The following is a 110,260-nucleotide window of genomic DNA, read 5'->3' as shown; positions in this document are numbered from 1 at the left end:
AGGCCAGAGGCAAATTGAAACATTTGTACCCTGAAATTTGATGCAGTCAAGGTACTAGTCTACCCGGTATTCAAAAAGATGGCGCCTATTCAGACGCCCGGCTCCGTACATCCTGTTCATCGAAATAAGCGGTAAGCAGCTTCAGGAACACATTCGGAAAAGCATAGTTAGCCATATCCTCACGTGTAATCCAGCGCACCGCACCGCTGTCCTCCCGGCTTCCGCTGCCATCGGCGAACAGCTCTATCTGCGGGCCGCCGGCATCAATGGCGCTTGCAGCTGCGCCTGCGCCGTAAACAACCCGCCCTTCCGCCACCCGCGGAAGGGCCTCCTCTTCCCTGCAGCGGTACACCTGCAGGGTCCACACGATATGGCTGAACGTATGTTCCGCAGCCATGTAGTGCGCTTCCGGCCGGGCGGAGATCCCGGCCGTCCGCAAGGACCGGCGCAGCCGGTCCAGGGCCGCGTCCGCAGGCAGCGGCCCGCCCGAACCGGCACCGTCGTCCGCAGGCGGCGCCGGCCAATGCGGCAGCTCCCACATGCGGGCAAGAAGCCCGCTTGCCGGCCGCTGCCGGATCAGGACCCGGCCTGCGTGGGCACCGCGGCCCTCCACCAGGGCGGCCAGCCGCTCCTCCGGACGCGGCGGCTTGGCCTTGGTCTTGACGGGCAGCGAGGTCTCGCGTCCCGCCAGACGCGCCGAGCAGTGCTCCATCACCGGGCAAGGCAGGCAACGCGGCGATTTGGGGGTGCAGACCAATGCACCAAGCTCCATTAGCGCCTGATTGAAATGGGACGCTTCGCCCTCCGGGATCAATTCCGCGGCCAGCCGTTCCATTTTGATCCGGGTAGGCCCTTTGGCAATGTCATCCTCAAGCAAAAAATAACGGGACAGCACCCGCATCACATTGCCGTCTACCGCCGGCTCGGGACGGTTGAAGGCAATGCTGAGAATCGCGCCGGCCGTATAGGGGCCTACCCCCTTCAAGCTGAATACGGCTTCCCGGTCGTTTGGCACCTGGCCGCCGTATTGCTCCTTAACCTGTCTCGCCGCATGCTGCAGGTTGCGGGCCCGGGAATAATAACCCAGCCCCTCCCAGCATTTCAGCACGTCCTCTTCTGGCGCATCAGCCAGCGATTCCACCGTAGGGAATCGTTCAATGAACCGGTTGAAATAAGGAATTACTGTATCTACGCGGGTCTGCTGCAGCATAATTTCCGAAATCCAGATATAATACGGGTTGCGGTGGCGGCGCCATGGCAAATCCCGTTTCTGGCCATGATACCATTCCAGCAAATGCCGGCTGAAATATGCTTTGGCCTCTAGCTGCTCCTGCTGCTGTGTCATGGGTCGTCTCTCTCCTCCTTAAATTCGCTTGCTGCTTCTATATCCGGCCATCCGCTCTACCACGGCAAAGGCAGAGGCCAGACCGCGGCTGTGGGTAATCGTGAGAAGAACGTTGTACTCCTGCTGCGCAAGCCCCAGGCGCTCCCAGGCTCCGCCGGAAAGTGCAACCTCCGGCTTTCCCAGCGCATCCGGCCAAATCTCGATATCCTGAAACCCTACGGTGGCACCGATGCCGCAGCCCAGCGCCTTCACTACCGCTTCCTTGGCCGCAAACCGGCCGGCGACGAATTCCGCGATCCGGTTTCCTTTTTGCGCTGCCAGCCGGGCTTCCCGTTCTGTCAATATACGCTGCAGGAACTTAACGCCTATTCCTCTATTTAAATATGCGGAGATCCGCTCAATTTCCAGCACATCATGTCCAATACCGTAAATCACAATTTCACGCTCCTTATGGACGTGTATCCCTTGCATAGACAATTAATGGTATGATAAATACACACACTTGCCAGATCCAGCTGCATTATACTTTATAAAGAGGCTATCTGCTATCTTAAAAGAAATTACAAAAGAAGTCTATCCTGCCCTAGATTCTGATTCTATTTAAAAGAGAGGGGAACGCCTGATGACCCGACATTTCCAAATCCCTGCGGGAGATGATGCCGTGCTGCGCTGCACGCATTTCCCAGCCCAGGCGGAGGCTAAGAGCCTCATCGTAATTGCACACGGCTACAAAGGCTTTAAAGATTGGGGAATGTTCCCTTATTTAGCAGAGATCCTCAGCCGCGGACATGAAGTCATTACCTTTAACTTCTCGCATGCCGGCATTGGGGAGGATCTTCAGAACTTCACGGAGCTGGAGAAATTCGCCCGCAACACCTACAGCCGCGAACTGATGGATCTGGAGATTCTGCTCTCCTACCTGAGCCAGCACCCCAAATTTGGCAGTTTGCCTTTATTCCTGCTGGGGCACAGCCGTGGAGGCGGTGACTGCCTGCTCTACGGGCTGGAGCATCCCGGCGCGATTGCCGGAGTAATCTCCTGGAACGGGATCACGAATCTCGACTTGTTCACGGCAGAACAAAAGCGGGAGATGAAGGAAAAAGGGCGGACTCATGTGCTGAACGGCCGGACCGGTCAGCACATGCCGCTGGATGTCGTCATTCTTGAGGATCTGGAGCGCCAGCATGAAAGGTACAACCTGCTTGGGCGGATGCGGGAGGCCCGCTTCCCCGTAGTGCTCGTTCAAGGCAGCGAGGACGGTGAACATCTGCGGCGCGGGTCGCAGCAGCTTGTCCAAAGCCGGCCGGACATAGACTGGGTGCAGATTCCCGGCGGCAACCATACCTTTGGCACCGTCCACCCTTTTACAGGAACGACACCGCCGCTTGACCAGGCTATCGCCGCCACCGAAGAATTTATAACACGCATATTGGAGAAATAAATCCAGGAACAACACAAACCGCCGCAAGCTCTGCTCTCATGTGCAGACAGCTTGCGGCGGTTGATGTTAATCCACCTCATTCAAGACAGGTCGCCAGCTTACAGGCGCGGCCATGCCAGACCATTAGATACCCGGTATTACGTTGCGCTTATGGGCCGTTCTCTTATAATAAGACTCCAGCTTCGCTGCTGCCTCGGGATTAATCGCCTTGCCTTCCAGATAGTCACTGTTGTCATCATAGGTGATGCCCAGCTCCGTCTCATCGGTTTGTCCCGGCCACAGACCCGCTGAAGGCGCTTTGGTCACGACAGCCTCCGGCACCCCAAGGTACCCGGCCAATTGGCGTACCTGACGTTTGTTGAGCGATGAAAGCGGCGTGATATCTACGGCACCATCGCCCCACTTCGTGTAGAAGCCGGTAATGGCTTCTGAAGCATGATCCGTACCGACAACCAGCAGATTGTTCTCAAAAGAGAGGGCATACTGCATCACCATGCGGGTTCTCGCCTTCACATTGCCCTTGCCTTGATGGGTCATATGGCGGTGCTGGCCAATCGCCTTAAGTCCATGTTCCACTTCGAGGGCAATTTCATTGACGGCTTCTTCGATATTCGTCTCTACCGTATGTGTCAATTCAAAAGCTTTGGCAACCGCATAGCTATGCTCAATATCCTCCTGAACACCATAAGGCTGGAAGACGCCGAGCGTCATATACTCCTTGCCTTCCTCTGCCGTCAGCTCGTCCGTTGCCCGTTTGCAAAGACCTGCCGCCACCGCACTGTCCACCCCGCCGCTAATAGCAATCAAAAGCCCCTTGGCGCCTGCTCCCAATACATAAGACTTCAGGAAATCGACTCTCTTGCGTACCTCAGCCTCCACATCAATAACCGGCTTCACGCCTAGGGCCGAGATAATTTCTTCCTGCAAACTCATAACCCACACCCCGTTTCATCAGTCTGATTAGAAAAATCCCGCTGACACCCGGACTACGGCTGCAGCGAGATTATGGAAATTCCTGAGTTTTTACTGGCACAAACGGTTGAAGACTTCCTTCAGCTCTGCCGCAATTTCAGCTGCCGAACGGTCTTCCACACCATGTCTTTCGATAAAATGAACCAGTTCTCCGTCCTTCATCAACGCGATGGAAGGGGATGACGGAGGATACGGTGCAAAGTACTCACGCGCTTTGGCCGTAGCTTCTTTTTCCTGGCCTGCGAATACCGTGAACAAATGATCCGGCGTGATCTCATTCTGCAGCGCTTGCGCCACACCCGGACGGCATTGCCCCGCAGCACAGCCGCATACGGAATTAACGACTACCAGTGCCGTTCCCTTGGAAGCCGGAAGAGCCGCTTCCACCTCTTCAGGAGTCAAAAGCTCCTGAAACCCGATGCTTGTCAGGTCATCGCGCATGGGCTGAATGGAATCTCTCATATATTGATTAAAAGACATAGACATTTCTCTGCACTCTCCTTTGCACTTTAAGTGTTCTGAAAGCTGACATTACAGCTTCACTTACTAACTTTATTATACAACCATACTCTGTGAAAGCAAGGGAAGAGACAGGGTATCCGTCAGTAGTCACTTAACCAGCTGCAGAAATTCTAATCATTCGGCTAGTGCAAATGTACCCATCTCTTCCTGCCCGCATGGAAATGAGATAATAAATGTTGTCCCTTTACCTTCTTCCGATTCCACTTGGATTGTCCCGTTATGCCGTTCAACAATGCTAAGACACAGCGAAAGGCCCAACCCTGTTCCCTGGCTCTTCGTTGTATAAAAAGGAACAAATAATTTGTCGCGCTGGGTTTCGGGAATTCCGCTGCCGGTATCCCGGACGGTCATTTCCACTCTGCCGGGTACACTGCGCAGCTCCAGGGTCAGCACCCCCTTATCCCCCATTGCTTCCATGGCGTTGCGCCCGAGATTGAGGATCAGCTGCTTGATCTCCCGTACATTCAGCTGCAGCAAGGGCAGCGAAGGGGGCAACTTCAATTCAACGCTTTGACCCCGCAGATTGGCATCCGCCCACAGCAGCGGACCAAGATCTTCTATAATATTATGCAGGAGAACCTCCTCTTTATCTGTGATACGGCTCTGCGCAAGCGACAGAAAATCGTTGATGATGCTGTTTGCCCGATCCAGCTCCTCCATGACTATCTGATAATAGGAGTCGAGCTCGGATGAGCTTTTCTCTTGCATGAGCTGCAGGAACCCGCGCACAACCGCCATCGGATTGCGGATCTCATGGGTAATCCCGGCAGCCATCTGCCCCACCAGGGTCAGCCGCTCCACATTGTCCAGCTCGCTGCGCAATTTCTCTTCTTCGGTCGTATCCTGCACAATCAGCACGGCTCCGCCGGGCACCCCGGAGATTTGGTTGAGCAGAGGTGCCGAGTACACATGGTAGGTCCGCGTATCAATCACAAGCTTCTCGCTGTGCCGCTGTTTAGTTTCGATGCTGTGCACGAGTTTCTGCAGAGAGACGGACTCCAGTCTATTCCCAAAAAACGGCAAGGCCGGCTGGGAAATAATATCCCCTCTCGTCAATCCGGGGAAATGATGCTGAATACTGCTTAGCATGTATTCATTCAGGCCCGTGATCACCCCGTCTTCATCCAGTGACATCACGCTAAGCGGCATAACATTGGTAATCTGCTGCAGCTTCTCCGACTCCCACTGGAACTTCTCGGAAATGCCCTTGAGCTGCTCCTTCTTCTGGAGCCTGTCCCAAGTCATTTCGACAACATAGACCAAAGCCCCGCCCAGACCAATGGTCAGGAACAGATAAAGGGTTAACAGCAGCGTTTCCGCAGAATGTGCCTGATAGGGATTTTTCCCGTTCAATATCGGTACAAGCATAATAAACAGCATACTGGGGAACAATGCCATCCACAGCATACCGATCTTCTCCATAACGGTTCCGTTCTTGAACGGGGCAGCCAAGCTATACAATAACGGATACAGCAAAATAGCCGAGTTCAGCAGCAGATTGCTTAGCCCGGCCGGCTCGGAGAACAGGAGGTTGCAGAATAGAAAAAAAGCGCCCAAACTGAGTCCGGAACGAAAATTCCCGTATAAAATGCCGATAAATGCCGGCAATATCCCTAAATTAAGGTAGGCCACGTCAAACAAGGTAGTCGACAGCATGGAGCACAGGGCCAGGCTGAGCGCACATGCAATAATGAGGAAGGACTGGTCATCCGGAAACTTCCCGTTTCTGCGGGTGAGCCGGTTTTGCTCCAGCCACCATTGAAACAAAAACAAAAAAAAGCTGGCAGCCGATATTTGCAATAAAATATCTTTAATCGCCCCAATAATTGCAATCACTCCCCATGTTTGACATTTTGTGACTCACCCTAGATTAAAGCATACCCGCGCTTTCCTGACAACGGAATTCGGCAGATAAACGCGGAAGACTGGTTACACTCTGGCCCGGAGTGGTATGATGCCAATTAGGAGAACACTGCTTTTCCGGGTGTTCCTTATCAGGTAAAGGAGTAATTTCATGCATAACTACGATGTAATCGTCATTGGAGGCGGACCTTCGGGACTGATGGCCAGTGTGGCGGCAGCTGAGCATGGGGCTGCCACACTGCTGATTGATAAAGGCGCCAAGCTGGGCCGGAAGCTGGGAATCTCGGGCGGAGGCCGCTGCAATGTGACGAACGTTAAGGAGACGGACGAGCTGATCGCCCATATCCCCGGTAACGGGCGTTTTTTGCACAGCGCGTTTGGCCATTTCAACAACCGGGACATCATCGCTTTTTTTGAAGGCCTGGGCATTGCCTTAAAAGAAGAAGACAACGGGCGGATGTTCCCCGTTTCCGATAAAGCAGCAAGTGTCGTCTCCGCCTTGATCGGCAAGGTACGGAGCCTCGGAGTGCAGATCATGACCGACAGCCCGGTACGGGAGGTCGTGTATGAGGATGGCGCTGTCAAAGGCGTCCGCTTGACCTCCGGCACCCTGATTTCCTCCTCTGCCGTTGTCATCGCTACCGGGGGCAAATCAGTCCCGCAGACCGGCAGTACCGGAGACGGCTACCCCTGGGCGGAAGCGGCGGGGCACACGATTACGGAGCTTTTTCCAACGGAGGTGCCCATCCTCTCCGGGGAAGAGTGGATCAAATCCGGCGAGCTGCAAGGATTGTCTTTGCGTGATGTGACGCTTACGGTATGGAATCCCAAAGGAAAAAAGGTGATTGCCCACCGCGGCGATATGATCTTCACTCATTTCGGGTTATCCGGTCCGATCGCCCTGCGCTGCAGCCAATTTCTGCGGCAGGTTCAGCGTAAATTTGATGTCCGCACTGTAGAGATGTCCATTGACCTCTTCCCCGATCTGAACCCGCAGGAGATGGAGACAGAACTGCAGGACAAGCTGGCCCTTGAGCCCAGGAAGGCGATCCGGAATTCTCTGAAAAACCTGCTGCCGGAACGTATGATTCCGCTGCTGCTAACCAAATCGGGGCTGGACGGCGATCTGACCGGTCATCACATGTCCAAGGCCGGACTCCAGATTTTGGCCGGCCTGCTGAAGCGGGTGCCCGTCAACGTCAATGGCACCCGTTCCCTGGCGGAAGCCTTTGTGACGGGAGGCGGAGTTCATCTGAAGGAGATCGACCCCAAACGCATGGAGTCGAAGCTCATGCCGGGCCTTTTCTTCTGCGGCGAGGTTCTGGATATTCACGGATACACCGGGGGCTACAATATTACTGCAGCTTTCTCGACCGGTTATACAGCGGGCAAACATGCGGCAGAAATCAGGAACAGTTGAGCCTTATAGCGGAGGAGCTTCTAGTACAGCATCGCCTTTAAAAGGTAGGAATAGATGGCGCATTCGAATCCCCTCCCGGAAGGCACGCTGTAAGCCTAGGGCGGAGATCGCTAGAGTGCACTCTATACATCAGGATGGAAAAAAGTGGGGTCATTTTAGGATTTCAGTGTATTTGGTGCAGCAGGAACCGCTGCATGAGCCGAAAAGTCCTTAGGGCTATCCTTTGAATGTACAAAATACATCATTATGGATGTTTGAGTCTCGCTTAAACCATTCTGATGTACGATATACATTAGAACAGCTCGAAGGCTGGTGACGAACGCTCCATAACCACAATTAAAAATAGCGCAGACGGGTTCGTTCCCCGCCTGCGCTGTTTGTTATGGGTTTGATAGGGTTGCCGATTGAATCAAACGCTATCCTTCGATCGGGGCTGCCAGAATCAGCCGTCCGCGCGGCTGTTCACCCCGGCTGTCCGGTTCCTGGGTGATGGCCACGGTATCATATCCTTGCGGATCGAACGTGTAGTACATCGCCCCTGTTCCTTCCGAAGCCAGGAAGGTTCCGGCGCTTTTTTTGACATCGCCTTTGATGAGCCATACCTGAAAAGCCTCGCTGCCGCTGAGCTTAGGCAGCTTCTCCGCCTGCACAAGCAGGTGGGTTCCCTTGGCATCAATCACAATCGTCGCCAGGCCGCGGGCTATAATATCCTCTGCCGCAGGGCCGAGCTGCACTGCTTCGTTTACCTTAAGTTCCTGTGAGGGGGCACCGGCTAGCGCGAGCTGAGCTTGCAATCCGCTCACTTGTTCAGAGGATTCAGCCAGCTCCTGGCGCAGAGCGCCGACATCGCGTTGCAGAGCCGCTGCATAAATGGTCAGGGACGCAGCCGCTGCTGCCAGCACCACACTTACATAACGCAGCCGTTTGTTGCTGTGTTTGGCAGGGGTTCCGGACAGCTTCGGCGGAGGAGCAGGTACAGGATTGCGGGTGCCTGCCGAAATGAACTCCGGTTCAGGCTCTGGCCCGTTTATGGTTTTTGGGGTTGGAGCCGGATTCCCGGATTCCCCTCCTGCCTCACGTCCGGCCAGGATCTTTCCCAGCACCCGGCTTTTCATTCCGGCCGGGGGCGGAACCTGCACAGCCGCCAAAGGCAGAATATCCGTCAGCTTTCTCAGCTCCTTCACCTGCTCCCGGCAAGCTGCACAGCCTTCCAGATGCGCTTCGAATTGCTGCAGATCCGTTTCGTTCAGACCGCCCAGGGCATACAGCTCTGCCAATTGGCAGAGCTCTTCCTCCATTTTATCCATGGTAACCTTCCCTCCTTCCCTCAACCGATAAATGCTTCTTCATCTGCTTCAAAGCCAGCCTCACCCTGCTCTTGACCGTGCCCAGCGGGATATTGTACCTCACTGAAACCTCCTGCTGGGTCATACCGCCATAATAGATGGAATCGATAACCTGCTTCTGATCCCGGCTTAGTACAGACAGAATCTTCCTCATCTGCTCGCCTTCACTTTTATTCTCCACCTGGTCCGCTGTACCCGCCCCTGCATCCGGCAGGGCATTCAAGGTCTCCGCCTCGACAGGAATGCCCCTGTCTCTCACCGATTTGCGCCGCAGCATATCTATGGCTATATTACGCGTTACCGTGAATATCCATGTAGTCAGCTTACCTTGGGCTTCATCGTACCGCTCATCATGCGTCCAGACCCGCAGGAACAGCTCCTGTACCACCTCTTCGGCAGCCATGGCATCCTGTACCATTCTGTAAGCAAAGGAGTATACGGTTTTCTCATAGCGGTCATAGAGCCATTCCAGCGCCACAGGGTCCTTGCTGCCGATCCGGTTCATTAACTCTCTGTCATCCAGAGCTTCAGTCATAGGGGATCCCCTCTCCTTAAATCTCCCTCTATATTAACCATCGCGGGAAACTTTGAAGAGGGTTCTCTTGAAGTAGAACAAACTTCCAGCGCGCCCCATCATCTCTCTAGCCGAATGGCACTGAACAATCGGGAAATGAGGAATCCGGCACCAGCACCAACCGGGATAAAGAGCACGACTCCCCACCAGCCATAGACAGGCAGACACACAGCTGCTGCACAGATCAGTGTGAACGGCAGGAGCAAAATAAGCACCGCCCGTGATCCGGCCTCCGCTTGCTGCTCTTTGGTAAAAGGCAGCAGGCCAATGTAGTCATCCCCGGCAAAGATAGACCAGAAGGAGTGCAGCCAATAGGTCATCAGCGACGTTAGGATTATAAAAAACAGCCATTTCAGCACAACCGGAACGATAAGGATGGCAGCGATGGACACACCGGTAAATTGCAGATACAGCTTCAAATGTGCCGGATTGCGGATAAGTGCTTTAATTGCTGCTGCGGAGAGCCGGCTCTCCGGCAGCTTCGTGGACAGCAGCGGCTGCGATTTGCGGAAAATCCAGGGCCTGTGCCGGGTTGGACGGGGTTTGTCCAGCACCCCCATCAGCAGCAGCGCTGCGATTTGCATCCGTTGTTTATAATCCTCGCGCACATCGCTCATGAAGGTCCCCCGCATAGACAGCCGGTAGGCTGCGGCAAACCCGGAGACTGCGGCAAACAAAACAGCGGCGGCCCACAGCAGCACCGGGTAGCCGTCCCAGAACAGAACGGCCCTATAATAGATTCCACAGGGTACAGTAATCGCCGGAATCAGCCACAGCCAGCGCCGAAACCCCTGGCGCTGCACGGCTACAATATGGCCCAGAAGCTTAATGCACCAGCTGCAGGTTATTGTTGCAAGCCATAGTCCAAACACTGCAGCAGGCGGCAGCCCATACCCCCGGATCAGAAAGGGCAGCAGCAACACGAAGACCGCACTGATCTTGAGCGCGGTTACCGTGAGGCTGTAGACGATTCCCCGCAGCATCAACGTCCTGATCCAACCCTGACGCTGCCTTAGGAACAGCGAATCGCCTTCCTGGACCATCAGCAGCATCCCTCCTGTACACATCAACAGAGCGAGCAGCAAGGGAATCACCAGGAACGGCAGGGCCGTACTCCAGGCCGGCAGGGTTTCATTCCAGTAGCCGTAATACAGTCTGCCTCCCAGGAGGCCCCCAGGTATGATTAGATAGAGCAGCACCGTCCAGTCCGCTGCTGTACGAATGATGGCAATCTGCTCTTGCCAGTGCGAAAGCAGACGTCTGCCGAACAATCGGCGTGCTGTAGGCAAAGCATAGGAAGTCCTTTGCTGTTCTCTCATGTCAACTCGTCGAAGCAATCAAACAGCGACGCCTCCGGCAGTCCTGCGCGAGTCCGTATCTCTTCCAAGGTGCCTGAAGCAGCGATTTGCCCTCCCGAGATCAACAGGAAGTTATCACAGATCTTCTCGGCCGTATCGAGGACATGAGTGGACATCAGCACGCCTGCCCCCCTGTCCCGTTCTGCCTCAAGCAGCCGCAGGAAGTCTTTGGTCGCGCGGGGATCAAGTCCGATGAAGGGCTCGTCCACGATGTATACATCAGGCTGAACCAGAAAACCAAGCATCAGCATCATCTTCTGCTTCATGCCTTTGGAGAAGCCGGCCGGGAGATCATTCTGCACCTTCTCCATGCCAAACTGCTCCAGCAGCCGCTTCGCCGTGCTTTCAAATACGCTATATTCCAGCCCATAGGCCGCACCAGCCAGATCCAGATGCTCCCATAGGGTCAGATCTTCATAGAACACCGGTTGTTCGGGCACATACGCATAAGTCTGGTTGGCTCCGCCGATAGTCACCTTTGACTTGGCATGCTTGAGCAGGCCGAGCAAGGTCTTGATCGTTGTGCTTTTACCGGCTCCATTGGGTCCGATCAGCCCCAGCAGCTGCCCCCGCCGCACCTGAAAAACTATATCGAATATGCGCGGATCACCCGCTTCGTAGCCGGCTTCTTCAATGGAAACATCCAGTACAATTTCTTTGCCGGGTTCACGGCCATAATCCTCCGGCTCCCTATCGGAAACCCCTGCCTGCGTTAGTTCCGGCTCCTGCATATCTTCCAACTCCTTTTTTCTATTATCTTATCTTTGTACAAACAGTTCACGCTTGATCTTTTATACCGGACATTGTCTCCTTTGGTTTCATATTGATCAGCCCAAGACTCAAGAACCCCGGTGCCAGTCTTATGAAATTCTAAGCGCGAGGACATGACAAGCCTGGGGATACAACTTATGATGATATCAAAGAAAGAGGTGACCAGCTATGCTTTATGTCCAGCAGTATGGAGAACAACACAAAGAAACCCTGCTCTTCCTCCATGGCGGGGGGTTAAGCGGGCGGATGTGGGCAGAGGTTGCAGGGGAGTTGGATGATTATCACTGCATTGTCCCGGATCTGCCCGAACACGGCCAAAGTGCCGGTGTCAAGCCGCTGAGTACAGACTTTTGCCTGCGGCAGATGGAGATGCTGCTGGAGCGACGCGGTCCGGTGCATGTCGTTGGCTTATCCCTGGGGGGAGCGCTGGCGCTAAGCATGCTCCGCACGATGCCGGACAGAATTCATTCTATGGTCCTCAGCGGAACGGCAGCCGGCATGAGCAGGATGACAGCCATGTTGTTAAATGGAGCCGCTGCCCCGCTCTACAGCATGCTGTCCGCGAAAACTCTGGCACAATCCATGATGAAGCAGTTCCATATCCCGGAATCCTTCCGGCAGTCGCTGGTAGAAGACGCTGCTGCCATAAATGCAGGCGTTACGCGCAGAATGCACGCCATGCTGTCGGAAATCAGGCTGCCGGCGGAGAACAGTACCCCTCTCCTGGTGCTGGTGGGAGAACGGGAGAACAAGCTGGCCCGGCGCGCGGCTGCCAGAATTGCAGCCACGGTTCCAGCCAGTAAAGGCGCCGTGGTTCCGAAGGTTGGACATGTCTGGAGCTACGAGCGCCCGGCCTTGTTCGCCCAGGTCATTAGACATTGGGTTGAGCAAAAGGAAGTGCACCCGCAGCTGCTACACCTGCCCTAATGAACCGGTAAATACCAGACAAGCCATGAAGACAGCCCGGACCAGACCGGAAACAATCATCAGCTTTTTCGGTTGATGCGGTCGCTTAAATATCCGGCGAACGGCCCTTCCAGCAGCGGAGATTATACCCGCCCGGGGACTGAAAATCCCCTCCCTCCCAAGGCTTGTTCGGACTGCTGAAACAGAAGTTGGAGTTTCGTAAAAAATTGTTTGATTTTTAATAATTAAAAGTGTGCTCATTGTGACAAATCACATGTTCTTCGGCCATTCTTTAACGTATTGTAAGAATATCTCAGGTTCGCAGCACAGGTGTCCCTTGCACTACAGGCATGACCGCAAACCGTAAGGGTACTTTACACTATAACGATAAAGGGTGGGGAAGCATGATACAATCGTACGAAAGAGATACTCAGTTGACACTGCATCTGTACCGGGTATTTGCCAAGTCTTTTAAGAGCATTAACGAGCATGCCGTAACCGGAAGCAAGATTGAAGGTTTTAACCCGACAGCTTTCGCTGTCATGGAAGTTTTATATTACAAGGGGCCACAGCCTATCCAGCAGATCGGCGCTAAGCTGCTGCTGCAGAGTGGAAACGTCACTTACGTCATTGACAAGCTGGAGGAACGCGGGTATTTGCAGCGCAAACCTTGTCCAAGCGACCGCCGGGTAATTTTTGCGGAGTTGACTGCTGAGGGTGAACGCCTGATGAACGAGATGTATCCGAAATATTCGGAACGTCTCCACCTTGCTTTCAGCGGGCTTAGCGATGAAGAGAAGGAGCAAATGATTATTCTGCTGAAGAAGATGGGCCTCCAGGCCGAGAAGTTGTCTCCACTCCCCCGCAAGTAAGACAGATTGCTCTTCTGGAAGAGAATGCAACCAAAGAACCCGACCGGCATAAGTGCCGATCGGGTTCTTTGGTTATACACGTAGGTGGAGCCATCCGGTCCCATTCCTTACTCATCGCTTATGCTTTCTTCAGTTCAAGCTTCTCTTCTGCCGAAGAAGGCACCCCGCTGCGCAGTCCCGAAGAAATCAGCAGCGACAGGACAGCAATGACCGCCATCACGATAAACAATGAATGAAGCCCTCCTTCAAGCGCCCCCCGCAAGCTGCTGCCTGCTTCCCCGGACAAGGTGTTTCCCGCATGCGGATCAAGCAGCTTGTTAATGTCTGCACCGGTGACGCCGGATCCGGACTGTACGGCCAGCAGCCGGTTGATATTCAGATTCAGCCAGGAGCCGAATACCGCAACTCCCACGGTCTGGCCCAAAGAGCGCGTAAACGTGTTAAGCGCCGTAGAAGCCCCGCGCTGATGATGTTCCACGGAAGACTGGGCAATAATCGTGAAGACGGTAGATGCGTATCCGAACCCTACACCGCAGACCAGCATCAGACTCAGCAGCAGCAGCTGTGAGGAATCCCCAGTCAAAAAGACCAGGCCCGCCGCCCCGGCAGCGATTAACAAAAGTCCCAGCATCCCGGTCTGCCGGGCACCTGCCCGCAGAATCATCCGTCCTCCGGCTATCGAGCCGAGCACCCAGCCTACCGACATCGGAGCCAGCAGCAGCCCCGAGATGGCTGCGCTTTGGCCCGAGACTCCCTGGACCCATAACGGTACATAAGTGGACAGCCCGATAATCAAAGTGCTCACCAGCAGATTGGCGCCTGTGGACACCGAGATATTGCGGATTCGGAACAATCCCAGCGGCAGCATCGGCTCAGGAGCCCGGCGTTCCACGAACACAAAGGAGACTAGCAGCAGAGCTGCGCCCCCCAGAATGGCAAGGAGCAGCGGAGATGTCCAGGCCAGATTCTGCCCTCCTGTCGAAAGACCAAACAGCAGTGCCCCCATGCCTGCTGCGAACAGCAGCACACCCGCTACGTCTATTTGCGTCTTGCGCCGTACCTTGTCTTCTTTCAGATAACGGGCAATGAACCAGATCGACAGCAGGCCAAAAGGGAGATTAAACACAAAGACCCAACGCCAGCTTAAATAATCAACCACGTATCCGCCCAAAAGCGGCCCCACCAAAGATGAGATTCCCCACACAGAGCTTAACAGCCCCTGGGTCTTGGCCCGTTCTTTAATACTGTAGATATCCCCGATAATGGTAAAGGTCATCGGAATCAGGGCACCGGCGCCTATCCCCTGTATCGCCCGGAAGAGAATCAGCTGTTCCATACTTTGTGAAAGGCCGCACAGCAGCGATCCGAGTAAAAAAACAATGGCGCCTCCCATAAACACAGGCTTGCGGCCAAACAGGTCACTGATTTTGCCAAAGATAGGTGTAGTGACAGCCATGGCCAGCAAATAGGCGGTAAAGATCCAGCTCAGCCACTGTATGCCCTGAAAATCGCCCACAATCGCCGGCCCGGCCGGTCCGGTTACCGTGCCCTCAATCGCAGCCAAAAAAGTGGCCAACAGCACACCTGTTAAAATAAATTTCCGTTCTCTTGCCCCTGGTGCATTCAATGATCCCAATCCTTTCTTCCCGTATGTATCTTGCTTATGTTATTGCCATTCCCTGCTTAGCAGGGAGTACAGGAGGACATCCTGAAAACCGGAAGGCAAGTGGCGATAGTCCCGTAAGATGCCTTCCTGCCGAAAGCCAAGAGACCGCACCAGTCCTGCAGCCCGTCCGTTATCCGGATGACACAGGGCTTCTATCCGGTTCAGCCCCATCTTATCGAAGCCGTAATCCAGCACCAGTCCCAGCGCCTCCTTCATCACTCCTTGACCCCAGCACTCCGGGGCAAGCTCGCAGCCGATTTCTCCACGGTAGGCGCCTTCCAGCTGCCAGTTGTTATACCCGCAGCTGCCGATCACTTCCCCTTCCGGTCCTAGGATACTCCAGCGCAAATTGTCCTCTTCAAGGGACATGTCCAGCAGCTGGTCTATCAGCAACCGGGTTTCCTCTACCGAAGACACAGGCGGCATGCCCAGCCAGGGAGCCACCTGCGGGTGCCCCCATATCCGATAGAGCGCTTCCGCATCATCGGCTGTCATAACCCGCAGTTCCAAGCTTCGTCCGTTCAAGGTGGGAACCGACCCGCCGCACACATACAATTCACTCGTCCCCTTTCAACATGTTCATTATACATCATTCTGCAGACTGGATTTGCGGGAAAAGTGTGCACAATGTATGGCACCCCTAAATTCAAAAATAGCGTCTGTGGCGAGGAGGCCTAATCGCCACCCGCCACAGACGCTGTCTGTTCGTTCTAATTTAAGCTTAGCCCGAAGTTCCCACTGCCTTAACCGGCTTAAGAACCTCCGTACATAATACCTGGAGTCTGGACTGGATCGCTTTAAATTCCTGGATTCCTGTTCCGGTGATGCTGTAGGCATCATCATGGGCTGTCAGGAAATTCTCCTGGGTTAACCGTTCGAGTTCCTGCTTCACTTCACGCTCAGCTACACGATATCCCAGATTCTCCAGTTCAGGCTGCATCTCCACTATTGTCAGATCCTTATCATGGGCAAGATAGAGCATATGAATTCCCATGAACAAATTTTGTACATCGGCGCGCATGTTCCACTCCTTCCGGCCAAGAAGCCACAGGTATTTATACAAACATTACCCTGTGGACGGGCCCCGGAAACAGGCCACGCACTGATTTCAAAGCTTCCGGACATCACTGGCTCTCCAGCTTTCGACAACATTCTCTTAAAGCTTGACGTATCCTGCATAGCTGTACTATGTTGTTAGTTATAGATTTATATTGACACAAGGTACAGGAAGGTGATGCTTCATGTTTCAAGCGATGCCCTATGACGGAACGCGCAGTGAACGGTTTGAAGCTGTTCTGTCCCAGCTCGGGGCACTTATGCAAGACGAACCAAGCGCCATCGCCAATCTGGCCAATGCCTCGGCGCTGCTGAAACACTCTCTGCCGGACACCAACTGGGCCGGCTTCTATTTATTCGACGGCAAGGAGCTGGTACTCGGGCCTTTCCAAGGACTTCCTGCCTGCATTCGGATTCCGTTGAACCGCGGCGTATGCGGCACTGCCGCTGCCGAGCGCCGGACTCTCGTCGTGGACGATGTTCACGCTTTTCCCGGCCACATCGCCTGCGATGCCGCATCCAACAGCGAGATCGTAGTCCCGCTGATTAAGGAGGGACGGCTGCTTGGTGTGCTGGATATCGACAGTCCGCTCAAGCACCGTTTCGATGATGAAGAACGCCGGTTCCTTGAACGCTTTGCTGCCATGGTGTCTGAGGTCATTTGAACCCATTGATAAATCAGCGATTCTCCCGTTAGTGGAGAATCGCTGATTTACGTTTCAAGTTAATGGCGGCGGCTCACCCGGTGCATTGTCGGCTAGGGCAAGCCGCTGAACCATAAGTGAACAACCGGGACTAAACGGACTGGAGGAGCGTTATTTCGCATAACAAGCCCGTTATACCCGCCATGTGGACCGAGTAGCCGCTAAATGAACCATTGAACATCATTATGAGGTCCGCTGAGTCCGTTTCATTGCCCAGCCCGCTCGGTGAGTCCACCCATGCTGCGTCCACAGAAAAAGAGCTGCCCCGCCAGCCCTTTCATGGCTTATGGGACAGCTCTTACGTTATTGCTTAACCGGTTTGCTTAGAATCATCTGCTCCCAGGATTATAGCCGGATCGGGTGGATCTTCCAGATTTCGGAAGCGTAACGGCTGATGGTGTTATCGCTGGAGAATTTGCCGGAATGGCCGATATTGATAATCGACTTCTTCAGCCATTCCTTCTGATTGCGGTAGGCACGGTCAATCTCGACATGTGTCTCCACATAGCTGGCAAAATCCTTAAGCACGAAAAACTCATCATTATTGTCCAGCAGCGTTTGAAAGATGGTATCAAACTCCTGGCTATGACAACAAATGGGACCGGGATTCACCAGCTGATCGAGGACTTCCCTCACGCGGCTGTCCCCGGCATAGATATCACGGGCATGATATCCGCCGTATTGGTAATAATCAAGCACCTGCTCGGCCCGCAGACCGAAAAGGAACATATTGTTATCCCCCACCATCTCATGCATTTCCACGTTGGCGCCATCCATCGTCCCGAGGGTGAGCGCACCGTTCATCATGAACTTCATGTTGCCCGTACCGGAGGCTTCCTTGCTGGCCGTAGAGATCTGTTCGCTGACATCCGCTGCGGGAATGATCTTTTCGGCGAGGGAAACCGAATAGTTCTCCAGGAAAAAGATCCTGATCTTCCCCTTCACATCCGGATCATTGTTCACCACATCGGCCACCGTATTGATCAGCTTGATAATCCTCTTGGCCAGATGGTAGCTGGGAGCCGCTTTGGCACCGAAGATAAAGGTGCGCGGCACCATGTCCATGGATGGATTATCTTTGATCTGATTGTACAGATGCAGGATATGCAGAATATTCAGCAGCTGGCGCTTATAGGCGTGCAGCCGCTTGACCTGCACATCGAAGATCGAATCAGGATCGACCTGTACTCCGTGCTTGCTGCTGATGTATTCCGCCAGCCGCAGCTTATTGCGGCGTTTGATGGCCGCAACCTGCTCCTGGAAAGAAGCGTCCTCGCAGTATTTGATCAAGCCGATCATCTCCTGCGGATGATGTATCCAGCGGGTGCCGATGGAATCGTTGATAAGCCCGGCCAACTCCGGGTTGGCATGCATCAGCCAGCGGCGGTGGGTGATGCCGTTCGTTTTGTTATTGAAACGGTGCGGGTACATCTCGTTGAACAGCCGCATTTCCCGTTTTTGCAGGATTTCCGTATGCAGCGCCGCAACGCCGTTGACACTATGGCTGGCTACAATAGCCAGGTGAGCCATCCGCACCTGATCGTCATGAATGATGGCCATCTGCTCAATCCGCGGCTGATCGCCCGGATAACGGCTCATCAATTCCCCGCAGAAACGGGCATTGATCTCCTCAATAATGAGGAAGATGCGCGGCATCAGCTCCCGGACCATCTGAAGCGGCCATCTTTCAAGCGCTTCGCTGAGAATGGTATGGTTGGTATAGGAGACCATACGTGTAGTGATGTCCCAGGCCTTATTCCAGCCCATGCCATGCTCATCCATCAGAATTCGCATCAGCTCGGGAATTACGAGCGTAGGATGTGTATCATTGATATGGAGCGCCACTTTGTCAGGCAGGGATTCATAAGGCAATCCCAGCTTGCCAAAGGTCCGTAATATGCTCTGCAGTCCTGCGCTGCACAGGAAATATTGCTGTTTCAGCCGGAGCAGCTTTCCTTCATACTCTGAATCGTCGGGATACAGAAACTCGGAGATCGACTCCACGGAACGCTTATATTCCAGGAACTTGTGGTAGTCCGTTCCGGCAAAAGTACCAAACGTCCTGGTGGACTGGGTAATCGACTCTGCACTCCAGTTGCGGAGGGTATTCACATGCCGGCGGTCAGCGCCGATGATCGGAATATCATAAGGAACTGCACGAACCGCTTCATAATCCTTATGCTCGAACACAAGCTCGCCGTTCTCTGCACGGGTCTCCACATGCCCCCAGAATCTCACTTCCACCTGTTTGTCTTCACGCCTTACTTCCCATACGTTATCCTTCTGCAGCCAGTAATCAGGCAGCTCCACCTGGTATCCGTCCACAATTTTTTGCTCAAACAGCCCGTATTTATAGCGAATGCCGCAGCCGTGGCCCGCATATTGCAGGGAAGCCAGTGAATCCAGGAAACAGGCCGCCAGACGTCCGAGGCCTCCGTTCCCAAGGCCGGCATCCGCTTCTTCTTCTTCAATATCCGCAAGGCTGAATCCCAGATCAGCCAGTCCCTCGCGCACGACCTCCAGCACCCCCATATTCAGCAGGTTATTGCCCAGAAGCCTGCCGATTAGAAACTCCATCGAAAAATAGTATACCTGCTTATCTTTATCGGCCTTATATTTCTGGTTGGTGTCCGCCCAATGCCTGCCGGCGTTCTCGCGGATCATATTGCCCAGTATGTTATAAACATCTGCGTTAGAAGCTTCTTCGAGCGGTTTGCCCAATTTTCCGATGAGATCCTCGCGGAATACTTGTTTAAAAGTTTCTTTATCGTTAAACAACAGCAGGTCCTCCTGACAAGTGCTTTTTTGGAAGTTCTTTATATCTTGCTGCTTTTGGCGATGACAAAGGGACGTTTGCTGTCCCCTACGAGTATCCGGTCTTTGCTTAAATGCACGTCTTTGTCCATAATTACATTCTCAATGACGGCATTCTCTTCAATCACACACTTTTGCATAATGACAGAGTTGATAATCCTGGCACCCTTGCGTACCTGCACGCCCCGGAAAAGCACACTATTCTCCACCGTCCCGCCTATAATGCAGCCATTGGCGACCAGTGAGTTGCTCACACTTGCACTCTCCAGGTACCGGGTCGGTGCTTCATATTTAATCTTCGTCTGCACTTGGTTCTCCTTAAACAGGCTGTGATAATTCTCCTGCTGAAGCAGCTCCAGACTATTCTTGTAATAACTCTCCAGAGAGTTGATTACCGCATGATAGCCCTCGTACTCGTAGGCGGCAATTTTGAATTTATGGCGGTTTTTTTGAATCACATCACGGAAGAAATAACTCTCACCATGGGCAATACAATATTCCACCTGCTCCAGGAACAGCTTCTTCTCGATAATAAAAATATCCAGATACAGGTTATGGTGGTCTTTCTCCTGGTGAATATTAGTGACATTATGGTCTTCATCCACTTCTATCCGCCGGCAGACGTCATGCTCCGGTTGCAACTGGTCGATCTTCTTATAAACGAGTGTAACATCCGCACCTTTCTCCAGGTGGTATTGGTACAGGTCCTGCAGGTCAATGCTGTTGATGTGCTGGCTGCCGGAGAATACGATATATTTGGCGGAAGCCCGCTTGAAGAAATCCAGATTGTTATGATAATGCTGCAGGTCGCCCCGCGAGGTATCCGTAGGATCGTTCCAGTCCGGCGGCAAAATAAACAGTCCTCCGTGCTTACGGTTCATATCCCATGATTTGCCGTCACCCAAATGGTCCATGAGCGAACGGTATTTACGGCGTACGAACAGGCCGACACTCTCCAGCTCTGCCCGCATCATATTGGAAAGAACAAAATCGATCAGCCGGTAACGGCTTGCAAAAGGTACTGCTGCCCCGCAGCGGAAGTAAGTCAGCTCATTTAGGCTATCCAGTTCATGATCAAGATTGATTACACCCATCAGTTGCTTCATTGGAAACTCACCGTCCTCTATTTGGTTATATGGTTTTGGCTGCCACAGATTTGCGTTTCTTGCTCCGGTTGTCGATCAGCAGAATCTCATCTTCATCCTCCCGGTCGATGCCAATTTCCATATAATCCTCAATGACCGTGTTTTCACTGATGATAGCTTTGTGAATGCGTACATTTCGGCCGATCTTAACCTTGGGCATAATAACAGAGTCCGTAATGACACTGCCTTCACCCACCTCTACGCCGTAAAAAAGCACCGAATGTTTCACTTCGCCCCGCACAATGCAGCCTTCATTAATAATGCTGCCGGACACCTGTGCGCCGGGGGCAACATATTGCGCCGGTTGATTCGGATTGCGTGTGAAGATGCGCCAGTCCGGATCATTCAGGTTAAGCGGCGGATTGTCACAGAGCAGATCCATGTTGGCTTCCCATAGACTGTTCACTGTACCCACGTCTCTCCAATATCCTTCAAAAGGATATGCATACAGAGACTGGCCATCCTCCAGCATCATAGGAATAATGTCTTTGCCGAAATCGTGTGAGGACCCGGCATTCTCCCCGTCGTTCAAGAGATGTTTACGTAGAATCTCCCATTTAAAAATATATACGCCCATTGAAGCCAGTGTGCTCTTCGGTTTGGCGGGTTTCTCATCAAATTCATAAATCCTGAGGTCATCCTCGGTATTCAGTATGCCAAAACGGCTTGCTTCTTCTAAAGGCACGTCGATGACTGAGATAGTGCAGTCGGCGTTTCTGGCCTTGTGATATTGTAGCATTGCGTTGTAGTCCATTTTGTAAATGTGGTCACCGGATAGAATCAGGACATGCTCCGGATCGAACTGATCCACAAACTTGAGGTTCCGGTAAATGGCATCCGCCGTTCCCCGGTACCAGCTGCTTCCGTTCTCCCGTTCGTGCGGCGGTAATACAAACACACCGCCATTCTTGCGGTTCAGATCCCAATCGCTGCCTACGCCGATGTAAGAGTGCAATACCAGCGGCTCATATTGAGTCAGCACACCAACTGTGTCAATCCCCGAATTAGAGCAGTTGCTTAAGGGGAAATCGATAATCCGGTAGGTCCCTCCAAAATATACAGCAGGCTTGGCAAGCGATTTGGTTAAGCTCTTCAGCCTTTTCCCTTGGCCTCCCGCCAATAACATGGCTACCATTTCTTTTTTCTTCATGGAAGGTCCTCCTTGAATTATGGGTATAAAGCATTCAATAAAATGAGGTTGAATGAATAATGATGTGAAATAATGAACCCAGAACAGAAATTCCAGAAAGAAGTAAATCAGAAAGAAATGAGCTTGATAGGAACCTTGATAAGGTCAACAAACGAGGGAAATATACAGCATTGGGATAGGCAACCCGCCTTTGAGAGGGTTCTCTGAAGCGGATGAATTATCCTTATTGTAAATTGTTCGATGGCCGTCGTCAAAACCCTTTTCATCCATCCAAAAAGTCCTGGATTTCCAAATTCATTCCTATTTTAATCACCTTAATTCCTTAGTATTAAATTAACCAATATAATTAATCCTGAAAGATAAATATTTATTTGATTTATGGGAATTACCCGCCATTCTTCAGCGAACGTTCATTTTACTATGTCATAATGTAGCTATCTATCGCCTATGGGAGGAAATTGTTATGAAGGCAACCCAAGGGATCCGCTTGATGCTCGTTGACGACGAGCCGCATATCCTGCAGTTTCTGGAGCTGGGTTTAATGAATGAGGGATTTGAGGTAAGAACCGCCTCCGACGGGCTGGACGCCATCGGTATGGTGGCTGATTTTAAGCCGCATGTGGTCATTCTGGATGTCATGATGCCCGGAATGGACGGCTTTGAGGTCTGCCGTTATCTGCGGGCTGAGGAGACGGAAATTTCCATTATTATGCTAACCGCCAAAGACGAGGTGGATGACCGTGTTACAGGTTTGTCCATCGGCGCTGACGATTATATGGTCAAGCCATTCAGCTTTGAGGAGCTGCTGGCCCGGATTCAGGCCCGGCTGCGCAATCAGTTCCCGGGCCTGCTTGGCGAAGTGCGCTGCGGCCCTTTCCGGATCGACGGCCGCAGAAAGGAAATCTGCCACAAAGATCAGGTACTGGAGCTTTCCCCTACAGAATACGAGCTGCTGCAGTATCTGGTCATTAATCATGGACTCGTACTCAGCAAACCGATGATTCTGGACAAGATCTGGGGGTATGATTTTGGCGGCGAGGAGAATATCGTAGAGGTGTATATCCGCTCCCTCCGCGAGAAACTCGGGGATAAGGAGCATCGGATTATTCGCACACTGCGGGGTGTAGGCTACCGGGTGGATTTGATATGATCCCCCGTGTCACGGCTCTGCTCCGCCGTATGTCGGCTCCGAAGTCCTTGCGTAAACAGCTCCTGGCCATCTCGCTGCTGATCCTGTCCGGACTGCTGCTCCTGATCGGAGTGCTGCAATATGCGCTGATGCGCAATTTCATTTACAGCAACAGAGCGGAGTCCATGGAGACCCAGATGAGATCGGTTCCGCGGGAGCTGTATTACAATCTTTTTAATTACTCTTTAGAGGAACCGGGCAGCGCAGCCGCAAATAACGGAAGCTCCGGCGACACGAACAGCAGGACTAGCCCGGTCCCCTTCAATCCTTCGAGCGGGTTCACAGACAGGAGTATCGGGGAACCCGGAGGACGGCGTTTCGGCGGGGAGCGGCGCCCCCTGCTGCTGGATGCCCATACGACCATCGCTATTTACAGCTCGGACGGGATCTTCAGAGACTTCCAGCAGGAAACTTTGTCAGATGCAGCCGCCCCGCGGCTAAGCGACGAGAAGTATCAGCAGCTGCAACAGGCTACACCAGACAAAGCCACCGGGAACTATGAACTGATTACTGCCGAAGATGGCAGTGAGCATTTGGCCGTGTTCATGAACCTTGGCAGACCAGGCAACAACAAGCTGCTGCTGCAGATGAGCGTGAATACAGGCCCTTTAACGGATGTGATTATGCAGCAGCTGCTTATTTTTGCCGCATTGTCGATTGTCGCTTTATTGGGCGGCCTGTTCCTTTATTTGCCCGCCCTGCGCAAAACACTGGTCCCTCTGTCCAATATGGGAGAAGCTGCGCAGAGCATTGATGCCGGCAATCTGAATATCCGCTTTCCCGTGGCACAGGGGCAGAGCGAAATCGACCAACTGTCCCAATCCTTTAATGGCATGCTGGAGCGGCTCGAGATCTCTTTCCATAATGAGCGGGAAGCGAAGGAACAAATGCGGCGGTTCGCCGCAGATGCTTCCCATGAACTACGAACACCGCTTACCTCCATCCACGGATTTCTTGAGGTGCTGCTTCGGGGAGCTGCCGACAACAAAGAGCAGCTGTACAGCGCTCTGCGCAGCATGCATGGCGAATCCAAGCGGATCAACAAGCTGGTGGAGGATCTGCTGCTGCTCGCCCGTATGGACGGAGCTCCGCACTTAAGCCTTGCCAATCTTCTGCTGGGTGAAGTCATTGCCGAAATGCAGCCGCATTTGCTGGTACTGGCCGGCCAGCGCAAGGTAACCTTTGATATTTCATATGGTATCCGCGGGAAGTATGACCCCGACAAGATCAAGCAGGTGATCCTGAACCTGTTCTCCAATGCCGTGCAGCATACAGATGCGGAGAGCGGAACCATCCATGTATCCCTGTATGCCAAAGAAGACCATGCGGAGCTGGCCCTCCGGGACAATGGCTCCGGTATATCCGCCGAACATCTCCCGCATGTATTCGACCGGTTTTATCGCAGTGATTCCTCACGCACACGCAAATATGGCGGTTCGGGCCTTGGCCTGTCTATCACCAAGTCGATAGTTGAAGCACATGCCGGAGAGATTAGCGTGAGCAGTTCGCCGGGCGCAGGTACCGTCTTTAAAGTCTCCCTGCCTTGTTTGGAAGGATTAGCCAAGCCGGCTGGATTGAAGTTATAATAACAATAGAAGGCTGTATGTCCCACCCAACTATTAGGAGGTCAAATTATGTACGAAGTCGCCATTATTGGAGCCGGTCCTGCCGGTGCAAGTGCAGCCCTGTTCGCTGCCAAAGCGGGCAAAAGCACGCTGTTAATTGACAATGACAAAGGGATGACCCGCAGAGGCTGGTATGAGAACTATTATGGCATTGCCGAAATCGGCGGCCCTGATCTGGTGGAAACCGGACATAAACAGGCGGTTAAATTCGGAGCCGAGCTGGTAGCGGAACAAGCGGTGAACCTCTCTCCGAGCGGGGACGGGATTACAATTGAGACTGAAAGCGGCAAGACCTATGAAGCAAAGCATGTCATTCTTGCTACGGGTGTCCTTACGGATCTGGCTGCCAAGGCGGGAGTCGAGACCAAAGACGGCACAGAACCAAGAATTAAGACCGTCATTGCTGTAAATGCGGAAGGCAAAACAAACATCGGAGGCATTTGGGCGGCCGGAACAGTTGCCGGAGTAAGCGTACATGCCATCATCACAGCAGGCGATGGCGCCAAGGTTGCGGTCAATGTCATCAGCGAATTAAACGGGGCAAGATATGTCGATCATGATATGTTGAAGGCCTAAAACAGCAAAAAGATAGCAGAGCAGCGATTCTCCAGTAACGGGAGGATCGCTGCTCTGCGTTTGCGTGGAGCGTTCACACCAAGTTCTACTTAACAAACGAGTGTACCTGCCTGCCGCAACAGGGCCGGTACGTGTTAATATTGTTGGCCTGTGGTCAATAGACAATGGACTGAGCCAGCGGCGATGGCTCTTCCGGACTCTCCGTCATGCCGGCGAGCAGCTTGCGCAGATAGGGCAGGAGCAGCGGACGCAGCTCCTCCCGCTGCAAGCCGATCTCCAGCGTAGCCTGAATATACCCGAACTTGTCACCGATATCATAACGTGTGCCATGCAGATCCAGGGCAAGCAGCCCTTCATTCCGGCATACTTCATGCAGCGCATCCGTCAGCTGATATTCCCCGCCCGCTCCGCGATCCAGTTGCGCCAGCACATTGAAAATGGAAGGCTGCAGAATGTACCGGCCCATAATGGCGTTCTCCGAGGGTGCAGCCTGGGCCGAGGGCTTTTCCACCAGTCCGCTTACTTCATGTACGCCATCCCGTATCCTGCTTGAAGCGATGATTCCGTATTTATGAACGTCCTGCCGCGGCACCGGCTGAATGCCCACAATCGTTTTCTCCGTCTGCTCATAGAGCCGCATCATCTGCGCCAAGGCCGGCGGGTCCGAGACCATAATGTCATCACCGAGCAGAACCGCAAACGGTTCCTTCCCGATGAACTGCTCGGCGCAGAGGATGGCGTGGCCGAGTCCAAGCGGCTCTTTTTGCCGGATATAGTGGATGCCTGCCAGTTCGCTGATTGCCTGCACCTCGCGCAGCAGGTCGGCTTTGCCTTTTTCAAAGAGCGTCTGTTCCAGCTCCACTGATTTATCAAAATGATCCTCAATCGACTTTTTGTTGCGCCCGGTTACAATGATGATGCCCTCGATCCCGGATCGAACCGCCTCTTCCACGATATATTGAATGGCCGGTTTGTCGACAATCGGCAGCATCTCCTTCGGCTGGGCCTTGGTAGCCGGCAGGAACCGTGTGCCTAATCCGGCAGCCGGAATAACGGCTTTTCTAATCTTCATCCTGGCTCACTCCCCTGACCTTTATTTGTTGAGATGGGCTACCCGGTGTTCCTGCACGGTCTGCTGCTGCTTACCTCCGTAAAAACCCTGCACAATGTAGAGCGGACGCCCTTTGGTCTCATCGTAAATCCGCCCGACATATTCACCGAGAATCCCCAGCATAATCAGCACAAACCCGTTAAACGTCAATGAAATGCCGATCATCGAAGCCCAGCCCTTAACAGCCGCATCCGTAAAAATCGCCAGATACAGCACATACATAAGATACAGAAATCCCGACGCAGACAGCAGTGCTCCCAGATATCCGGCCAGCTTCAGCGGCTTATAGGAGAAGGACGTAATTCCATCGAGTGAAAGCTTAATCATCCGTTTCAGCGGATATTTGGTCTCACCCGCCAGGCGTTCATCCCGTTCATATTCGAGCGCTTTTTGCCGGAAGCCTACCCAGCTTACCAGACCGCGGACAAAGCGGTTTTTCTCCGGCAGCCGTTTCAGCTGTTCACAGACTTTGCGGTCAATCAGGCGGAAATCGCCGGTGTCTACCGGAATAGAGATGTCGGTTGAATATTGCAGGACTCTGTAAAAAGCGCTCGCTGTCCATTTTTTGAACAAGGATTCACCGTTGCGTTTGATGCGTTTGGCATAGACGACCTCATAGCCGTTTTTCCATTCCTCAATCATGTTCAGGATCAGCTCAGGCGGGTCCTGCAAATCGGCGTCAATGATGACCACCGCATCGCCGAGTGCATAATCCATGCCGGCGGTAATGGCAACCTGATGGCCGAAATTACGGGACAGGTCGATCAGTTTCACACTCTCATCCCAATAGCTGTATTCCTCAATCATGGCTGCGCAGTTATCGGTGCTGCCATCATTAACGAAAAGAAGCTCATACGGCTCACCCGTCGTTCCCATCACTTTCTTAATCCGGCGGTACGTCTCCTGTATAACCGCCTCTTCGTTATACATTGGTATGATAATGGAATAGCGCACGTTGATACTCATGGGCAGCTCCTCCTTAAGGTTTTGTAATGGTGCGTGCCGGCCCTAAGCCGGACACGCTAAATATTGATCTTAATTTAAGGTAACCTCATACAATGTTCCGCTGTTGCCGACCGTTTCAGCACCTTGCCACTCGGCCGCCGGAACCTCGGTTCCGTTCTCGGTAATCCAGGCAGTCAGCTCCGAATTGCCGCCGCGTCCGCCGCCCATACCGCCGCTGGAGACCAGGAAGTATTTGACCTTGCCGCTTTCCACCAGGGCCTTTAACGAATCTGGGGTGTAGACTGCATCGGAGGCATTGAAGCCGTTCAAAATAACTACCTTGGCGTTCTCATCAATAATGTAGGGAGCGGCTGTACCGTAGTCCATGGCGGCAAAAAGGTATTCCTCGCCGTCGTTATTCTGCTCCAGGTAGGCCAGCAGATTCTCATTGACCCCGGCAGTGCTGTTTCTGCCGGGCCCTGTGCCACCGGACCCGTTCATGCCCATCCCCGGGAATTCTCCGCTGCCGGCCGCGCCGCCTCTGCCGCCAAATCCGCTGTCGCTGTCCGGACCTGCTGCCGGAGTCATGCTGTTCCCGCCGTAAAGGATAGGGGTCGCGGCCCAGTAGACCGGGCCAATCAGAAGCACCAGCAATCCGGCAACGCCTGCCGCATAGACGAATGGCTTCTCTTTGCCTTTCAGGACAACGAGCAGCAGCGTGACAACAATGCCTGCCGCCAGAATGCCGATGGACCAGCCGCTGCCAATCGTATCGTCATAAGGGTGGATAATATACCACTGGAAGACTGCTGTAACCAGTACTGCTGCCGGCAGCAGCCAGGACAACCAGCCGGAACGTTCCCGGTACAGGCTCCACAGCTGTGACCAGCCCGCGCCCACCAATACAGCGATCGGCGGAGCCATCATGATCAGATAATATTGGTGAAAAAATCCCGCAATGCTGAAGAATCCCATCACTGGTACAAGCCAAGCCAACCAGAACAGTGTTTCTTTATGTTTTTGCGTAAAGTTCCTTCTTCGCAGATTGGCGAACAATCCAATGCAGGCAAAGGCGGCAAAAGGAAGCAGCCAGCTGGCCTGTCCGGACAGTTCCGACTGGAACAGCCTCAGCGGACCCGCAGTGCCCGTATTGAACATCCCGCCTCCGCCACCACCACCGAAGCCGCCGTTCATTCCGGTGCGGTCGCCCCGGCCGTCGTCTGTGCCGGATGGTCGTCCATCATTGCCCGTCCCGTCACCAGACGGCTGTCCTGGCATACCGCCGTCCCCGGTACCGTTCTGACCAACAGCACCGTTGACTTGTCCTCCATCCGCTGTGCCTGGAGTTCCCTCCGCAGCCCCTTGCCCCGTTGTTCCGTTCAAGGAAGGCATCTCACCGTTCATTGCCGGCATTCCGCCGCCCCCACCGTTTCCGCCGGTGGAACGATCCCCGGTCAAACGGGAGACCCCGTTGTACCCAAAAGCCAAATTCAGCACGGAGTTGGTGCCGCTGCTGCCCATATAGGGGCGTTTGCTGGCAGGAATCGAGTCAACGACAACTGCCCAGGAGAGGGAAACTACAAGCAGTACTGCGGTACAAGCTGCCAGTATGCCGGTTTTCTTCTTCCAGTCCGCTTTGGCTGCCAGAAGATAAAAGAAGTAAAAGGCGGGCAGCACCATGTATGCCTGCAGCATCTTCTCATTGAACCCGACTCCGATCAGGGCAAAGGCGGCGAGAAGACTGCCTATTGTATTCCTCTGGATTCCCCTGAACAGGAACCACGCTGCCAGCAGAAGGGTAAACACCAGCATGGCATCAATGTTGTTCGTACGGCTGACGGCTGCGGCTACCGGCGTAGTCGCCATCGCCAGTGCACCGAGGCGTGCGGCCGTTCTGCCAAACGTTGGTTTAACCAGCAGATACACGAGCAGCACCGAACCCACACCGGCCATAACCTGCGGCAAAATGACACTCCAGCCATGCAGCCCAAAAACCCATGCGCTGATGGCCTGAATCCAGAAGGTCACCGGCGGCTTATCCACCGTTACCGAACCGGCCGAATCCAGCGAAGCGAAGAAAAAATTATGAAAACTCTGCAGCATGCTCCCTACTGCGGTTGTGTAGTACGTGTTTACATATTGGTCATTCCAGATGCCATAGCCGTACAGAAATGCCGCAAGCAGCATAATGGCCAACAGAACACGATCCGATCCCGTTTTTTTAATCCATCCCACATCCATCCACTCCCATTCCTCTAGGACCCTAATAATCCGGCAGTACGTTTCCCCCGGTGATCTCTTTCATAGGAGTATTATTACATCCGTACCTTAACTCATAATGAGGGCGAGCTGAATGTTTGCTGAACGTATTTCTCCACGCCAAAAAGCTGTCAGGGCGGCAGATTCCTCAACCGTCAAGACAGCTTTTGATACTTTACAACGTTTGTATGGACATTCCTTGGGCATTCCGGCAGTTCTGCAGATAAAGAGTCGGGTACAATCTCCCTGTGTTCTGATGTCTCGTCTGTATTACAGATAGTGTCCGCGTGCTGAGCTTTCACTGCATTTTATACATCAGGTTGCCAGTCAACTTGGCTCATTTTCGATTTGGCTGCATTTAATGCATCAGGAATAGCGAATTTGGCCGGAAAATGGCCGTTTGGTTAATATCCACTGTATGAAATGCATCAGAATCGACTTTTGCGCCATTTCCAGGCAATTATACTGCATGAAATACATCAGATCCGCTCTTATCGCAGAAAAAAGGTACACTTTTCCCGATCAAGTTCAGGGTTCATCCCCAAAGCTTGCTAACTTTGAAGCGCATCATGGAAAAATTCATGATAGAAATTAATAATCACCATAAGGATCGCCAGCGTCTCATTAACTGATCCCACTTCAAGCGAGTGATTGGCATCATCCATCCGGTAGACCCGGATACCCTGGAGCCCGGCAATTTCGGCGGAATGCTGTTCACTGAACATCGGATCACTGCTGCCGTAGATCACACTGCCTTGACTCCGCCGAATGAGCGGCAAGGTCTCCGGCAGCGGGGTCAGATACAAATGGGCCGTCTTCCGCTGTATGCCGAGCTCCTCCGCTACGGTGCCGGCAATCACCGTCCCAATGCTTTTGCTGATGAACAGAAATTGATCATACATGGGAAGTGAGGCTATCGCACCCTTACATTCTTCGGCGGCAATGCCGACCTCTTCGCGCTTCAGCTCTGCCCTTGCACTCTGATAGCCATACTCCAGCAGCAGGATGTCACAGCCGTGCTCCCTGGCCACTTTGGCCGCGTATTCCAGCAGCGGCTTGTCAGCCGAGTAATTTTTCCCCGGAAAAATAACGGCCAGCGCTTTGGAGCCCTGCTGAATATGTTTATGTCTAACCTCTCTGCCCCAATGCGAGGGCATAACGATGTAATTGACGCTCAAATGGACTCTCTCCCCTCAGGCATGTTCCGGCTTCACACCGGTTTGAAATATTTGAAGAAATCAATAGTCTCCTGCAAGTCTGCTTCATCCTTATAGATATTCATCAATCTGCCGATCTCCAACGCAAAATCCACGTACCCATTGGCTTTGGCTGTGATAATATTCCCAGCGGCCACCACATTCGGTGACTCCGGGCTGCTCTCATTGTCCACATAAGCTTTATTCTCCAATATTCCTGCGGCCCGAAGGACGGAGACACCTCCGCAAATCGCACCAATCCCTTTGCCCGCCGCATGAAGAGTGCGGATGAGCTCCAGCAGACCTGTATGGTGTACAAGATCAGCAGTCTCTCCCCCGGGGATAATAAACAAATCAATCCGGCTGACGTCAACGTCCGCAATCGTTACCGCCGGGTTTACAGAGAATCCTTCACAGGACTCGGCCGGAGCGGCTTGCAGGCCCAGCGTATACACTTCGCTCCGGGTTTTCATAAAATAAGCCGCGAGCACCACCTCAAACTGCACAAAGCTATTATAGATAAGTACGTATGTATTCAAAACGTTACCCTGACTCCCTTCATTTCGCATAAGCTGCAAAGACCTACTCTATCATTATAGCTATCTGTATGGACTGGAACCCGTCTAATTGACAAAAGTATTGCGTACTCTCTTCGAGCGCAGGAAATAGGGAACCCAAATCGCACAGGAGATAATAAGCCTTCCAATATCCTGCATGGAGCCTCCTTCATCCATCTGCTGAACCAGCTCTATATTGGCCATCAGTACATAGTCGATAATAAGCATGATTAGATTCATTACATAGTAGAAAATAATCCAGCGCGGGAAGGTTGATTTCTTCCGATACATCTGCACCAGCAAAAAGATCGAAAACAGCACGAAGGTTATGTTCACAACGGCCTCAAAGATCAGCGCCGGCTTCCAGAGCGGATCATACACCGATGAATCAGGAGAGGTCAAGGTGTCCCATATATCCGGCTGGAAAGAGGGAATCATGGTATTAAATACCATGAACAGGAGGCGAATCACAGAAAGATACAGCCCAATCTGGACCAGTACCATCCATCCCCCAAGCCCACTGGGGTGGTTCAACCTTATCTCCGTTCCATTGTCAGTGGGCATCATTGTTCCCATGTCGAGCACATCCTCTGTTATAATTTGATAAAACAGCCGTGGCTGATCTTATGATTCCCGGATAAAGGAGCATCGCCCTATGGCGCCATTCACAGAACAGGTTATCCGTATCATCAAGTCCATCCCAGAAGGCAGGGTTATGACCTACGGCGGAGTGGCCCGGGCGGCGGGAAGCCCGCGCGGGGCAAGGCAGGTCGTACGCATCCTTCACTCCATGAGCCGGAAGCATAAACTCCCCTGGCATAGAGTTGTCAATGTCAAAGGGCAAATCTCTCTGACAGAAGATGAGTCCAGTTCCCTGCAGAAGCTGTATCTGCAGGGAGAGGGAGTACTTTTTGACGAACAGGACGCTATCGATCTGGAGAAGTTTCAGTTCCACCCGGAGCCGGCCGAGTGAGACCTTTCGCGTTCATCGCAGGTGGACGCCGCGTTCGCCCCTCCCTAGTGCGTTCATCAGACAATACATCGTAGCATATAAAGCGAGCAGCACAAAAGCAATGAACAAGCTGAAGAACACCGATTGCCGGTTCAGGCTGTCTATGACCAGCTGGTACAGCTGGTGCCGGTCCGTGAGCACATCCCAGCTGTTCAGCCGATAGACGCGGCCCAGCAATACGCCGTAACCGCCCAGCCCACAGGCAGCCACCACAAATACCCAGGACCACAGCAGATTGGTTTTACGGTAAATAACGCTTTGGAACTGGTAAAGGGAGAAGAATCCGGTCAACCAGCCGCTCCAGGTGAACAGCAGCAGCATGGCCATATCATACCAATACCTGTTCTGAATTGTTCCGTCTACAATATATAAGCTCTTTTTTACCGTTAAATGCACCAGATCCGTCATAATATAAGGCGCATTAGGGAAAAACAGCAGCCAAGCGACGCCGAGCGGGAGAAGCAGCAGCTTGCCTGCCCTTCGTTTGTCCAGCTCGTACGCAGCCATAGAGAATACAAACGGAATCCAGGCCAGGAACAAATTCCAAATTAAAAATGCGTAAAATGTATCCGTCCGCAGGGAAACTCCCTTATAAACGGCCAGTGTTGCCCCGGATAAAGCGGCAAGCAGCAGAAATACCTTGGGATAATTCAGTTCTTTCATGAGTTTTTGGCTCCTTGTAAGATAATTACCATTCCAGTGGGTCCAGCTATATTTGCCAAATATGGATCAGACCTTCCCAGAGTAACACAAATACCCGGCTCTCTGAAAGCACCCGGGTAGATCCTTCTGTTCTATTTTATTAAGAAAAGATACACCACTCAGCCGCTTATACGGTAACTCCCGGCTTGGCTTTCCCCTTGAATCGCCGCAGATTGTGCACTTCTTCAAGACCGGATAATGCGCTGCATTCCCTGAAGGCCGCATGGCGGCAGCCGAGGCACTTGGCCCTGTTCACTGCCTTCAACGCTTCATTGATCGCTGCACCGGTATGCTCGTAGAATTGCTCCGACCCTATGGTGTTGTACAGCCCGGTTTTGCGGAGCAGCTCCAGCGGCTGCGGCTGGATGCCGGAGATGAACAGCTTGCCCCCGCATTGCTTCATCTGTTTGACCAGACCCGAGAGATTGGCCTCGCCGGTAGTATCGATGAACGGAACCTTGCCCATCCGCAGCAGAATAATGGTCGGCTGGCCCGGTCCCATCTCCGGCATGGTCTCCTCGAACCGGTAGGCCGCTCCAAAAAACAACGGTCCTTCTACGTTATACATGCCAATCTGCGGACAGTCATGATTCTCCGTAACCATATGTGCCCCCACCTTAACCGAAGACGGGTCAGGCAGCACCTTCGACACCAAATGAACTTCCCCCATCCGCTTGACGAACAGGATCACGGCCAGAACCAGTCCTACTTCTACTGCAAGAGTCAAATCCGCAAATACCGTGAGCAGAAAGGTAATGATCAGAACCAGAGAATCGCCGGTCTTGGTCTTGAGCAAATGGAGAAATTGCTTGCGCTCGCTCATGTTCCACGCCACAACCATCAATATGGGGGCCATGGCCGCCAGCGGAATATGTGAAGCATAAGGTGCGAACAGTACCAGCACCAGAAGAACAACAAGCCCGTGAATCACACCGGACAATGGCGATACCGCCCCGCTCTTGATATTGGTCGCAGTTCTGGCAATTGCACCGGTTGCTGGAATACCTCCGAACAGCGGCGCGGCAATATTCGCAACCCCCTGGCCGATCAGCTCGCGGTTGCTGTTATGCCGGTCTCCCGTCATGCCGTCGGCCACGACGGCGGACAGCAGCGATTCAATAGCTCCCAGCATGGCTATTACAAAGGCAGGGCGGATCAAGGAAGCCAGCCGGTCCCACGTAATGACTGGCAGATGAAAGCTTGGCAGGGTGCCGGGAATCTCACCATAGGCGGAACCGATAGTAGTGACCTTGCCGCTGAAGAATAATACAGCAATCAGCGTAGCGCACAGCAGCCCGATCAGCGAACCCGGGAGCTTCGGCGCGAACTTTACCGCCAGAATCACCACAGCCAGACAAATGGCTGCGGTCAGCACGCTGAATAGATTCAGCGTCGGGAGGTGCAGGCCGATCTCCTGCATATTATCGATAAAGCTCTCATGCCGCTTGATATCACGGAGCCCGAGAAAGTTGGCAATCTGCCCGCTGAAGATCGTCACAGCGATTCCTGCCGTGAAGCCGATGGTCACCGGCTTCGGAATGAACTTGATCAGAACCCCCAGCCTGAGCAGTCCCATCAGCACAAGAATCACCCCGGCCATCATCCCGGCAATCAGCAGATTCTCATAGCCGTACTCCATTGCAATGGCGAACAGGATAGGGATAAATGCGCCGGTTGGCCCGCCGATCTGAAATTTTGATCCGCCGAGCAGCGAGATCAGAATCCCGGCAACAATCGTCGTATAAATGCCGTACTCCGGCTTCACCCCGGAGGCAATAGCAAATGCCATCCCAAGCGGGATGGCAATAACACCGACAATAATGCCCGATATGATATCCTTGCGTAAAGAAGCAATAGTGTAGCCTTGAAAACGGCCCCAGCCTGTCATGGTTCAACCTTCTTTTCTCTAAATATCTGATTATTTGAATATAAACAAAACAATACTCCTGCACGTCGCTTCTGTCAACGGCAAAATGACGTTCAGGATGCCTGTTTAGGATTCACTGCGCATGCCTTCCAATAACGAGATGGCATTGACCAGATGGTTATCAAATATTTGCTTGGCTACTGCCAGAAGCTCCTTGATCAGGGGGTCGCGGAGGGAATAAATGACCGTTGTTCCTTCCTTCACGCTGGCGACCACATTCTTCGCCCGGAGCACCGCGAGCTGCTGCGATACAGCGGATCCTTCGGAGCCCAGGATCGCCTGCAGTTCATTCACATTCTTTTCGCCTTCGCTCAGCAGCTCCAGGATACGAATACGCATCGGATGGGCCAGAGCCTTAAAAAATTCCGTCTTAAATTGCTGGATTTCGCTGTTCATGGACCTCTGCTCCTCATAAGCTTTAATTCTAAATCTACAGCTATCTTAGCATAAATCGAAGAGCTAGTTTAGCAGCGGAAGCCATAATACACCCTCAAATCCGGGATTACGGCTATGCCCTGCCCCGGAGCTGTGCTTCGGTCAGCCTTACAAAGCAACCGGATAGATCCTTACTTCCCTGGCCTTTACCTCGACCCATGTCCCCAGCATCATCGGCTCTCCGAGGCATTCGAACATCATTAGTCCTGTCCCAAGCCGCAGGTACCCTGTTCCGTCTTCTTCAATGTTCTCCAGCACACCTGTGAACACAACCTTGGCACCGTCCAGACGGATGCCGTATTCTCCGCCGCCGGGCAGCGGCAGGATATCCACCCATCTCATCAGGAGCTCCGTCAGCTCAAATTCCACCTCACGCTTTTGCCCGGGGGCCAAGGGTTCGCCATACCAGATTCCCCGGCCTTCCCCGCAATCGCTGTCAAAATAAACCTCATTTGTTTGCAGACCATTTCTTACGATTCTTATGTTCATGTCCATGCTCCATTTGTTGTAGGATACCGATATTATACATGACATTCAGCCGGATCCATCAAGTATAGTTTTCGGTCGCCTTATTCAAGTAGGTGCTGGGATGCAGCCAGGGGTGTTTAAAAAACTCTTTTTTGTCGGTGATTTTGCGGGAGACCGCCAGATCATAATCAATCATGGACTTGACCTTGTCCGCAAAAACAGGCCCCCGCACCAGCAGACCCAGTTCAAAATCATGGCAGGCACTCCGCTCGTTGATATTGTACGAACCATGGAACACCGCCCGCGCTCTGTGGTCATAGGTGATTTTCCAGTGGGAGAAACGTCCGGTGAAGCTGTAGTCGTAGAAGGAGACCCCGTTGCAGAACGGTGTATACATGTTGCTTCGCACAGCCGCAAGGTTCGTAGGATGATCGTTGACCTCCAGCGGATTGCAAATGGACAGATACTTGGAACACTCCGGTCCCAGCTCCCCGAGCCGTTCCCAGAATACCGGATCAATCAGGTAGGGATTCACAATTACGGTCTCGTCCGCAGCATAGGTAATCAAATCCAGGTAGTACTGCTGAATCAGATTGACCGGATTGCCCGGAAAACTGACCAGAAGCGTACACTCTTCCTCGCCGAATTCATAGTTCACCTCCGGGTGGTAAAAAAAATCCTCTGCATCAAAAAAGTCACCGCCGAGCAGTACCCATCTGGACTGAAACACTTTATTCAGCGGATACGCCGCTGCCCCGCGAATGCGGAAGCAGCCGTCATGCCATTCTTCTGCCCGGCTTGGCACACCCAGCGGCCGGTCATCTGTCCGGTCCGCCGGGGAAGAACGAATCGGTGTTTCATACGTATACTGGTCCCCGATATTCAAGCTGCCGATAATTGAGGTAATCCCGTCGATAACCAGAAACTTGCGGTGGTCAATCACATTGAGCCCGCTGATTTCAACATCCTCCTGCACCTTATCCTGCAGAAAAAGAATACTCTCAGGCACGCCCTGATGCTTCAGCTTGTCCCGCTTGAGCGTCCACTCCCCTTCGGAATAATAGGAATCGAACGTATTGAGCACGCTGGCTCCGGCAGCCTCAAGCCTTGTAGCGATAGCGGAGAATCTGCCGAACTCAAGGTTCTTCTCATAACCCAGTGCTGTAATTGTAGTATTGACCATAAGACGTACACGAACGCCCCTCTGCAGGGCAAGAAGCAGTTCATCTGCAATCCGGTTACCGGACTGGTCACTAAAAAACAGCATTACGGACATATGAATGTACCGTTCAGCCTTTCTGATTTCTTCAAGTATCATGTGCAGGCACTGCGGGCCGTTGACATAAGGGTCCACGCGGTTATGCCAGGTTGTCTGGGGAGCCAGGGCTCTGATCTTGCCGGAATCCAGCCTGCTGACCGCATAGGCCAGCTGCTCCAGCCGGTCCGGGCTGCATCCGGGAATCCGGATCAGCTCATCGACATCCGTAATGATCCCGCCTATAGCCTGACGGTAAGCGCGGGCCGCTTCCCTGTCGATGCCTTCCAGGACAGACTCCGCCGAAGCTTCTCCTTCCGCCTCCAAAAAACACAGGGAACCACCCGATATGTAGTAATTGAGATAGTCAATCATATCCTCCTGTAACTCTGTATCCCATTTGGAAGCCTGCAGTTTGTTCTTCATATGAAAAGGACCCCCACCCTGTTAATATTGCTGCTGATATACACACTTAAGCAAGCTAAGTTTAGATACCCTCGATCGGTGACATATAAACGGGAATGAGGCTTCATTACATAACGAAAGGGACTCTCCCTCAGCCTTAATGGCTTAACGGAAGAATCCCTATACAGTTATTATTTAGTCCTGCCCTAGCAGACAACCCGGAGGATGCTTAGGAAAAAAGCTTAAGCTTGGCGATTCGCCGGACTGCTTCCACGAGCCGGGCCTCTTCGCTCACCAGACTGACACGAACATAACCCTCCCCGCAGGCACCAAAGCCGATTCCCGGCGCGACGACCACATGCGCCTGCGTTAGCAGCAGATCGGCGAAGCTCCGGGAGGTGTGGCCGCCGGGAACCGGGAGCCATACGAAGAAGGAGCCGCCGGGTGCCTTAGCCTCCCAGCCGATGGACCGCAGGCCGCTCAACAGGGTATCGCGCCGTGACTCGTAACGATCCACGAGCTCTTGCACGCATTGCTGCGGACCGAGCAACGCCGCTGCTGCCGCTTCCTGCACCGCTCCGAATAAACTCACATACATATGATCCTGAAGCAGGTTCAGGCTCTCAATGACGCTGGCATTGCCGATGGCGAACGCCGTCCGCCAGCCGGCCATATTATAGGTCTTCGACAAGGTATAGATCTCAATGCCGTTCTCCTTGGCCCCCGGCGTCTGGAGATAGCTAAGCGGCTTATGTCCTTCATAGCCAATGCTGCCGTAGGCAAAATCATGAACTACGCAAATCTGATGTTCCTCCGCAAACCGTACAGTCTCCCGGAAGAAGCCCTCCGTAGCTGTCGCCCCGGTCGGATTATTCGGATAATTGAGAAACATCAGCTTGGCTCTGGCGGCCACTTCCGCAGGGATATCCTCATAAGACGGAAGGAAATCATGGGCCGCCGTCAGCGGCATCATTTCCATTCTGGCCCGCGCCAGTTCGATTCCCGACCAGTAATCGGGATACCCCGGGTCTGGCACAAGTACAGTATCTCCTGGATTCAGAAGACACTGCACCACTTCAACCAGTCCGGTCTTGCCGCCAAACAGGATGGCGACCTCGCTCTCCGGCTCCAGGACCACCCCATACTCGCGTTTATAGTAGGCCGCTGCCGCTTCCTTAAGATAGCTGTGTCCGCGAAACGGCGGATATTTATGATTCAGAGGGTTGGCCGCCGCCGACTGCAGCGCCTCAACAATGTGGCCGGGAGTCGGCTGATCCGGATTGCCCTGCCCGAGATTGATCACATCATGCCCTTGCGCGGCCACAGCGGCCGCTTTGCCGACAAGTTCGGCAAAAAATTGCTTGGGCAAACGTTTCAGCAGTTCGGACGGTTCAAAGGTATGCACTGACGGTGTCCCCCTCTTAATCACCTATTATTTGGACACAAGCTCTCCGTTAAAAACTTTAACATCCAGCGGAGCGGTCAGAAATTCCGCTGCTTTGCCCGCAAAAGCGGTAAAGTGGCTGCTCGCATTATGGGCAGCATAAGCTTCGCCATCGCGCCAGGTCTCAATCATCATAAAGGCGTTCTCTTGTCCGGCCTGTTCGTATAACTCATAGGACAGGTTGCCCTCTTCTTTATGTGTAGCGGCGACCAGCTCTTTGACCTCCGCCAAAAACTGCACGCGGCGCTCCGGGTTTACTTGCATTCCAGCATGAATAATAATCATTGTCTGTTATCCTCCTTTTTACTTCCACTCGGCAATCTTGTCAATAGGCAGGCGAACGGAGGCGTAACCTTCTTCGGCCGCCTTGCCGATTGAGATCAGCATAACCGGTACATACCGGTCCTTATCCAGGCCGAATGTTTCTGCTATTTTATCCTTTTCATATCCGCCAATCGGATTGGTGTCATAGCCATGGGCACGGGCTACCAGCATAAGCTGCATGGAGACCAGTCCGGCATCAATCAGCACGGTATCCTTATTCACATCCGCCGGCAGTGTCGAGAAGTGTCCGCTCAGGCGGGCCAGCATGTTCTCTTTGACATCGGCAGGCATCAAACCGCGTTCTACAGCCGTACTGTAGATTTCGTCCGCATACTCAAAATTGTTCAAATCGCCAAATACGGCGATCATTGCCGCCGAAGTCTCCGCTTGTACCTGGTTGAAACGCACAAGTGGAGCCAGCTTGGCTTTGCCTTCTTCACTTTCAATAACGAGAAAACGCCAAGGCTGCATATTCACCGAAGAAGGTGCCAGCGTGGCCTCAGTAAGGATCTGGGTCATTTCTTCCTTGTTGATTTTCACCGACGGATCATATTTCTTCACAGAGCGGCGGCCAGTAACAATTTGCATAAAATCATTGGTTTGTGTAGCGTTCATGTGTAAAACTCTCCTTTATTCTTAATAATTATAGTTACCGTTACAGCAGGTCGATATTGTGCTGCAGACGGTCAAGCATATCCATAAGCTGAGTCCGCTCCTGTTCCGAGAATCCGGTAAGCAGACTGTTAATAAAGCGGTTCTTTTCTTCTTTATAGGCAGCTATCTTCTCACGTCCCAGTGTGGTCAGCGAGACCAGGGTGACTCTATTGTCTGACGGATTGTTGCGGCGGGAGATGGCCCCTGCCTCTTCCAGCCCTTTCAAATGGCGTGTGATGGCGGCGGCATCAATGTCTATTCCCTTTTGCAAATTAATCTGGCTGATCTCATCCACTTGGAATAACTCCTGCAGCAGACGAAGCCGCGTCGGAGTGATGCCCGCACAACGTTCAAATTTGGGGCTGAGCCCTTTGTTGAGCGCCTGCATGCCCTCGAATATACGCTCTTCGCTTGAGTGTGCTGTGGTCAATAGATTCCCCCTCCATGCAATTAATTGCAAACAATCTTATTTACAAAAATCATACTACACTTAATTGCTTGACCCGTCAACCAATAATTTTGTCTGTTCTCCTGCTACAGGATTGCATTCTCCGCCCGGCATCTATAATCTGGGAAGTACAAGAGGAGGCGATTTCATGAGAGTATCCCTGATCCAGTTTGATATAGCTTTTGGCAATCCTGAGGCTAATTATGCTGTGGTGGAGAAATATATCCATGCGGCGGCAGCGGCGAAGCCCGACTGTATTCTTCTTCCCGAGCTATGGACTACAGGCTACGATCTAACCCGCTTGAAGCACATTGCTGATCCAGGGGGACAGGCGACCCTGACCTTCATCGCAAGTCTTGCCAGACGCTACAAAGTCAACATTGTCGCTGGTTCTGTCGCAAGCAGTACAGACGGAAATGTCACTAACCGCATGCTTGTGTTCAACCGCGAAGGAGAGTTGGCCGGAGAGTACAATAAACTGCATCTGTTCAGGCTGATGGATGAGCACCTCTATCTGCAGCCCGGCGCGGCCAAAGGACTGTTCCCGCTCGACGGGACGTTATGTGCCGGGCTGATCTGCTATGACATCCGTTTTCCCGAGTGGGTCCGCGCCCATACGGCGCAAGGGGCCGAAGTGCTGTTCATCAGCGCGGAATGGCCGCTCCCTCGTCTTGCACACTGGCGGGCCCTGCTGATCAGCAGAGCTATCGAGAATCAGTGTTTCGTGGTTGCGTGCAACCGGACCGGGAATGATCCGGCGAACACCTTTGCCGGGCATTCCATGATTATTGACCCGTGGGGAGATATTATCTGTGAGGCGGGTCAAAGCGAAGAAATCCTCAGCGGCGAAATTGATCTGCATAAGGTGCGGGAGGTACGGGAGCAAATCCCGATTTTCTCGGACCGGCGCCCTCACATGTATGAATAAGCTGTTCCATTCCTATGATGAATCGACCGGACCCTTTCGTAATTTATCCGATCAAACGCCACAAGCCGCAGAAGAGGTGGCTGCCTTAAGCCGAATCCTGGGGTTAAGGCTATCCAGGCGCTACCAGGCAACTCAAAAAAACGTTACGGATACAGGTTAAGCACTGCCCCCTGTTTCCGTAACGCTCTTTACTCACTCCCCGCTCCGGTTTGCTCACCCCTGAGCGTAACGTTCCCGTAGCACTCGCGCGGCTTCCAGCACTCGCGGTTCCCGGAAGTCCAGTGTGTAGCCCGATTTCTCCCGCAGAGCTGCTGCGGAGACAAGCTCCACTCCCCTGCGCATGGCCGCTTCCTTGATGCCTGCAGTGAACAGCAGGCTGGTGTCCGGCCCTCCCAATTCGCCAAGCCCGGCGATAGTCTCCGGGCGCACTCTTGGATAGGACAGCTCCTGGTCCCCAGCTGCCGCAGCCTCATAGAAGCTGCGGATCTGTTCACCGCGCTCCCGCCCCGAGCCGGATACAACCACAAAAGCGTGGACAAAATAGGCCTCACTCTGCCTCCGCTGGGCAATACCGCAGAATTTTCGCCCGCCGATAGCCAGATCAAAATCACCGGGGCAATAAGAGCCCACGATTTCACCTGCGCGGATGCAGGCAGCTGCCTCGGGATGGCTTACCGCTACCGCCTCCGTAATAAGCGAGGCCAGCAGCCGGAAATCCGCATGGAAATCCAGCTTGCCCCGGCTTTTGGGCAGAACCAGGGATACGTTGACAATCCCTGCATCCAGCGGCACCGCTGCGCCGCCGGAATGTCTTACCGCCGTACGGATGCCGCGGCGCTCCAGTCTGTCCATGGCCTGGGCGGCACAAGGCAGCTTGCTGTCACGCAGGCCCAGGACCACCCCGCCCGGGTGGCTCCAAAGGTGCAGGGATGGCAGAACTGCCCCGGCACCAACATCCCGGCATAAGGTTTCTTCAAAGGCGAACGGGAGCAGCATCTCTCCGTCCGCCCCGTTCTCATCGGCCATATGCTCAAACAAGGCCATAACTGGAGGAAGCACACTTATTTCTTGCCCGGTTTCCTCTTCAAATCGTCCATTGATCATGAATTATGCCCATCAGCACCCACTGGCTACCTTCTTTCCCGAACACAAGCCGCAGGCTCTGCCAATCCATTCCGGCAAACTGCGGATCCAATTCGTCATAATGATATTCCACAATAATGGCGCCGGGATATACATTGAACGCATTATTCAGTGTATTTCCCTTACCGATAGTGAAATTGTAACCGATTTTCCGTCATTGTTCTTCCTCCTTTGCTGCCGGATTTGAAAAAAGCTGATGATCACGCTATCCTTATCATATAAGACGATGCCTTGCAGGGAAAGGTTACGCTCACATACTCATGCTATTACACAACCCTTAGGAGTGATGCCGCATGACAGCCGAACAACCCTCGACAGACAAGCAGTTCCACCGGACAAAACAATGGGAGCTTGCCCTGGGCCAGCTGTATAAGGACTTTCAGGACTGCAGCGCGCAGGCCGTGCACCAATTCAAGGCCAAGGACATTCATCAGGCGCGGGTGAACAGCCGCAAGCTCCTGACCCTGCTTTCCATCCTTGATCCGGGGCATGTCTCCGGCCTCTATCCTGTATTCAAAAAGGCCCAGAAGAGATTGGGCAAAGTCAGGGATGCTGATGTGCTGATTGATTCTTTCCAGAGCAGACGCAAGCAGGCCAAGATTGACGGTGACCCCAAAACCGCAAAGCTGCTGAAATCCGTAATGAAATACAAGAAACATCAACGTAAAAAATACCGCCAAAAGCTGCAAGATGAACTGCCCAAGCTGACCGGTAAGAAACTGGAGACGAAGTGGAACCATTTTATCGGGGAGCAGCTCGGGGCATTCGTTGCGAACAAAGATGCAAACGTAGTAATGCGGGAGCTCGAGGTGGCCTACGAGCAGAAGAAAAAAATCTGCAAAGCCTTGTTCCGCGAACAAGAAGCCGCCACCGAAGAGGCCTTCGACTCACTGCACCAGCTGCGGATTGCAGCCAAGGAGCTTCGGTATACGGCCAGTGCAGCCTCATTTGCGCTTCACAGCAAATTCCATGCCCATGAAGAAATATATAAGGAGATTCAGGATCAACTGGGGCTCATCAACGACAAACGGGTCTGGCTGGAAACCCTGCATGCCATCGGCCCCAAAGAACTGGATGTCGGCACCAAAACCTGGAATGCCTTTATGGATACGCTTAGAGCCGAGGTGCTGGAAGCGCTGCAGCAGAATGATGTGATCCATATTGCCGCCAAACCTTAAATGCTCTAATTCATTCATACAGGCGATACACTCATGTGAACGCTCCGCGACCGGACCGTTGTTCCTGGCTGGTAGACAAGCACTGTCCGGGCGGCGGCCGCAATAGCTGTCCCCCCCCAAATGCAAAACAGCGATTCTCTGAATAACAGGAGAATCGCTGTTTTGCTGATTTATTACGGTTAAAATGTTGGAGAATGAACATATTTGCTTAATACGCCTTGGTAAGCGGACTTGGGCCGCAGTCCAATCAATTTCTCCATCGGCTGTCCATCCTGATAGATCACCACAGTCGGCATCCCCATGACTCCCGCTTCACTGGCTAATTCAGGGAACTCGTCGCAGTCCACTTTTATGATAGTGACCGCTTCTCCGCTGTACTCCTGGTCAAGCTCCTCCAGAATAGGCAGCAGGACTTTGCATGGCGGGCACCAAGCCGCTCCATAATCAACCAGCACCGTGCCGCCGGCATGTATCTGTGTCCGAACCTCTTCTGCTTGTTGCGCCTGGATCATCGTCATTTCCTGTTCCTCCTTCCTCATGTCTCGCCTTCACCTAGTTCTTCCAGAATCGAAGCCATGCGCTGCGTAAGGTTCAGCTTGATCTGGTTAAGCTGCACGATCTGCCGCTCAATCTCTTCAAGCTTACTGCGGTATAGCGGCATTACCTCTGAACAGAAAGCTTCCTTTTTCTTTAATACACAATGCAAAAATCCGGCAATTTCCTCCGTAGACAGACCCAGATTCAGATATAACCTGATGGTCTCAACCGTCTCTACAGCGAGCGGCGAATATTCACGGTAACCATTAGCCTGACGGATCGGTACAATTAAACCCTGACTCTCGTAATATCGCAGTGAGCGGACGCTGACACCTGTCTGCTGTGCTAGTTCACCTATTTTCATGGCAGTCACCCCGGGGTTCATGAGAATTGGTCTACACTCAGTATAAACCCTGACACCAGTGTCAGGGTCAACCCTTTTCTGCAAAATCCCCTTTATTCGGCACTTGTTCCCGAAGCCCCGTACTCCTCAATATTCAGCTTGACTTTATACGTCACCGGAATCGCGCTGAAGGTTTCATCCCAATCTTCCTTAACCTTCCGCCAAATGGCGGGATGATGAATGCGCAGGCTGGTGCCAAAACCGGCCACATCCGCATGCAGCTCATGCTGAATTTGATTCATTGTCCCTCTGATCAGGCCTTCCGCATGATCCTGGAGTACCTTTTCCTTTCTCCGGATGATGGCCTCATCCAGCCTCTCCCCGCCCGGATCAAAAACCTCGGCAAAACGTCCTGCCGATTCCACCTTCACCTCAAAAGAAATTTCGCCATCCTTAACGTTAGCCTTGATTGTACTATCCATGGACTTGATCTCATAATTCAAAAGCTTCCCCGTTTCCGGATCCTTCGTCTTCAGAAATCCGCCTTGCCCTTTGCCGGTCAGCCAGATTAGGCCTTCCAGCTGCGATTCATCCAGAAAGCCGCCAAGCAGCCCCGTTTTGCCTTTGATTACGCCTACACCGGCAAATTTGCTCTCTGAGCCTGAAGAAATGATGTTTTGCAGGACAAAACTGCTCTTGCTATGCAGCGGACCAAGTACCTTGGTTAAAGGTACCGGCTGCCAAATTCTTGAATTCCGGTTCTGGTTACCAAAGATACCTTCAACGACAAAGGCAGGAGTCTGCCCCGGCAATGCATTGTTCAATACATCCCTTGCCTTGCCCTTGCTGACCAGCAGCAGAACGCTGGGGCGGATATCATTGTCCCGGCTGAAAAAATCGGTCAGCTCGGAAAGCGTCACTGTACGGGCCAGTTTCTCTCCGATAATAATAATCTTCATGTGATGCCCGATCGGTACACGGTTCGTGCGCAGTGAAAGCTCCCGCACCGCTTCGAAGACGGAATCCCCGGTTTCAGTCATGTTATAGAAATTTTTGGACTGCGAGCCCTCCTTCTTGGACCCGACAGCACCCTGTGGAACAATAAACTGAAACGTACATGAGAATCTATGCTGCTGCGGATAACTCCCGCCGGCGGCTTTCAGTTTCTCTTCCACCTCCGTCTCATCGGCAATGTCGAGTGCTACACCGACCTCCATATTCAAGTCTTCTATCGCCGAACTGCTCCAGCAGCCGGATAACAATAGACACTGGATCAACAGCAAGAGCCATAGGATTCGCCTTTTCATGCTCCCGCCCTCCTGAAATAGGCCACTACCAATAATGGCAGTGGAAGAATTCCGAATACAATCAGAGCCCAGTTGCCGATTTCGTTTCCCATCATAAATAGCCCGTTAATGCTGCGGGGGATTTCAGCCACAATATAGATCAGCGGCAATAGCCCATATAAACAATGCTTGAACTTTATGTTCAGCAGCTGCGACACCCCTAATGCCGCTCCATAATAAGCGATACAGAAGGTGCAGAAAATTTGCAGAATCCAGATGGCCAGGAGCAGGGACTCAAAACGCTCAAAGACTAGATAACTTACATCGAAGCTGCGGATGAGATCGACGAAAGGCCATGTTCTTGTAATCACACCGTCCGTTGAGAATGCTCCTATGCTAAGCACAACCGCCGCCAAATAAAAAACCATGGCGATCGCATTTCCACCCACGACCACCTGCATCACTTTTTTGGGCTTATCCATAAAAGCCACCAGAAAAAGCAGAGATTCCCCCGCAGTAAACGTAAGCGCCGTCGGCCTCAGCGCTCGCCAAACCGGGCCCACTCCTTCCGCCATCACAGGGCGTAAATTATTGAGATCAAAGATTTCCAGACTCAGCAGGCTGACACCCAGGAAGATCCCCCAGGCAATCGGTATGATCAGTCTGCACATCCGGGCTACGGCATTGATTCCGCCAAGGCAGAGATAAAGAGCAACCCAGAGAAATAAGGCGCAGATGGCCCAGGAGGGCGTTCCCTCCAGCAGATAAAACCCGGTAATTTCCTGTACGGTACGCATTTCAAAGCTGGCTATGGAGAGAAAATACGCTGCTACACTTATACCCAGCAGGAATCCGAGCGGCTTTCCAATGATGAAACGGATATATTCGAAGAACGTCCGGCCCGGAAAACGCTGGCTTAATTTCGCGATTACCGCACCGGTGACCATGGCCAGCAGTCCGCAGAGGATTACGCTGATCCATACATCAGACGTTCCTGCTGCCTCGACTGCGGTCCGTGGTAGGGTAAGAACACCTGCGGCGAGCACATAGTTCACATTAATAATCACGGCTTCCGTAGTGGTTATCCTGTCTTTCAGTTTGGCCTGCATGTTCCCTTCCCGCCCTCCTGTTCTGTTATCCTTTTCTTCTCGGGTCTTTTGGCTTAATCAACGCCGGACGTTTCCTTAGAAATTGCAGCGGCATCCGAATAATAAAATCCTTCCAGTCCCTAATCTGATTGGGTGCTATCATTCCCAGATAGGGCACTCCGAAACTCTTCAGCTTCAGCAGATGGCTGCTAAGCAAAAGAAAGAACATAATCACCCCGTACAAGCCGAATGTAGCTGCAAAAAACATGGCCAGGAACCGGAGAAACCGCATGGTAATTCCCGCACTGTACATGGGCACCGAAAAAGACGAAATGGCTGTAACCGCGACTACAATAACGAGAATCGGGCTGACAATCCCCGCCTCTACTGCTGCCTGGCCGATAATCAAACCGCCTACGATTCCCATTGCAGGACCAATCGGCTTGGGCAGGCGCAGTCCTGCTTCCCGCAATATTTCAATCGAAATCTCCATAATCAGCGCCTCAATCAAAGAAGGAAAAGGGACACCCTGACGGGAGCTAATGATAGATATGGCCAGCCTGGTAGGAATCAGTCCGGGGTGGAAGGAGATGAAGGAGATATACAGTGCCGGAGCGAACAACGAGAGCGATGCAGCTAAAAAACGTAAACTGCGGAGCAACGAACCGGCATACCACCGGTCATAGTAATCTTCCGGAGATTGCAGCAGCATTCCAAAGGTTACCGGCATAATCAATACAAACGGTGTGCCGTCCAGAAGAATGGCCACTCTGCCCTCCAGCAGCGCAGCCATTACGCGGTCGGGCCTTTCGGTATTTTGGATCTGCTGAAAGGGGCTGAGGAAGTTATCTTCAATTAATTGCTCTACAAATCCCGATTCCTGAACATCATCCACATCTATGGTTCGGATTCTGCGTTTGACCTCTGCCACAAGCTCCTCATTGGCGATGTCTCTGATATACGTCAACACCAGTTCTTTCTGTATTCTTTTGCCTACTGTAAAAGAAATCATCGCAAGCTCCGTGTTCTGTCCCTGTCTGCGCAGCATCGCGGTATTATCGCTGAGCGTCTCGTTGAAACCGATCCGCGGCCCGCGCAGCAGCGCCTCCGAGACCGGCTCTTCCCCCACCCTTGTCCGGCCTTTAGGCGTTCCCAGTATGAGAACTTCTGCCATGCCGTCTACCAGCAATACCACAGAACCGAACAGCACCTTTTCCAGGGATTTCACAGGATCACGGGTATATTCAATCTCTGACACCAGGACAATCTGATGAACAATGATATCTTTCAGCGCCTGTGGCTCCGGTGCCGTATTCATACCTTCAAAGGGCCGGACGGCGTTCATCAAAGGCTTCAGAATGTTGCGGTCCATACCGTCCTTGTCTGTAAGGCCGTCTACAAAAAACAGTACAGCCCTAAGCTGGAGTGAGCCAATACGCAGTTCCCTGAGATTGATATCCGCCATATCGTCGCTGATATTCTTGAACAGCTGTAAATCCTCAGCGAAACGTCCGCTGTACACCATTCCGGGAACGGCTTGGCTTTGATCGGAAGCCTCATCTCCCTGGTCCCTGTTCTTCAGATGAGTCTGATCTTTCTCCGCTCCATTCTGAATTCCTGCAGGCACTCCACCGCCTTTTCTGCCGGAAGCTTTCCTTGTCCTTGTCCCCAATCGTCCATCAGATATTCTGATCCAGCTCATGGCACGGGTAAGAAGAATGGGGAAGCCGATGATGAAGCCCCCTTGCAGCAGCACGCTCCAGCTTGGAATGAACCGCATGATCATACTCCACATCGTCATCGCCCCCTTAGAATTTGTAATCCTATTTTGACCTAAGCTGGATAAATCATGCACTCTTGTTATGACAAAATAAAAAAGCCCCATGCAGCTGACGCAGCAATGGGACTCTTCTGTTTGGAACATTAATGCGTGGATATGGATTACAGCAAATTTGCTGCCCACAAGCCACCCCGCTTGATCATCCGCCGGAACGGCTCTACCGAAAAGGAAGGCAAATGATGCCCGGGCATCAGATAGACTACACGGCCCAGACCGAACTTATGACACCAGGCGGCCTCGCGCATTTCACCTTCATGTGGATACGCTGCCAGGACTGTCGTCTCAAAATAAGGATACCGCTCAAAATAATAAGGTTCATCCTCAATCACAAAATCCTCAATCCCTTGCATAATCGGATGCTCCATGGCAGTCATATGCAGTGAAGTATAGGCCGGATGATAGGTGAAATGTGCCCCCAGCATCGCCCCCAGCTCCTGATTGCGCTGGAGCGAAATTCCGTTATGCACGACCAGCAGTCCACCGCCCCCCGCCACATAAGAGAGCAAAGCAGCACTCTGTTCAGGTGGTATGGGGTCATCGGAGAATTCCGTATAGGAGATAACCAGCTTGTACGCGGCAAGCGTATCCGGGTGCAGCAGCCCCAAATCCTCGGAGCTGAATACCTCCAGTTCAGGAGCCATAATCTGTTCCAGCTCGCGGTCCACCCCGGTAAACGGATGATATTTAACCTGTGTATAGCTGCCCAGTGCAAGGGCTTTTAAGGTAGTCATACTATTCACACCCTTCATTGTTAATATCCTGAATAGTTACCACGGCCATGGCTGGTTATCCAGATCGAGATAGGCGGGTTCTTCACCCAGGTACTTGTTGTGCTGCTGCACGATATCCATAATTTTGATGGCTGCTTCTTCCGGAGATGTCGTTGCCTCCAGATTCTTGTGTCCGCTCATATAACTCTGCAGCCACCCCGGATGAAACACCATAACCTGGCCCCCAAGCGTCTTCAGATGGTTGTGCATAAGGGAAGACTGCATGTTAAGAGCCGCCTTGGACATACAATATCCATACATATTTATGCGTTTGTTGCGGGTGATGCTGCCCGCTTCCGACGAGATATTGACGATCAGCTTCTGGTCGCCTTGCAGCAGCAGACCCATCAGGGCATTGCTGACCCTAAGCGCGCCCAGCGTGTTAACATTGTATAGGTGCGCCATCGCCTCATCGTCCATATCCACCAGCATCGTAGCGTCATCAGCTCTATGAATAATACCTGCGTTGTTGATTATAAGATCGATGTGCCTGGTGCTGCCGGCAATGGACCGTGCCGCCTGCTTCACACTGTCCTTGCTGCCGACATCCAAAGGGATGATCTGCAGCTGCCCGGCATACTTGTCTTTAAGTTCGCCCAAGGAATCAATTTCCGGCATATACTGTCCGGCAAACACCTCGTAGCCATTCTCCAGCAGCCACCGGACAATATACAATCCAAGGCCACGGTCCGCACCGGTCACACAAGCGGTTCTTCGCATGCTAAGGGACACTCCTTCTCCTGATCTGCCTTATAGGCGCCTGCCTTTGTCTTCCCCACCTTAGCATGTTGAAAGCGTTTTTTCAACGCTGTTGTGTGCAGGTTCAAGCCATTTATGGCAGTAGAACGCCCTCTCTTTTGCATTAATTTTGAACTATGTTACAATCATGATTACAGGTTGATTTCAACCCATTTATTCGCAAAAATAATATTTCGGGAGGATGAATATGATGTCCATTCAACAACTTCATACATTGGAAGAATTGAACCAATATGTGGCACAGCCGGGTAAAAAGCTGCTCTTCAAACACAGCACGACCTGTCCGATCAGCGCCAAAGCCCACGAAGAATTCCAGGCTTACCTGAAAGATGCCGATACCACGGCAGCGATCGTGCACGTGATTGAAGACCGTCCGGTGTCCAACCAAATCGCCGAAAATTTCGGCATTAAGCACGAATCTCCGCAGCTCTTCCTGCTTGAGGATAGCGAAGTCCGCTGGAACACTTCCCACTGGAAGATTACACGGTCCGCTATCCAGGAGGCCGTTAACCAATGAGCCGGCAGGTGATTGTATATTCCACCGCAGGCTGCAGCGACTGCAACCTGGTCAAACAATGGCTGACCGAGCAGGGGATAACCTTTGAAGTAAGAGACGTCATGACCAGCACCGTCTATCAGGAGGAAGTGGAGAAGCTCGGTTATATGGGCGTGCCTGTAACCGTAAGCGGGGATCAGTCCGTCAAGGGCTTCAACCTCGCGGAGCTTCAGGCGCTTGTCCAAGCCGCCGTTTAGCCTTCCACGCCTGTGCCTGTGCGTTTAGCAGGGATCAGCTTGTAACAGAAAAGGGTAGCTCTGGCGCCATCGGCCCAGAGCTACCCTTTTCTTGTGTCCGATGCTGGCAGGGCCTTCACAATTCGGCGGTAATAACCCACGGTGAGCGCAGCAAATATCAGATAAATGAACGTGTATACCCCCATGGCCGCAGCCGCGGGAAAGACAATGCCCGAGAATGTCAGTGTAGCGGCCGCTTTTAGGGCGAAGATGGAATGCAGCAGTCCAATTGCCAGCGGAATGCCGAATACAAACAGCTGCTTGCGGATAATGCCGCCCATCATCTCACGCTCACTGAATCCGAGCTGCCGCAGAATTGTATAATTTTGCTTCTCCTGCTCGGCCTCGGTCATCTGTTTGAAATACAGAATACTGCCCGTCATGATCAGGAAGATCAGTCCGAGAAAACCTGCAACAAACATAATAAGCCCGAACTTTTGCCGCGATTCTTGAGAATAGGCGTAGAAATCCGTTCTGAACTCTTCTTGCTTGATATATTTCGCAAAGTCCCCTGAAGCCGCCGCACGTTCATCCGGGTCCGCAATCTGATAGGTGTGGATACGAAAGGCTTCAATCCCGGAGGAAGCCATCATCTGCTCACGAATAGCCCTTACCGTCGCCTCGGGCACGACAAGTTGACGACCGTTTATATTGTAATTCATCACATAACGATCCATAACTCCGGTCAACCGGACCTCTGCATGAACCCCGTCTGCGGCAAAAGCAATGGTCTGCGGATAAGCAACGTTGTCCGTTTCTTTGCTTAATGCCTTCCTCTGCCCGTTGTACAAAACGCCTTCACCTTCAGCCGGCATTGCAAGTTCCGCACCACTTGCCTGCAGCTGCTCTGCCGCGAGCAGCAACAGACTGCGTTCATCTCCATTTATTTGTCCCATCGTGCCGGCTAACCGAACGGCCTCTACCGGTTGATGGGCAAATGCAATGCCGCTTTTCTCCAGTTCCGCCTGAAAGGCTTGGGTTGCCTGCTCATTCTGTTCCAAGGCGAAATCGTAGGGCAACATCGCCCGGGACTCACTCCCGGCCGAATAGTACAGCGAATAAGCGACGGCCACCATTGTCAGTGTCGTCGCAGACAAAATGGTAATCAGCGTCAGCGAGTTGGCATTGCCTTTCATGCGATGAATGACCGGGGCCAGCGACAAGCTGTTTTTCAGCCCGAGCTGTCCGTCCATGCTCCTGCGGATCCGGTAGAACACCCAGCCGATCATTACACGAAAAAACAGATAAGTTCCGGATATAACGAAGGCCAGAATACCCAGCAACGGCAGGAGCAGCCCCTGGCTGGTTATTTGGCTGGATAGCAGGTATCCGGCCACAATGAGTACAAGGCCGAGCAGCCCCAACATAGCGGACAGAACCGGTCTCGGCTGTTTCGGAGGCTCCCCCTGCTGCTCTCCCTTGAAAAGATCAAGCAGCGTAGTGCGGTAAACCATGAACAGCATCTGAACCCATGTAAAACCGATAAGAACAGCAAATACGGTGGCAGTCTGCAGGGCTGCCGTGCTGGAGAACGATAATGTAATTACATTGTCAGTGCCGGTCAGTTTCATCAGTGTGAGCAAAAAAAGCCGCGACACAAACGCGCCGCCTCCGATACCAAGCAGAAGCGCACCCAGCCCCAGCAGCAGATTTTCAGCAATAAGCAACCCGCCCACCGTCCTGCGGGTCAGCCCCACCAGTTGATATAAGCCAATTTCCCTGCTCCGCCGCTTAAGAAATATACCGTTTGCATGAATGATGAATACAGCCATAATCACAATCAGCAATACCCCGGCGGCTCTAAACAGGGACTTGAATTGAATATCCACGAAGGTCGCGGCCATTACCGTGGACTCATTCTGCAATGAAGCAAACACAAAATATAGACTTGTGCTGAGAATCAGGGCAAAAAAATACAGGTAGTAATGCTTGAGATTCTTCCGCATACTGCGAAGGACCAACTCATACAGGGTCAACGCGGTCACCCCCGAGCACGGCCTGCACATTCAGAATATCTTTGAAGAAAGTCTGCCGCGTCTTGCGGCCGCGGTATAATTCGGAATAAAGCGCACCATCCTTCAAAAACACAACGCGGCTGCAATAGCTTGAGGCTAAGGGATCATGAGTGACCATCATAATCGTAATATTGCGCTCCCGGTTAAGCTCCTCCAGTGTTCCCAGCAGAGAAGAGGCCGCCTTTGAATCCAAAGCGCCTGTAGGCTCGTCCGCAAATACGAGAGAGGGCCGGTGGATCAGCGCACGTGCTGCAGATGTCCGCTGCCGCTGGCCGCCGGAAATTTCATGCGGAAATTTATGCGCGATCTCTCCAATGCCAAGATTTGCGGCAATTGCCTGAAATTCGGATTCTGCCGCCTGTTTGTTCCTCTTGCCGAGCGAAATGGGCAGCAGGATATTCTCTTTTACCGTCAATATATCGAGCAGGTTGTAATCTTGAAAGATGAACCCGAGCTTACTCTGTCTAAAAGCAGACAATTCAGCATTTTTCATGGCCGCGATGTCCGTATCCTCAAGGAAAATTGTACCTTCCGTCGCTGTATCGATGGTAGCCAGTACATTGAGCAAAGTTGATTTCCCGGACCCGGACGGCCCCATAATACCGACAAACTCCCCCTCTAATACACGTAGGTCTATTCCCCTGAGCACCTGCTGAACATTGCCCCTGACACCATATGATTTACGGACCTGCTTTGCAAGCAGCACAGTTTTTTGAATCCTGTCTTGCATCTTCATTACCTCCCCCCTGAATGTCATGTCCGGACTGACTCGAACGCATTACTTACAGGAAAGGTAAGCTGCATGGCTGTTCCTCTGTGCAGCTCCGACTGTACGGTCAGGGAAATTCCGATTTTGTCCGCAACTGTACGGGCCAGATAAAGCCCCAGTCCGGTTGCCGCATTATGCAGTCTTCCGTGCCCTCCGGTAAAGCCTTTGTCAAAAATCCTTGGCAGGTCATGCGCGGCGATACCCGGACCTTCATCCGTAATCGTCATACGAACCGTACCCTCCGGCGTTGCCATGGACGACAGATGTATCGTTCCGCCCTCCGGGCTATATTTGACCGCATTGGTCAACAATTGCCGGATGATGAAACGGCACCATTTGCGGTCCGTTTTGACCATGACCTCTTCCCCGCCGAATTCGACAGCTATATTTTTCTCCACACACCAAGAGGCCAGCTCGCGTACTTCCTGGGCGGCAAGCCGCTGAATCCCGGCCTCTTCCAGCATATAATCGGACTCCAGGGACGGCAGACGTGAAATATGCAGCTGCTGGTCCATAAGCAAATGAATCCGCAGCCATTCAGATTCGATACTGCGCATAGCCGGGTGGCCTTTGCCCGCATCAATCGTCAATTTCATAGCGGTCAGCGGCGTCTTCACTTCATGCACCCAGGCAGCCATATAATCCTGTTCGAGCGACCGGGTTGCCTTGCCGTCTGAGAGCTGATTCCAGTACCAGCGGTTCGCCGCTCTCAAGAGCTGGTTGGTTGCTTCCTCCTGATAAAAATAGGCCGCAGGCAATGTCTCAATCCAGTCTTCATTAATCTCTACGGCCAGCTTCGCGAGAGTCTGTGCATACTTCATCTCTTTCTGACAACGCCACCCGAGGAAAACGGCCATCGCCAGGAGCAACAGAAGGTTCAGATATAACATCGACTCCCACCGGATCGAAATACCGCCGTCCATCCAGTTCAGCAAATCCACAAACACCAGGGACAGCAGATAGAAGCTGATCCAGCTTTTCCTGTCATACAGATAGCGGAGTATCAAAGCCAGCTTCCCCCTCATAACGTTGCTGCCATATAGCCAAGTCCTTTTTTGGTGACAATGGCTTCTTCCAGCTCAAATACGGTCAGTTTTTGGCGCAGCCGGGCTATATTTGCAGTTAATGTATTGTCGTTGACAAAATGCTCATCATCCCAGAGCTTGCGGATCAGCTCATGCCGGGAGATGATTTGATCCTTCGCCTGGACGAGGACAACGAGAATAAAAAACTCATTTTTGGTTAACAGGACATCCTGCCCATCCTTGCGGATCAAACCGCGCTTCATGTCGATGATGGCACCATTCCATTCGATCAGATCAGCAGACTCCTCTGTGTAAGCATACGTCCGGCGGAGAATCGCCTGGATTTTGGCCAGCAGCACGTCCATATGGAACGGCTTCGGAATATAATCGTCTGCCCCCAGATTCATCGCCATCACCATGTCCAGCGGATGGTCACGTGAAGACAGAAACAGAATCGGCACTTTGGACACTGCCCGAATCTCCCGGCACCAGTGGAACCCATCGTACATCGGGAGCTGGATATCAATAATCACTAACTGAGGCTGCAAGCTGATAAAATTATGCATCACATCATCATACCGCTCGGGGCCCGTAACATGAAACGACCATAACTCCAATCTTTCCTTCAAGGAGCGGAAAATGGCGGCATCGTCTTCGATAATAAAAATGTTCAAATCCATCATGGCTGAAATCCTTCCCGCGATTGCCGTGCAGCTTCCGGCAGTAAAGCAATTGATCCCTGGCTTTCTCCATCATACTACTCCAGCCTGGTATTTCCACCGTTATTCCCACGGTCAAGACAAATAAAAAAGGAAAGGCCAATAACCGCCTCCAGATTCTGCCGATTCTGAAAGGTGTATTATTGTCCTTCCTTGTCGCTGCGCCTGATATTTCTGTCTCCTTAATCCGGAAGCAGCATCGTGTACAGCAGCGCCGCCAGCTCCTGTTTGTTCAGCGTCCGCTGCGAGCCGTAGTCGAACATGCCCTTTGACTCTGTCACTTCCGGCCCATGAAGCTTCCAGATCACAGCAGAGCTGACCGCATCGACAGCCCATTTTGACGTGCCGGGCACAAGGACAGCTGTGGAATCCGGCATTCTGATCCCCGATCCGGCCAGTAAGCGAAATACGATAGCGGCTGCTTCTTCGCGGCGGATGGGACGGTCTGGTTCAAACAAACCTCCCCCTGCCCCCTCCAGCAAGCCGGACTCGACAGCGGCTTGGATAGCCCGCCGGTACGGAGAATTTGCGGTGTCCTTGAACGTCGACGGATTGGATGATTCCGGGATGCTCCACACCGCATTAAAAGCCTGGATAAACGCTCCGCGGGTAACAGCTTGCTCTGGATGAAACGGCTTGGACAGATCATCTGCCAGATAGCCGAGTGACTTCAGGCCGAGAATGTAGCTTGCATAAGGATGACTTTCTGATACATCCGGGAATCCGGGCGGATTCTCCGGTATTTTGGCTGCATAGCTGTATAGATTAGAGTATTTCATATAACTGATGCGGCCGTCTTGATCCGCCTTGAAGGCTAGCGGCTTGCCCTGTTCATCGATGAACAGCGTATCCTCCACCTGGCTCAGTTCGTGACGCCCCCCCATTAGATCACTCACGGTCAGAGTGCCTGTGCCGGACACCTCTACCCGGGTCAGTAATTTAACCCGCAAATCGGAATACAACCCTTCAAATTTAGCGAGAACCTCCCTGGATTGCGGCTTAAAGCCCTCTGTTCCAAACGAAGTTGGATGACCGGAATAATAATGATCCATAAAGGCGGCAAACAGTTCATCCCGCAAATCCTGATTCGCATTATAAGTCACGAAGACACCCGTTTTGCGGTCCGGCAAAAGCCAAAGCGCTGAACTGAAGCCCAGGATATCCCCACCCTTGGATATTACCTTTTCGCCGTTTGTTCTGGATGGAAGAGCAGGCGCTTCAAAGCCGTATGTCATATCCGGCAAATCCGGATGGATGGCTATGTGGTACGCTGACATTGCTTTTATCGACTCGGGCGACAGGATAACCGTGCCGTCAGCTGTCCGGCCATCGTTCAAGAAGGCCTTCATAAACAAGGCTATATCGGAGGCTGTCGATATCAGGCTGCCCTCCGGCCACTCACTCGGTGAAAAATCATACACCGGGATGGGATTGCCCTCTGCATCGTAGGAAGCCGCCAGTCGTCCGGCCAACTCTTGGCTCAGGCTAAAGCTGGTTGAATTCATGCCGAGCGGCTCAAACAGATTTTGCTGCATATAGCTCCCGAAGGGCTCTCCGCTTGCCTGCTGGACGATGTATCCCAGCAGCCTGGACGCAAAATTATCGTACATGTAGGACGTTCCCGGCTTGCGGACAACCGGGGGAAACTGCTCAAAGATGCTTTCCTTCAGCGAGATCGGCTTTTGGGAATCATCCATTAAATAGCTGGCATCGGAAGGTTCGCGCACTTCAAATCCGGACGTATGCGTCAACAGATTCTCGATGGTAACCGGTGTGTTAAAGGCATTGGTTAAATGATAACCGTCCAGATACTTTTCAATATTGTCTTGCAGCGAAATCTTCCCTTCCTGGACGAGCTGCATTACGGCGGCTGCCGTAAACACTTTGGAGACAGAAGCGATCCGGAAAGTGGTTCGGCTTGCATCCACCGGCGATTTCGACGTTCGGTCGGTTATCCCGTAACCTTTGGAAGCAAGCACCTCCCCGTTCTTAACGACGGATACTGCAACGGCCCCGGCCTTTTGCTTGATGTCCTCCCTGGCAAAAAAAGCATCCAGGAACGCCTGCACTTCCTTGGCTTCACGCGGACCGTCCATCTTAGCTGTCGAAGCCGCGATATCCAGTGCGGGTAGGGAGGCGCTGCTGATTGAGGTCTTGTGTCCTCCAGCGGCACCTGTGTTCCATTCGGACGGCGCCTTTGCGTACACACTTGATTCTGCAGCCAGGCTTACCGTCAATAGAACCGACAGGATGCTGAACGTGCAACCAGTTCTCTTCTTTTTACTATTCAACTCAGATCCTCTCCTCTTTTTCATATACACTTATCATAGGGTCTGGATCAGGCACTGTCGTTTGATTCAGATGACAAGCGGGAGCGGAATGTTACATTCTTGTCACGTTCAAAATCGTAAAACCCAAGGGGAGTGTTCAAAAGCGGAACATATGCTAATCTACCCAAACAAGAAGAAACGGCTTCGCCGTCCTCTGGAAGAGGAGGGTATCCGTTTCTCGTAGAAATATAAGACAGATTTATGGCGTAAACATATAAATCCTTATATTTTCAAAAAGGGGTGTCCCAAGCCATTCACATGGCTTTTGGACACCCCTATTGTAGTGAAGCGTAAACTACTATTATTTTCGAATGACAGAATAACCTTTATCCTTCAGCAATTGAACGACTCCATCCTTACCCAGGAAGTGGGCTGCACCAACTACGATGAAAAACTCCTCTTTCTTATCGCTTTTCAGGTAACCATCAATTTTATCAGCCATTCCGATATTCCGGTCAATCAGCATCGCTTTGTTATACTCCGGGTCACCAGATATGCTGTTGGTTAACTCAAGCAATTGCTCGTCATTACCCGATTTCCACATATTGGCCATTTGATCCACATTGTCATCGAGAACATCGAAATTGTCCAAAGCTGCATTCAGATTCTTCTCCTGCAGCTCCTTGGAGAAGCCGTTAAACATGCCCAGCTGGGATTCATAGGATTCCAGCTCCATGACCGGCAGTTTGCGTTCCATAGCTTTCTGGATGAAATACAGATCGATACCCGCAGCCGCCTCGTACCCTGCCTTCATTGATTTCAGCGTGCTGATGGTCGTCTCGACAACCCAAGGCTTAAAGGCATCAAGCGCGTTCGCTTCCATACCATTTTGCTTCAGAACTTCTTCAACCTTCGCATACGTTTCCTTGGATACATGGTCCTTCAAGGTCGTGCCGTCCTGATACGTACCCAGATCCATGATCATTTTCTGCTGCGCCTCACCGGCCGCCTTACTGACGTCAATCTCCACACCGAGATAATCAGCTTCGGCAAAAGCATCCTCAATTTCCGAACGCAGCGGGTAGAAGCTATCATCCGCAATATGCATTGAGCCTACCAAATATACCGTATTTCCATTATTCTCGACTTCCCACATGAAACCCCGGGCGCCTTCCCCCGTTGCCTTGGAGACCAGAAGAACAGTGCGGGATTGCTGATCCCAGCGAACCTCATAACCCGCGGCTTCGGCAACGACTCGGACAGGAGCATAGGTCACGCCATGAATCAGCTTTGTTTTACTTTTGAGTGTGATCTCCTTACCGTCAATAACCACATGAATGGTACCATTCTGTACAGATTTCAGCTTGGCATCCATAGCCTGGAGTGTTGTTCTCAGCGGTACCATCGTTGTGCCTTGATCCACAATAGGTGCATTCTTTGCAAATTCAACGTTTTGGTTATCAACCTTCACCGCCGGTTGCTGCGGAGCAGCCATGGCCGGGGCTGCTGTCGAGAGCAAACCAACAGAGATTATGAGGGATAAGAGCGATCGTTTCCAATTTTTCATGTAAGTTCTCCTTCTGTACAGTTAATACCACATAATTGTGTATAATCATTCAATTCTCACTGATTTAGATCTTATAAGCCTTCATTGCTTTTCTCAGCTCTTTAATGGTTGGACGCTTGCCGTACATCAATACGCCGGTACGGTAGATTTTGGCGGCCAGCCAGCCGAAGAACACGATGGACACCAGCAGAATAGCAAGCGAGACGAGGATCTCCCACAGTTCTACTTGACCCACCCCGATGCGCAGCAGCATGGTCAATGGCGATGTGAACGGCACATAGCTGGCTATTTTGACCAGCAAGGTATCGGCATTCGAGATACTGAACAACGGGATGTAGAAAGCTGCGAAGCCCAGCATCATGATCGGCATAACCGCCTGGCCCAGGTCCTCTGTACGGCTGACAATCGAACCGACTGCGGCATACATCAGAGCGAACAGGAAGTAACCGAGCACATACAGCACCAGTCCATAAGCAAGCAGACTGACATTCAGTTGGCCCAGATCCAGATTAAAGTCTGTCATAATTGTTGCATTATGCGGAAGGGCGAGATTGGCAGCCACCGCTGCGGCGATGATAACAATCTGCAGCAAGCCGACGAGGAAGATTCCGATCACCTTTCCGAACATCTGTACCAGCGGTGAGGCGCTTGTAATCAGGATCTCCATGATCCGCGAGCTCTTCTCCGAGGTCACTTCGGCTGAAATCATATTGCCGGTCATCATGATGGACATGAAGAACAAAATCAACAGTACATAAACAATGACGTAATTGATAATGGGAGGCGCCTCCTCCTGGGCCGCTTCCCCGCTTGCAGGGCTTACCTCCTGGGTACCAATCTCAACCGGCGAGTTCATGGCAGCGATCTGCTCAGGTGTGAGTTTATCACCGGCGATTAGCGCAGCGTTGACTTGCTGCAACGCATTTTGCAGATAGGCCTTCACATCATTATCGATATCTCCATCGGGACTGTAGTAGGTAACACCCGACAGCCCCGCAGCAGAGGTGTCCGCAAGCGAGATGTAACCTTCGATTTGCTCTTCATCCAGCGCCTTCTTTAATTCCGGGTCATCTGCAGAGGCATATGGATTCACGGTTACTTGTGCAAGTCCTTCTGGCAGCTGGTAAGCTTTCAGCAACTCAAGCGCCGTGCTGCCCTCTTCGGCGATTACCCCAATCTGCGTACCGCTCCCCGCCGTACCGCCGGTCTTATCTTCACCCTGAAAGACTTTGATCAGATAAGGAATATTCATACCGATGCTAAGCAACAGCACCAGAATCAGCGTAGTAATCATAAATGATTTCGTTTTTGCTTTATTCTTGAATGTGAAGCCGATAATTGTCCCCATTTTATTCATTTGAGTCACCCACCGCTCTGATAAAGATTTGGTTTAACGTTGGTTCCTTGAGTTCAAAATGCTCTACTTCCCCCTGCCCGATCGCATGGTGCAGGATACGCTGTGCGGCCCCCGGCTCGCTGATCTTCAGCAGATACCCTCTCTCCTGACGCTGAACGCCGGTTACGCCGGCCAGCGATTCCAGACCGGATATCTCAGCAGCTGTACGCAGCAGGACTTCTTCGCGGGGATAGCCTTTTTTGATCTCGCGGATTTCGCCCTGTATTACTGTGTTAGACCGATCCAGAATCGTGATATTGCGGCACAGCTCCTCGACATGCTCCATCCGGTGTGTAGAGAACAAAATGCTGGTTCCCTGGTCGCGCATTTCGCGGACCGTATCTTTGAGCAGCTCCACATTGACCGGATCCAGACCGCTGAACGCTTCGTCCAGAATGAGGAACTGTGGTTTATGCACCACGGCGGCGATAAAACCCATTTTTTGCTGATTTCCTTTGGAGAGCTCTTCAATCTTCTTATTGTAATATTCCGGGACCTCGAACCGGTCCAGCCAATATCGCAGGCTCTCATCCGCATCGCTTGCAGACATCCCTCGCAGCCGGGCCAGATAAATAATCTGGTCGCTGACCTTTACTTTCGGATATAACCCGCGTTCTTCCGGGAGATACCCCATAATATGCTGGAGCTCGGTGCTGAAGTTTTTTCCGTTATAGAGTATTTTCCCTTGATCCGGATAGATAAGTCCGAGTACCATACGCATGGTTGTTGTTTTGCCTGCTCCGTTGCCTCCAAGCAAGCCGTAGATTTCCCCTTTGCCCACAGCCAGACTTATACCATTAACCGCCGTTTTGTCTCCGTATTGCTTCACTACCTGTTCGAGCTTCAAAGCTTCCATTCTTCAGTCCCCTTTCTCGTAATCAACCAGGATCGGACGATGTCCATGTGTCCATAAATGCAATATCTCATCCAGCTCCAGGCTGCGGCTTTTGATAACCTTCAAACCCAAATGATGGATGTGTTCCTCAACTCCCTGAACCTGCTGTGTCAGAAACGAAGCTGCTCCCGGAGCCTCCAGCGTCAATTGCAGCACTCCCGGCAATTCGGCCGCCAGCTCTGCAAGCTCTTCCTCATCCGCTGCGTTCACCCAGACTTCACTCCATGAACCGAACAGGCTGTCCTTCTCGGCCATGCCGAGCAGTTCCCCTTTGTGCATCAGCACAATATAATCGGCCAGCCGCCGGACTTCCTCCACGATATGGGTAGAGATCAGAATTGTGGCCCCCGTCTCATCCATATACCGGAGCAACGTCTCCAGCATCACTTTCCAGGCAAAAGGGTCCAGCCCCGAAGAGGGCTCATCCAGCAGCAGCAACTGCGGACGGGCAGCCAGCGCAGCGGCGATTTCGAATTTGCGGCGTTCCCCTTTTGACATCTTGCCAAGTTTGACATTGCGGGGAACTTCAAATTTCTCAAGCAGTCCCTCCAGATACTCCGCATCCCATTCCGGATACCAATGCTTCCTGAAGGAGGCCGCTTCCTCCACATTCCAGTATGCTTCTTCAGCAAGCGAGTTCTCCGGAACGTAGGCAATGGCCTGGCGGACCTTAAGTGGAAGCCCCTGCTTATATTTCTGTTCAAACCAGTAAATCTCGCCGTCGTCGGGATTCACGAGCTGCATCAGCATGTTCATTAGTGTGCTTTTTCCGGAACCATTGTGCCCTACAAGAGCAGTAATGTATCCCTGCGGCAGCGTTAGATTAAGGGGTCCTATTGTCTTGTTACGCCGCTGTTTGCTTACATTGCGTAATTCGATTGCCATCTGTGCCATCATGGCAGCGCCGCCTTTCATTGCTGTTCTCTGTACTTGTTTTCTACAATCTCCAAAAAGATCCTTGTAAGCTCCTCTTGGCCACATTGTACCGACTTTCCTACATCCACAGCACCCTCAAGCGCCTTGCGGACCGCTTCATGCTTGTATTCCGCCATCGCAGCATCGCCGACATTGGATACAAAGGTCCCTGTGCCTTGCCTGGTCCGCAGCAGCCCTTCATTCTCCAAATCCTGATAGACCCGGCGCACCGTAATGACGCTGCATTTCAGCTCCCCTGCAAATTCCCGGATGGAAGGCAATAACGTTCCTTCGGTAATCACCCCGCTAATAATCAGCGAGCGGAGTTGGGTCTCAATTTGGTGATAAAGGGGTTCTGCGCTATTTTCATTGATTTGTACCGGTATCCACACGTCCTCACCCCGCCTTCCACTCCGGTATGCCGGAGTGCCGCCTTGCAGTTCTGCCTCTTCATACAAGATCACGGCTCTTTAATCTGTAAATGGTCCATTTGGAAAAAAGCTGAACGGATAACGTCCCCAGCAGCAGCGTGCCCCACATCAGCGGGGACAGCAGCCCCCACTCTTTGGAAGAGGAGATGCTGTAGAGCAACACATTGGCTCCCGCCAAGTGAATAACCATTGTAATACCGAAGAACACCACCATAATCAGCATCGTAAGCCAGAGATAAGCTATGCCGCTGAACAGGTATTCGATGAAAATGTATACTCCCGTCAACATCAGCCCGTAGCCAACCCAGGTCAGGGCAAAAGCAAAATAGGAGGAACCCGTAAGCTCATTCCGTAAACTCCCACTAATGGCGTACATTAGCCCGAAGAACAATGTACCGTTTAGCCCAAAGGAAATAAGCGCCTGTATCTTTCTTTTGCACAAAATGACCGGAGCGGGGATCGGCAGAGCTCTCAGGTAGGCCAGCATTTTCGTATAGGAGTTGCTGCTCCAATACTTCATGGTGCGGACGGAGAATGTAAACCCCAGCATTGGAATCATCGTCAGCAAAAGATAATCGGCCACAATTGTCCGTTCATGCTGGCCCACAGCCTCATTCACAACCATCCCGGTGATTCCTGCAAGATATCCCATCATGAGAATGGAAAAAAGAAAAGTCCACAGCAGCCTTAATTTGTCGCCGCGAAAATCGCTCTTCACAATAAACCACGAATTTCTTAAAATTTCCATAAATATGAACCTCACTTTACTGCTTCTTTAGTCTGAAGCGGCAACCGGATTTGACTGAATCAAGTCTGCTCAGGTGTGATCACCTGTGCTTACTGTATATATCTATATACACAGTATATGTCCTTAATTTTCCTGTGTCAATCCTATGCATGAAATAAACCTCACCGCATAATCAGGCAGCGGTGAGGTCTTGGCGACCAAATGAACAAAATCACCCTACGGGTGAATAACAACCCGGAGCTTACGAGGCCCGGATTGTTGTACAATAGGCAAGATTATCGTCATTTGGCTTGCTTAGAGCTCACATTGTTGCTCAACGTGCCCAACTCTCGCCCATATAGCGTGGTTAGGACATGCATTGTTGAGCGTAACGATTTTGCGTGGGTCCCTCTGCGTACATGATGAGGTCCCTTCACGTTCTATCCGCGGCTGATGCGGACAGGAAATCCGTTAATGGGGAGGATTCGTCTATTCAGCAGGATAAACGGACAGAGATTCCGCTAATTGTCCTATCTCCCTTCATTCTAGGCCCAATCGAACGATATAACGGCTCCATAGTCCGAATTCACCAGGAAAGCACACTTTTTCGCAAAATAGGGTCTTCTCTGTCCGCTTCACTCCGCTGATGGAGCCCAATCCCCCTGCACTGCTATATCATCTGAAGCTTCCAAGATATCCACATTTTTGGGCATTGCATCATTTCCTAAATAATAAAAGAACCCGGCACAATAGTGCCAGGCTCATCAAACTTATTATAGGTATGTACCGGGATAAATCACGTGTAAATGGGAAGAACTAAGAATCTATTGATTAAGGCTGCTATAAACGGGTTAGTATATTGGGGAAATCGACAATTCATGTCGAAAATTAGCTTATATGTCGTACAATATCACTTATGCGACATTTCGGGACTAAAAAATAGGTCTTTTTCGTCTTTGTGCATAATTGCACAGCCCTTCTAGTATTATAGGCCATTTGTATAATAGTGTATAGTTATTAATAGAAATAACAGTAATTTCTTTCCTATTTGTGTCTTTCTTTAAAAGAAATCACGCAAGCAATCCTCTACAAAATCCGGAGCAGCCTTTTGGATTTGCTGAACCGTATGCAAGTAGCGCTGAGTCGTATTGATATGCGAATGCCCAAGCGTCTCCTGCACCTGCTGGAGGGAAGCCCCCTGTAATAAGGCAAGTGTCGCGTTGGTGTGTCTAAGCCAATGCGGGGTTAATTTTTTCTCAATAGAGCTGGCCTCTCCCGCATTTTTAATAATCCGTTCCACCTGTCTTGAGGATAACGGAAACATCAACAGGCCCGGATCGGGATCTTCATCCTTGGACAATGTTCTGGACAGCTCAGAGTATAACTCCCATAGAACCGCCGGTACTTTGATCTCCCTCCGCTTGCCGCCTTTGGCATTGGCAATCGTTAGCCAGATCGAGGTTTCCAGAGGATCTGTATGAAAATCGCCCCATTTCATCGCTGTTAGCTCGGAGACACGCAAGCCCAACAAGACCAATGTCAGGCCGATCAGGTAATTCCGCAAGCCCTGTGACTGCATCTCCCGCAGCAGGCTTCCCACCTCTCTTTTGGTCAAAAAATTTCTTCTGCTGGTGATGGTGATGCTTGGAATACGTACACTTGCGGTTGGATTATTTGCAAAAAAGCCAATATGCTGATCGCTGCCCCACTTATAAAAGGATTTTAAAGGTGCGATAAAAGCGGCGATACTTGCAGGGGCCAATTGCTTCGGGTAGCTGTAACCACCTTGGGTCAGAAAGATTTTGTAAGCCTCAATTTCCCTCCATGACACATCCCTTAAGGCAGTAGCAGATATAAACTTACGAAAAGCAGCAATGGCTCTTTCATAATTACGCCGTGTATTAGTTGTCCGGCAGCATGTTGCCAAAAACATTTGGACGATTTGTTCATCACTGTTTATTGTATCCCCACGTTCCACCAAAGCTAGCTGCAAACAATTAGAATCGCTTCGTTCCATTGTCATTTCATGGCTCCTTCTTCAATATAAATGTCGCATAAGTGATATTGTACGACATTTTTTCACAACTTTTGTTCCATTTATTTACATATTGTAGAAGGTTTTGCTGTTTTTGATCTTTTGGGAGGACGCAATAAGAACTATAGGGAGGGAGTAAGGTTGGGGGAGATAGCCGAACTGGTTAAAAAGGTACAGATGGCTCTTACCGAAGAAGCACATGTTAGTGTGTGGATGAATTTTTTGCGGAACAAGCATGCGGAGACTCATCGGCATTCAGTCAGAGTAGCCATGCTGGGAGAAGTGATGGCCACTTCCATGGAGCTTGCGGAGAAGGAGCGAACCCATCTCGTCAGAGGTTGCTTTCTGCACGATATCGGAAAATCATTTGTACCCGTACATATCTTGGATCAACAAGAGCCTTTATCGGAGGATCAGTGGAATATTCTGAAGATGCATCCTGTGATTGGTGCAGAGCTTGCCAAGGATTTCCCCGGCATTGATGCCGTTGTTACGGACATCATCCGCTATCACCATGAACGGTGGAATGGAACGGGTTACCCCTATGGCCTGCAAGGCGAAAACATTCCGCTGCTTGCCCGGGTCTGCTCTGTGATCGATGCCTTTGATGCGATGTTGTCCTCCCGGCCTTACCGGAGGCAAACGACCCTGGAGCAAGCCAAGCAGGAGCTGTCGGCCTGCTCCGGAACTCAATTCGACCCCGGTGTCGTAGAGCAGTTCCTGAGACTAACCGATCTGCAGCTGATCGTATAGGACAATAGGCTCCCGGCAGCGGAGAAAGCTCAACACACACAACTGGCCTGTGTATCAGCCTGTCCCTCAAGGAACCTACTGATGCACAGGCCAGTTTTTAGTTTCATGCCCCCAATATGACTTCCCATACCGGCTTCGTATGTCCTCCCGGGTACAGCATATAGAGCAGCACATATACCATCACACCCGTTATGGCTGTGACGAACCACATGATGGAGGTCACCCTTCCCCATTTGCGGTGTTTGGCATATTTGGCTTTGAAGCCCAGCGTGAGGGTAGTTAGACCAAATACGGCGGCCACGGTAGCCAGCACAATATGAAAGATTAGGAACACTTGATAAATTCCCTTCAGTTCATCCGGCCCGCCCCATGAGGTATTCCCTACAAACAGCGTTCTTGAGACATACACAATGAAGAACAGCAGCGCAGCGATTGCGGCGGCAATCATTGTCTTCTTGTGCGCCTCACGTTGGCCCTTAATAATTTGTCTCCAGCCAATCGCCACCAATACCGCGCTGATCACAATAAAAGATGTACTGATCGTTGGAAACAGTGTAAAAATATCCATGAATATCCTCCTTGGCGATCACCAGCTATGCACGGGTCAAATGCCCTCCATCCACTTCGGAAGGTGAGCCGGATACTTCTGCATCGTCTTGCCCGTTCTCTTTTTTATACCAATGATAGAACACATAAGCAAGCATAGAGGCAAAAATAATTTCTTGAATGAACTTCATGGCAATGCCTCCGACCTGCTGATCCACCTTTGGCGACATCAGTCCAAAAAACGTTGGCCCTCCAAAATTCTGCAGCAGCACTGCTGGATCGCCCGATACACAATACCCCATCGCCTGGGCCCAGGTGTCCGGATCGCTGTATGTGGCATAAAGCGTCTGGTCAGCAAAAATGATCAGGCCACAGGCGGGGGTCAACAGCACCATGTTCAGGAAAATAAAGCCGATTTTGCCAAGCCCGCTGGCCATTCTGCGTTCCGGGAGGGGATTAATCAATGTCCACCACATCAGACCTGCTGTCAGGAACAACACCAGATAATAAAGCCGGTGCACCGTAAAGTTCAGCATCACATAATCATGGATTGCCGGAATATGGTACAGGGAGAACAGGCCGTTGAACACCAGCGCTGCTACCACAGGATGGGCCAGAAAGGACAATCTCCGCAGCGGGTTTACTTTAAGCAGCGCCCGCCAGATCCATTCAGGAATGCCCAGCATGATCAGCGGTACGGCAACCAGATAAGACAGCGCCATGCTGAGCATATGGAACGAGAACATGATATGCCCAAGCAGGCTTACTGGTCCTCCTTGAGCGAGATAAAGGGCAATAATTCCACTCACAAAGAGCAGCCGCTGCCAGAGCGATACCGGACCCGATCCGGGAAACTTCCCCGACAATGGCCCAATCACCACAAAATAACCGGCAATCAGCAGCAGAATGGCTGCCAGAAACAGCGGGCTCCACAAATCGGCAAAACTGAAATAGGAAAGTCCCAGCATGATCAAAGCCTCCTCGCGCAGGGAATGATTAGCAAATCAACAAAGCTTGATAGAATAATTAAACCGAAAAGTCCAACTACTAAAAAAGAGGGGGCCTCTGCAGCCCGCCTCCTTTGGATAATGCTTAGTCCCACCAGACCCAATACAACGCCATTATAATACTGGTCCCAGCGACAAAAAATCCGCCTATCATGAAAATAATCGGTATCAAATGCCCTCTGTCCTTTAAGTGCATCCAGAAGCCCATCTGCACAAACACCTGAAGCACAGCCATTACCAGGAGCAAAACTACCGCAAACGCGGGATTTACGCCTCCGGCGGCCACTGCCGCAAAAGCAATCAATGTCAGGACGATGGAGAAGATAAACACAACAATATGCTTCTGCGGCCCTTCATGCCGGTGGCGGTGTTTGACAACGCCTTCCTGCGAATGCTGTTCCGTCGCCATGGCTTTAGCCCACCTTTCCGAGCAGGTATACAACCGTGAAGATGAAGACCCACACCACGTCGATAAAATGCCAGTACATGGCAGACACATATATCTTCGGTGCAGTAACAACCGTCAGCCCTTTACGGGCCAGCTGACCGATCAGGACAGCAATCCAGAGAATCCCGAATGCCACGTGAGCCCCGTGAAAACCTACCAGCGTATAAAACGCCGAGCTGAACGCACTTGTCGTCATACCGAAATTCTCATGCCGGATATACTCTGCAAATTCATAAATTTCCAGACCCAGGAACCCTAGCCCAAGCAAGACGGTCAGAAGCAGCCAATTGCGCAGCTGAGCTACGCGCCCTCTGTGCATCGCCTGGATAGCGAACACACTTGTCAAGCTGCTGACCAGCAGGATGAAGGTTGCTGCCGCTACCAGCGGAAGATGAAACAGCTCATTCGCACTGGGGCCTTCATTGGTCTGATTGCGCAGCGCCAGGAAGGTAGCAAACAGTGTTCCGAAGAGTACAGCTTCTCCGCCAAGGAACAGCCAGAAGGCAAGCACCTTATTGCGGCCTTCGAGGGTTGCCTTTTCCGGTTCGTGCGGTAGCGTACCATTAGCAGGTTCTGCGTGTGCCGTTGTCATATCTGCTCACCTTCCTTCCAGCTCTTCGGGTTCAATATGCCAGCCATGATCGTCATAGAGCGAACGCAGCAGCATGGACCCGAACGTAATGACAAGACCAATTGCAGTTACAATATAATTATTGAAGAGAAAGCTCATAAAGGCATTTCCGAATTCATCCCTGCTGAACATAAAACCCAGCCCGGCAATAAAGATTCCGACGGACATGGTGAACGGCAGCACTGTCGCGGATGGCATATGAATCGAACCTACAGGCTCCGCAGGGGTCATCCCCTTATGCCCGGCCGTTTTCTCTTTCCAGAAAGCGTCGATTCCGCGCACAAGCGGAGTCTGCTTGAAGTTATACTCCGGCGGCGGCGAAGGAATGGTCCATTCCAGTGTACGTCCGTCTTCCCACGGATCATCAGCTGCATCGGCAGGCCGTCTGGAAGTCAGGAAGGCGTTCAGGAGGAACAGGATCGTTCCGACACCCATCAGCCCCGCGCCTATCGTGCTGACCAGATTCAGCAGATCAAACTGCTGATTCGGCAAATACGTGAATACGCGGCGCTGCATTCCCATCAGACCGAGGAAATGCTGAACAAAAAAGGTCATGTGGAAGCCGATGATAAAGGTCCAGAAGGTCCATTTGCCCAGCTTCTCGCTCAGCATGCGGCCGAACATCTTGGGCCACCAGTAATGCAGGCCGGCAAAAAGGCCAAGTACCAGACCCCCGACAATAACGTAGTGAAAATGCGCCACGACAAAATACGTATCATGGAACTGGAAATCCGCAGGTGCCGAAGCCAGCATGACACCTGTAACTCCACCCATCGTAAAGGTCGGAATAAAACCGGCTGCAAACAGATTAGGTGTAGTGAAACGCACTTGGCCGCCCCACATCGTGAACAGCCAGTTGAAGATCTTGATTCCCGTAGGCACTGCGATCAACATCGTGGATACGGAGAAAAGCGCATTGGCTACCGGCCCAAGACCGGTTGTGAACATGTGATGCGCCCATACCATGAAGCCCAGGAAGGCAATCAGGATCGTTGCGAACACCATGGAGCTGTACCCGAACAGCCGCTTGCGCGAGAAGGTCGGAATAACCTCGGAAATAATACCGAAGGCAGGAAGAATCAGGATGTACACTTCAGGGTGTCCGAAGATCCAGAAAATATGCTGCCATAGTACCGGATTCCCTCCACCGGCTACGTCGAAGAAATTGGCGCCCAGAATCCGGTCAAAAGTAAGCAGGACTAATCCTACTGTAACTGCAGGAAAAGCAAACAGAATAATGGCGGAAGTAATAAATGTTGTCCAGGCGAACATTGGCATTCGCATAAAGGACATCCCCGGCGCACGCATGGTAATGATCGTCGCCAGAAAGTTAATGCCGCCGATAAGCGTACCGAGTCCGGCTATCTGCAGCCCAATCGTATAAAAATCGACTCCATGTGTATTACTGTAAGTAGTTGACGACAAAGGAACGTATGCAGTCCAGCCCGCATCAGGTGCCCCACCCATAATCCAGCTTAGATTGAGTAAGATCCCCCCAAACAGAAAAGTCCAGAAACCCAGCGCATTAAGGAATGGAAAAGCTACGTCCCGCGCACCGATCTGCAGCGGTATGACCGCATTCATCAGTGCAAAGATGATCGGCATGACACCGAGAAAGATCATAGTCGTACCATGCATCGTAATCAGTTCATTAAAGGTCTGGGCATCCAGGAAGGCATTCATCGGTTTGATTAGCTGGATGCGGATCAGGATGGCCTCAAGCCCTCCTATTCCGAAGAACAAACCTCCGGCCCATAGGTACAGAATTGCTATTTTTTTGTGATCGACGGTTGTGATCCAATCCATCAGCCCGGTATGGCGCTTGACGCTGTGGCCATGTCCCAGAGGTTTGGAAGAATTCAAGCTGTGCGCTGCTTGAGCCAAGGTTCGTACCCCCTTATCATATATGCTGCTTCTTAAACGGGCTAAATCATCAGTCCAGTTTATAATTGGCCAGATATTCAGCAATGCCATCTATCTCGGCATCGCTCAGGCCCAGATCTTTGGGGCTTGGCATCAAGTTACCCGGCTTCACGCTTTGCGGATCATGCAGCCATGTCTTAAGATTCTCTTCGACCGGTGCCCCGTCTTCCCTGGTATCGTCGTTCAGCAGAATACCGGCTATCGACTCGCGGGAGCCAATGCCTGTCAGGTCAGGCCCCAGAGCAACCCCTTGACCGCCAACTGCGTGGCAAGTCAGACATTGCGACTTGAACTTCTCGGCCAGGGCCGTGTCCTCAGGCAGCACGGCAGGGGCTTTCATTGAAGCAATCCACTTCTCGAACTCCTGATCGCTGACCGCCTTTACCTTAAACTCCATGAATCCATGGGAAGGTCCGCACAGCTCCGCACATTTCCCCCGGTAAACGCCTTCATTAGGCGCACTGAAGCTGAACCGGTTAATCGTACCTGCAGGGTTGGTGTCAATTTTACCGGCAAGAGAAGGTACCCAGAAGGAGTGCAGTACATCTGCCGTCGTCAATTCAAAAGCGATGTCTTTCCCTGTAGGAATCACCAGATCCTGCGCAGTCTTCACATCATAATCGGAATATTCGAACTCCCACCAGTATTGGTGGCCTGTCACTTTGACCTTGACCGCATTTGCATCATTCGCATGATCATCTCCGGCTGCAAATACCGCTTTCACAGTCGGCACTGCCAGCACCACTACCAGAATGAGCGGAATGACCGTCCAGAGTACTTCCAGCTTAAAGCTGCCCTCCACCTGTTCCGGAATTTCGTTCTGCCCGGGTTTTCTGCGGAAACGAACCATTACATAAGCTGCAATGAAAAAAACGATCAACAATACAACGATCATAATTGTGATCGACAGCTTTATCAGTCCATAAGAAGTCTCCGCTTCAGGTCCCTGCGGTCTGAGCACCGACAAGTCCTCGCGTCCGCACCCGGCAAGAATAAGTAGGAGTCCCGATACCGCAGTCATGGGAAGGAGTCGCTTTACAGCCTGCCACGTTTTCATCATTGATCTACCCCGCTTTTCCCGAATTCGTAGATTACTACATTTTCCCTGTCAATTATAACAATCACTATTAATATAAGTTTAAGGGGGTGTTTTGTCAATCGTTCACAAGGAGTTCACAAACCTTTCATACTTGTAAAAAAAGCTTGTCACGACTGGATTTTTTCGCATTTTTTGAAAACGCAAACATCAGAAAAAATTTGTCGAAAGCGCATACAAATGAAAATGTGTCTATTAATTCATTTGACTATTTTGTGAGAATTCATCTCAATACCTCCCATAGACGCAACAAAAAAAACCGCTTCCTGCAGCGGCACGCCGCCCGGGCACGGTTTATGAGAATCCTCATGGATGTTGTAACTCAGGTTTAGTTCGCAAAAAACGCGGAACAACTTCTCTGTTCAAAGTTAGGAGACGGATGAGTTCATCCTCACCAGCTCATGTTCCACGACCATGGTCAGCTCTTCTTCATAGCCTCCCGTAATCCGATACTTCCGGACATACTCTTTCACGAATTTCTTGGGATCTTTGGGCCGGAAAATACGTGTCATTTCCCGTAGACTTTCCTTGACTTCGTTATGACCTTTACTTGCCATGATCAGTTCCCTCCCAAAACATTGAAAATGAATGCTCCGTTGTAGAGAATGCATGATGAAAAGTCCGCCGTAACCTTGAAATGCAAGTGAATATCCAGTACACATACGCGGCTTGCATTATCCGTCTACACGTGATGCCAGCTGAGCTTAACAGCTTGACCCGTCTAATCGGTGAAGCAGGTTCGTCGTGATTTGGGCTGAAAGTTTAAGGTGTCCATTCCACAAATAACACCTTGACACTATAGTTACCCGAAGAGCCACTTTCTGAATCACTCCTTTCGGGCCTTATCGTTATATTGTATCATATTCCTCTGTAACTTCCACCTTTCCTTGTAAAATGTGCTTTTTGGATTTATTTTATTCACGGCCTATTCAATAGGAGGTCAGGCCTGCCGCTTGGGGTAGAATATAATATACGCCGGGTAAGATGAACAAAAGAAAATAACAAAAGGCGAGAAGGAAGGAGAGGCCCATGAATCAGCAGTTACCGTTACTGAGCTCACCTGTGGCCAGAGGCTCCAAGCTCACCCAAGCACGGCCGGAAGACACGGGGACACAGGCTCCGCCTCTTGAAAACTTACATTTTAACATTTTGAAGGAATTTCCCAGGATGCATAGTCTGCTTATTATCCGCCACGGGAAACTTATATTCGAACGTTACTACGGGAGTCATCAAGCCGGAATGCTAAATGATCTCCGCTCCGCTACCAAAAGTGTGTTGTCCATCCTTACGGGAATTGCCATCGGCCGCGGAGATCTGCCCGGCATTCATACTTCTGTTGCAGAACTGCTGCACGCCTATATTCCCCCACGGCACTCCCCGGAGCTCGCCAAAATCACACTGGGCCATCTGCTTACCATGACTTCCGGATTCAGCTGGATTACCGGAAAAAGACTGGGTGAGCCGCTGGTCAAGCAGCTGCACCGCAGCCGCCAATGGGGGTTATTTGCGCTTGGCTTACCTATCATTCCAGAGAATATCGGCCACTTTCAATACCGCAGCACCGATTCCCATCTAATCTCCATGATGCTCAGTGAATCTACCGGGCTTGATGCTTACAGCTATGCCCGTTTGCATTTGTTTGAACCGCTGGGCATCACCCATACCGCCTGGGTCCCCAGCCCGGAGGGTCACAGTATGGGGCATATCGGCCTGTACCTGACCTCCCGTGATATGGCCAAGATCGGAGTCTGCCTGCTGGAAGGAGGCCGATTTGCAGACAAACCGGTGATTCCTGGTGAATGGCTGCAGCAGATGCTGGCTCCGCAAACAGCCGGATACCCGGCTTTTGGCGATTACGGCTACCAGTTCTGGACCGGGTCCATGAGCGGCCAGACCTACAGACTGGCCCATGGCCACGGAGGCCAGCAGATTCTGCTGCTCCCCGAACTGGATGCCGCTGTCATCTTCACCGCCGAGAGCAAGGTGCGCACCTGGAAAAACCCCCGAAGGCTGGTGGAGCAATACATTATACCGGCGATGTGCTAGCTTAGCCCACATACTTCATCCGCAGGACTCATAGGCTCTTAGGAGGAAGGAACGGACGCTTGCCTCTTCTGCATTCCATTTCTGCAGGCCTCCTTCTACTACTACTACAAGGAGCGTGAGCCTTTTGTCCCCATTCCGATCTTCGACCGGATTGCCCGAGAACCTCGCGGGTGCATGTTGTTATTTGATCCCCTTTGTCGGTGGCGTCGTCTTTTTGGCTTTGGAGAAACGCAGCCGCTTCGTGCTCTTCCATGCCCTTCAATCACTGTTTGCCTTTGGCGCTTTGACAATAGGCCATGTGGTCGCCGGGTTCATTCCTCTGCTTGGCCCTTTCCTGGCAGCCCTGCTCTCTCTGGCCGGCCTGGCCGTCTGGCTGCTGATGCTCTACCATTCCCTCAGCGGTATGTGGTATAAGCTGCCCTGGGTCGGGGAGCTTGCCGAACGCCAGCTCCGCCAGCTGTAGCACAGGTATCCGGACTCTTCCAAAAAGAATTCCCTTTTACCCTTCCACTCCTTACAATGGAGTCAGTGACACACGGGAATTAGAACAGGCTGGAGGAACATCCATGTATTTATTCATCATCAATCCGCGGTCCGGGGGCGGATCGGGGCAGCGGACCTGGCAGGCGGTGGAGACATTGCTGAAAAGAAGGAACATTGCGTACGAGACCCTGTTCACGAAAAGCGCCGCGGGTGCAGAAGAAGCCGTCTGCGGGGCCCTCTCCCGCCACGAGGCCTGGGAAGCAGCTGTGGTGGTCGGCGGTGACGGCACCATCCACAGTGTGCTCGGCGCGCTGCAGCGCATGAACGTGCCGCTGGCGGTCATCCCGGCCGGCTCCGGCAATGACACCGCGCGCGGCTTCGGCATCCCGCTGGCCACCGGGGCGGCGCTGGACGCCGCGCTGACAGGCCGCTGCACCGCGGCCGATCTGCTCTCCGGCGCGGATGGCCTGACGCTCACGGCCGTGGCCAGCGGCTTCGACGCCCAGGTGGCTGCCAATGTGAACGCCAGCCGCTACAAGCGGCTGTGCAATGCCATTGGCGCCGGCCAGCTGGCCTATCTCTTCGGCATCGTGCATACGCTGATGACGTTTAAGCCCTGCCGGGTCAGCGTAGCCTGCGATGGCCGGGAGGATGTATACGAGACGGCCTGGCTCGTCTCGGTCTGCAACCTGCCCAGCTACGGCGGCGGGCTGCTGATCTGCCCGCAGGCGAAGGCCGATGACGGCCTGCTCGACGTCTGCGTGGTGCATGGGTGCAGCCGCTGGCAGCTGCTGCGGCTGTTCCCGACGGTGTTTAAGGGCAGGCATGTGACGCTGCCCTTCGTGACGATGTTACGCGGACGTTGCGTGTCCGTCCGCTTCGCCGAGGCCCGGCATGCCATCGGCGACGGCGAAAGCCTGGGCACCGGGCCACTTGCCGTACGCTGCGAGCCGGGCGCCCTGAAGGTGCGCTTCCCGCAGGCGGCGTTGCTCGCGTTGCCTGCCGGCTCACCTTGTCATGCCAGCGGCTAGCGCCCCTTCTGAGTTCGCAGCTATGAAACTGAGGAACCCGTCTTTTCGCATTGCCCGGAAAGCGATCCCGGTGCCAAAGGGGCGCGGAGTTTACAAGTGGAAGGCATAAATGCCTTTGGATGAGCGACTTCAGCGGAAACAGCTCGATTGGAAGGCATAAATGCCTTTCGTTGAGCAGTTGTAGCAGAAACAGCTCGATTGGAAGGCATAATTGCCTTTCGTTGAGCAGCTGTAACGGAAACAGCTCGATTGGAAGGCATAATTGCCTTTGGATGAGCGACTACAGCGGAAACAGCCCGATTGTGAGGCATAAATGCCTTTGGATGAGCGACTTCAGCGGAAACAGCTCGATTGGAAGGCATAAATGCCTTTCGTTGAGCAGTTGTAGCAGAAACAGCTCGATTGGAAGGCATAATTGCCTTTCGTTGAGCAGCTGTAACGGAAACAGCTCGATTGGAAGGCATAATTGCCTTTGGATGAGCGACTTCAGCGGAAACAGCTCGATTGTGAGGCATAATTGCCTTTCGTTGAGCAGCTGTAGCGGAAACAGCTCGATTGTGAGGCATAATTGCCTTTAGATGAGCGACTGTAGCGGAAACAGCTCGATTGTGAGGCATAATTGCCTTTCGTTGAGCAGCTGTAGCGGAAACAGCTCGATTGTGAGGCATAAATGCCTTTAGATGAGCGACTGTAGCGGAAACAGCTCGATTGGAAGGCATAAATGCCTTTGGATGAGCGACTTTAGCTGAAACAGCTCAGTTTAATACCAAAAAGGCCGCACATCCTTCGTGCGGCCTTAGCCATATCCTTAAAGTCCAAATTCAGCCGGGCAGGACTTCGTCTTCCTCCATAAAGGTGACGCGTCCATCCTCCAGCGAAGCAATCCGCACAAGTGATTCCAAGCGGTATCCCGCTTCCTGAAGCAGTCGGTTGCCGGGCTGAAAGGACTTCTCGATCACAATGCCGATGCCGGCCACACTTCCTCCGGCTTGCTCGACAATACGGGCGAGCCCAAATGCCGCCTCACCGTTCGCCAGGAAATCGTCGACAATCAGCACACGCTCACCGGCGGCGATGAATTTTTTGGAAACGGTGATTTCATTGCTTTCTTTTTTCGTAAAAGAATAGACTTTCTCCACAAAAATATCTTCCGTCAGGGTCAGCGACTTCTGCTTGCGGGCAAAAATCAGCGGGACTCCCAGCTCCAGTGCCGTCATAATCCCGGGTGCAATCCCGGAAGACTCGATAGTAAGCACCTTCGTTATCTCTTCACCGGCAAACCGCCGGGTGAATTCCCGTCCCACTTCCCGCATCAGCACAGGGTCCATCTGATGATTCAGAAAAGAATCAACCTTGAGCACGCCGGATCCCAGCACAATGCCTTCGTTCATGACTTTTTGCTTCAATAATTTCATAGGTGCTCCTCCTTCTCCCCCAAATGGGACCCCGGCTCCAGAATCAGAGACCCGTAGGCTTTTGGGGCAGCAGATTTCCGACGATCGATTTCAGCTCATGATCTTCTTTGGCACCCTGCTTGCCGTTATCATAGCCGGTAATCCGAATCTCCTGAAAACTGTCTGACGGGTTAACCGGTTTGAACACCAGCTTCTCGGCGTCCTCCAACCTAACATTGAACTTCATGTCCTTGAACATGCCGATCAATTCGGCCTCACTCGGAGCCGTCCCTTCATTGATAAACAAAAGTCCACGCAAGGGCTTGGGCCCTTCCTTATGCACCACATCAAAATGTACGATACATTCCATCTTTAAAACCTCCCTGCATTAGTTACCGTTCTCCTGGCGGAGCTGTTCCGGCAGTTGATCGGGTTCTTCGGGTTTTCCCAGGTGTTCTTCCCGTTCTTCCGGGTGTTCTTCCTGCTCGTTCATCACATATTTGCTATAGATCCGGCTGTAGCGCTCCCCGTAACGTTTCTCAAGCTCCGGCCCCATATCCTCCTCCAGCTCAAACAACACCATTTCCTGCGTAAAATGATTCAGCAGGAGCTCCACCAGCACGGGATGTTCGGTGACGACAGCCTGTGCCGACCCGTCCTCATACCGCATGCCCAGCATGCACCAGCTGCGGTCGACGACAAAAGAGAACTTCCTCCCGTCACTGCGCCCCGGCTTGCCGCCAAGCGGCGGCCAGACCGGATAGGGCGAGGGAACCGCATTGCCGCCGTCAAAAGCCCACAGCAGCTTAACCCCCCGCAGCTCCGCCTGCTCAAGCTCACTGCGCAGCAGGGATGCTTCCTCCCGCCACACATCCACCACAATTTCCTGGCCGGCCAGATTCAGCTGCCGAACCAGTGCTCCAAGGACGTTCCGGTCGCCTTCCACATTATAAAAAGATGGACTGACCGGTCCTCCGCGGGGCATTTCGCTCTCCATATAGGCCAGCGATGCCTGCACCCGGCCGGAGATCATGGTCGCCAGCTCCTCCGGATCAAGGACGCTGTAACGTGCCGGCTCTCCCTCTCCACATCTCACATAACCTTGCTGGGTCAGGCGCTGAAGCGCCGCATATACATTGGACCTGGAGACTCCGAGCTGTTTGGCCACTTCGTAGCCGGAAGCCTGACCCTTGGTCGCCAGCTCCACCATAATTTTGGACTCCATCTCCGTGAAGCCCAGATTGCGCAGATGCAGCAGCAACTGTTCCATCCTGTTGTCCCCCTAAGCTGACTGAAATCCTGACTGACTAGATTTGTTCTGATCCGCAGCGCGGGCACCACATGGAGCCCTTAGGCAAATCTGCCCGGCAAATCTGGCATTTCACCAAATCGCGCACTCCGTTGTCCTCGCCTTCTGCCGCTGAGGCTTCCTCCCCATGTTCGCTCGCCTTCCAATCCCTGATGCGCCGGTCCAGCTCCAGCTGTCTCTCCCGTTCGCGTTCCAGTTCATCAGCATGACGGCGATCCCGGTCTACTTCCTGCCCCCCTGCATAAGGGTCCAGCGGGAGCTCATCCTCGGATTCCTGCACTTCGGTATACACGGCATGTTGTTCGGACTTCATCGCCAGCTCTTTCTCTTCAGCCGTAAGCTCATCCGCACCGTAGTATTGATCTTCCTCTTCGTCTTCATAGACCGAAGCCACCGTTACCGGCGCTGCGGGTGTCTTGCGAAAATTGAGAGGCTCCTCCAGTCTGCGCCCGCAATGCGGGCAGAAATTGGCATCCAAGGCCACTACATAACCGCAGCTGCACAGACGCTCATTTTTCAGCTCAGCGATACGTGAGCGCAGTCCGTCAATCTTCTCCTGCAGCTTGGAGCAGGCACGCGACAGCTCCAGCATTTGGCCTTCGGCCACCGACATATCCCTCGAACGGTATCCCTCATAAAAAAGCTTGCCCATTTTGGCAAATTCAACTTCCATCTCACGCTCGATATCGGATATATGGCTGTTCAGCTTGCCGATCTCTACGGAGTTCTGTGCTTTTTCGGTAACCTTGCTGGCACCGTCTTTGATACGTTGTAATAAATTCATTGTTGCTCCTCCTCCTACACAGTGAGAACAGGGCTGAATGGCAGCCTGAATCGTCTTTGAGTTAATCGGACTTCGGTCCGGCACACCGGAAACGTGCTTCTATCATACCAAAACTGTGGAGCAGATTCATTATTTGTCGTTCTGTGTATAATAGTAAAATAATGATGGTGAACCTTACCCAGAAGATGGAGGGATTAACCTTGACCGTTAGTGAAGAGAAAAAACATTATTTCGTATCCGTGGCCCACGGCCTGATCCAGGATGTCCGCAATGACTCGAATGAATTCGAAGTGCTGCTGACAACCGATGAGCTCACTGTCCTGCAGGATTTGTTGAAGGATTTGGAAAGAGGCGACGGATATGCTTTTCGCCGTGCCTTTGTGCCGTACAAGTCTGCTGACCATGACGACGCGATAGATCAGTTTGATGATCAGACCGTTAAGCTGTTTGAATATCTGCGTGAGCAGGGTACCGGGGAGACCCGGTCAGCCATTGACGGGATGGGGGTTCTCCCCAAACTTGAGAATACCGGATATCAGGACAAGGGCTATGACGGAGGCTCACCCACCAACAAATAATGGAGCAGCCCCAGGTTTCCTTTGATGTGCAGTAATACGCCTTCGCGGGCATAATGTTTCTGGAATAACGGGCATTTCACCGTTTTGCCATCAGTTCAGGATATTCGCACCCGCACCAAAGCCCTGCTACGGACAACGTCCCTGCCCGGGCTTTATTTTGCTTCCAGGACCAAAAATCGGTTAAAATAGATTTAGTCACCTATAACGAAAATCGGGAGAGTTTCAGTGGACGAACAAGAAGGTACACAGTTAACGCTAAATCAGTTGCAGGTACATGTTAAGGATATGCAGCAATGGCAGATTAATGAGGATTTTGCCAAGCAGATTGAGGATTTCAAGACTTTGCCGGTACTCTACCGCCATGCTCTGAACGAGCTTCAGAATAAGATCGATGTCATCAAAAGCGAATGGCAGGTACGCGACGGCTTCAGTCCGATCGAGCATGTGAAGTCACGGATCAAGGAACCGAAGAGCATTCTGCAAAAAATGCAGCGCAAGGGCTATGAATTCAGCCTTGGAAATATGGAACAGTACATTCATGATATCGCCGGCATGCGGATCGTCTGTGCATTCGTCAAAGATATTTACCGCCTGGTGGATCATCTGAGTGCCCGTGAGGATATGCGCATCCTGGAAATCAAGGATTATATCGCCCATCCCAAGCCCAATGGATACCAGAGTCTGCATTTAATAATAGCGATTCCGCTGATCCTGCTGGAGGGAACACGCTGGGTCAAAGTAGAGATTCAGCTACGTACGCTCGCTATGGATTTCTGGGCGAGCATGGAGCATATTCTGTATTATAAATTCGACAAACAGCTTCCCGCCCACGTCGCGGAAGAACTGAAGGAAGCCGCCCGCGCTGCGGATGAGCTCGATCAGAAGATGCTGCGCCTGCGCCGGGAGATTCTGGAGCTCTCCGAGGGAGACGGCCCCGGCCCCGGACAGCGCAAGGCCTGACCGCCCGCCCTTGCTGCCCGGCAAGGGAGACAATTAAAGGCAGCCCCGCAATCAGCTGATGCTGAAGCGGGGCTGCCTTTTTGCCATTTCCCAATGATGCTGCGGATGAATTCACTTCGGCTTCAGTATGCTCTGTGCCTTCCGCGCAGCGGCCTCCGCCACACGGTTCATAATCAGAGCCACTCCCTCCTGCGCTTTTGGCGTCTTGGGGAGCAGCGCTCCCCAATCTTCGGCCGGAGCTGCTACCGGGTGGGAAGCCGGAAACGGACGGGCTTCGATCTCATGAAATAACGGGCCCGGCTGATGCAGGGAACCTTCGGCTACCGCCTCCGCCAGCCATTCTCCGGTGGAGATGGCAGGCCCCTTGCGCTCCAGCCGGGTCAGCTCCGCAGCTAGACTGCCCGCCGACAACGGTGCCGCAGCCTCGTCACGAGCAGCCCCCTGTTCTTCCTCGGCCCACTGGGCAAACACCCCTTCCAGCAGGTCTCCTTTGGAGAGCCCTTTTAACGTAAACGCAAGCAGCGGCTTCTGTGCCAGCTGTTTGCGGATCAGCTCCAGCACCTTTGTTGCATCTACATTCTCAGCCTGACTCACAATCCCCTGCATAAGTACATCCTCTGGCGGAAACAGATCCGGATCCAGTTTCGCACACCCGCCTGTCAACCGTCCTTCCAGCAGCGCAAAGAGCTCATTCGGATGATGGGCGATCTGCTGCAGAATTTCCTCCCTGCGGGCCGCCGGCCAGACCGGAACCTCCAAAGAAAGACGAAGCTCTGCAGAAGTCCCCCTGTTGTTTGACCCCGCCTCCGGTTTACCCGCTGTGCCGGAAAGTGGAATCCACGCAGCGCTCAGCAGCCCGGGGGCGGCTTCCAGCCTCAGCTCCAGGGTTTCAATCATTGGTAATTCCCTCCCTTATTACATCCAGTCCTGCCCCTGCAGTTCGATAAGCTCCTTGAGCTCATGATTGGACATCTCGGTCAACCAGGTTTCACCGGAGCCGACAACCTGCTCGGACAGACTTTTTTTACGTTCAATCAGTTCGTCGATCCGTTCCTCCAGGGTACCCTGGCAGATCAGCTTATGCACCTGCACATTCCGGTCTTGCCCGATCCGAAATGCACGGTCGGTAGCCTGGTTCTCCACCGCCGGGTTCCACCAGCGGTCGTAATGGATAACATGGTTCGCCCGGGTCAGGTTGAGCCCGACGCCGCCGGCCTTGAGGGAAAGCACGAAGAATGCCGGCCCTTTCCCTTCCTGGTAATCATGCACCATCTCATCGCGTTCCCGTTTGGGAATCCCGCCATGCAGAAACAGCGGCGTTACGCCATAGCGGCGAGCCAGACGGCTGACGAGCAGTTCGCCCATCGCCACATATTGGGTGAAGATCAGCGCCGATTCGCCCAGCTCGGCAATACTGTCCAGCACTTCGAACATCACTTCCATTTTGCCGGATTGTTCATTGCGCTGTGTCCGCCCCTCCTCTTTCCGGAACAGCTGCGGGTGGTTGCAGATCTGCTTCAGCTTGGTCAGGGAGGACAACACCAGCCCGCGCCGCGCCATTCCGGAGCTTTCCCCGATAACCCCCAGCATTTCATCGACCACTCCCTGATACAGGGAAGCCTGGGTTTCGGTCAGGGGACAATAGGACTTCAGTTCCAGCTTCTCCGGCAGATCCTTGGAAATATCCGGATCGCTTTTGAGCCGTCGCAGCAGGAACGGGGAGACCAGCCGATGCAGCTCGCGCAGCCGTTCGCCGCCCTCTCCCGACACATATCGCTGGCGGAAGGAATGATAAGTTCCCAGGTACCCGGGATTCAAGAAGTGAAAGATGGACCACAGCTCCCCGAGACGGTTCTCCACCGGTGTACCCGTCATGGCAATCCGGTGCGGTGCCGAAAGCTTCATGACACTTTGCGCCTGTTTGGTCCGGTGATTCTTAATGTACTGAGCTTCATCCAGGACTACTGTCGACCACTGCACGCCCGCCAAATCTTCACTGTCCCGGCCCGCCAAATGGTAGGTCGTCAGCACAATATCATGACTCTCCGCAAGCTCCATGAAGCTCTCACCGCGCACACGCCGCCCTCCATGATGGATATGTACATGAAGCGATGGAGCAAACCGCTGCAGCTCCCGCTGCCAGTTCCCCAGCAGCGAGGTAGGACAGAGAATAAGCACAGGTCTGCGCAATTCCTCCGGCGGTGCGTTCAAAGAACGGTCCAGTAGGCAGGTAATAACCTGTACGGTTTTGCCCAGACCCATATCATCAGCCAGACAGACACCAAAGCCCAGTCCGCTGAGGGCAGCTAACCATTGATAACCGCGTTCCTGATAGGGCCTGAGTGTACCCTGGAGGTCCTCCGGTACAGAACGGGACGGAAGATTGCGCAGCACATCGCCGCGCATAAGTGAAGCCAGCAAGCCGGAAGTCTCCATCCCGGTCACGGACATGCCTTTCCAGAGCCGGTCTTCCCCATCCTCGGCTTCCAGTCGCATCCAGTCCGCCGCCGTCATTTCGCCGCTCTCATGGCGTTTCATGTATTTCAGAACCTGACGGATTTCCTTGGGATCGACTTCAATCCATTCCCCGCGGAATCTCACAAAGGGCACCCCGGCCTCAACCAATGCATTCAATTCCTCGGCACTGATGGAAACGTCCCCCAGGGAGGCCTCCATGCGGAAGGAGATCAGTTCCTCCATACCCAGCGCGACCGGTGCCGGGCCGTCCGTCGTGCCTGCAGGCGGCTGCATCTTCATTTTCATGCCGATCCGGCGGCGTCCCTCGCGGCTCCAGCGTGAGGGCATCTGCACGGTAATGCCTTTGGAAGTCAACAGCTGTACGCTCTCCTTCAGGAAATTGTACAGATGCTCAGGCGCAAGATCCACGCCTTCCGGTGCCGGAACCGCCAGTGCCCGGCCGATATCGGGCGACAACTTCGCTGCCCTTCCAAGCGCCGTGAGCAGCTGCTGCTGAATATTCCGGTAGACTTTGCCCCATAACGTGAATTCACGTTCTTTGCTGCTCCAGATTGAGCCGGCGGACAGCCAGAACTCCCCTTCCTCCTTGCTTTCTGCCCAGAAGGTCAGACGCCATGTCTCCTCTTCACCTTGCGGAGGTTCCAGCCGCAGGCCAAGCCCCAGTTGGCCGCTGCGGACTTCCTCGACCTTGGAGCGCGGGACTTCGCTGCCAGCAGTCTCATTGACGCTAGCCAGCAGCTCCGTCACCTCGGCCGGGGTTCCCTGGACAGGGACATCCCGGGAACCTGTAAGCAAGCTGTTCCACCACAGCTCCGTCAGCGGAGAGTACCCGCGGCGGTAATTCGCTTTATAAGGCGCCAGCTCACCTTCTATGCCGGCAACAACCTTTTTAATCTCTGTCGTCATCACCGCCTGTAAAAAAGAGTACAGCACATACGCGCCGGCTTCTTCACGTGAAGACAAGTCCCCCGCTTCGGCGGTATGGGTACCCAGTGCAAGCACAGGCATGGACGCAGCCAGTTGCAGGAAATAGTCCCGCTCCTCCGGGCTGCGGAATACAGGGGACCAGCAGGCCACAGCCGCCTGCTCTCCACCGCGCCGCCGCGGTCCTACCGTACGGGGCGGCAGCGCTCCCGGCACAATGCCGCCTGTGCCCATCAGCTCCAGTGCAAACCGTGCTGCGGCCGCCCAATACCGGAGCTCTCCGCCAGGCTCAACCCCCTGTTTCAGACATAGCTGCTCATCATAGGCCAGCAGCAGCTCAAAGGCATCCTTCGGCAGCAGGGCAAGCCCTTCCATCGTCCGCCCGGGAAAGGTACGCCGCGCGGGTTTGTCTGCCGCCGGAGCTATCGGATACTTCACTTCCGCCAGCCGCAGTGTTGCCCCTGCAAAAGGCCGGACCCCGCCCAGCAGCTCGAGCCGCTTGATCACACGGGTCCAGGCGTCAACCTTTGGCTCCGAAGTTTCGCCGGAGAAGCAGAATAATACATCCCCAAGCCATATTGAATACAGATGCTTAGTCATCGGTGATCTCCTGTCTTTTAAGCAAGCAGAAATAATGTACAGCGCCCAGACCGATAAGCCATATATTTAAAGTATGGAAATCCGATCGTTTGTAAGATAAAGAAGCTTTCAGGTTATACAGGTATTCTCCCCATCTCTTCATCTTATACGAAAATCGGCAGATTTAAAAACCTTTCTGGATAATTTCCCGAAAGACCCCTCCGCCAATATGTTATAATTGAGATATATTTACAGGAGGTGTCCGTTATCAAGCCCGATAATCCTCTGATCCACAACAAACGCTCATTGTCCCTGGCCCTGGGTATATTCGCTTTATTAATCCTGTTCAGCATCAAATATCCCGGGTCCGACCCGCTGATTGATGTTCTGCTGTACAGCTTGGGCATTCCGCTGTACACCCGTCCCGAATCAAGCACCGGACTGCATTTCACTGGCATTCTATCGTTTGCGCTGCTGATCGTGGCTTTGATTCATTTGAACAAAGCGCTGAACAGACACCGTTTCTTAATATTCATTGCGTTCATCTTCCTGCTCAGCAACGCCCCGGGCTGGATGGTGACCGGTTACCAACGCCTCTTTACATCGGGCGTGTATGCTGTGGAGCTTGACCCCCGGCAGGTCAGCTGCAGCTACGACTTGAAGCAGCAGCAGCTTAGCGGCAGCTGTTCCATTCCTTTGAAGAATCACAGCCGGGCTGCCGTAACCGTTCGGCCGGTATTGCAGCTTCCATTGAACTATGACCACCCGTTGTCCCGCGAGGCTATTACATTGCCCAAGCTTACAATCGCCCCCCATTCCATGAGCAGCTTCAACCCGGAATTTAATCTCACTTCCAGCAGTACGGCGGAGGCCCAGGGAAACAACTTTGGAAGTTTCAACATCACCCTTGATGACGGAGAAGACAGCCGGACCTGGAGCGGGCGTTAAACTTTAAGCGCCCCTTCGGCCAGGAGCCCGACAATAACAAAGTCGCCATTCCGCGGGCACGGGAGAATGGCGACTTTGTTTATATTGTAAGCAGCTGCTGCCGCATTCCATCCTGTGGAGACCTTATCCTTGAGCTGCCACAATTACAAGCTCGCCGCCATCCCGCGACTCGCTGACCTGCACGATAATGCTCCCGCCTTTGCCATTGCGCGTCCAGCCTGCACGGCCTTCGTCAAGCTCCTCTATGGAGATTTCCCCCAATCCTTCTACAGCGGCCGTCTCAAAAAAAGGGTAGCAGAGTGCAAAACGTAGCGTTTCACGATGCGGCTTATAGCCGTCCATCGTATAGGACCATTTCAGCATCAAGCGCCCCTTCTCCGCCTCAGCATGTACACGCATTTCGGAATAATCGCCTTTTCTGTAACTGAAGCTGTGTCCGTCATCCTCATACAGCGAGTAGCTTGCTGAGAAACCCTCCTCCGCTTGGGCTCCATACAGGTGGAAAATGATCATTTCTCCCGTTTCTTCCTGGGCATATTGCTTCAGCGGCCCTTCGGCAACAAAGGTACCCTCCCGGACATACATCGGCATAATGCGCAGCGGTGCAACAGCCAGAATATGCCGCCCGCCTTCATGGACTTCACCATCCCAATAGTCTATCCAGCGCCCTTCAGGCAGATACACGGAGCGGTGATCGGTATCCGGCCGGTACACAGGGGCAATCAGCACATTCTCTCCCAGCAGGTACTGGTCGCACAGATTGGTGACATGCGGGTCGCGCGGATACTCCAGAATTAGCGGACGGATAACGGGCAGGCCGCTGACCTCGGCCTCGCGGAACAGATTGTATAAATGCGGCATCCAGCGGTATCGCAGACCAATGAACTCACGCAGAATCCCCTCTACTTCCTCGCCAAAGGACCACGGCTCCTGCCGCAGGGTGCCTATAGAGGAATGGTTGCGGCAATAGGGGAAAAAGACGCCCATCTGTGTCCACCGCACCAGGAGCTGCGCCGAGGTATGATGGGCAAATCCTCCGATATCCGGTCCGGCGAAAGCCAGACCCGACAGCCCCATGTTAAGCACCATTGGCATCGCCATCGCCATATGCTCCCAAAAGCTGCGGTTATCCCCTGTCCAGACGGCTGCGTAACGCTGTATCCCTGCGTATCCTGCACGTGTCAGGACAAACGGACGTTCTCCCTGCAAATGCTCAGCCAAGCCTTCATAAGTAGCCTTGGACATCATCATGCCATACAGATTATGGTACTCCTCATGTGTAACTGGGCGTCCATTATTGAAGTGCATGACATCCAGATCCATCGTCTTGCTCTCATTAAATACCGCCGGCTCATTCATATCGTTCCAGATGCCCTGGATGCCAAGATCGGTGTAATACTTGTGTAGATCGCCCCACCACTCAGCAGTCCGGCTGTCACTGAAATCGGGAAACGCACTGATCCCCGGCCAGACCTCACCGAAGAAAATATCCCCCTCCAGCCGGCGGCAAAAATGCTTATCCAGCACACCTTCCTTATACACCTCGTAGTTGGGGTCTTTTTTGACACCAGGGTCTACAATTGGCACAATCCGCACCCCCAACTCTCCCAGCTCCCGGATCATTTTGTCCGGACTGGGGAAATTGACCGGATCAAACGTGAATACCCTGTATTCATCCATATAATGAATATCTAAATAGATGACATCGCAGGGAATGCGCTTCTCCCGGAAAGTCCGGGCAAGCTGCAGCACCTCCTGCTGATTCATGTAGCTGTAGCGGGATTGATGATAGCCAATGGCCCATTTGGGGGGAAGCGGAATCCGTCCGGTCAGGGAGGTGTATCTTTTGACCACATCCTTGATATGCGGCCCATTGATGAAATAAATATCGTATGCCCCGGTAGAGCAGCTGATGGTAAACGCCACACCGTGAGAACGCATGTCAAAATCGCTCCGTCCGGGATTATCCAGAAAAAGACCATAAGAAAGCTCACCGTGCATATGGATCAGCAGCGGAATGGATTCATAGAGAGCTTCGATCTCCGGCAAATGCGGCGCAAAAACATCCGTATTCCAGTTGGTATAGCGCTCTCCGCGCTTATCCAGAAAGCTCGCTTTTTCACCAAGGCCATAAAAATGCGAATCCGGCTGCATATCATACTCGGCATGACTGGCGCCCCGCGGGTTCCAGCTCGTAAGATTCTGCTGCATGATCACCTTGCCCTGCATATTCTCCACCTTGATCAGGAAGGAGCTTTTCTCCAGAATCAGCCGGATCGCGCTGGTCGTGAAGATCAGCTCGTTCTCCGTTTCCTCCACCGGAAACAGATGCGGAATACAGCATTCCGGCAGAATCGCCGCCGTTGTTGTCAGGTCCGGCACCTTGTCCCGAAAGACCTTCATACGGACAATCTCATCACTCAGAAACATAATAACCATCCCGCCGCATTCGCCCCGGCAAATATAGATGTTCTCCGAACGTTCCCATGATACTATGCCACCCGGCGTGTTCCAGGTCTCCTTCATCACGAGCGGACCCATTTTCTCAGGTCGTATCGCCTCGCTGCTCTCCATATCCCTTCCCCCTTCGGCTGTTACGGCTTGTTAATAATACATATTACCCCGCAGTCCAGCCGGATTATCCGCAAACTTATGACCGATTAGTCATTTTTTCGGAAAAATAGTCTTCATCTCCCCCAAAGCGGGTATATTCTATTAGGTTGCGCACAAAATCCTTCAAAATCCATTACACTGGAGAGTGAATCTTATGACAAGAGCTAATCCGTATAAATGGTGGAACCTGTTCTTTTTCCTCGCCATGATAGCTGTCAACGCCTTCTCGGTACTGTTGCCTTTAGGTGGAAACAGTACCGATGAAATTTCGGACAGGTATCATACGTATCTAACTCCTGCTGGTTATGCCTTCTCCATTTGGTCGGTCATCTACCTGCTCCTCGCCGGGTTTCTCATTTATCAATCCCGTGCCTCCACCGGGTCCCGTGACTCTGTGTTTTCTATCGGGTACTGGTTCGCGGCAAGCTGTATATTTAATATAAGCTGGCTGTTCAATTGGCATTATCTGCACATCGAGCTCTCCCTCCTGGCCATGCTGCTCCTGCTTGTCACTCTGATTGTTATTTACCGTATTACCCGCCGTATTAACAAACCTACTGCTGGCGAAAGAGGGCTCATCCAGCTGCCTTTCAGCATTTATCTCGGCTGGATTTCGGTGGCCACCATTGTCAACGTCAGTGTTGTGCTGGAAAAAAAATCACTGGGATGGTTTCGGCCTCAGCGACACCACCTGGGCAGTCATCATGCTCTGCATCGGAGCTGTCCTGGCTATAGCCGTCAGTTTCCCATATCGGGACAGCCTATATCCATTGGTCTTTGTATGGGCCTACCTCGCGATCGCTCTGGAGCATAAGGACGCCGGCAATGTCTATGTCACCGGTCTGGCCATGACAGGACTGCTGCTGCTCTACAGCATCTGGTTGTTCCTGTCACCGCGCCGCAGCAAATATTAAGCCTGGAGGTACCAAAAACACAAAGCAGCGATCCTCCAATATCGGGAGAATCGCTGCTCTGCTGTGTTTAGAAGTTTCTGCACCTGACGGGCGTATTCCTTATTTCTTGCGGGCTACCGCTTCAATCTCCACGAGTCCGTCCTTAGGCAGACGCGCCACCTCAACGGCACTGCGGGCCGGATAAGGCTCCGTAAAGAAGCTGCTGTACACTTCATTGACGGCTACAAAGTCATTCATATCCTTCAAAAAAACAGTTGTTTTCACGATGTGATCCAAAGATGCACCCGCTTCTTCAAGAATCGCCTTCAAGTTATTAAGAGCTTGACGGGCCTGGTCCTGCACACCTTCTGCCAGCACACCCGTCTCCGGGTCCAGCCCCAGCTGTCCCGAAGTGTAAATCCAGCTGCCTGTAGTGATCGCCTGGCTGTAAGGACCGATGGCTCCGGGCGCTTTGGTTGTAGCTACCTGCTTCTTGCTCATGTTCCTGCTCCTCTCCAAAATGCAATTCCTTATTTATGGTCCCATTGTACGGCCTGACCTCTGCTAAATGCAAACCTCACTTTAGTGCCCGCCAACCACATGGATGACTTCGTTCTCGTAGATATGCACTCCGCGCGTATTCGCAAGCGCGATATTCACCATCGCCTTAGCGACGGTCTTCCCCTGAATCGCCCGATATTTCGCAGCTTTTCCTACCATCAGGAAATCCAATCCTTTCATCAGCACGGCTGCAGCCCGTTCGCCGGGCCGGAATTCTTCACGTTCACCCAGAAGCAGAGAGGGACGGAAGAGATGCAGGCCCTGAAAGCCCATGCCCACCAATCCGTCCTCCGCCCGGCCTTTGGTCCGGCTGTAGAATGTGCGCGATTTCGAGCTGGCTCCCATAGAGGAGACCGCAAGAAACTGCTTCACCCCCTGGCTTTTGGCGAGAGATGCGGCCGCCAGCGGATAGTCCAAATCCACGCGTTCAAATTCCTTCTGCGAGCCTGCTTTCTTAATGGTAGTCCCGAGGCAGCAGAATACGGCTTGAACGCCCTGAAATTGTTCCTTGTACTGTTCGAGCTGTTCCCAGTCCACCACCGTCTGCTTCAGCTTGGGATGCTGTAATTCCAAGGGCCGGCGTACAAGCACCCGAACCTCATCCCAGGCAACACGGCTCAGCAGTTCCTTCGTAACCTCGCTTCCTACCAGTCCGGTCGCTCCGAGTACCATGGCAATCTTCGTCATCTATCTGTCCCCTTAAGCTCTATTCATCCTTCAGAATACGGCGACCCAGCAGCACAGCAAGCAAGATCATCAGTATACCGACTACAAGCTGCATGCCGAACACCTGTGTCCAATGCGGCCAGGCTTTGATCCATTCGTAAATCTCCCCTCCTATTAAGGGTCCAAAAAAGGAGGATAACCCGGTTAACGCCGCATATACCGCCATATACATCGGCCGTTCTTTTTTGGGCGTGTCTCCGATAATGAAGTTAAAGGCCAACTGGTTAAAGCCGCCCACACCCACTCCAAACACAATATGCGCGGCGAACAACACCAGCAGCATCGGCAGCACGGATAACAGCCCCCAGAGCAGTGACGAGGCCGCAATAATCGGCAATGTCCAGAGCAAAAGCCGCTTATTGCTGTATTTGGCGTTCAGGTTGCCCCAGACATAGAAACTGCCCATCATAAAAATGGTCTGGGATACGTTAAGCAGAGACAACGTCTCGTAGTTGATATGAAGCAGCTCCAGCATGACGTACGCATATAGCGGAACCGTCAGATTCTGAAGCAACAGCCAGGCGGCCAGAAATAACGTGGATTTCATAAACAGCTTGTCATGCAGCGGCTTCCTGAACATCGGCAGAAATTCGCGTTCTTCCGACTTCTCAAATGGCACATCCGGATAAAAGAAAAACACAATCACATTGGCGATGGAAAAGATCCATACCACAATATAAAGAATGAGAAAACCATGCCCCCCGGGATAGCGGTCAAGCACAATCCCCCCGCCATACATAACGAGGCTGCCCAGAGCATTCAGAAGCGTATTCCGGATCCCGAAATAACGCCCGCGCACGCGTGGCGGCACCAGGTCGCTTATCACAGAGCTCCACAATACAGCTCCGGCTGTGTTGGCCATAAAAGCAATGGTGTACAATCCTATAAATGCAATGACCCAATACTCCTGCGGAAACAGGAACGGAACAAGCCCCGTGGAGCTCCAGAGTATCCTGTGCAGCCCAATGAAAGTAACCATCGCCCACTTGCGGCTGGGCAGCTTCTGGATCATGAAGGCTACACCAATCTGTGCAATGTTCACCAGGGTGGTCAGTGCCAGCACAAAACCGATCTGGCTGGATGAGGCCCCTAAGTACAGCAGAAAGCCTGTCAGAAACTGCCCTTGCAGCAGAACCTGAAAGATTGTGGAGGGCACCCCCTCAAACGTGGCAATACGCAGATTCCTGCGATGGAGCGAAGCTTTGCGCACGCGCCCCGGGCGGCTGCCTGGCGGCTTATTTCTCATGATGTTCACTCTGGTAATAACACTCCTTTGATGCGGCTTTGGCTTCATTCTACTCCGCATCAAACTCCTGTCAATACACCAAAATCACAAATAATGTTGGAACTCCGGACCGCCTGTCCCCCTTGACTCAAAGCGGCAAATACAAAGAAAATTTACTGCCTTCTCCCTCCTGGCTCTGCATGGTAATGAACCCGCCCAGCAACCGGGCCAGATCATGGCTGATCGACAGCCCAAGCCCGGTCCCGCCGTACTTGCGGCTGATCGTTGCATCAGCCTGGCGAAAGGCTTCAAAGATGATCGCATGCTTCTCCGGGGCTATTCCAATGCCCGTATCCTGCACATCAAAGACAACCCAATTCTGCCGTGATTCCCTCTGCCGCCGCTCTTCCATCCGGATATTAAGCGAGACTGAGCCGAGCGAGGTGAATTTAAAAGCATTGGAAAGCAGGTTGCGCAGAATCTGCTGTACCCGCTGCGGATCGGAATGAAGGGTTGGCGGCACATCCTCGTCGAGCGTGATTCTGAAATCCAGCCCTTTCTGCAGGGCCGCAACCTCAAACTGCATGGCAAGCAGCTCGGGAATTTCACTCACATTAAGTTCTTCCTTGACGATATCAAGACGTCCGGCTTCTACTTTGGACAGATCCAGAATATCATTAATCAGCAGCATCAGATCTTCTCCGGAACGGCGGATCATGCCTCCATACTGGGAGGTTTCCTCCATACTAAGGGAAGCGTCACTCTCCTCAATTAATTGCGAGAGATTAATAATACTGTTGAGCGGCGTTCTGAGCTCATGGGACATATTGGCAAGAAATTCGGATTTATATTGCGAAGCCAGTGTCAGTTGCTTGGCCCTCTCCTCCAGAACAATCTTGTTCTTGTGCAATTCCTCGGTCTGCTCGGACAGCAGCTTATTAGCTCTCTGAATCTGGCTGTTGCGCAGCAATTCCAGCTGGAAGTCACGGATAATAAGCGCAAATACCATACTTAGGATGAGTCCTGCAGGGAAGGTAACAGGCATGATATCGGTAATGTAGTCTCGGGCCGGAATGACGCCGAAAGCAATGATATTCAGGGCATTAAACAAATTCACAACCAGTATAATCGTCAACCCTTTATTTACAATAGAAGAAACCGAGCGACGGACCCAGAAGCTGAGGCCGGCACAAACGAACCCCAGGATGGACAGATTAAGCACTCCTGCCACCGCGGCTTCATTAATGCCGAAGGTCAGGCGCGTCAGTCCGGTTCCCACACCAACCAGTATGAGGAGAAAAGGCTGCGGGAAGGCCAGAGTAGAGACAATAAGGGGCACAAACCTTAAATCAAAGATCACATTCTCATCCAGTCTGTAGCCAAACACGGAACTGACCCAGCCGGCAAAGATGGCCAGCGCTACCCAGCTTATTTTCTTCGCTTGTTCAGGCGCATGGCTAATGACGTGCTTATATAATAAATTTGCCAGATAAGAAACGGTTATCAGCAATGAAGTGTTCACGAAAAATATTTTAAGATACTCCATACTTTCACTCCTGCTGGAAAGATAAATTGTAAAACTCATCAATTATATTACCATATTATATAAGCCAATACATGGAGCTTCACTACAGCCGCTCCGGTAAAGCTAACTTTTTACGCAAAAAGAGCGCAAATCCGAAGATTTGCGCTCTTCACCCTGCCCCTGACACCAGGGGGCTGTATTTATACATTAATCACGGTACGAGCGGCCCCATGTTTCGTACTCCACTTCTGCCGCATCCTTGGTATGACCATACCGTTCCTGCAGCTTTCCTACCAGCTTATCCTTCTCACCATCAATTACATCCAGGTCATCGTCAGTCAGCTTGCCCCATTGCTTCTTGGCTTCGCCTTTGAGCTGCATCCACTTTCCCTTAAATACGTTGCTGTCCATTTGTGCTCATCTCCTTAGCTCTTTGAAGTTTTGGTTTGCTAAATGCCTCGACAAGAGACTATTACCCGATAAGATTTGAGACGAATCTGGAAAAGCCAGCTTCTCTACCCACGAAGTACGTCGTATTTTGTCACATAATAGTCTTTTAAATAAGGTATTCATATATCTTAAAATTTGATATAATTCAGGTATGAATTAATTATTGTTATTCTAAGTGATTTTTTTCACATATTTAAAACTTATATCTGTGCTAAAATGCCATCGAACCAGAAAGCAAATTATTAAATTTTTTTTTAATGGATGCCGATATATGTCATATAGCTGTTATATTATAGGTCTACAGTCCAATTCAAAAGTGATTTATGTCATTTAGAAAGTGATTTTTATCACTTCCTTAGCTATTAAAATGTTTTACATTTTAATATATATATTTTAAACTATTTTTTTGGAGGTCATATCAAATGAAAAAGTTTTCTGTAATTTTGTCGAGCGCTCTAATGCTGGGTCTGCTTGCAGGCTGTGGCAGCAATACAGATAATGCCCCTGCCGCATCCAACACACCTGCTGAGACAACTGCCCCTGCTGCTGACGCCACCAAGGCTCCTGCTGCAAGTGAGGCTGGCGCTTATCAAGACGGTACTTACTTTGGTACAGTTCCTGCTGATGAGAAGACCGGCTGGCAGACGTATTCCCTGCTCACAGTTGAAGGCGGCAAGATCACCAAGGCTGACTGGAATGCTTTTAACATAAACAACGCTGGCGATTTGAAGAAAAAAGTATCCGAAGACGGCAAATACGGCCTGGTGGAAAAAGGCGGCGCACAAGCTGAATGGCATGAACAAGCGGCCAAAGCTGAAGCGTTCCTGGTAGAGAAGCAAGATCCAGCTGCCATTGCATTTGACGCAGAAGGCAAGACTGATGCCGTTTCCGGCGTATCCGTACATGTCAACGACTTCGTAGAATCCGCCAAAGCCGCTCTGGCTGCCGGTCCTGTAGAAGTTGGCACTTATAAAGACGGAGGTTACCATGCCGAAGGTGAAATGGATGCCAAATCCGGCTGGAAATCCACTGTGGACCTGACTGTAGCCGCAGGCAACATCGTAGCTGTCAAATTCAGCGGTGTTAATGAAGCCGGCGATGACAAGAAACAGTTCTCCATCGATGGCAAATATGGCATGAAAGCTGGCGGCGCACAAGCTGAATGGCATGAAGAAATCGAGAAAGCCGAAGCTTATTTCCTTGAGAACAAAGGTGCTGCTCCCACTCTGGATGCCGAAGGCAAAACCGATGCCATTTCCGGCGTAAGCATCCATGTTGGCGAATACTTTACACTGGCAGAAAAAGCACTTGAAGGCGCGAAATAATTCGTAGGCCCTCTTGCAGCTAATCAGACGAATGAGGTGAGTTTCTTTTGAAAAAAATAGTCATTTTGGGCGGCGGTTACGGCGGCGTTCTTACGGCCAAAAAACTAGCGAAGAAATTTAAGAACAACAAAGAAGTTGAAATCAAGCTGATTGACCGAAATCCATACCACACTCTATTGACTGAGCTGCATGAGGTTTCCGCAAACCGCGCTCCTGAGGATTCGATCAAAATTGATCTTAAAAAAATCTTTGCTGGCCTTAAAGTAGATGTTGTTCTCGATGAAATCAGCAATATTGATTTCAAAGGCAAAAAGCTTACATCCGATAAAGCTGCCTATGCCTATGATTACCTTGTTATCGGCACAGGAAGCAAACCGACTTTCTTCGGGATTCCGGGCGCAGAAGAAAACACCTTCTCCTTCTGGTCCAATGACGATGCAGTAGCCCTGAAGCGTCAAATCCGCGATATGTTCACCCAAGCCGCGAAGGAAAAAAATGTGGCGGTCCGCCGCTCCATGCTGACCTTTGTCATCATTGGTGCAGGGTTTACCGGCGTTGAACTCGTAGGCGAGATGGCGGAGTACCGCGAAGAGCTCTGCAAAGAGTTCTACATTGATCCTTCCGATGTGCGGCTGGTCGTTGCGGATATGGCACCTAAGATCCTGCCGATCCTGCCGGATAAGCTGATCCAGAAAGCAACGGCTTATCTGAAGAAACTTAATGTAGAAATCGTGACCGGCGCCAAAATCACCGAAGTAGGCAAAGGCAATATTGCCCTTGGCGAGAAAAACGTAGTGGATGCGCACACTGTCGTTTGGACTGCCGGTGTTGAAGGCTCCGAGATCGTAGGCAACCTTGAAGTGAAGCAAGAAGGACGCAAGCGGATCGTTACCAATGAACACCTGGAAAGTGTGGACCACAAGAATGTTTACGTAGTTGGGGACAATATCTTCTACATCCCTGAAGGTGAGACCCGTCCTGTTCCGCAAATGGTTGAGAACGCAGAACAAGCGGCTCCGGTAGTGGCCGGCAACATTGCGGCAGACATTAACGGCACGGCCAAGAAAGCCTACAAGCCCGCTTTCCACGGCACGATGGTATCCATCGGCAGCCGCTACGGCGTTGCAAATGTCGGACTTCCAGGCAAATTGTTCATGCTTACCGGCTTCATGGCGATGTTGTCCAAACATATGATTAACATGTTCTACCTGTCACAGGTTGTTGGCTTCAATAAAGTTTGGACTTATATGATGCATGAATTCTTCCATGTGGAGAACCGCAAGAGCTTTCTGGGCGGCCATTTCTCCAAACGCTCGCCGAATTTCTGGATCGTTCCGCTCCGTGTTCTGCTCGGGGGAATGTGGTTATATGAAGGAATCGACAAGCTTAAGAAGATATGGGAAGACCCGAATAAGATCTTCCTGATCCCTGCCGCTCCTTATGCTACAGATGCTGCATCGGCAGCAAGCCAAGCGGTAGACGCAGTCAAGGACACGGTAGACGCACAATCGGCAGCTTCCGCAGTGTCCACGGCTAAAGAAGCCGTTCAAGCCTTGCCGGTTCCGGGTTTTGTCTATGACATCACCAACTGGTTCATGGATCTTATGTTCTACAACACCGACGGAAGCTACACCTTCCTCGCGAAATGGTTCCAAATCGGTATGGTATGTGCCGAGATCGTCTTCGGTATTATGCTTATCGTTGGTCTGTTCACAGCCCTGTCTTCCATAGTTACGATAGGAATGGCCGCAATGATCTGGTCTTCCAAAATGGCCTCTACAGAAATGCTGTGGTACGTGGCAGCTGCGATTGCCTGCATCGGCGGATCGGGCAGCACCTTTGGCCTGGACTACTATGTACTCCCTTGGCTCAAAAAGCAGTGGAAGAGACTCCCGCTCGTACGGCGTTGGTACTTGTACACGGACTGATAAGATTATTATTTCATGACCCTTCAGGGGATAATCCAATGATATTCTTAATTTGTGTAGATTCTGTGTTTATATAGCTCATATGAGGTACTTTTAGAGTAATGTGTCCTTCTGACACATTACTCTCCTTATTTAACAAGCAGAAAACAGACGTCACCTGTCATTTTTAGGATAGCAGGACATTTTTAAAGAAGGGTTTTGTAGGGATAATCTGGGATAGGGTTTCTTCCGGCAAAACCGACAAGAAGGAGAGAATCTTGTGAACAGACAACTCATTGAAGATACCTTCCGGTTGCTGCAAGCTGAAATATCACCGATCGCCGGTATTCAGCTTCATCTCTCTCTGGTCGAATGTGAGCAGCTGCTCCCGGTACTGGAACGCTATGATCTGGAATACACCCGCAAAGTCCATTTGCTTGGCCTTTACACTATTCTCACGCTGGCTGCACAGCGTCATATGGAATGTGTCCCACATCATCCCGACCTCACCCGCAACATTTTGGACGGAGATTATCTGTACAGCTTTTATTTGCAGTTTGCCGTGAAATGCCGTGAGCTTGACCTGGTGGCCTATCTGGCCCCATCCATTAAAAAAATGCAGATCAGGCGCTCGAGCGGAGATTGGACCCAAGAAAATCCGGCTGCTGAAATGGCGCTGTTCCTGGACCAGGAGTACAAGGGACGTAATCGCACAAGCAAAGCCATTTGACAGGTGGGAATCCATAATGAAGCTGCATGAAGCCTTAAATATCAATCTTAATCAAATTAACCGCGAAATCGAGAATTTGGTCGCACGTGATAAAGATGTCCCGCCCCGTTCCCAACTGCAGCAGAGTATTCTTGGACTCATTGGCTCGGGAGGCAAACGCCTGCGCCCGCTGATGGTGATCGTGGGCAGCCGCTTCGGACGCAAGCCGGTTGACCGCAGAACCCTGCAACTGTCTGCTGCCGCTGAATTTATCCACGCCGCTTCTTTAATTCATGACGATATTATTGATAATGCCGAGCTGCGGCGCGGTGAACCCGCACTTCATACCAGAACCGGTGTTTTACCGGCTGTGCATATTGGCAACTATATGTCTGCCCGGGTCATTGAGCTCCTAAGTAAATATACCGGAGACAAGAATCGTTACGTGCATGATCTATCCTCTGTCGCTACCGCCCAGCTTTGTCTCGGCGAATATCAACAAATGGAGCATGCATACGATTATGATCTCACCATGGAGCAGTATTTTGAGAAATCACGCAACAAAACAGCCCTGCTGATGGCCACCTGCTTACGGGTAGGCGCCCTCTCGGCAGAGAGCCCCGAGGAGATCGCAGACCTGCTGTACACGTTCGGCGAAGCGCTTGGCATGTCTTTTCAAATTCAGGATGATCTGCTGGATTTCACGCAGTCTGCAGAGGTACTCGGCAAACCGGCTGGAAGTGACCTGCGGCATGGTCAGGTCACACTGCCTGTGCTGTTCGCCCTCCAGGACCCGAAGCTCGCACCTGCAATTCGCACCATTGGCCCCGCCTCCTCCGAGGCGGAAGTGGATACCGTATTGCAGCTGATCAAGAACAGCGATGCTCTTTACCGTACTGAGCAAGTCAGCCAAGATTACCTGGAACAGGCCGCTGCCATTGTCGAGCAGCTCTCTCATTATCCGGCTCATACTGATCTAAAGACTCTGCTCCAGTATTTCGCAGGACGTGACCATTAATCATTTATGACCTAACAAGCTGCCCCAGCTGCCTTAATGGCTGGCGGGCAGCTTTTTTCTTGTTATTGCTCCGGAGAAGAGTGTTTCCCATTTCCACTGTATTAGACCTCATCCGTAGAGACTACTCTTCGGATACCGTTCATGGTTATAATAAAGTAATAAAACGGATTACAGAAAGGATCAGATGATGAATAAAAACCGCTTGGGTCAATCGGAATTATACGTAAGTGAAATCGGTTTAGGCTGTATGTCGCTCGGGACGGAGGAAGCCAAGGCCGTTGCGATTGTGGATGAAGCATTAGCGGAGGGCATTAACTTTCTCGATACGGCAGATTTATATGATGCAGGGCTGAATGAAGAAATCGTAGGCAAAGCCATCCGTCACCGTCGTGCGGACGTTGTGCTGGCAACCAAGGTAGGCAACCGCAGAATCCCGGGTCAGGACGGGTGGAGCTGGGATGCATCGAAGTCTTATATTAAGTCGGCGGTCAAAGACAGCCTTAGACGGCTGCAAACGGATTACATCGACCTCTACCAGCTGCATGGCGGAACCATGGAGGACCGGATCGGGGAAACCATCGAAGCTTTTGAAGAGCTGAAACAAGATGGGGTTATCAGGTATTACGGCATTTCTTCCATCCGCCCAAATGTCATTCGTGAATATGTGAAGCACTCCGGCATTGTCAGTGTTATGAGCCAATACAACATTCTCGACAGACGGCCCGAGGAAGAAGTACTCCCGCTGCTCGCAGAGCACGGGATTAGCCTGATCGCCCGTGGTCCGCTCGCCGGCGGCATTCTCACAGAGTACGGGCAGCGAAAAATGGCCAAGGGATACTTGAATTACAGCAGCGCGGAGCTGCCGGAAATGCATAAGCGTCTGGTCGAGCTGGCCGGCAGCACCCGATCCATCTCCCAAACCGCGCTGCGTTATCCGCTGGCCCATCCGGCCGTAGCCGTAATTATCCCCGGTGCGAGCAGCCTGGAGCAGCTGCGGCAAAACGTATCCGCCGCAAAGACCCCTCCGCTCTCTGCCGAGGAGCTTACAGCGGTGCAGAATCTTCACCCGGGTAACCGGTATACACAGCATCGCTAAAGACTCAAGCTTCAGCTACCAGCAGATCAGGGACGGAACGGAGCGGAATTTTGGAACTGGAGGAGCGCAGCGTTCGCCTTTAGGGTCGGATTTCTACCGCTGACTCCTGCTACAATTAAAGAAATCTGAGCCTAACAGCGACCGGAAGTCCAAATATTCTGCGCAGTGAAGCGCCTCCCCGCCCCGTTGCCCTAGCCCAAATAAAAATAATCTGCCAGCGCACTGAACAAAATCACCATACTGATGACCTGATTCAGATTATAAGAAGCCACATGCATCAAGCGGCGGTTCGAGGGTTTGATAATCTTGTGTTCAGTCATTAAGAGCATGGTAGCCAGGCCAATGCCCACCAGATAAATCCAGCCAAGATCACGCCATAAATACAGAAGCAGCAACAGCATGATCATGATGAAATGCAGCCCTTTTGAGATTCGCAGGGCATTCTCGAGGCCGAAAAAACTCGGGATCGACCAAAGTCCATGCCGCCGGTCAAAATCAATATCCTGGGTGCCATAAATAATGTCAAAACCGGCAATCCAGAGCATTACGACAGTTCCGATCACAAAAGGCGTAAAGGCAATCGTCCCCGTCACAGCAAACCAGGCGCCAATCGGCGCGGAAGCAATCACAAAACCCAGATACAGATGGCTGAGGAACGTGAACCGCTTGGTGTAGGAATACGACGAAATGAGTACGATCGCTACCGGAGACAGCAACAGACATAATAAATTCAGCATACCGGAAGCAGCGATGAACAGGACGTAGTTAATAATAATGAATAAAATAACTTCTTTTTCTGCCAGCAGCCGCTGCGGTAAATGCCGGTGCGCCGTACGCGGATTCTGGCCGTCAAACGTACGGTCTACCAGGCGGTTGAACGCATTGGCGCCATTACGTGCCCCGATCAAAGCGATAAGTCCCCACAGCATTACATGTCCCGAAGGCCATCCGCCTGCCGCCCAGACCATCGAGATGATCGCAAAAGGCAGTGAAAATAACGTGTGCGAGAACATTACCAGTTCACTGAACAACTTCAGCTTGAGTGCAGCGTTTTTGAATACATTGAATATAACCATAGCATTATTCCTCTTTCTTCATTTCCTGTTCCGTACTTGAAGCAGCACTTCATCCAATACAGCAATCATACCATCAATATCCCCGGCTGTGATGATCAGAGGGGGCTGGAAAGCCAGCACATTGCGGCCTACTCCGTTTTTGCCAATCAAGTAGCCGCGGTCCTTCATCTCTTCCAGAATATCATCGGTGATCCCGGCCGCAGCCGCTGCGTCTTCACCGCTAAGTTCCGCCCCCAGCATCAGCCCGGTTCCCCGGACATCGGCAATCAGTTCCGGGTAACGTTCCTGCAAGGCCAGTAGTCCCGCCTGCAGACGTTGGCCCAGCTCTGCGGATCGTTCCGGCAGTCGCTCATCCCGGATATAATCCAGTACGGCCAGCGCTGTAGCCGCAGAGACCGGGTTCCCGCCGAAGGTGGAGGCAGACGGCCGGTTCAGCGAAAGGGCAATATCATCCGTTGTTGCGAATGCAGCTACCGGAACACCATTGCCCAGCGCTTTTGCCATACTGATGATATCCGGCACCACCCCGAAATGCTCCATAGCGAACATCGCTCCGGTCCGGCCAAAGCCAGTCTGAATCTCGTCGGCGATCAGCAGTACACCATGCTCATCCAGCAGTGCCTTCAGCTCACGGAAATACCAGGAGACCGGCATAATCATGCCTCCATTCCCCTGGATAGGCTCTACGATCATGGCCGCAAAGCTATGCCCCTTCTGTTCCAGAACACGCTTCAGGCTCTCCAGCGACCTCGTTGCCGCATCATCCAGGCTAAGCTCCGGATGATAGGGCCGTTCGATAAAGGATACCTCTTCGGCCAGATAGCGGTCCGTTCTCCACATGGGCAGACCGGTTACACTCATGGTCAGATTGGTGCGTCCATGCAGTCCGCTCTCCAGCGCCAGGAACCCTTGGCGGCCGGTATGCATGCGGGCCAGCAGCAAAGCACCTTCGTTCGCTTCGGAGCCGCTGTTGACGAAAAACGTTCGGCACATGCTGCCCGGCAGCACTTCCGCCAGCCGTTCCGCCAAATCCACAGCAGGCTGGGTAAGATAGATCGTCGTTGTATGCTGGAGCTGCTGCAGCTGCTCTATGGTCCTGGATGTGATGGCCGGGTTGCAGTGGCCGCAAGCCACTACCGACACACCGGCAAAAAAATCGGTGTACCGCTTGCCTTTTTCATCATATACAAACTGCATGCTCCCACGCACAAGCTGGGGTGAATCCCGGTAAAAGTGCACCGTGCACGGGTAGAAATACTCCCCCCTTTTCGCCACTACCGCTTCTCTTCCTATGAACTCCTGATGCACCATGAGCGAACCCTCACTTTCCAATCCGAATATCACAAACTTTGTGAAATTAATAACTTACTATAGTGTAACATATTGCTGAATCTAATCGGACTCGTATATTTCAAATTTTAAGAACATTAATTGAACTGTAGCGAACCAAGCGTAAACCCTGCATACACCGGCTGCAAACCGCCGAGCAACCCGCTGCCGGAATCGGGGCCATTCAGTTTATTTTGATAGGATGCAATAATGCCGCGAAGTTGGTCTGCGTGATAAGTCGCACCCTCAATCCGGAAACAGGATATGCCCAGTCCGCTCATCTCATTCAGCATAGGCAGGTAACAGAGCTCCTTGGCGAATAATAGATGGCAACGTCCATACTGGTCGCGGTATACGGGATTCTCCCCTTGATCTGTCTTGAGCACGAGCACATCGTTGCTGACATACCTATTGTCTTCCTGGCCGATCGGCTCCATCACTTCGGTGTTCTCAACCAAATCATGCTCCATATACATCAAAGCCGGTGTCCCATGCACCACAACCTCCAGCGGCAGCTCACAACGGGAAGTAAAAGCGGTAAAATGCTCCAGAGTCATCTCCGGTGAAACTGTAAGCTTAGTAAGGCCCAGCCCCGCATAAAGTCCGGCGGACAGATGATTGTACACATTCAGATTAGCGTCGCCGATCATGCCATAACCCGAAGTTCTGTAACGGCGGATCGCGCCCAGATTGGTCACCAGCAATCCGTCAATCGGCAGCCGTTCTCCGCCCAGCAGCTGATCATACATATCAAAATGCAGCTCTGTCATCATCCGCGGCATGCCCAGATACAGCTTGGTATTCCCTTTGAGCGCACCCAGTTCTTGTATGTCTTTCTTCGTAAAAGGCCGATCCGGCTCATACACATCGCCTGACAGGTACAGATTCTCCACGCCCTGCTCCAGTACCACCCGGGCTTGTTCCATATTGTTCACACGCACCGCGAGCTCCGGCTTTCCTTGCGGGGCTCTGCCCGCTTCCGCCAATCGTTCCCGCAGCTGTTCCACACGCTCCTCCGACAACTCCCGTTCTGCGGTAGGGGTACTGAATACTTTGCCAGTACTATAGAATTTACCCGTGCCTTCATACCGGCGGTTAATATTGGACAAGCCCGGTCTGCCAAAAGCATAGGCGGTCGAAAAATCCCGTTTGCGGTTTTTGTACAACTCTTTCGAGTCCACTCTACGGTCGAAGCCAAGCGGATCATCAATGTAACGGTCAATGGCTTCACCATAGCTGTTGGCCAGGCTCACCATAAATTCCTTGTCGCGCATCCGCCCTTCGATCTTGAAGGAGGTAATCCCCGATTCAATCAGTTCAGGGAGATGCTCATACATGAACATATCTTTGACCGCCAGCGGGTATTCAGCCGGAAAGACATATCCGTCCCGTTTGATCCGGTAATCCCAGCGGCAAGGCTTCATACATTTGCCCCGGTTGCTGCTCATGCCGAATACCTGGGAGCTAAAGTAGCAGTTCGCCCCGTGGACAGAGCACATATCGCCGTGCACGAAATATTCCAGCTCCATGCCGCTGCCCTGGGCTAACAGCTTGGCAGTCTGCAAGTCCATCTCCCGCGACGTCACCACCCTGCTCACCCCGAGATCACGTAAGGCGTGAATCATCTCCAGGTTGTGCACATTCATCATCACTGAGGCGTGAATGGGTACGGTGAGCTCCATTTCGCGAATCAGCTCCAGCACAGCCATGTCCTGTACAATCAGCGCATCCGGGCGGGCATGATCCAGAAACCGCAGATACTCCCTGGCTTCTTCCACATCCTCCTCGCTGAACAGGTTGTTGACAGTGATATACACTTTTTTATTAAGCCGGTGAGCGATATCCAGTGCCTCCACAATTTCCTCGTGGGACAGGTTATATCCCTTGCGCATCATTCGCATATTAAGAACCGGTCCGCCAAAATAAACGGCATCACAGCGGGACTTAACCACTTCCCTGAAAATTTCAAATGTGCCGGCCGGTGCGAGTAGTTCAATCTCTTTACCATTAAAATAACGTGCCATTTTGTTCCCTCCCGTTGTACTCTCAAATCAAACAATCCAAATTTCCGTGTAATAGCCTTTACAGGATGACTATGGCAATCCCAAGCACCACAAACATCGCTATAAAAGCAGTATCGGCCCCGCCCCACTTCGGGCGGTGATAGCGGCTGCGCCGGGCATCCATACGGAAGCCACGCGCCTCCATGGAATAGACCAGATCCTGCGCCCGCCGGAATGCGCTGGAAATGACGGGCACCAGCAGGGATACAAGCATCTTGGCCTTTTCCTTCAGGGACAGCTCTTGCAGATCCGCCCCCCGTGAAGCCTGCGCCTTCATGATAATCTGTGCTTCATCCAGTATTGTCGGTATGAAACGCAGCGCAATGCTGATCATTAGTGTAATGCGGTCCGGCGAGAGGCCAAGCCTGCGAAATGGAGACAGGATCCCCTCCAGCCCCTGATTCAGCTTGCCGGGCGTTGTGGTGAAGGTCAGCAGTGCCGTGAAGGTAATCAGGAACACCATCCGGATAACCGAAAAGGCCCCCAGCCGCAAACCCTCCTCATGCAGCGAAAAAGATCCGGCGGAGAACCAGACAGCCCCCTCCTTCACGGACAACATCTGTACAATAAAGATAAACAGCATCAGATAACGCAGAGGTTTGGCCGCTTTAATGAAATATTTCAGCGGAATGCGGGTCGAAGCCATCACTGTCAAGGAAAAGACCGCCAGCAGTGCCAGGGCAAGCCACGAACGGGACAACAGTATAATGGCCACATATACTATCATTCCGGTAAGTTTGGCGCGTGCATCCAGCCTGTGCACCCATGATCCCGTCTCTATACTGCGGCCCAGCAGCAGCTTCTCATTCATAACCATCCCTCTCCCCTCTGCCGTCCTCTTCCGGCTGTGCGCATAAGGAAGCGATCCGCTCCGCCAGGCTCTCGGCGGTCAGGCATGGAGCTTCATTATCCAGCCCAAAACGGTCGGCGACGGCCCGCCAGTAACGCAGGGACTGCGGTACGGTCAGTCCGCACTGCTCGAGAATAAACGGGTCCCGGGCCAGCTCCTGGGCGCTGCCTTGAAACGCCTTGCGGCCTTTCTCCAGGACTACCCAGCTGTCCGCATAAGGAAGCAGCTCATCCATCCGGTGAGTCACGATAATGACCGTCCGGCCCTGTTCCCGGCAAAGCCGTTCAAGCAGCGTGATCAGTTCCGCGCGGCTGAGCGGATCCAGCGTCGCCGTCGGCTCATCCAGCACGAGAATGTCCGGGTCCATGGCCAGCACGGAAGCAATCGCCGCTTTGCGCATCTGCCCGCCGCTCAGCTTGAACGGATTGCGCGCCAGCAGCGCCGGGTCCAGGCCCATATCCAGCAGCGCACGGTGTGCACGTTCCTTGGCCTCCTCCAGACTCAGGCCAAAATTCAGCGGCCCAAAACACAAGTCCTTCTCGACAGTCTCCTCGAACATTTGCTGTTCCGGGAATTGAAACACCAGTCCAACCCGCCGCCGCAGCGGCAGCAGCTTGGGCGACTTCTCTCCGGCCTTTATCGTAACATCCAGCACCCTCACACTGCCCCCGGTCGGTTTCAGAATGCCGTTGAACAGCTGCAGCAGCGTCGATTTGCCGGAGCCCGTCGCCCCGGCAATCCCCACCATGGAGCCTTGCGGAACCGCGAGATCAATGTCATGGAGCGCAGTCTGCTTCCAAAGGCTCCGGTCCGCATAAATGTAGCTTACTTGTTGTAGTTGAATGGCCATATCCTGTCTATAAGCTCCTTTTCATCGGCGGCAACACCGGCATCGATACCACGTCTGTGCAATTCACGGGCAAGCCGCCAAGGATAAGGCATCTGCAGGTGGCATTCCGCAAGGAGCACCTCGTCGCGGAACAGCTCTTCCGGAGTGACGTCTGCTATAATCTGGCCTCCGGCCAGCGCCACCACACGATCTGCTGCCAGAATTTCATCCGCATCATGCGTGATCATCAGGATGGTATATTTCCCTTCAGTACGCATCTCCTGCAAAATACCCAGCAGCTCATTCCGGCTTCCTTCATCCAACATGGAAGAGGCCTCGTCAAAGATGACGATGCCTGGCTCCATGGCAAGAATGGACGCGATGGCAACACGCTGCTTCTGGCCTCCGGACAGCTCTCCCGGATGTTTGGACATCAGATGGTCTATCCCCAGCTTCGCGGCATAAACATGCAGGCGGCTCTCCATCTCCGCGTAAGGCAAACACAGGCCTTCCAGGCCGAACAGGATATCCTCTTCCACAGTAGCCCCAATAAACTGGTTATCGGGATTCTGGAACACCATGCCTATGCACTGCCGGATGTCGGATATTGTCTCTTCTTCAAGCTTATGGCCGCAGATCACGATCTCTCCGCCACTTTTGGGCAGCAGGGCATTCAGCAGCTTAACCAGCGTGGATTTGCCGCAGCCGTTGGGCCCTACAATACTGACCCATTGCCCCTGAGGAACGGCGAGCGTGATGTCCTGCAGGATCGGGTGCTCCGGGTCGTATCCGAAGGACACCTCCTTCAGAGAGACGGAGATTTGTTCCTCCCCGGCCGCTGCGTGAACCGGTCTGTACGTTTCATTCATGTTAGTCATCCTTCCGTTGCCTTGAGCGTTTAATCCAGAAACTCTTCAAACAGCGATATTTTGGACAACGACGCCACCAGATAACGGACTGCAAAACCAACGGCAATTCCTGTTACCAGCCCGGTAATCAGCAGCACCGGCAGATAGTACAAAATGCTCATGGAATCAAAGACCATCGCCGCGGCCAGCAGCTGGCCCGCATTGTGAGCCAGTCCGCCGGCAATACTGATCCCAATCAGGCTGAACTTTTTGCCGCCAAGCCGTACCAGCAGGAACATCACAACAAAGCTGAGAATGGAGCCGAACAAACTGAAGAGCAAACTCGAGAACGTACCCAGCAAAAAGGCCGTCAGCAGGGTCTTTAATATCACCAGTACAAAAGCGTCACGCCCGCGTAAAAAATAAATACAGGTCAAGACCATAATGTTGGCAAACCCCAGCTTGGCACCGGGCATCAGTCCCATCCCGACCAGTGGAATCTGCGCTTCCACTATGCTGAGCACTACAGCAACCGCCGCAAAAATCGCGATGATTACCGTTCTTTTCAGAGCGGCCGCCGATTCACTACTGGACATAGGCATCTACTTCATCCTCCCCCGCCGAGCTGGCAATCTCCACTAATACACGGTGCGGCAGACATACAATAGTCTGCTTGGGCCGGGTAATATGGCCGAACCCGAGACATACCTCATCCGGGCAATCCGCTTCGTACATTTCAATGCCATAATCATGCACCTTCAACAGGTTATAGCCACGGTCTGTACGGATTTCAATCGTTTGTTCTTCCTTAGTAAGTTGAATAGTCCGGAATAATTCGCCATCCACCGTCACATTGGCCACGAGATTCTGGCCAGGCCCACCTTTATCGTCATTGCCCGAAAACCACCTCGGTGCGAGAAAAGCCAGCGCAGCAACTAAAACGATGGAAATCAGCAGCACGTCTGCGCGTTTCATAAAGATCTCCCTTATTTTTTAATTAAAATCCGACTCATTAATTATAACGGCCCGCTTTCAATCCTTCAATGAAGGGAGTCGTCATTTGTCGAATATAAACGGCAGGGTTCACAAAATAGGCACGTTAGCTTATCCCGCTTGATCCGGGTAAGTTTTCTGCTACGTGTAAATTCATAGGTTCCCCGTCTCCAGCCTGCCTGCGCAAGCCAACCTGTCCGCTCCCTAAGTTAAAGCTACACTTATTGCCAAAATACAAATCATGTGTTATAATATAGAAATATTGATTTTCCGTATATCTTTTCCCATCAAGAAGATGTCAAGCCGATCCATTTTTTATTCTATTTATCGGCATTTTGGACACAAAACCTTACGTTTTCTTGCAGTACTCTTCCTTTTTATGAGACTAAATTCAAACATAGCATTCCGATTCACACTGGCGCGGTCAATGGAGCCGCAAGGACAAAAGAGAGGTAGGGCTTTTGTCGTATTGGAAGGATTTCTCTCGCCACACGGCTGCTGGAAATAACAAGGGATTATACACCCGTTGCTCACGAACGGCGGGGATTGGATATAACGAGAAGGCATGTGTGCGTTATCCCTCTTCTGCTCAGGGAAGCCACTCATGTGTGGAAAGAATATAAGAGCCCGATAACCGCTGCTGGCGGATATCGGGCTCTGTCTACGTTCAGGGGTTAGATTAGCATTTATTAATGCACATATTTAGTAACAAAACCGGCAACTCTGTCTATATAAGCGGCATTATCCGTATCATACGCATAACCATGGCCGGCACCCGGCACTACGAATTTCTCCTTGGGACTCCCGCAGGCCTCATACAACTCATCCATCATGAAAAAAGGTACAAATGTGTCCTTGTCTCCGTGAATAAACAGAATCGGAATCCGGGTCTTCCGTACCTGTTTCAGAGCAGAAGCTTCGCCGAAGGAATACCCTGCTTTCATACGGGTAACCAGGCTGGCACTCTGGACAAACGGGAAGCTTGGCAGACGGTACATACGCCGCAGCTGGTAGGACAACTGGGCTTGCACCGAAGAGAACGCACAGTCAGAGACGATGGCCTTGACCTGCGGCGGCAGCTCTTCTCCCGAAGTAGACAGTACGGTCGCTCCGCCCATGGATACCCCATGCAGGACAATTTGCGAATCCGGCCCGTTCTCTTCAATCATAAGCTGAATCCACCGCACATAATCACGGCGCTCCGGCCAGCCGAAGCCGATATAACTGCCCCCGCTGCTTCCGTGCCCCCGGGCATCGGGAATCAGCACGTTATAGCCCAGTTTTTCTGCATAGAATTTGGCATAAGCCCCCATATCCTTGCCTTGTCCTGAATATCCATGGGCAATGATAACCGTACGGCCTTCTGCACGGTCCGATGCAAGATAGTACCCCTTCAGCACCAGCCCGTCATCCGAGATCATTTCAAGGTTTCTAAACTGTTGGCGGGAGATCCAGCTTTTCCCTTCTCCCCATGAAGCCCCGGCAACCGGAGGATCGGCTTTTAAGTCTACATTTTTGGCCAGGAACTCTTTGGATGCCCGCTTGACAGCCACTCCATAGAAAAAGAACCCGGCGTAAGTAACAGCTGCAGCGCTAACTAAGATTACAGCGAGAATAATGATGATCCATAGCAATGGGGTTCTCCCCTTTTCCAGTTTGATATGTGCTTGAGAACAACAGTAAAAATAGTATAACATGCCCACAGGCAGCGCCAAAATGCTGCCTTTCGACTAATAGCGGAACCTAAAAAAAGAGCCGCCCTCCGGATTAGATACTCCGAAGGCGGCTCTTTGCTGTGAAGTGATTATTTATTCTTTTTGGAGAAGCGGGTTCTCATCAATAATCCTAACGCGGCCAATCCAAGACCTGCCAAGTAATACGGCGCCGGACTGGATTCTCCTGTCTTTGGCAGCTGAGCTACAGGCGGACCTCCCAGCGGCATATCCTCATCTGGCACCACAGTATCGGCAGGAGCCGGTGAAGGTGACGGGGTCGGTGTAACTGGGTCAGCAGGACCGAACGGCACCGGATCTTCATCGATCACGATGATGTCATCGCCCGGCGCTGGTGTCGGTGTCACCACCGGTGTTGGTGTTGGCGTTGGCGTCGGTGTCGGTGTCTCTGTTGCTACAGGTCCAGCCGGAACAGGTTCATCTTCAATCACTATAGTCCCGATTATAGGTGTGGCTGTCGGGCTTGATACTGGTATTGAAGGTACTCCTGAGCCTGGTGCCGGTGTTACCTCCGGCGTTGGCGCTGGTGTTACCACTGGCGTTGGTGTTGGCGTTACCACCGGCGTTGGTGTCGGTGTTACCACCGGCGTTGGTGTCGGTGTTGCCACCGGCGTTGGTGTCGGTGTTACCACCGGCGTTGGTGTCGGTGTTACCACCGGCGTTGGTGTCGGTGTTGCCACCGGCGTTG

The 110,260-nt window shown here is 52.3% G+C and carries 106 protein-coding genes and 1 pseudogene; 27 read left to right on the top strand and 80 right to left on the bottom strand.

The window, feature by feature from the left end; genetic code table 11:
* Positions 1-85 precede the first annotated feature (85 nt).
* Together mutY and acpS are read right to left on the bottom strand one after the other, a co-directional pair.
* Positions 86-1,345 (bottom strand): A/G-specific adenine glycosylase, encoded by a 1,260-nt coding sequence (mutY, locus tag IEY53_RS21785; RefSeq protein ID WP_189028742.1) that lies wholly within the window; start codon positions 1,343-1,345, stop codon positions 86-88.
* An 18-nt stretch (positions 1,346-1,363) separates the two neighbouring features.
* A complete protein-coding gene (acpS, locus tag IEY53_RS21780) occupies positions 1,364-1,780 on the bottom strand; it encodes a holo-ACP synthase (RefSeq protein WP_189028740.1) in 417 nt (138 codons plus the stop codon).
* A gap of 187 nt (positions 1,781-1,967) precedes the next feature.
* On the opposite strand from acpS, the gene IEY53_RS21775 reads away from it, so the two are divergent.
* Positions 1,968-2,786: an alpha/beta hydrolase family protein gene (locus tag IEY53_RS21775; RefSeq protein ID WP_189028738.1), complete on the top strand. Its 819-nt coding sequence runs from the start codon at positions 1,968-1,970 to the stop codon at positions 2,784-2,786.
* 123 nt (positions 2,787-2,909) lie between these two features.
* On the opposite strand, the gene nadE is transcribed toward IEY53_RS21775, so the two are convergent.
* From nadE to IEY53_RS21760, 3 genes are all read right to left on the bottom strand, one after another.
* Complete coding sequence (gene nadE / locus IEY53_RS21770; RefSeq protein ID WP_189028736.1) at positions 2,910-3,719, bottom strand: NAD(+) synthase; 810 nt, start codon at positions 3,717-3,719, stop codon at positions 2,910-2,912.
* A 90-nt stretch (positions 3,720-3,809) separates the two neighbouring features.
* On the bottom strand, positions 3,810-4,244 hold the full coding sequence (locus tag IEY53_RS21765; protein WP_189028734.1) for a BrxA/BrxB family bacilliredoxin: 435 nt from the start codon (positions 4,242-4,244) through the stop codon (positions 3,810-3,812).
* 150 nt (positions 4,245-4,394) lie between these two features.
* Complete coding sequence (locus IEY53_RS21760; protein ID WP_189028732.1) at positions 4,395-6,116, bottom strand: ATP-binding protein; 1,722 nt, start codon at positions 6,114-6,116, stop codon at positions 4,395-4,397.
* 178 nt (positions 6,117-6,294) lie between these two features.
* On the opposite strand from IEY53_RS21760, the gene IEY53_RS21755 reads away from it, so the two are divergent.
* Positions 6,295-7,563, top strand: a complete 1,269-nt coding sequence (locus tag IEY53_RS21755) for a BaiN/RdsA family NAD(P)/FAD-dependent oxidoreductase (RefSeq protein WP_189028730.1) — start codon at positions 6,295-6,297, stop codon at positions 7,561-7,563.
* Positions 7,564-7,979: 416 nt separating this feature from the next.
* Here the strand turns inward: IEY53_RS21755 and IEY53_RS21750 are convergent, their stop codons facing one another.
* The 4 genes from IEY53_RS21750 to IEY53_RS21735 form a co-directional block, all read right to left on the bottom strand.
* Positions 7,980-8,870, bottom strand: coding sequence for an anti-sigma factor (locus tag IEY53_RS21750; protein WP_189028728.1), 891 nt, complete (start codon positions 8,868-8,870; stop codon positions 7,980-7,982).
* The gene (locus IEY53_RS21745; RefSeq protein WP_189028726.1) at positions 8,863-9,444 is read right to left on the bottom strand and encodes an RNA polymerase sigma factor; all 582 of its coding nucleotides are present in this window, start codon (positions 9,442-9,444) and stop codon (positions 8,863-8,865) included. Before IEY53_RS21745 ends, IEY53_RS21750 begins: the two co-directional genes overlap by 8 nt.
* Positions 9,445-9,542: 98 nt before the next feature.
* Complete coding sequence (locus IEY53_RS21740; RefSeq protein ID WP_189028724.1) at positions 9,543-10,802, bottom strand: ABC transporter permease; 1,260 nt, start codon at positions 10,800-10,802, stop codon at positions 9,543-9,545.
* Complete coding sequence (locus IEY53_RS21735; protein ID WP_189028723.1) at positions 10,799-11,572, bottom strand: ABC transporter ATP-binding protein; 774 nt, start codon at positions 11,570-11,572, stop codon at positions 10,799-10,801. The genes IEY53_RS21740 and IEY53_RS21735 overlap by 4 nt, the downstream gene beginning before the upstream one ends.
* A 208-nt stretch (positions 11,573-11,780) precedes the next feature.
* Here IEY53_RS21735 and IEY53_RS21730 point away from each other — a divergent pair, with 208 nt between their 5' ends.
* Both IEY53_RS21730 and IEY53_RS21725 read left to right on the top strand, forming a co-directional pair.
* On the top strand, positions 11,781-12,539 hold the full coding sequence (locus IEY53_RS21730; protein WP_189028721.1) for an alpha/beta fold hydrolase: 759 nt from the start codon (positions 11,781-11,783) through the stop codon (positions 12,537-12,539).
* A gap of 383 nt (positions 12,540-12,922) precedes the next feature.
* Positions 12,923-13,390, top strand: coding sequence for a MarR family winged helix-turn-helix transcriptional regulator (locus IEY53_RS21725; protein ID WP_189028719.1), 468 nt, complete (start codon positions 12,923-12,925; stop codon positions 13,388-13,390).
* A 118-nt stretch (positions 13,391-13,508) separates the two neighbouring features.
* Here the strand turns inward: IEY53_RS21725 and IEY53_RS21720 are convergent, their stop codons facing one another.
* The 3 genes from IEY53_RS21720 to IEY53_RS21710 form a co-directional block, all read right to left on the bottom strand.
* Entirely contained in the window at positions 13,509-15,026 is a 1,518-nt protein-coding gene (locus tag IEY53_RS21720; protein WP_189028717.1) for an MDR family MFS transporter, read from the bottom strand.
* A 30-nt stretch (positions 15,027-15,056) separates the two neighbouring features.
* Complete coding sequence (locus IEY53_RS21715) at positions 15,057-15,605, bottom strand: GNAT family N-acetyltransferase (protein ID WP_268240816.1); 549 nt, start codon at positions 15,603-15,605, stop codon at positions 15,057-15,059.
* 172 nt (positions 15,606-15,777) lie between these two features.
* Positions 15,778-16,077 (bottom strand): hypothetical protein, encoded by a 300-nt coding sequence (locus IEY53_RS21710; RefSeq protein ID WP_189028713.1) that lies wholly within the window; start codon positions 16,075-16,077, stop codon positions 15,778-15,780.
* A gap of 220 nt (positions 16,078-16,297) precedes the next feature.
* Here IEY53_RS21710 and msrC point away from each other — a divergent pair, with 220 nt between their 5' ends.
* The gene (gene msrC, locus IEY53_RS21705; RefSeq protein WP_189028712.1) at positions 16,298-16,777 is read left to right on the top strand and encodes a free L-methionine (R)-S-oxide reductase MsrC; all 480 of its coding nucleotides are present in this window, start codon (positions 16,298-16,300) and stop codon (positions 16,775-16,777) included.
* Positions 16,778-17,161: 384 nt separating this feature from the next.
* Here msrC and IEY53_RS21700 read toward each other — a convergent pair whose 3' ends face one another.
* From IEY53_RS21700 to IEY53_RS21690, 3 genes are read right to left on the bottom strand one after another with little or no spacing between them, the layout of a single operon-like run.
* The gene (locus IEY53_RS21700; RefSeq protein ID WP_189028710.1) at positions 17,162-19,594 is read right to left on the bottom strand and encodes a glycogen/starch/alpha-glucan phosphorylase; all 2,433 of its coding nucleotides are present in this window, start codon (positions 19,592-19,594) and stop codon (positions 17,162-17,164) included.
* A gap of 38 nt (positions 19,595-19,632) precedes the next feature.
* A complete protein-coding gene (gene glgD / locus IEY53_RS21695) occupies positions 19,633-20,736 on the bottom strand; it encodes a glucose-1-phosphate adenylyltransferase subunit GlgD (protein ID WP_189028708.1) in 1,104 nt (367 codons plus the stop codon).
* A 25-nt stretch (positions 20,737-20,761) separates the two neighbouring features.
* Positions 20,762-21,925, bottom strand: a complete 1,164-nt coding sequence (locus IEY53_RS21690; RefSeq protein ID WP_189028706.1) for a glucose-1-phosphate adenylyltransferase — start codon at positions 21,923-21,925, stop codon at positions 20,762-20,764.
* A gap of 463 nt (positions 21,926-22,388) precedes the next feature.
* Here IEY53_RS21690 and IEY53_RS21685 point away from each other — a divergent pair, with 463 nt between their 5' ends.
* From IEY53_RS21685 to IEY53_RS21675, 3 genes are read left to right on the top strand one after another with little or no spacing between them, the layout of a single operon-like run.
* A complete protein-coding gene (locus tag IEY53_RS21685; RefSeq protein ID WP_189028704.1) occupies positions 22,389-23,075 on the top strand; it encodes a response regulator transcription factor in 687 nt (228 codons plus the stop codon).
* Positions 23,072-24,700, top strand: a complete 1,629-nt coding sequence (locus tag IEY53_RS21680) for a sensor histidine kinase (RefSeq protein WP_189028702.1) — start codon at positions 23,072-23,074, stop codon at positions 24,698-24,700. Before IEY53_RS21685 ends, IEY53_RS21680 begins: the two co-directional genes overlap by 4 nt.
* A gap of 48 nt (positions 24,701-24,748) precedes the next feature.
* On the top strand, positions 24,749-25,315 hold the full coding sequence (locus IEY53_RS21675; protein WP_189028700.1) for an FAD-dependent oxidoreductase: 567 nt from the start codon (positions 24,749-24,751) through the stop codon (positions 25,313-25,315).
* 154 nt (positions 25,316-25,469) lie between these two features.
* Here the strand turns inward: IEY53_RS21675 and galU are convergent, their stop codons facing one another.
* The 6 genes from galU to IEY53_RS21645 all read right to left on the bottom strand — a co-directional run bounded on the left by galU (position 25,470) and on the right by IEY53_RS21645 (position 31,959).
* The gene (galU, locus tag IEY53_RS21670; RefSeq protein ID WP_189028698.1) at positions 25,470-26,387 is read right to left on the bottom strand and encodes a UTP--glucose-1-phosphate uridylyltransferase GalU; all 918 of its coding nucleotides are present in this window, start codon (positions 26,385-26,387) and stop codon (positions 25,470-25,472) included.
* 21 nt (positions 26,388-26,408) lie between these two features.
* The gene (locus IEY53_RS21665; protein ID WP_189028696.1) at positions 26,409-27,392 is read right to left on the bottom strand and encodes a glycosyltransferase family 2 protein; all 984 of its coding nucleotides are present in this window, start codon (positions 27,390-27,392) and stop codon (positions 26,409-26,411) included.
* A gap of 69 nt (positions 27,393-27,461) precedes the next feature.
* Positions 27,462-29,612, bottom strand: a complete 2,151-nt coding sequence (locus IEY53_RS21660; protein ID WP_189028694.1) for an ArnT family glycosyltransferase — start codon at positions 29,610-29,612, stop codon at positions 27,462-27,464.
* Positions 29,613-30,181: 569 nt separating this feature from the next.
* Positions 30,182-30,808, bottom strand: coding sequence for a hypothetical protein (locus IEY53_RS21655; RefSeq protein ID WP_189028692.1), 627 nt, complete (start codon positions 30,806-30,808; stop codon positions 30,182-30,184).
* 32 nt (positions 30,809-30,840) lie between these two features.
* Entirely contained in the window at positions 30,841-31,365 is a 525-nt protein-coding gene (locus IEY53_RS21650) for a DJ-1/PfpI family protein (RefSeq protein WP_189028690.1), read from the bottom strand.
* Between the two features lie 84 nt (positions 31,366-31,449).
* A complete protein-coding gene (locus IEY53_RS21645; RefSeq protein WP_189028688.1) occupies positions 31,450-31,959 on the bottom strand; it encodes a DUF2569 domain-containing protein in 510 nt (169 codons plus the stop codon).
* Between the two features lie 79 nt (positions 31,960-32,038).
* On the opposite strand from IEY53_RS21645, the gene IEY53_RS21640 reads away from it, so the two are divergent.
* The gene (locus IEY53_RS21640) at positions 32,039-32,356 is read left to right on the top strand and encodes an MGMT family protein (RefSeq protein ID WP_189028686.1); all 318 of its coding nucleotides are present in this window, start codon (positions 32,039-32,041) and stop codon (positions 32,354-32,356) included.
* A 12-nt stretch (positions 32,357-32,368) separates the two neighbouring features.
* Here the strand turns inward: IEY53_RS21640 and IEY53_RS21635 are convergent, their stop codons facing one another.
* From IEY53_RS21635 to IEY53_RS21595, 9 genes are all read right to left on the bottom strand, one after another.
* Positions 32,369-33,058, bottom strand: a complete 690-nt coding sequence (locus IEY53_RS21635; protein ID WP_189028684.1) for a DUF1361 domain-containing protein — start codon at positions 33,056-33,058, stop codon at positions 32,369-32,371.
* A 166-nt stretch (positions 33,059-33,224) separates the two neighbouring features.
* Positions 33,225-34,985, bottom strand: a complete 1,761-nt coding sequence (locus tag IEY53_RS21630) for a SulP family inorganic anion transporter (protein WP_189028682.1) — start codon at positions 34,983-34,985, stop codon at positions 33,225-33,227.
* 105 nt (positions 34,986-35,090) lie between these two features.
* A complete protein-coding gene (locus tag IEY53_RS21625) occupies positions 35,091-35,420 on the bottom strand; it encodes an ArsR/SmtB family transcription factor (protein ID WP_189028680.1) in 330 nt (109 codons plus the stop codon).
* A 147-nt stretch (positions 35,421-35,567) separates the two neighbouring features.
* Positions 35,568-35,948 (bottom strand): hypothetical protein, encoded by a 381-nt coding sequence (locus IEY53_RS21620; RefSeq protein WP_189028678.1) that lies wholly within the window; start codon positions 35,946-35,948, stop codon positions 35,568-35,570.
* A 58-nt stretch (positions 35,949-36,006) separates the two neighbouring features.
* Positions 36,007-37,608, bottom strand: coding sequence for a phospholipase D-like domain-containing protein (locus IEY53_RS21615; protein WP_189028676.1), 1,602 nt, complete (start codon positions 37,606-37,608; stop codon positions 36,007-36,009).
* 208 nt (positions 37,609-37,816) lie between these two features.
* Complete coding sequence (locus IEY53_RS21610; RefSeq protein WP_189028674.1) at positions 37,817-38,992, bottom strand: pyridoxal phosphate-dependent aminotransferase; 1,176 nt, start codon at positions 38,990-38,992, stop codon at positions 37,817-37,819.
* Between the two features lie 27 nt (positions 38,993-39,019).
* Positions 39,020-39,316 carry a putative quinol monooxygenase gene (locus tag IEY53_RS21605; RefSeq protein WP_189028672.1) on the bottom strand — a complete coding sequence of 99 codons (297 nt, stop codon included), beginning with the start codon at positions 39,314-39,316 and terminating at the stop codon, positions 39,020-39,022.
* An 18-nt stretch (positions 39,317-39,334) separates the two neighbouring features.
* Positions 39,335-39,970 (bottom strand): nitroreductase family protein, encoded by a 636-nt coding sequence (locus IEY53_RS21600; protein WP_189028670.1) that lies wholly within the window; start codon positions 39,968-39,970, stop codon positions 39,335-39,337.
* A 40-nt stretch (positions 39,971-40,010) separates the two neighbouring features.
* Positions 40,011-40,439: a MarR family winged helix-turn-helix transcriptional regulator gene (locus IEY53_RS21595; protein ID WP_373293902.1), complete on the bottom strand. Its 429-nt coding sequence runs from the start codon at positions 40,437-40,439 to the stop codon at positions 40,011-40,013.
* Between the two features lie 166 nt (positions 40,440-40,605).
* Between IEY53_RS21595 and IEY53_RS21590 the strand changes: the two genes are divergently transcribed.
* The gene (locus IEY53_RS21590; protein ID WP_189028668.1) at positions 40,606-41,385 is read left to right on the top strand and encodes a carbon-nitrogen family hydrolase; all 780 of its coding nucleotides are present in this window, start codon (positions 40,606-40,608) and stop codon (positions 41,383-41,385) included.
* Between the two features lie 213 nt (positions 41,386-41,598).
* Here IEY53_RS21590 and IEY53_RS21585 read toward each other — a convergent pair whose 3' ends face one another.
* Both IEY53_RS21585 and IEY53_RS35765 read right to left on the bottom strand, forming a co-directional pair.
* Entirely contained in the window at positions 41,599-42,489 is an 891-nt protein-coding gene (locus IEY53_RS21585) for a lipoate--protein ligase family protein (RefSeq protein ID WP_189028666.1), read from the bottom strand.
* On the bottom strand, positions 42,470-42,601 hold the full coding sequence (locus tag IEY53_RS35765) for a hypothetical protein (protein ID WP_268240815.1): 132 nt from the start codon (positions 42,599-42,601) through the stop codon (positions 42,470-42,472). The genes IEY53_RS21585 and IEY53_RS35765 overlap by 20 nt, the downstream gene beginning before the upstream one ends.
* Before the next feature lie 220 nt (positions 42,602-42,821).
* On the opposite strand from IEY53_RS35765, the gene IEY53_RS21580 reads away from it, so the two are divergent.
* Positions 42,822-43,706, top strand: coding sequence for a CHAD domain-containing protein (locus IEY53_RS21580; protein WP_189028664.1), 885 nt, complete (start codon positions 42,822-42,824; stop codon positions 43,704-43,706).
* 179 nt (positions 43,707-43,885) lie between these two features.
* Here IEY53_RS21580 and IEY53_RS21575 read toward each other — a convergent pair whose 3' ends face one another.
* The 7 genes from IEY53_RS21575 to IEY53_RS21545 form a co-directional block, all read right to left on the bottom strand.
* Positions 43,886-44,224: a thioredoxin family protein gene (locus tag IEY53_RS21575; protein WP_189028662.1), complete on the bottom strand. Its 339-nt coding sequence runs from the start codon at positions 44,222-44,224 to the stop codon at positions 43,886-43,888.
* Positions 44,225-44,241: 17 nt separating this feature from the next.
* Entirely contained in the window at positions 44,242-44,607 is a 366-nt protein-coding gene (locus tag IEY53_RS21570; protein WP_189028661.1) for a MerR family transcriptional regulator, read from the bottom strand.
* 92 nt (positions 44,608-44,699) lie between these two features.
* The gene (locus IEY53_RS21565; protein WP_189028659.1) at positions 44,700-45,893 is read right to left on the bottom strand and encodes a Ger(x)C family spore germination protein; all 1,194 of its coding nucleotides are present in this window, start codon (positions 45,891-45,893) and stop codon (positions 44,700-44,702) included.
* Positions 45,890-46,981: a GerAB/ArcD/ProY family transporter gene (locus IEY53_RS21560; protein ID WP_189028657.1), complete on the bottom strand. Its 1,092-nt coding sequence runs from the start codon at positions 46,979-46,981 to the stop codon at positions 45,890-45,892. Before IEY53_RS21560 ends, IEY53_RS21565 begins: the two co-directional genes overlap by 4 nt.
* A gap of 25 nt (positions 46,982-47,006) precedes the next feature.
* Positions 47,007-48,755 (bottom strand): spore germination protein, encoded by a 1,749-nt coding sequence (locus IEY53_RS21555; protein WP_189028655.1) that lies wholly within the window; start codon positions 48,753-48,755, stop codon positions 47,007-47,009.
* A gap of 146 nt (positions 48,756-48,901) precedes the next feature.
* The gene (locus IEY53_RS21550; RefSeq protein WP_189028653.1) at positions 48,902-49,531 is read right to left on the bottom strand and encodes a ThuA domain-containing protein; all 630 of its coding nucleotides are present in this window, start codon (positions 49,529-49,531) and stop codon (positions 48,902-48,904) included.
* A 36-nt stretch (positions 49,532-49,567) separates the two neighbouring features.
* Positions 49,568-50,290 (bottom strand): SDR family NAD(P)-dependent oxidoreductase, encoded by a 723-nt coding sequence (locus IEY53_RS21545; protein WP_189028651.1) that lies wholly within the window; start codon positions 50,288-50,290, stop codon positions 49,568-49,570.
* 229 nt (positions 50,291-50,519) lie between these two features.
* On the opposite strand from IEY53_RS21545, the gene ytxJ reads away from it, so the two are divergent.
* Positions 50,520-50,846, top strand: a complete 327-nt coding sequence (ytxJ, locus tag IEY53_RS21540) for a bacillithiol system redox-active protein YtxJ (RefSeq protein WP_189028649.1) — start codon at positions 50,520-50,522, stop codon at positions 50,844-50,846.
* Entirely contained in the window at positions 50,843-51,082 is a 240-nt protein-coding gene (locus tag IEY53_RS21535) for a glutaredoxin family protein (RefSeq protein WP_189028647.1), read from the top strand. Before ytxJ ends, IEY53_RS21535 begins: the two co-directional genes overlap by 4 nt.
* An 80-nt stretch (positions 51,083-51,162) precedes the next feature.
* Here the strand turns inward: IEY53_RS21535 and IEY53_RS21530 are convergent, their stop codons facing one another.
* From IEY53_RS21530 to IEY53_RS21475, 12 genes are all read right to left on the bottom strand, one after another.
* On the bottom strand, positions 51,163-53,097 hold the full coding sequence (locus IEY53_RS21530) for an ABC transporter permease (RefSeq protein ID WP_189028646.1): 1,935 nt from the start codon (positions 53,095-53,097) through the stop codon (positions 51,163-51,165).
* Positions 53,084-53,866, bottom strand: coding sequence for an ABC transporter ATP-binding protein (locus IEY53_RS21525; protein ID WP_229696277.1), 783 nt, complete (start codon positions 53,864-53,866; stop codon positions 53,084-53,086). The genes IEY53_RS21530 and IEY53_RS21525 overlap by 14 nt, the downstream gene beginning before the upstream one ends.
* Positions 53,867-53,889: 23 nt before the next feature.
* Entirely contained in the window at positions 53,890-54,912 is a 1,023-nt protein-coding gene (locus IEY53_RS21520; protein ID WP_229696276.1) for a sensor histidine kinase, read from the bottom strand.
* Positions 54,913-54,926: 14 nt separating this feature from the next.
* Positions 54,927-55,610, bottom strand: coding sequence for a response regulator transcription factor (locus tag IEY53_RS21515; RefSeq protein WP_189028758.1), 684 nt, complete (start codon positions 55,608-55,610; stop codon positions 54,927-54,929).
* A 221-nt stretch (positions 55,611-55,831) separates the two neighbouring features.
* Positions 55,832-57,940, bottom strand: a complete 2,109-nt coding sequence (locus tag IEY53_RS21510; protein WP_189028640.1) for a serine hydrolase domain-containing protein — start codon at positions 57,938-57,940, stop codon at positions 55,832-55,834.
* 340 nt (positions 57,941-58,280) lie between these two features.
* Positions 58,281-59,486, bottom strand: a complete 1,206-nt coding sequence (locus IEY53_RS21505; RefSeq protein ID WP_189028638.1) for a TraB/GumN family protein — start codon at positions 59,484-59,486, stop codon at positions 58,281-58,283.
* 64 nt (positions 59,487-59,550) lie between these two features.
* The gene (locus IEY53_RS21500) at positions 59,551-60,843 is read right to left on the bottom strand and encodes an ABC transporter permease (RefSeq protein WP_189028636.1); all 1,293 of its coding nucleotides are present in this window, start codon (positions 60,841-60,843) and stop codon (positions 59,551-59,553) included.
* Positions 60,836-61,738 (bottom strand): ABC transporter ATP-binding protein, encoded by a 903-nt coding sequence (locus tag IEY53_RS21495; RefSeq protein WP_189028634.1) that lies wholly within the window; start codon positions 61,736-61,738, stop codon positions 60,836-60,838. The genes IEY53_RS21500 and IEY53_RS21495 overlap by 8 nt, the downstream gene beginning before the upstream one ends.
* Before the next feature lie 3 nt (positions 61,739-61,741).
* Positions 61,742-62,662: an ABC transporter ATP-binding protein gene (locus tag IEY53_RS21490; protein WP_308424238.1), complete on the bottom strand. Its 921-nt coding sequence runs from the start codon at positions 62,660-62,662 to the stop codon at positions 61,742-61,744.
* A gap of 26 nt (positions 62,663-62,688) precedes the next feature.
* Positions 62,689-63,084: a GntR family transcriptional regulator gene (locus IEY53_RS21485; protein ID WP_189028754.1), complete on the bottom strand. Its 396-nt coding sequence runs from the start codon at positions 63,082-63,084 to the stop codon at positions 62,689-62,691.
* 58 nt (positions 63,085-63,142) lie between these two features.
* Positions 63,143-63,871 carry a hypothetical protein gene (locus IEY53_RS21480; RefSeq protein WP_189028632.1) on the bottom strand — a complete coding sequence of 243 codons (729 nt, stop codon included), beginning with the start codon at positions 63,869-63,871 and terminating at the stop codon, positions 63,143-63,145.
* Between the two features lie 1,039 nt (positions 63,872-64,910).
* On the bottom strand, positions 64,911-65,873 hold the full coding sequence (locus IEY53_RS21475; protein WP_189028631.1) for a tyrosine-type recombinase/integrase: 963 nt from the start codon (positions 65,871-65,873) through the stop codon (positions 64,911-64,913).
* Between the two features lie 153 nt (positions 65,874-66,026).
* Here IEY53_RS21475 and IEY53_RS21470 point away from each other — a divergent pair, with 153 nt between their 5' ends.
* Positions 66,027-66,638, top strand: coding sequence for an HD-GYP domain-containing protein (locus IEY53_RS21470; protein ID WP_229696275.1), 612 nt, complete (start codon positions 66,027-66,029; stop codon positions 66,636-66,638).
* A 103-nt stretch (positions 66,639-66,741) separates the two neighbouring features.
* Here IEY53_RS21470 and IEY53_RS21465 read toward each other — a convergent pair whose 3' ends face one another.
* The 7 genes from IEY53_RS21465 to IEY53_RS21435 form a co-directional block, all read right to left on the bottom strand.
* Positions 66,742-67,206 (bottom strand): DUF420 domain-containing protein, encoded by a 465-nt coding sequence (locus IEY53_RS21465; protein ID WP_189028629.1) that lies wholly within the window; start codon positions 67,204-67,206, stop codon positions 66,742-66,744.
* 25 nt (positions 67,207-67,231) lie between these two features.
* Positions 67,232-68,152 (bottom strand): cytochrome c oxidase assembly factor CtaG, encoded by a 921-nt coding sequence (gene ctaG / locus IEY53_RS21460; RefSeq protein WP_189028627.1) that lies wholly within the window; start codon positions 68,150-68,152, stop codon positions 67,232-67,234.
* 124 nt (positions 68,153-68,276) lie between these two features.
* Positions 68,277-68,600 (bottom strand): cytochrome C oxidase subunit IV family protein, encoded by a 324-nt coding sequence (locus IEY53_RS21455; RefSeq protein ID WP_189028625.1) that lies wholly within the window; start codon positions 68,598-68,600, stop codon positions 68,277-68,279.
* 4 nt (positions 68,601-68,604) lie between these two features.
* The gene (locus IEY53_RS21450; RefSeq protein WP_189028623.1) at positions 68,605-69,231 is read right to left on the bottom strand and encodes a cytochrome c oxidase subunit 3; all 627 of its coding nucleotides are present in this window, start codon (positions 69,229-69,231) and stop codon (positions 68,605-68,607) included.
* 6 nt (positions 69,232-69,237) lie between these two features.
* Entirely contained in the window at positions 69,238-71,076 is a 1,839-nt protein-coding gene (gene ctaD, locus IEY53_RS21445) for a cytochrome c oxidase subunit I (RefSeq protein ID WP_189028750.1), read from the bottom strand.
* A 127-nt stretch (positions 71,077-71,203) separates the two neighbouring features.
* The gene (gene coxB / locus IEY53_RS21440; protein ID WP_189028621.1) at positions 71,204-72,253 is read right to left on the bottom strand and encodes a cytochrome c oxidase subunit II; all 1,050 of its coding nucleotides are present in this window, start codon (positions 72,251-72,253) and stop codon (positions 71,204-71,206) included.
* A 404-nt stretch (positions 72,254-72,657) separates the two neighbouring features.
* The gene (locus IEY53_RS21435) at positions 72,658-72,846 is read right to left on the bottom strand and encodes a hypothetical protein (RefSeq protein WP_019913840.1); all 189 of its coding nucleotides are present in this window, start codon (positions 72,844-72,846) and stop codon (positions 72,658-72,660) included.
* 610 nt (positions 72,847-73,456) lie between these two features.
* Here IEY53_RS21435 and IEY53_RS21430 point away from each other — a divergent pair.
* The 3 genes from IEY53_RS21430 (at position 73,457) to IEY53_RS21420 (ending at position 75,849) form a co-directional block, all read left to right on the top strand.
* Complete coding sequence (locus IEY53_RS21430; protein ID WP_229696274.1) at positions 73,457-74,335, top strand: serine hydrolase domain-containing protein; 879 nt, start codon at positions 73,457-73,459, stop codon at positions 74,333-74,335.
* A gap of 124 nt (positions 74,336-74,459) precedes the next feature.
* Complete coding sequence (locus tag IEY53_RS21425; protein ID WP_189028617.1) at positions 74,460-74,798, top strand: DUF4870 domain-containing protein; 339 nt, start codon at positions 74,460-74,462, stop codon at positions 74,796-74,798.
* 103 nt (positions 74,799-74,901) lie between these two features.
* Positions 74,902-75,849, top strand: coding sequence for a diacylglycerol/lipid kinase family protein (locus IEY53_RS21420; protein ID WP_189028615.1), 948 nt, complete (start codon positions 74,902-74,904; stop codon positions 75,847-75,849).
* 821 nt (positions 75,850-76,670) lie between these two features.
* On the opposite strand, the gene IEY53_RS21415 is transcribed toward IEY53_RS21420, so the two are convergent.
* The 4 genes from IEY53_RS21415 to IEY53_RS21400 are packed head-to-tail and all read right to left on the bottom strand — an operon-like array spanning position 76,671 to position 79,336.
* Positions 76,671-77,264, bottom strand: a complete 594-nt coding sequence (locus tag IEY53_RS21415; protein WP_189028613.1) for a xanthine phosphoribosyltransferase — start codon at positions 77,262-77,264, stop codon at positions 76,671-76,673.
* 43 nt (positions 77,265-77,307) lie between these two features.
* Entirely contained in the window at positions 77,308-77,613 is a 306-nt protein-coding gene (locus tag IEY53_RS21410) for a hypothetical protein (protein WP_189028611.1), read from the bottom strand.
* An 18-nt stretch (positions 77,614-77,631) separates the two neighbouring features.
* The gene (locus IEY53_RS21405; protein ID WP_229696273.1) at positions 77,632-78,513 is read right to left on the bottom strand and encodes a TrmB family transcriptional regulator; all 882 of its coding nucleotides are present in this window, start codon (positions 78,511-78,513) and stop codon (positions 77,632-77,634) included.
* A 37-nt stretch (positions 78,514-78,550) separates the two neighbouring features.
* Entirely contained in the window at positions 78,551-79,336 is a 786-nt protein-coding gene (locus tag IEY53_RS21400; RefSeq protein ID WP_189028609.1) for a zinc ribbon domain-containing protein, read from the bottom strand.
* A gap of 143 nt (positions 79,337-79,479) precedes the next feature.
* Here IEY53_RS21400 and IEY53_RS21395 point away from each other — a divergent pair, with 143 nt between their 5' ends.
* Together IEY53_RS21395 and IEY53_RS21390 are read left to right on the top strand one after the other, a co-directional pair.
* Positions 79,480-79,914 carry a hypothetical protein gene (locus IEY53_RS21395; protein WP_229696272.1) on the top strand — a complete coding sequence of 145 codons (435 nt, stop codon included), beginning with the start codon at positions 79,480-79,482 and terminating at the stop codon, positions 79,912-79,914.
* Positions 79,915-80,199: 285 nt separating this feature from the next.
* Entirely contained in the window at positions 80,200-80,874 is a 675-nt protein-coding gene (locus IEY53_RS21390) for a GTP pyrophosphokinase (RefSeq protein WP_189028746.1), read from the top strand.
* 111 nt (positions 80,875-80,985) lie between these two features.
* On the opposite strand, the gene IEY53_RS21385 is transcribed toward IEY53_RS21390, so the two are convergent.
* Both IEY53_RS21385 and IEY53_RS21380 read right to left on the bottom strand, forming a co-directional pair.
* The gene (locus tag IEY53_RS21385) at positions 80,986-81,771 is read right to left on the bottom strand and encodes a hypothetical protein (protein ID WP_189028607.1); all 786 of its coding nucleotides are present in this window, start codon (positions 81,769-81,771) and stop codon (positions 80,986-80,988) included.
* 18 nt (positions 81,772-81,789) lie between these two features.
* Complete coding sequence (locus IEY53_RS21380; RefSeq protein ID WP_189028605.1) at positions 81,790-84,876, bottom strand: DEAD/DEAH box helicase; 3,087 nt, start codon at positions 84,874-84,876, stop codon at positions 81,790-81,792.
* Between the two features lie 237 nt (positions 84,877-85,113).
* Between IEY53_RS21380 and IEY53_RS21375 the strand changes: the two genes are divergently transcribed.
* The gene (locus tag IEY53_RS21375; protein WP_189028603.1) at positions 85,114-85,803 is read left to right on the top strand and encodes a hypothetical protein; all 690 of its coding nucleotides are present in this window, start codon (positions 85,114-85,116) and stop codon (positions 85,801-85,803) included.
* Between the two features lie 123 nt (positions 85,804-85,926).
* Here the strand turns inward: IEY53_RS21375 and IEY53_RS21370 are convergent, their stop codons facing one another.
* Positions 85,927-88,377, bottom strand: a complete 2,451-nt coding sequence (locus tag IEY53_RS21370; protein ID WP_189028601.1) for a glycoside hydrolase family 31 protein — start codon at positions 88,375-88,377, stop codon at positions 85,927-85,929.
* Between the two features lie 193 nt (positions 88,378-88,570).
* Here IEY53_RS21370 and IEY53_RS35210 point away from each other — a divergent pair.
* Together IEY53_RS35210 and IEY53_RS35205 are read left to right on the top strand one after the other, a co-directional pair.
* Positions 88,571-89,014 (top strand): annotated as a pseudogene (locus tag IEY53_RS35210) (TspO-related membrane protein); the annotation flags it as partial.
* Positions 89,015-89,042: 28 nt separating this feature from the next.
* Positions 89,043-89,330: a TspO-related membrane protein gene (locus tag IEY53_RS35205; protein ID WP_229696281.1), complete on the top strand. Its 288-nt coding sequence runs from the start codon at positions 89,043-89,045 to the stop codon at positions 89,328-89,330.
* 99 nt (positions 89,331-89,429) lie between these two features.
* Here IEY53_RS35205 and IEY53_RS21360 read toward each other — a convergent pair whose 3' ends face one another.
* The 5 genes from IEY53_RS21360 to IEY53_RS21340 all read right to left on the bottom strand — a co-directional run bounded on the left by IEY53_RS21360 (position 89,430) and on the right by IEY53_RS21340 (position 93,757).
* Complete coding sequence (locus IEY53_RS21360) at positions 89,430-89,810, bottom strand: RidA family protein (protein ID WP_189028599.1); 381 nt, start codon at positions 89,808-89,810, stop codon at positions 89,430-89,432.
* Between the two features lie 81 nt (positions 89,811-89,891).
* Complete coding sequence (locus IEY53_RS21355) at positions 89,892-90,557, bottom strand: oxidoreductase (RefSeq protein ID WP_189028597.1); 666 nt, start codon at positions 90,555-90,557, stop codon at positions 89,892-89,894.
* 19 nt (positions 90,558-90,576) lie between these two features.
* The gene (locus tag IEY53_RS21350) at positions 90,577-91,842 is read right to left on the bottom strand and encodes an MFS transporter (protein WP_189028744.1); all 1,266 of its coding nucleotides are present in this window, start codon (positions 91,840-91,842) and stop codon (positions 90,577-90,579) included.
* Between the two features lie 127 nt (positions 91,843-91,969).
* Positions 91,970-93,367, bottom strand: a complete 1,398-nt coding sequence (locus tag IEY53_RS21345) for a sensor histidine kinase (protein WP_189028595.1) — start codon at positions 93,365-93,367, stop codon at positions 91,970-91,972.
* A 186-nt stretch (positions 93,368-93,553) separates the two neighbouring features.
* A complete protein-coding gene (locus tag IEY53_RS21340; protein ID WP_189028593.1) occupies positions 93,554-93,757 on the bottom strand; it encodes a CsbD family protein in 204 nt (67 codons plus the stop codon).
* Positions 93,758-94,218: 461 nt separating this feature from the next.
* Between IEY53_RS21340 and IEY53_RS21335 the strand changes: the two genes are divergently transcribed.
* The 5 genes from IEY53_RS21335 to IEY53_RS21315 all read left to right on the top strand — a co-directional run bounded on the left by IEY53_RS21335 (position 94,219) and on the right by IEY53_RS21315 (position 99,851).
* Entirely contained in the window at positions 94,219-95,121 is a 903-nt protein-coding gene (locus IEY53_RS21335; protein ID WP_189028591.1) for an FMN-binding protein, read from the top strand.
* Between the two features lie 47 nt (positions 95,122-95,168).
* On the top strand, positions 95,169-97,049 hold the full coding sequence (locus IEY53_RS21330; RefSeq protein ID WP_189028589.1) for an FAD-dependent oxidoreductase: 1,881 nt from the start codon (positions 95,169-95,171) through the stop codon (positions 97,047-97,049).
* 259 nt (positions 97,050-97,308) lie between these two features.
* Positions 97,309-97,758, top strand: a complete 450-nt coding sequence (locus IEY53_RS21325; protein ID WP_189028588.1) for a hypothetical protein — start codon at positions 97,309-97,311, stop codon at positions 97,756-97,758.
* 16 nt (positions 97,759-97,774) lie between these two features.
* Positions 97,775-98,755 (top strand): polyprenyl synthetase family protein, encoded by a 981-nt coding sequence (locus IEY53_RS21320; protein ID WP_189028586.1) that lies wholly within the window; start codon positions 97,775-97,777, stop codon positions 98,753-98,755.
* A gap of 187 nt (positions 98,756-98,942) precedes the next feature.
* Positions 98,943-99,851, top strand: a complete 909-nt coding sequence (locus IEY53_RS21315; RefSeq protein WP_189028584.1) for an aldo/keto reductase — start codon at positions 98,943-98,945, stop codon at positions 99,849-99,851.
* A 191-nt stretch (positions 99,852-100,042) separates the two neighbouring features.
* Here IEY53_RS21315 and IEY53_RS21310 read toward each other — a convergent pair whose 3' ends face one another.
* From IEY53_RS21310 to IEY53_RS35760, 10 genes are all read right to left on the bottom strand, one after another.
* Complete coding sequence (locus tag IEY53_RS21310) at positions 100,043-100,927, bottom strand: UbiA-like polyprenyltransferase (protein ID WP_189028582.1); 885 nt, start codon at positions 100,925-100,927, stop codon at positions 100,043-100,045.
* Between the two features lie 18 nt (positions 100,928-100,945).
* Entirely contained in the window at positions 100,946-102,238 is a 1,293-nt protein-coding gene (locus tag IEY53_RS21305) for an aspartate aminotransferase family protein (RefSeq protein ID WP_189028580.1), read from the bottom strand.
* Positions 102,239-102,354: 116 nt separating this feature from the next.
* Complete coding sequence (locus IEY53_RS21300) at positions 102,355-104,280, bottom strand: peptidase U32 family protein (RefSeq protein WP_189028578.1); 1,926 nt, start codon at positions 104,278-104,280, stop codon at positions 102,355-102,357.
* A 58-nt stretch (positions 104,281-104,338) separates the two neighbouring features.
* Positions 104,339-105,130: an energy-coupling factor transporter transmembrane component T family protein gene (locus IEY53_RS21295; RefSeq protein ID WP_189028576.1), complete on the bottom strand. Its 792-nt coding sequence runs from the start codon at positions 105,128-105,130 to the stop codon at positions 104,339-104,341.
* Positions 105,123-106,019 carry an energy-coupling factor transporter ATPase gene (locus IEY53_RS21290; protein WP_189028574.1) on the bottom strand — a complete coding sequence of 299 codons (897 nt, stop codon included), beginning with the start codon at positions 106,017-106,019 and terminating at the stop codon, positions 105,123-105,125. The genes IEY53_RS21295 and IEY53_RS21290 overlap by 8 nt, the downstream gene beginning before the upstream one ends.
* Positions 105,995-106,867 carry an ATP-binding cassette domain-containing protein gene (locus IEY53_RS21285; RefSeq protein WP_189028573.1) on the bottom strand — a complete coding sequence of 291 codons (873 nt, stop codon included), beginning with the start codon at positions 106,865-106,867 and terminating at the stop codon, positions 105,995-105,997. The genes IEY53_RS21290 and IEY53_RS21285 overlap by 25 nt, the downstream gene beginning before the upstream one ends.
* Positions 106,868-106,896: 29 nt before the next feature.
* Complete coding sequence (locus IEY53_RS21280) at positions 106,897-107,448, bottom strand: Gx transporter family protein (RefSeq protein ID WP_189028571.1); 552 nt, start codon at positions 107,446-107,448, stop codon at positions 106,897-106,899.
* Entirely contained in the window at positions 107,432-107,821 is a 390-nt protein-coding gene (locus IEY53_RS21275) for a NusG domain II-containing protein (protein ID WP_189028569.1), read from the bottom strand. Before IEY53_RS21275 ends, IEY53_RS21280 begins: the two co-directional genes overlap by 17 nt.
* Before the next feature lie 707 nt (positions 107,822-108,528).
* On the bottom strand, positions 108,529-109,464 hold the full coding sequence (locus tag IEY53_RS21270) for an alpha/beta hydrolase (protein ID WP_373293904.1): 936 nt from the start codon (positions 109,462-109,464) through the stop codon (positions 108,529-108,531).
* A 179-nt stretch (positions 109,465-109,643) separates the two neighbouring features.
* The coding region (locus IEY53_RS35760) for an LPXTG cell wall anchor domain-containing protein (RefSeq protein WP_189028565.1) at positions 109,644-110,260 on the bottom strand (617 nt) is incomplete at its 5' end.

This window comes from Paenibacillus albidus (genome assembly GCF_014644435.1).
Taxonomy (GTDB): Bacteria; Bacillota; Bacilli; order Paenibacillales; family Paenibacillaceae; genus Paenibacillus_AQ; species Paenibacillus_AQ albidus.
Note: the sequence above shows the minus strand (reverse complement) of the source record. Positions and strands in the feature narration are given on the sequence as shown.

Excerpts from the sequence above, each read along its gene's own strand:
- mutY (WP_189028742.1), bottom strand. The coding sequence starts at position 1,345 with ATGACACAGCAGCAGGAGCAGCTAGAGGCCAAAGCATATTTCAGCCGG.
- IEY53_RS21775 (WP_189028738.1), top strand. The coding sequence starts at position 1,968 with ATGACCCGACATTTCCAAATCCCTGCGGGAGATGATGCCGTGCTGCGC.
- nadE (WP_189028736.1), bottom strand. The coding sequence starts at position 3,719 with ATGAGTTTGCAGGAAGAAATTATCTCGGCCCTAGGCGTGAAGCCGGTT.
- IEY53_RS21765 (WP_189028734.1), bottom strand. The coding sequence starts at position 4,244 with ATGTCTATGTCTTTTAATCAATATATGAGAGATTCCATTCAGCCCATG.
- IEY53_RS21755 (WP_189028730.1), top strand. The coding sequence starts at position 6,295 with ATGCATAACTACGATGTAATCGTCATTGGAGGCGGACCTTCGGGACTG.
- IEY53_RS21750 (WP_189028728.1), bottom strand. The coding sequence starts at position 8,870 with ATGGATAAAATGGAGGAAGAGCTCTGCCAATTGGCAGAGCTGTATGCC.
- IEY53_RS21745 (WP_189028726.1), bottom strand. The coding sequence starts at position 9,444 with ATGACTGAAGCTCTGGATGACAGAGAGTTAATGAACCGGATCGGCAGC.
- IEY53_RS21740 (WP_189028724.1), bottom strand. The coding sequence starts at position 10,802 with ATGAGAGAACAGCAAAGGACTTCCTATGCTTTGCCTACAGCACGCCGA.
- IEY53_RS21735 (WP_189028723.1), bottom strand. The coding sequence starts at position 11,572 with ATGCAGGAGCCGGAACTAACGCAGGCAGGGGTTTCCGATAGGGAGCCG.
- IEY53_RS21730 (WP_189028721.1), top strand. The coding sequence starts at position 11,781 with ATGCTTTATGTCCAGCAGTATGGAGAACAACACAAAGAAACCCTGCTC.
- IEY53_RS21725 (WP_189028719.1), top strand. The coding sequence starts at position 12,923 with ATGATACAATCGTACGAAAGAGATACTCAGTTGACACTGCATCTGTAC.
- IEY53_RS21710 (WP_189028713.1), bottom strand. The coding sequence starts at position 16,077 with ATGCGCGCCGATGTACAAAATTTGTTCATGGGAATTCATATGCTCTAT.
- msrC (WP_189028712.1), top strand. The coding sequence starts at position 16,298 with ATGTTTCAAGCGATGCCCTATGACGGAACGCGCAGTGAACGGTTTGAA.
- glgD (WP_189028708.1), bottom strand. The coding sequence starts at position 20,736 with ATGAAGCAACTGATGGGTGTAATCAATCTTGATCATGAACTGGATAGC.
- IEY53_RS21690 (WP_189028706.1), bottom strand. The coding sequence starts at position 21,925 with ATGAAGAAAAAAGAAATGGTAGCCATGTTATTGGCGGGAGGCCAAGGG.
- IEY53_RS21685 (WP_189028704.1), top strand. The coding sequence starts at position 22,389 with ATGAAGGCAACCCAAGGGATCCGCTTGATGCTCGTTGACGACGAGCCG.
- IEY53_RS21680 (WP_189028702.1), top strand. The coding sequence starts at position 23,072 with ATGATCCCCCGTGTCACGGCTCTGCTCCGCCGTATGTCGGCTCCGAAG.
- IEY53_RS21675 (WP_189028700.1), top strand. The coding sequence starts at position 24,749 with ATGTACGAAGTCGCCATTATTGGAGCCGGTCCTGCCGGTGCAAGTGCA.
- galU (WP_189028698.1), bottom strand. The coding sequence starts at position 26,387 with ATGAAGATTAGAAAAGCCGTTATTCCGGCTGCCGGATTAGGCACACGG.
- IEY53_RS21665 (WP_189028696.1), bottom strand. The coding sequence starts at position 27,392 with ATGAGTATCAACGTGCGCTATTCCATTATCATACCAATGTATAACGAA.
- IEY53_RS21660 (WP_189028694.1), bottom strand. The coding sequence starts at position 29,612 with ATGGATGTGGGATGGATTAAAAAAACGGGATCGGATCGTGTTCTGTTG.
- IEY53_RS21645 (WP_189028688.1), bottom strand. The coding sequence starts at position 31,959 with ATGGGAACAATGATGCCCACTGACAATGGAACGGAGATAAGGTTGAAC.
- IEY53_RS21640 (WP_189028686.1), top strand. The coding sequence starts at position 32,039 with ATGGCGCCATTCACAGAACAGGTTATCCGTATCATCAAGTCCATCCCA.
- IEY53_RS21635 (WP_189028684.1), bottom strand. The coding sequence starts at position 33,058 with ATGAAAGAACTGAATTATCCCAAGGTATTTCTGCTGCTTGCCGCTTTA.
- IEY53_RS21630 (WP_189028682.1), bottom strand. The coding sequence starts at position 34,985 with ATGACAGGCTGGGGCCGTTTTCAAGGCTACACTATTGCTTCTTTACGC.
- IEY53_RS21625 (WP_189028680.1), bottom strand. The coding sequence starts at position 35,420 with ATGAACAGCGAAATCCAGCAATTTAAGACGGAATTTTTTAAGGCTCTG.
- IEY53_RS21620 (WP_189028678.1), bottom strand. The coding sequence starts at position 35,948 with ATGAACATAAGAATCGTAAGAAATGGTCTGCAAACAAATGAGGTTTAT.
- IEY53_RS21615 (WP_189028676.1), bottom strand. The coding sequence starts at position 37,608 with ATGAAGAACAAACTGCAGGCTTCCAAATGGGATACAGAGTTACAGGAG.
- IEY53_RS21605 (WP_189028672.1), bottom strand. The coding sequence starts at position 39,316 with ATGATTATTATTCATGCTGGAATGCAAGTAAACCCGGAGCGCCGCGTG.
- IEY53_RS21600 (WP_189028670.1), bottom strand. The coding sequence starts at position 39,970 with ATGAACGCTACACAAACCAATGATTTTATGCAAATTGTTACTGGCCGC.
- IEY53_RS21590 (WP_189028668.1), top strand. The coding sequence starts at position 40,606 with ATGAGAGTATCCCTGATCCAGTTTGATATAGCTTTTGGCAATCCTGAG.
- IEY53_RS21585 (WP_189028666.1), bottom strand. The coding sequence starts at position 42,489 with ATGATCAATGGACGATTTGAAGAGGAAACCGGGCAAGAAATAAGTGTG.
- IEY53_RS21580 (WP_189028664.1), top strand. The coding sequence starts at position 42,822 with ATGACAGCCGAACAACCCTCGACAGACAAGCAGTTCCACCGGACAAAA.
- IEY53_RS21575 (WP_189028662.1), bottom strand. The coding sequence starts at position 44,224 with ATGACGATGATCCAGGCGCAACAAGCAGAAGAGGTTCGGACACAGATA.
- IEY53_RS21570 (WP_189028661.1), bottom strand. The coding sequence starts at position 44,607 with ATGAAAATAGGTGAACTAGCACAGCAGACAGGTGTCAGCGTCCGCTCA.
- IEY53_RS21565 (WP_189028659.1), bottom strand. The coding sequence starts at position 45,893 with ATGAAAAGGCGAATCCTATGGCTCTTGCTGTTGATCCAGTGTCTATTG.
- IEY53_RS21560 (WP_189028657.1), bottom strand. The coding sequence starts at position 46,981 with ATGCAGGCCAAACTGAAAGACAGGATAACCACTACGGAAGCCGTGATT.
- IEY53_RS21555 (WP_189028655.1), bottom strand. The coding sequence starts at position 48,755 with ATGTGGAGTATGATCATGCGGTTCATTCCAAGCTGGAGCGTGCTGCTG.
- IEY53_RS21550 (WP_189028653.1), bottom strand. The coding sequence starts at position 49,531 with ATGACTACCTTAAAAGCCCTTGCACTGGGCAGCTATACACAGGTTAAA.
- IEY53_RS21545 (WP_189028651.1), bottom strand. The coding sequence starts at position 50,290 with ATGCGAAGAACCGCTTGTGTGACCGGTGCGGACCGTGGCCTTGGATTG.
- ytxJ (WP_189028649.1), top strand. The coding sequence starts at position 50,520 with ATGTCCATTCAACAACTTCATACATTGGAAGAATTGAACCAATATGTG.
- IEY53_RS21535 (WP_189028647.1), top strand. The coding sequence starts at position 50,843 with ATGAGCCGGCAGGTGATTGTATATTCCACCGCAGGCTGCAGCGACTGC.
- IEY53_RS21525 (WP_229696277.1), bottom strand. The coding sequence starts at position 53,866 with ATGCAAGACAGGATTCAAAAAACTGTGCTGCTTGCAAAGCAGGTCCGT.
- IEY53_RS21515 (WP_189028758.1), bottom strand. The coding sequence starts at position 55,610 with ATGGATTTGAACATTTTTATTATCGAAGACGATGCCGCCATTTTCCGC.
- IEY53_RS21505 (WP_189028638.1), bottom strand. The coding sequence starts at position 59,486 with ATGAAAAATTGGAAACGATCGCTCTTATCCCTCATAATCTCTGTTGGT.
- IEY53_RS21500 (WP_189028636.1), bottom strand. The coding sequence starts at position 60,843 with ATGAATAAAATGGGGACAATTATCGGCTTCACATTCAAGAATAAAGCA.
- IEY53_RS21495 (WP_189028634.1), bottom strand. The coding sequence starts at position 61,738 with ATGGAAGCTTTGAAGCTCGAACAGGTAGTGAAGCAATACGGAGACAAA.
- IEY53_RS21490 (WP_308424238.1), bottom strand. The coding sequence starts at position 62,662 with ATGGCAATCGAATTACGCAATGTAAGCAAACAGCGGCGTAACAAGACA.
- IEY53_RS21480 (WP_189028632.1), bottom strand. The coding sequence starts at position 63,871 with ATGGAAATTTTAAGAAATTCGTGGTTTATTGTGAAGAGCGATTTTCGC.
- IEY53_RS21475 (WP_189028631.1), bottom strand. The coding sequence starts at position 65,873 with ATGACAATGGAACGAAGCGATTCTAATTGTTTGCAGCTAGCTTTGGTG.
- IEY53_RS21465 (WP_189028629.1), bottom strand. The coding sequence starts at position 67,206 with ATGGATATTTTTACACTGTTTCCAACGATCAGTACATCTTTTATTGTG.
- ctaG (WP_189028627.1), bottom strand. The coding sequence starts at position 68,152 with ATGCTGGGACTTTCCTATTTCAGTTTTGCCGATTTGTGGAGCCCGCTG.
- IEY53_RS21455 (WP_189028625.1), bottom strand. The coding sequence starts at position 68,600 with ATGGCGACGGAACAGCATTCGCAGGAAGGCGTTGTCAAACACCGCCAC.
- IEY53_RS21450 (WP_189028623.1), bottom strand. The coding sequence starts at position 69,231 with ATGACAACGGCACACGCAGAACCTGCTAATGGTACGCTACCGCACGAA.
- ctaD (WP_189028750.1), bottom strand. The coding sequence starts at position 71,076 with ATGGATTGGATCACAACCGTCGATCACAAAAAAATAGCAATTCTGTAC.
- coxB (WP_189028621.1), bottom strand. The coding sequence starts at position 72,253 with ATGATGAAAACGTGGCAGGCTGTAAAGCGACTCCTTCCCATGACTGCG.
- IEY53_RS21435 (WP_019913840.1), bottom strand. The coding sequence starts at position 72,846 with ATGGCAAGTAAAGGTCATAACGAAGTCAAGGAAAGTCTACGGGAAATG.
- IEY53_RS21430 (WP_229696274.1), top strand. The coding sequence starts at position 73,457 with ATGCATAGTCTGCTTATTATCCGCCACGGGAAACTTATATTCGAACGT.
- IEY53_RS21420 (WP_189028615.1), top strand. The coding sequence starts at position 74,902 with ATGTATTTATTCATCATCAATCCGCGGTCCGGGGGCGGATCGGGGCAG.
- IEY53_RS21415 (WP_189028613.1), bottom strand. The coding sequence starts at position 77,264 with ATGAAATTATTGAAGCAAAAAGTCATGAACGAAGGCATTGTGCTGGGA.
- IEY53_RS21410 (WP_189028611.1), bottom strand. The coding sequence starts at position 77,613 with ATGGAATGTATCGTACATTTTGATGTGGTGCATAAGGAAGGGCCCAAG.
- IEY53_RS21405 (WP_229696273.1), bottom strand. The coding sequence starts at position 78,513 with ATGGAACAGTTGCTGCTGCATCTGCGCAATCTGGGCTTCACGGAGATG.
- IEY53_RS21400 (WP_189028609.1), bottom strand. The coding sequence starts at position 79,336 with ATGAATTTATTACAACGTATCAAAGACGGTGCCAGCAAGGTTACCGAA.
- IEY53_RS21390 (WP_189028746.1), top strand. The coding sequence starts at position 80,200 with ATGCAGCAATGGCAGATTAATGAGGATTTTGCCAAGCAGATTGAGGAT.
- IEY53_RS21385 (WP_189028607.1), bottom strand. The coding sequence starts at position 81,771 with ATGATTGAAACCCTGGAGCTGAGGCTGGAAGCCGCCCCCGGGCTGCTG.
- IEY53_RS21380 (WP_189028605.1), bottom strand. The coding sequence starts at position 84,876 with ATGACTAAGCATCTGTATTCAATATGGCTTGGGGATGTATTATTCTGC.
- IEY53_RS21370 (WP_189028601.1), bottom strand. The coding sequence starts at position 88,377 with ATGGAGAGCAGCGAGGCGATACGACCTGAGAAAATGGGTCCGCTCGTG.
- IEY53_RS21360 (WP_189028599.1), bottom strand. The coding sequence starts at position 89,810 with ATGAGCAAGAAGCAGGTAGCTACAACCAAAGCGCCCGGAGCCATCGGT.
- IEY53_RS21355 (WP_189028597.1), bottom strand. The coding sequence starts at position 90,557 with ATGACGAAGATTGCCATGGTACTCGGAGCGACCGGACTGGTAGGAAGC.
- IEY53_RS21350 (WP_189028744.1), bottom strand. The coding sequence starts at position 91,842 with ATGAGAAATAAGCCGCCAGGCAGCCGCCCGGGGCGCGTGCGCAAAGCT.
- IEY53_RS21345 (WP_189028595.1), bottom strand. The coding sequence starts at position 93,367 with ATGGAGTATCTTAAAATATTTTTCGTGAACACTTCATTGCTGATAACC.
- IEY53_RS21340 (WP_189028593.1), bottom strand. The coding sequence starts at position 93,757 with ATGGACAGCAACGTATTTAAGGGAAAGTGGATGCAGCTCAAAGGCGAA.
- IEY53_RS21335 (WP_189028591.1), top strand. The coding sequence starts at position 94,219 with ATGAAAAAGTTTTCTGTAATTTTGTCGAGCGCTCTAATGCTGGGTCTG.
- IEY53_RS21320 (WP_189028586.1), top strand. The coding sequence starts at position 97,775 with ATGAAGCTGCATGAAGCCTTAAATATCAATCTTAATCAAATTAACCGC.
- IEY53_RS21315 (WP_189028584.1), top strand. The coding sequence starts at position 98,943 with ATGAATAAAAACCGCTTGGGTCAATCGGAATTATACGTAAGTGAAATC.
- IEY53_RS21310 (WP_189028582.1), bottom strand. The coding sequence starts at position 100,927 with ATGGTTATATTCAATGTATTCAAAAACGCTGCACTCAAGCTGAAGTTG.
- IEY53_RS21305 (WP_189028580.1), bottom strand. The coding sequence starts at position 102,238 with ATGGTGCATCAGGAGTTCATAGGAAGAGAAGCGGTAGTGGCGAAAAGG.
- IEY53_RS21300 (WP_189028578.1), bottom strand. The coding sequence starts at position 104,280 with ATGGCACGTTATTTTAATGGTAAAGAGATTGAACTACTCGCACCGGCC.
- IEY53_RS21295 (WP_189028576.1), bottom strand. The coding sequence starts at position 105,130 with ATGAATGAGAAGCTGCTGCTGGGCCGCAGTATAGAGACGGGATCATGG.
- IEY53_RS21290 (WP_189028574.1), bottom strand. The coding sequence starts at position 106,019 with ATGGCCATTCAACTACAACAAGTAAGCTACATTTATGCGGACCGGAGC.
- IEY53_RS21285 (WP_189028573.1), bottom strand. The coding sequence starts at position 106,867 with ATGAATGAAACGTACAGACCGGTTCACGCAGCGGCCGGGGAGGAACAA.
- IEY53_RS21280 (WP_189028571.1), bottom strand. The coding sequence starts at position 107,448 with ATGCCTATGTCCAGTAGTGAATCGGCGGCCGCTCTGAAAAGAACGGTA.
- IEY53_RS21275 (WP_189028569.1), bottom strand. The coding sequence starts at position 107,821 with ATGAAACGCGCAGACGTGCTGCTGATTTCCATCGTTTTAGTTGCTGCG.